The organism is Candidatus Chloroploca mongolica, from assembly GCF_004762035.2.
GTDB classification, from domain to species: domain Bacteria; phylum Chloroflexota; class Chloroflexia; order Chloroflexales; family Chloroflexaceae; genus Chloroploca; species Chloroploca mongolica.
Map to the genome: position 1 here is coordinate 115,344 of NZ_SIJK02000003.1, position 81,001 is coordinate 196,344.

Annotated in this window: 53 protein-coding genes (1 of these 53 running past the window's edge); 23 read left to right on the forward strand and 30 right to left on the reverse strand. The window is 59.0% G+C overall.

The genetic code is table 11. The features are described from left to right. A protein-coding gene (locus EYB53_RS02830) for a hypothetical protein (protein ID WP_135476517.1) crosses the window boundary here: on the reverse strand, positions 1–568 show its 5' portion. 92 nt of this gene lie to the left of the window's left edge; only the first 568 of its 660 coding nucleotides appear in the window; it begins with the start codon at positions 566–568; its stop codon lies off the left edge, out of view. Between the two features lie 103 nt (positions 569–671). After that, positions 672–1,298 (reverse strand): xanthine phosphoribosyltransferase, encoded by a 627-nt coding sequence (locus EYB53_RS02835; protein WP_371879058.1) that lies wholly within the window; start codon positions 1,296–1,298, stop codon positions 672–674. Between the two features lie 117 nt (positions 1,299–1,415). Between EYB53_RS02835 and EYB53_RS02840 the strand changes: the two genes are divergently transcribed. From EYB53_RS02840 to EYB53_RS02850, 3 genes are read left to right on the forward strand one after another with little or no spacing between them, the layout of a single operon-like run. Beyond that, positions 1,416–2,843: a malic enzyme-like NAD(P)-binding protein gene (locus EYB53_RS02840; protein WP_135476520.1), complete on the forward strand. Its 1,428-nt coding sequence runs from the start codon at positions 1,416–1,418 to the stop codon at positions 2,841–2,843. 14 nt (positions 2,844–2,857) lie between these two features. After that, positions 2,858–4,075 carry an MFS transporter gene (locus EYB53_RS02845; RefSeq protein ID WP_205712564.1) on the forward strand — a complete coding sequence of 406 codons (1,218 nt, stop codon included), beginning with the start codon at positions 2,858–2,860 and terminating at the stop codon, positions 4,073–4,075. Continuing rightward, positions 4,072–4,275, forward strand: coding sequence for a hypothetical protein (locus EYB53_RS02850; protein WP_135476522.1), 204 nt, complete (start codon positions 4,072–4,074; stop codon positions 4,273–4,275). Before EYB53_RS02845 ends, EYB53_RS02850 begins: the two co-directional genes overlap by 4 nt. Here the strand turns inward: EYB53_RS02850 and EYB53_RS02855 are convergent. Continuing rightward, complete coding sequence (locus EYB53_RS02855) at positions 4,272–6,071, reverse strand: ABC transporter ATP-binding protein (protein ID WP_135476524.1); 1,800 nt, start codon at positions 6,069–6,071, stop codon at positions 4,272–4,274. The genes EYB53_RS02850 and EYB53_RS02855 overlap by 4 nt on opposite strands. 22 nt (positions 6,072–6,093) lie before the next feature. Then, positions 6,094–7,887, reverse strand: coding sequence for an ABC transporter ATP-binding protein (locus EYB53_RS02860; protein WP_135476526.1), 1,794 nt, complete (start codon positions 7,885–7,887; stop codon positions 6,094–6,096). A 403-nt stretch (positions 7,888–8,290) separates the two neighbouring features. On the opposite strand from EYB53_RS02860, the gene pufB reads away from it, so the two are divergent. The 7 genes from pufB to EYB53_RS02895 all read left to right on the forward strand — a co-directional run bounded on the left by pufB (position 8,291) and on the right by EYB53_RS02895 (position 14,473). After that, entirely contained in the window at positions 8,291–8,461 is a 171-nt protein-coding gene (pufB, locus tag EYB53_RS02865; protein ID WP_097650388.1) for a light-harvesting antenna LH1, beta subunit, read from the forward strand. A gap of 93 nt (positions 8,462–8,554) precedes the next feature. After that, complete coding sequence (locus EYB53_RS02870; protein ID WP_135476649.1) at positions 8,555–8,740, forward strand: light-harvesting protein; 186 nt, start codon at positions 8,555–8,557, stop codon at positions 8,738–8,740. A 320-nt stretch (positions 8,741–9,060) separates the two neighbouring features. Next, on the forward strand, positions 9,061–10,305 hold the full coding sequence (puf2C, locus tag EYB53_RS02875) for a cytochrome c-554 Puf2C (RefSeq protein ID WP_135476528.1): 1,245 nt from the start codon (positions 9,061–9,063) through the stop codon (positions 10,303–10,305). A 146-nt stretch (positions 10,306–10,451) separates the two neighbouring features. Further along, a complete protein-coding gene (gene chlG, locus EYB53_RS02880; RefSeq protein WP_135476530.1) occupies positions 10,452–11,402 on the forward strand; it encodes a chlorophyll synthase ChlG in 951 nt (316 codons plus the stop codon). A gap of 24 nt (positions 11,403–11,426) precedes the next feature. Then, the gene (locus EYB53_RS02885) at positions 11,427–12,662 is read left to right on the forward strand and encodes a geranylgeranyl diphosphate reductase (protein ID WP_135476532.1); all 1,236 of its coding nucleotides are present in this window, start codon (positions 11,427–11,429) and stop codon (positions 12,660–12,662) included. Between the two features lie 173 nt (positions 12,663–12,835). Then, on the forward strand, positions 12,836–13,525 hold the full coding sequence (locus EYB53_RS02890; protein ID WP_135476535.1) for a FadR/GntR family transcriptional regulator: 690 nt from the start codon (positions 12,836–12,838) through the stop codon (positions 13,523–13,525). A gap of 186 nt (positions 13,526–13,711) precedes the next feature. Then, positions 13,712–14,473, forward strand: a complete 762-nt coding sequence (locus tag EYB53_RS02895) for a sulfite exporter TauE/SafE family protein (RefSeq protein ID WP_135476537.1) — start codon at positions 13,712–13,714, stop codon at positions 14,471–14,473. A gap of 72 nt (positions 14,474–14,545) precedes the next feature. Here EYB53_RS02895 and EYB53_RS02900 read toward each other — a convergent pair whose 3' ends face one another. The 10 genes from EYB53_RS02900 to infC form a co-directional block, all read right to left on the reverse strand. After that, entirely contained in the window at positions 14,546–15,379 is an 834-nt protein-coding gene (locus EYB53_RS02900; RefSeq protein WP_135476539.1) for a plastocyanin/azurin family copper-binding protein, read from the reverse strand. A gap of 209 nt (positions 15,380–15,588) precedes the next feature. Then, the gene (gene dnaB / locus EYB53_RS02905; RefSeq protein WP_135476542.1) at positions 15,589–17,574 is read right to left on the reverse strand and encodes a replicative DNA helicase; all 1,986 of its coding nucleotides are present in this window, start codon (positions 17,572–17,574) and stop codon (positions 15,589–15,591) included. A 163-nt stretch (positions 17,575–17,737) separates the two neighbouring features. Beyond that, complete coding sequence (gene rplI / locus EYB53_RS02910; RefSeq protein ID WP_503827053.1) at positions 17,738–18,232, reverse strand: 50S ribosomal protein L9; 495 nt, start codon at positions 18,230–18,232, stop codon at positions 17,738–17,740. A gap of 181 nt (positions 18,233–18,413) precedes the next feature. After that, positions 18,414–19,145 (reverse strand): class I SAM-dependent methyltransferase, encoded by a 732-nt coding sequence (locus EYB53_RS02915; protein ID WP_135476544.1) that lies wholly within the window; start codon positions 19,143–19,145, stop codon positions 18,414–18,416. Between the two features lie 15 nt (positions 19,146–19,160). Beyond that, positions 19,161–20,999: a hypothetical protein gene (locus EYB53_RS02920; RefSeq protein ID WP_167857228.1), complete on the reverse strand. Its 1,839-nt coding sequence runs from the start codon at positions 20,997–20,999 to the stop codon at positions 19,161–19,163. Beyond that, complete coding sequence (pheS, locus tag EYB53_RS02925) at positions 20,944–21,990, reverse strand: phenylalanine--tRNA ligase subunit alpha (RefSeq protein ID WP_205712565.1); 1,047 nt, start codon at positions 21,988–21,990, stop codon at positions 20,944–20,946. The genes EYB53_RS02920 and pheS overlap by 56 nt, the downstream gene beginning before the upstream one ends. A gap of 59 nt (positions 21,991–22,049) precedes the next feature. Further along, positions 22,050–22,823 carry a TrmH family RNA methyltransferase gene (locus tag EYB53_RS02930; RefSeq protein ID WP_135476548.1) on the reverse strand — a complete coding sequence of 258 codons (774 nt, stop codon included), beginning with the start codon at positions 22,821–22,823 and terminating at the stop codon, positions 22,050–22,052. Then, positions 22,820–23,194, reverse strand: coding sequence for a 50S ribosomal protein L20 (gene rplT / locus EYB53_RS02935; protein WP_097650377.1), 375 nt, complete (start codon positions 23,192–23,194; stop codon positions 22,820–22,822). Before rplT ends, EYB53_RS02930 begins: the two co-directional genes overlap by 4 nt. Before the next feature lie 75 nt (positions 23,195–23,269). Beyond that, on the reverse strand, positions 23,270–23,470 hold the full coding sequence (locus EYB53_RS02940) for a large ribosomal subunit protein bL35 (RefSeq protein WP_097650376.1): 201 nt from the start codon (positions 23,468–23,470) through the stop codon (positions 23,270–23,272). Between the two features lie 15 nt (positions 23,471–23,485). After that, positions 23,486–24,229, reverse strand: coding sequence for a translation initiation factor IF-3 (gene infC, locus EYB53_RS26545; protein ID WP_371879057.1), 744 nt, complete (start codon positions 24,227–24,229; stop codon positions 23,486–23,488). Positions 24,230–24,662: 433 nt separating this feature from the next. Here infC and EYB53_RS02950 point away from each other — a divergent pair, with 433 nt between their 5' ends. Then, positions 24,663–25,883 carry a WD40 repeat domain-containing protein gene (locus EYB53_RS02950; protein ID WP_135476552.1) on the forward strand — a complete coding sequence of 407 codons (1,221 nt, stop codon included), beginning with the start codon at positions 24,663–24,665 and terminating at the stop codon, positions 25,881–25,883. Between the two features lie 146 nt (positions 25,884–26,029). Here EYB53_RS02950 and rpoD read toward each other — a convergent pair whose 3' ends face one another. From rpoD to EYB53_RS02980, 6 genes are all read right to left on the reverse strand, one after another. Then, positions 26,030–27,223, reverse strand: a complete 1,194-nt coding sequence (gene rpoD / locus EYB53_RS02955; RefSeq protein WP_135476554.1) for an RNA polymerase sigma factor RpoD — start codon at positions 27,221–27,223, stop codon at positions 26,030–26,032. Between the two features lie 182 nt (positions 27,224–27,405). Next, the gene (ptsP, locus tag EYB53_RS02960; RefSeq protein ID WP_135476556.1) at positions 27,406–29,136 is read right to left on the reverse strand and encodes a phosphoenolpyruvate--protein phosphotransferase; all 1,731 of its coding nucleotides are present in this window, start codon (positions 29,134–29,136) and stop codon (positions 27,406–27,408) included. Between the two features lie 112 nt (positions 29,137–29,248). Further along, positions 29,249–29,878, reverse strand: coding sequence for a dihydroxyacetone kinase subunit DhaL (dhaL, locus tag EYB53_RS02965; protein ID WP_254150851.1), 630 nt, complete (start codon positions 29,876–29,878; stop codon positions 29,249–29,251). Between the two features lie 20 nt (positions 29,879–29,898). Beyond that, positions 29,899–31,044 (reverse strand): acyl-CoA dehydrogenase, encoded by a 1,146-nt coding sequence (locus EYB53_RS02970; protein WP_135476558.1) that lies wholly within the window; start codon positions 31,042–31,044, stop codon positions 29,899–29,901. Between the two features lie 25 nt (positions 31,045–31,069). After that, positions 31,070–32,215, reverse strand: a complete 1,146-nt coding sequence (locus EYB53_RS02975; RefSeq protein WP_135476560.1) for a carboxylate-amine ligase — start codon at positions 32,213–32,215, stop codon at positions 31,070–31,072. Positions 32,216–32,295: 80 nt separating this feature from the next. Then, complete coding sequence (locus EYB53_RS02980; protein WP_135476562.1) at positions 32,296–34,203, reverse strand: vWA domain-containing protein; 1,908 nt, start codon at positions 34,201–34,203, stop codon at positions 32,296–32,298. Between the two features lie 189 nt (positions 34,204–34,392). On the opposite strand from EYB53_RS02980, the gene hflX reads away from it, so the two are divergent. Next, the gene (gene hflX / locus EYB53_RS02985) at positions 34,393–35,739 is read left to right on the forward strand and encodes a GTPase HflX (RefSeq protein WP_135476564.1); all 1,347 of its coding nucleotides are present in this window, start codon (positions 34,393–34,395) and stop codon (positions 35,737–35,739) included. Positions 35,740–35,811: 72 nt separating this feature from the next. Here the strand turns inward: hflX and EYB53_RS02990 are convergent, their stop codons facing one another. Both EYB53_RS02990 and EYB53_RS02995 read right to left on the reverse strand, forming a co-directional pair. Further along, entirely contained in the window at positions 35,812–36,729 is a 918-nt protein-coding gene (locus EYB53_RS02990) for a polysaccharide deacetylase family protein (protein WP_167857229.1), read from the reverse strand. A 28-nt stretch (positions 36,730–36,757) separates the two neighbouring features. Next, a complete protein-coding gene (locus EYB53_RS02995) occupies positions 36,758–38,068 on the reverse strand; it encodes a bifunctional folylpolyglutamate synthase/dihydrofolate synthase (RefSeq protein WP_135476567.1) in 1,311 nt (436 codons plus the stop codon). Between the two features lie 263 nt (positions 38,069–38,331). On the opposite strand from EYB53_RS02995, the gene EYB53_RS03000 reads away from it, so the two are divergent. Continuing rightward, positions 38,332–40,296 carry a hypothetical protein gene (locus tag EYB53_RS03000; RefSeq protein WP_135476569.1) on the forward strand — a complete coding sequence of 655 codons (1,965 nt, stop codon included), beginning with the start codon at positions 38,332–38,334 and terminating at the stop codon, positions 40,294–40,296. 58 nt (positions 40,297–40,354) lie between these two features. Here EYB53_RS03000 and EYB53_RS03005 read toward each other — a convergent pair whose 3' ends face one another. The 5 genes from EYB53_RS03005 to EYB53_RS03025 all read right to left on the reverse strand — a co-directional run bounded on the left by EYB53_RS03005 (position 40,355) and on the right by EYB53_RS03025 (position 65,796). Further along, positions 40,355–43,138, reverse strand: a complete 2,784-nt coding sequence (locus tag EYB53_RS03005; RefSeq protein ID WP_209949575.1) for a delta-60 repeat domain-containing protein — start codon at positions 43,136–43,138, stop codon at positions 40,355–40,357. A gap of 86 nt (positions 43,139–43,224) precedes the next feature. Continuing rightward, on the reverse strand, positions 43,225–52,599 hold the full coding sequence (locus EYB53_RS03010) for a right-handed parallel beta-helix repeat-containing protein (protein ID WP_135476573.1): 9,375 nt from the start codon (positions 52,597–52,599) through the stop codon (positions 43,225–43,227). 363 nt (positions 52,600–52,962) lie between these two features. Next, complete coding sequence (locus EYB53_RS03015) at positions 52,963–62,394, reverse strand: RHS repeat-associated core domain-containing protein (protein ID WP_135476575.1); 9,432 nt, start codon at positions 62,392–62,394, stop codon at positions 52,963–52,965. A gap of 337 nt (positions 62,395–62,731) precedes the next feature. After that, entirely contained in the window at positions 62,732–64,765 is a 2,034-nt protein-coding gene (locus tag EYB53_RS03020; protein WP_167857230.1) for a leucine-rich repeat domain-containing protein, read from the reverse strand. Between the two features lie 263 nt (positions 64,766–65,028). Beyond that, positions 65,029–65,796 carry an EI24 domain-containing protein gene (locus EYB53_RS03025; protein ID WP_135476579.1) on the reverse strand — a complete coding sequence of 256 codons (768 nt, stop codon included), beginning with the start codon at positions 65,794–65,796 and terminating at the stop codon, positions 65,029–65,031. A gap of 331 nt (positions 65,797–66,127) precedes the next feature. Here EYB53_RS03025 and EYB53_RS03030 point away from each other — a divergent pair, with 331 nt between their 5' ends. From EYB53_RS03030 to EYB53_RS03060, 7 genes are all read left to right on the forward strand, one after another. Further along, positions 66,128–66,787: a cytochrome c3 family protein gene (locus EYB53_RS03030; RefSeq protein ID WP_135476581.1), complete on the forward strand. Its 660-nt coding sequence runs from the start codon at positions 66,128–66,130 to the stop codon at positions 66,785–66,787. A 220-nt stretch (positions 66,788–67,007) separates the two neighbouring features. Further along, on the forward strand, positions 67,008–70,130 hold the full coding sequence (locus EYB53_RS03035) for a TAT-variant-translocated molybdopterin oxidoreductase (protein WP_135476584.1): 3,123 nt from the start codon (positions 67,008–67,010) through the stop codon (positions 70,128–70,130). A gap of 196 nt (positions 70,131–70,326) precedes the next feature. Beyond that, on the forward strand, positions 70,327–71,772 hold the full coding sequence (gene nrfD, locus EYB53_RS03040; RefSeq protein ID WP_135476586.1) for an NrfD/PsrC family molybdoenzyme membrane anchor subunit: 1,446 nt from the start codon (positions 70,327–70,329) through the stop codon (positions 71,770–71,772). Positions 71,773–71,840: 68 nt separating this feature from the next. Further along, positions 71,841–72,386, forward strand: coding sequence for a DUF3341 domain-containing protein (locus EYB53_RS03045; RefSeq protein WP_097650464.1), 546 nt, complete (start codon positions 71,841–71,843; stop codon positions 72,384–72,386). Positions 72,387–72,396: 10 nt separating this feature from the next. After that, the gene (locus EYB53_RS03050; protein WP_135476588.1) at positions 72,397–73,029 is read left to right on the forward strand and encodes a c-type cytochrome; all 633 of its coding nucleotides are present in this window, start codon (positions 72,397–72,399) and stop codon (positions 73,027–73,029) included. A 114-nt stretch (positions 73,030–73,143) separates the two neighbouring features. Continuing rightward, the gene (locus EYB53_RS03055) at positions 73,144–74,370 is read left to right on the forward strand and encodes a hypothetical protein (protein ID WP_135476590.1); all 1,227 of its coding nucleotides are present in this window, start codon (positions 73,144–73,146) and stop codon (positions 74,368–74,370) included. Positions 74,371–74,372: 2 nt separating this feature from the next. After that, the gene (locus tag EYB53_RS03060) at positions 74,373–74,687 is read left to right on the forward strand and encodes a hypothetical protein (RefSeq protein WP_097650461.1); all 315 of its coding nucleotides are present in this window, start codon (positions 74,373–74,375) and stop codon (positions 74,685–74,687) included. Between the two features lie 82 nt (positions 74,688–74,769). Here EYB53_RS03060 and EYB53_RS03065 read toward each other — a convergent pair whose 3' ends face one another. Further along, positions 74,770–75,738, reverse strand: coding sequence for an MBL fold metallo-hydrolase (locus EYB53_RS03065; protein ID WP_135476592.1), 969 nt, complete (start codon positions 75,736–75,738; stop codon positions 74,770–74,772). A gap of 759 nt (positions 75,739–76,497) precedes the next feature. Here EYB53_RS03065 and EYB53_RS03070 point away from each other — a divergent pair. Genes EYB53_RS03070 through EYB53_RS03080 form a run of 3 tightly spaced genes read left to right on the forward strand, consistent with a single transcriptional unit; the run spans position 76,498 to position 78,750 of the window. Then, on the forward strand, positions 76,498–77,034 hold the full coding sequence (locus tag EYB53_RS03070) for a rhodanese-like domain-containing protein (RefSeq protein ID WP_135476594.1): 537 nt from the start codon (positions 76,498–76,500) through the stop codon (positions 77,032–77,034). A 5-nt stretch (positions 77,035–77,039) separates the two neighbouring features. Further along, the gene (locus tag EYB53_RS03075) at positions 77,040–77,900 is read left to right on the forward strand and encodes a DMT family transporter (RefSeq protein WP_135476596.1); all 861 of its coding nucleotides are present in this window, start codon (positions 77,040–77,042) and stop codon (positions 77,898–77,900) included. 7 nt (positions 77,901–77,907) lie between these two features. Continuing rightward, positions 77,908–78,750 (forward strand): PHP domain-containing protein, encoded by an 843-nt coding sequence (locus EYB53_RS03080; RefSeq protein ID WP_135476598.1) that lies wholly within the window; start codon positions 77,908–77,910, stop codon positions 78,748–78,750. Between the two features lie 334 nt (positions 78,751–79,084). Here the strand turns inward: EYB53_RS03080 and EYB53_RS03085 are convergent, their stop codons facing one another. Both EYB53_RS03085 and EYB53_RS03090 read right to left on the reverse strand, forming a co-directional pair. After that, complete coding sequence (locus EYB53_RS03085) at positions 79,085–80,269, reverse strand: diaminopropionate ammonia-lyase (protein WP_135476601.1); 1,185 nt, start codon at positions 80,267–80,269, stop codon at positions 79,085–79,087. 2 nt (positions 80,270–80,271) lie between these two features. Further along, entirely contained in the window at positions 80,272–80,622 is a 351-nt protein-coding gene (locus tag EYB53_RS03090; protein ID WP_135476603.1) for a phosphorylated adapter RNA export RNA-binding domain-containing protein, read from the reverse strand. Positions 80,623–81,001 lie beyond the last annotated feature (379 nt).

Sequence of the window (81,001 nt, forward strand, 5' to 3'; positions counted from 1 at the left end):
CATCAAGCTTGAGTGACCGACTTGCGGCGACCTTCGCCAGGGCTTTCAGTTGACGTTCGCTGGCCGGCTGGTCTGGATCTGAACTGCTGCTTGCAGAGACCCCGTTCACCATACGAACGCGACTCTCGGCGATGTAGCGCCCACGTTCGTCTGCCAGTTTTTTCAGACCATCAATAAAGAGTGAGGCCTGGCCTTTTGTCATCGTCACCAGATCGACGGCTTGATCGGCTGCATGGGCTGCCAGTTGCTCGTTTGTCCAGGTCAACTGATCCTGCAACGTTGCAATATAATTACGTTGTTTGTCACTGGCAGGAGCGTCAGGATCGCGTACCGTCATTGGCCCTGGCGTATGGTGCGTTTCGCGAATTGTGGCGATCTGTTGCTCAAATGACTCACGTTGCGCTTGATAGATGCGCCAGCCAAGCTCAACAGCCTGCTGCACATCACTGTCGGAAGCGTCAACCGGTAACGTGATTGACTCTTCGAGCGTCATAAAGTCTTCACCGAGCCGAATAGCTGCCCGATAGGTGCGGGTCACGGTGCGTGTGGGGTTCCCTGTACTTTCCATTGCTCTTCTCTTTGCTTTGCATTGTGCTAACGTTGCCTTCGTTGAGGGCTAGGATCTATTATAGCACACTTGTTTTTATTTTGCAATGCTTTCGCGGCATAGCTCAGGTCATCGTAGCGACGCCGCGAACGATGACCTGCCCGTGCTCAAGGCGCTCGACCTGCGCCAGGGCGGCCACAGGAATGCCGAGGGCCTCGATGCCTGCCCGTCCGTTCTGGAACAGTTTCTCGACCACAAAGCCTGCGGCTACCAGGCTTGCTCCGGCTTCACGAACCAACTCAGCCAGGGCCACTGCCGTTCGTCCATTCGCGAGAAAGTCATCGACCAGGGCAACCCTGGTGCCAATGGGCAGATAGCGGGCCGAGACGACGAGGCGAGTTGCGCCGCCTTTCGTTGGTGAAGGCACGATGCGTGAGAGGGCGGGGGCTTCAACCTCGGGTGAATATTTTTTCGCATAGACCATCGGGCATCCCAGGGCCATCGCGGTCGCCAGCGCAGGGGCAATGCCACTCGCCTCGGCGGTCAAGATCAATTCAGGATGGAAGGGACGCAAACGGCCGGCCATTGCTTCGCCCATCGCCTGCATCAACTGGGGTTCGATCCGGTGATTCAAGAAGTGATCAATCTTCAGGATGCGGTCGTTCACGACGGTGGCTTCAGCTATGATGCGCTCGACCAGTGGCAAGAAAGGCGCGACGAGCAGTTCTGATAGTATTTCATCCTTATCAATCACACAATCCTCCGTTCTTCCCTGCGTTGCATACCAGTGCTATCTATGTTACCATAGCAGGAAGCGCCGTTGCCTGTCGCCAAGACAGGCTTTTTATATTCTCTTGCAGAGGTAGCTATGTCGGTGGGTGTTGCGTATACGTTGACGGTGCGTTGTCAAATTGACAATCGCCCTGGGATGCTCGGTCGGCTCACGACGCGCATTGGTGAAGTCGGTGGCGATATTGGCGCAATTGATATTGTCCGCGCCGAACGCAATGTGCTGGTGCGCGATATAACTGTACGGGTACAGGACGAGCAGCACGGTGAGACGTTGATCGAAGAGTTGAATGCGATTTCAGGCATTACTGTGCTTCAGGTAAGTGATCGCGTTTTTCTCGCGCACCTCGGCGGCAAGCTTGCGATGCAGAGCAAGGTGCCGCTCAAGAATCGCGATGATCTTTCTCTGGCTTATACTCCCGGCGTGGCCCGCGTCTGTCGGGCGATTGCCGATGATCCTGAGAAGGCCTTTTCGCTGACCTGGAAGACCAATAGCGTCGCGGTGGTCAGTGATGGCAGTGCAATCCTCGGTCTGGGCAATCTTGGCCCCGAAGCCGCAATGCCGGTGATGGAAGGCAAAGCGATCTTGTTTAAGGAACTCGCCGATATTGATGCGGTTCCGATCTGCCTCCGTTCGCAACATCCCGAGTTGATTGTCCAGACGGTTGAACAGATTGCTGCGGGTTTTGGCGGCATTAATCTTGAAGATATTGCTGCCCCCAGTTGCTTTCTGGTGGAAGGTCGCCTCCACGAGAGCCTCAATATTCCGGTGATGCACGATGATCAGCACGGTACCGCCGTGGTGGTGCTCGCTGCACTGCGCAATGCGTTACGCGTTGTCGGTAAGGATCTTCGTGAGGTGCGGGCGGTGGTCAATGGTGTTGGGGCGGCTGGCACCGCGATTATTCGGGCGTTGCTCGAGGCCCATATCGGCGAGGTGACTGCCGTCGATCGCTATGGGATCCTCTGTGAAGGCGATGACCATGTGCAGACAACAATGCAGCGCATTATTGCTTCACAAACCAATCGCGAGCGTCGCCGTGGGACGCTTGGGGAGGCGATCCGTGGCGCTGATGTTTTTGTTGGTGTCTCGAAGGGTGGTGTGCTGACCCCTGAATTGGTGCGCAGCATGGCTCCCGATCCGATTGTCTTTGCGCTGGCGAATCCGGTGCCAGAAGGTGACCCCGAGATGCTCCGCGCATATGCACGGGTTGTCGCAACAGGCCGCTCTGATCAACCCAATCAGATCAATAATGTGCTCTCTTTCCCCGGCATTTTCCGCGGGGCACTCGATGTCAATGCTGCGAAGATGACCGTTGGCATGCGCCTTGCCGCGGCTGAGGCCCTCGCTAACGTTATTCCCGACGAAGAGATTAGCGAAGAATATATTGTCCCAAGCGTCTTTAATCGTGCGGTCGTGCCCACGATCGCAACTGCGGTTGCGCTCGCGGCAATCGAGGAGGGTGTGGCGCGCCGCGATCATCTGCCCTCACGTGGCGGTGACTAACGCGGGAGGCGTGTGTGCCCAAACGATTGCCAATGTGGGCGACCGCGACCCTTTACGGGACATTGATTGTTGCCCTGAGTATGGGGGTTCGCCAGACGTTTGGGGTGTTTCTCCTCCCAATCAGCGAGACACTTGAGATCGGGCGTTCGCAAGTCAGCCTGACGCTTGCGGTTCAGAATTTGATCTTTGGCCTCGGCCAGCCGTTCATTGGTGCCCTGGCTGATCGCCGTGGCGTCCGCCCAATCCTGATGCTCGGGGTGCTCCTCTATGCCCTCGGTCTCTGGGGCGTCACGCTGGTGACGAATGTCTGGGGATTGTTGCTCACCCTGGGTCTGGTTGTCGGCCTTGCGCAGAGTATGACGACCTTTGTGGTGATCTTTAGTGCCCTTGGTGCGCTGGTGCCAACTCAGCGGCGTGGCTTGGCATTTGGTCTGGTGACCGCTGGCGGTTCGCTGGGCATGTTTGCGTTTGTACCTCTTGCGCAGATTCTGCTCAGTATGATGCCATGGCAGGGCGCTCTGGTGAGTCTTGCACTGCTCATTCTGCTGATCCTGCTCTTTGCCTTGGCTTTTCGTCCTCGTCCAACCTCATCGTCGAGCCAGGCCGCTGCGCTGCCTTCCTCATCGCTCAAGCCGGTGATCGCGACGGCCCTCCGCCATCCAGGTTATCTGTTGCTCAATCTGGGTTTTTTTGTCTGTGGTTTCCATGTGGCGTTTATTGCCATCCATTTCCCGGCCTATCTCGCTGATTATGCCGTCGCGCCATTTGTCGCAGCCAGCGCCCTTGCGGTGATTGGCCTGGCGAATGTGGTTGGTTCGTACCTCTTTGGGGCGCTCAGCGATCGCTTTGTCAAAAAACGGGTGTTGAGTGCGCTCTATTTTGCGCGAGCGGTCGTCTTTGTGCTCTTCCTGCTTGTACCTGTTACCGGTACGTCGGCACTCGTCTTTGGCTTTGCGATTGGCTTGCTCTGGCTTGGTACCGTGCCCCTCACCAGCGGCCTCGTGGCCCAATTGTTTGGGGTGCGGTATCTCGGGACGCTCTATGGCATCGTCTTTTTGAGTCATCAGGTCGGGGCGTTTCTCGGGGCCTGGCTCGGCGGGGCGGTCTATGACCTCACCGGATCGTATCTCCCTGTCTGGAATACCGCCCTCGCCTTGAGCCTCGTTGCGGCGTTTATTCATGTGATCCTTGATGACCGCCCGGTGCGGAGTCTGCAGGAGCAACGCGCATGACTGATCGTTCAGCATTGCTGGTGGAACCAGAACTGCCTGCGTTTGAGCAGGCAGTTGATGGGGTTGGTTTGCCGGCCTGGTTCGCTGTCGTGGCCCTGGTGCTGCTCGCCGTCGGTGGCGTGACCCTCTGGGTTGTCTGGTTCGCCATGGCCCCGAGCATCCAACTCACCGATCCAACCTGGTTTTTCCTCTGCAGCTAGTGTTCAGCGACCCCGAGGCCCTGTTCGGCAAATTGCAACCGGTAGAGCCGGTGGTAGTAGCCACGCCGGGCCAGCAGTTCATCGTGTGTGCCGTCCTCGACGACGCGACCCTGGTGCAAGACGATAATCCGATCAACATGTCGAATCGTGCTCAGGCGATGGGCAATAATGATGCTCGTGCGGTCTTGCAACATTCGCTCGAGTGCATCCTGGATCAGGGCTTCCGTTGCCGTGTCAACACTGCTCGTCGCCTCGTCGAGGATCAAGAGCACCTCGGGGTTGAAGGCCAGTGCGCGTGCAAAAGCGAGCAACTGCCGTTGCCCAAGGGAGAGATTGGCTCCACGTTCACGGACTTCGTGCTCGTACCCTCCTGGAAGGCGCTCGATAAAGGTGGCTGCATTCACCATTTCAGCGGCCCAGCGTACGCGTGCATCGTCAATTGTTGCACTATGCAGGCGAATATTGCTGGCAATTGTTCCCGAAAAGCAGACCGGATCTTGCGGTACGGCGGCAATATGTTGTCGTAACTCGTGCTGGCGCAGATCACGGAGATCGACCCCATCAAGCGTAATGCGTCCACCCTGGACATCATAAAAACGGGCTAGCAAGCCAACGAGGCTGCTCTTGCCAGCCCCGGTTGCCCCGACAATTGCCACGGCCTGACCGGCTGGAATGTGCAGGTTAATCCCCTTGAGCACCGGCTCAGCAGGGTCATACCCGAAAATGACGTTTTCGAGGCGAATTTCACCGCGAACAGGCTGGGGCAGGGTCACAGGCTGTTCAGGGTCACGCACCTCTTCGGTTGTATCAAGCACCCCGACCACGCGCTCGGCAGAAGCCATTGCGGCCTGCAAGATGGTATACCGCTCGGCGAGGTTGCGGATGGGCTGAAAGGCTCGTTCGGTATAGAGCACAAACGCTGCCAGCATACCCAGTGACGCCCAGCCACTCATCACGCCATAGCCACCACCCCAGAGCACAGCTGCGGTACCAATCGCGGCCATCAGTTGAACTGTGGGCATAAAAATGGCAAAGATCAGCAAGGATCGCACATTGGCCTGAAGGTAGGCTTCACTCAACCCACTGAAATGGCGTTGACTGGTCACCTCGCGGCCAAAGAGTTGGGTCACGAGGACGCCACTGATCTGCTCGTTGAGAAACGCATTGATCGTTGCCAAGCGCTCGCGCACCAGGCGATACGTCGCCCGCATCATCCGCTGATAGATGGCAACAATTAGCATCAGGATGGGCAGCGTCGCGAGACTGATCAATGCCAGCCGCCAGTTCAAGAAAAACATAATGCCAATAATGCTTAACAGCGTTACCAGATCAGCCAGGATGAGCACCAACCCCTGGGTCAAGAACTCATTGAGCGCATCAACATCGTTGGTAATGCGGGTCAAGAGCCGTCCGACTGGGTTACGGTCGTGGAAGCTCAAACTGAGCCGCTGGAGGTGCTGAAAGAGTTGCTTGCGCAAATCCATTACGACCGACTGGCCTGCGCTATTGATGATATAGTTGTGCGTATACCGCAGCGCAAAGTTGCTTACCAGCACCAGCACATACAGGGCGAAAATCGGCCAGAGCCCCTCGAGGCGCCCCTCGCTAATAGGCCCGTCAATGGCCTGCAAGACGAGTAAGGGTGGCACGATCTCGGTCAGTGCTGCCCCAAAGAGGAGGGCCAGGGCCAGGGCCAGTTGTCGCCAGTAGGGGACGACAAAGACCGCCATTCGGCGCATCAGTCGCCCATCATAGGCTTTCCCAAGGATCACATCATCATCAAAGCCACGTGCCATCACATTATCCTCACAACTGGGCTTATGCCGATAATTCCGCTTCGAGCAACTCGCGCCGATACATCGCTGCATACTGCCCGCCGAGCTTTAGCAACGCACTATGGTTGCCTTGCTCAATAATCTGTCCATCGTGCAACACAACAATCTGGTCAACCTCGCGTACCGTTGCAATGCGTTGCGCAATGATGACCGTCGTCCGTCCACGCATCACCTCGCGCAGCCCGGCGAGGATTTGCGCCGCCGTCTGCGTATCAACGCTACTCAACGCATCGTCGAGCACCAGCACTGGTGGATTGCGGAGGATTGCCCGTGCAAGCGAGACCCGTTGCTTTTGCCCGCCCGACAGGGTCACGCCACGTTCACCAACCATCGTATCGAGGCCATCGGGAAACTGGGCCAGATCATTGGCGAGGCGTGATACCGTCACGGCGTGCTCAATGCGCGCATCCAGGGCCGCATCGTGTGCTCCTTCCACCCCAAAGGCCACATTTTCGCGCAACGGCACACTAAAAAGAAAGGTCTCTTGGGGCACATACCCAATCGCACGCCGCAGATCGCCCAGATCCAGCGTTCGGACATCGATACCATCAAGGAGCACCTGACCCTCATCGGGATCACGGACGCGTGACAAGAGATTGACGAGCGTTGTTTTGCCCACCCCGGTTGCGCCCACGATCGCCAACGAATGTCCTGCCGGAACGTGGATCGACAGATCGCGCAGCATCCACTCAGCGCGTCGTTCGGGAAACAGCGCTGTCGTGGCGTGATCGGCAGGTTCTTCATAGCGCAGGCCGACACGCCGAAACTCCAACTCACCGCGAGGGGAAGGCAAAGGACGCGCATCGGGTGGATTGACCACCGCTGGCTGATAGCGCAGCACCTCCATCAAGCGCCCCATCGAAGCTGAGGCCTGCTGATAGAGCGACACCATCCAGCCGAGCATAATCATTGGGAAGGTCAGCAAGCCCAGATATGCATTGAACTGCACCAGTTCACCGATGGTCAACGCACCGGCTACCACGAGGCGCCCACCGACCAAGAGCACCAACGCGGCGACAATGCCAAGGCAGAGGGTCATCGCCGGCCAGAGCGCCCCACTGAGCAACACGTAGCGGAGATTCAGTTCGCGATAGCGCTCATTCTCAGCGGCAAAGACCGCGAGCTCGGCATCTTCCTGGGCATAGGCCTTGATGGTCCGAATCCCAGAGAAATGCTCTTGAACACGGGTCGAGATAACGCCGAATTGATCTTGCACACGGGTAAAGGCCGTACGCATGCGATTGCCGAGCAGGACAAACACCACGGTTGTCACCGGCATAAGGAGCATCACAATCAGGGCCAGGGTCACATTCATCATCAACATCAGGACTGCGGCTGCCAGAAAGGTCAACACAGCTGTTGCAGTACCATTGAGCCCAGGGCCGAGCAATTGACGGACAGCGCTAAGGTCATTGGTGGCACGGGCCATCAGATCGCCGGTATGGTTGCGGCTAAAGAAAGCCTGATCGAGCCGCATATAGTGGGCAAAGAGTTGGGTACGCAGATCGTACTCGATGCGATAGGACACCCCGGCGAGCATCATGCGTTGAATGAAGCGAAAGACACCGTCAGCGAGGGCGACGATGATGAGCATCACCCCATACCCGAGGATGCTCGTCAGCACCAGTTGGCCGGTTGCCAGCTTATCAACGGCAAGGCGCAAGATATATGGCCCAAGCGCACTCACCGAGGCAGCAAAGGCTGCACAAATCAAGCCTGCCAGCAATGACCAGCGGTAGCGCCTGAGATAGGGAATAAGATAACGAAGGTTGGACATAGGGCACCATTCGTGAATAGTTGCTACACATTAACTTTTCGAAGCGAGACACCTGTTCGAGAAGATAGAGTGAGTATAACATTGCTCTAGGGGGTTGTAGTCAGTCGTAAGGCTGATGGAAAGCGGTGCAAAAGACTATGAAACTGGTTGCTTTTTCTTAAATGCAACGGATTGACATTTTTTCTTGACTCCTATATAATTTAGGTCAATGAGCCAAGCAACATACTACTCTTCCAGACGTACTGGCAAACCGACCTCAGCACGGCTGGGATCACATTGTAGTAGTGCTTTGCTCCCACCCCGACAAAGGGTATGGAAGGTGCGACGACCGCCGCCAGGCGCGCAAGTCGTACCTGGTGTGTTCGGCCCTGGCGCTCGTAGTTGAAGTATCGGAGGTCCGCTCATGCGTGACGATGACGATCTGGTTCCCCCCAAATGGCGGTCGTTGTTCAACAATCAGGACTGGCTGGTTCATGACATCATGGTCAAATCCTTCTGGGCATTCGGTGTCATCGCCGTGATTGCTCACACCCTGGTCTGGGTGTGGCGTCCGTGGCTCAACGCCGGTATCTAGCTCGGTCGGGTACAGGTGTGCGCGACGATGGTGGGCAATCGGCCCTGATTCAGATGCAGCCTCTCCCAAAACCTGTTAAGGAGTTGACTTATGATGCCTCCACGCAGTGCAGTTCGCACCAACATCGTGATTTTTACGATCCTCGGCTTTGTCGTGGCTTTGCTCATCCACTTCATTGTGCTCAGTTCGGTTCGGTATAACTGGCTTGACAACCTTGCACCAGATGGTGCAGTGGTGCCAATGACCATGTTGCTCCAACTGTTCGCTATGTTCGGCTAGGTGCCGCTGGCGCTGGCGCGTCGCCAACTTACCGTGCGACACAAACGAAGCAACAGCCGCCAGCACACCATGCTGGTGGCTGTTGTCTTGTAAGCAATGCAGTTGCACTTTTTTTGCACATATTCCAAAAGTTGACCTTCCGAAGTATCAGGTGTATACTGGCGCTACATTCAAGTGGCGTGTCAGAGGCCCTGCTACGGCTCAGCCTGATGGGTTGAGCAACGCAATCGTTTGCTGTCCCTCTTAAAGTGCTGCACGTCGGAGCCGGCCCCGGAGCCTCGGCACCGCCGAGCTGCTGATCCGGAGTTGAGGAGACCCCTATGCAATCGCCAACTCGTCCGACTGATCGACAGGCGGCGATCTTCATTTCGGTGGCCGTAGGCATTATTGTCGCGGTTGTAACTACGGCAACGTTCTGGTGGATCTACAGTCTGACGCTTGGTCCCGAACGGGCAGCAGCGGCCTTGAACGCCAATGCCCCGTGGAGCCCCAGTGAGGGTATCAAAGCCATCACCGATGTCGCACCCAATATTCCGCCTGAAGGGCGTGAGCCCTGGCTTGGTAATCAGGCGTGGACTGAGGGTGTTCAGGCTGGACAAGCCTGGGTGGACGCCAACCCCAATACCGTCAATGTCCAGGTGCTGTCAGGCATGACCTCAGCACAGATATGGACGTATATGCAGCAGTATGTCTCAGGTGGCCTGGGCGTCGGCTGTCAGTATTGCCATAATCTGCAGAACTTTGCCAGTGACGAGTATGCCGAGAAGATCTCGGCGCGCAACATGCTCTATCTGGTATCTGATGTCAACACCGAATTTATTGTTGATCTGCCCAACTGGCGTGGCAACTATGTCCAGTGTGCGACGTGTCACTACAACGAGCCAAACAATCTTGAGGCCGTTGGCACCCAGTTTATCAAGAGTGTGCCCGATATCCCGGTCGTGGTTGATCCCCTCGACGAGAATGGGATGCCCATCCTCGATCCGGCCCTGAAACCCGAAGAGATTCGTGGTCAGGTTGGCCTTCAGGATGCAGTGCTCTTCTACATTTACAACTATCAGATCTGGCGGCCGTTTGATCCCGCTGACGATGAGAGTGGCCGTGGCTCACTAGCCTTAACGCTTGATGGTGGGCGCACCCAGGATCAGGTGACGATCAACCAGAATGTGATGAATTACAATTCCTGGGCGCTGGGCCAAGGGTGTACCTATTGTCATAACTCGCGGAACTTTATCGCCTATGAGTTGGGCGCGGCAAGCAACATCACCAACCCGGAAGCTGGTTATAACAAGCTGAAGGCAGCGCGGATGATGCAGTTGACAACCTGGCTTGCGTTCAACTGGACGATCAATGGGGCGCTGCCCTACGATGCGGTGCCGACGGCATTAGAAGGTGGAGCTAGTCGGTTCTCATATCGCAACATTGATGGTGAGATATTTAACGTGCCAGGGTGCTATACTTGTCACAGGGGTGTCAACATTCCAACCGGCTCGATCAATCAGGCGCAAATTCCGGCTGGTGATGCAGGAGTTGTTGTTCTCCCGCCCGTCCTTCGTGGCAATTAGCCAATCGGTTGAGTAGTTCGTGTGTGGCTTGCTCACAGTCACACACGATCTTGTGAAAGCCACGAAGGGCACAAAGAAGCGGCACACTCAGGTTTGCCCCTCAACTTTGTGGCCTTCGTGGCTTTCAAGCTAGAAATGAGCTGTTCATGAGCGATCTCCGCAAAGGTTCTAGTCTGGCTCCTCCGCCTTCTTCTTCGCCTATTCAGCCGTCACTTACCCCCCGTGTTACTGGCTTTCGTGGTACTCTCAGTCGCTCGATCACGTTGATGAAGCCAGTAACCTGGTTTGCACCAGCGTGGGCGTTTCTCTGTGGGGCTATCGCGAGCGGTGGGCTCTCCTGGTCAGCCGAGCCGCTGTTCCTCCTGGCGCTTGGTATCTTGATGGCGGGGCCTATCCTTTGCGGCCTGTCGCAAGTTATTAATGATTATTGTGATCGTGATGTTGATGCGATCAATGAACCTCATCGCCTGATCCCTTCCGGGCAGGTTTCGTTGCGTCACGTCTACATTTTGACCCTGATCCTGACCTGGATCGGTACGAGTGTGGCGCTGTTGCTTGGCGGGGAAGTGGCCCTCTATGTCGGGCTTGGTTTGATCTGTGCCCTGGCCTATAGCCTCAAGCCGGTGCGGGCCAAGCGGAATGGCTGGTTTGGCAATGCTCTCGTCGGGATCTCGTATGAGGGCCTGGCCTGGATGGCTGGTCACGCGGCCTTTGCGGCTTTGACCACCCAGAGTTTCTTGATCGCAATGCTCTATTCGCTCGGTGCCCACGGTATTATGACGGTGAATGATTTCAAGAGCATCAATGGCGATACGCGGATGGGCCTTCGTTCGATCCCTGTGCAATATGGCAAAGTTGTCGCTGCCCGTATGGTCGTGATTACGATGGGGGTCGCACAGATCGGGGTCATTGCCCTGCTCTTCTTCTGGGGGCATCCTATTGCCGCCAGTGTCGTGCTGTTGTTGCTCGTTGCGCAGAGCATTCCGAATGTGCGCTTTATTCGTGACCCCGAGCATAACGAGGTTTTCTTTAATGCGACGGCGATTATGCTCTTTGTGTGGGGGATGATGGCGGCTGCGATCGGGTTGGCGGCGTAAGGCGAGGCTAGAAAGAACGATGGTATGGCACAGCGGGTGCTAATTGTGGGGGCGTCGGTTGGCGGGGCAACGGCGGCCATTACACTCCGTAATCTCGGCATTGAGACGGTGTTGCTCGAGAAGGAACTGGTGAAGGCCAAACCATGTGGTGGGGCGGTTCCTCCGGCGGCGTTTCACGAGTTTGATCTCCCTCAGAGCCTGATCGACCGTAAGGTGAAGCAGTGCCTGATTGTTTCGCCTTCTGGTCAAGAGACACACGTCCCCGTGATGGGCAGTGTGCCTTCGCATGACGATTACGTGGCGATGGTGCGTCGCGAAGTCTTTGATGGCTTTCTCCGTGAGCGTGCGCAACAGCGTGGGGCCGAGTTGATCCACGGGCAACTTGTCGGGTTACAGGTCGAGCCACATGGTGTGACGGCAACCTATCGCTCGATGCGCGATGGCCGTGAGGCGAAACTGACGGCTGATGTGGTGATCGGGGCGGATGGGGCCTATTCGCCAACGGCGCGGATGCTCGGTTTGCCCAATCTTCCCCGTGCCGTTGCGATTCAAGAGCGCATTGCCTTGCCGGCAAGCAAAATGGCCCGCTGGGAAGAGACGGCTGATCTCTATCTTGGCCGTGAGGTGAGCCCCGATCTTTATGCGTGGGCGTTTCCGAAGTGTGACCATATTGCCGTCGGCATTGGTGTCGGGCCGGGCCATACGGAAAAGGCGAAACAGTTGCTGGTTAACCTCAAGGCGCGTCTCGGGCCAGCGCTTGATCATGGCCGCCTGATTTTGCGCGAGGCTCATGCTTTGCCGATGGAACCGCGCAAGCAGATGGCGTTTGATCGGGCGATGTTGATTGGTGATGCGGCTGGCTTGGTGGTGCATACCTCGGGCGAGGGGATTTATTGGGCGATGAAGAGTGGTCAGATAGCGGCCCAGGTGCTTGCGCATGCCCTCGATACGCCCGATGCCGCCCACCTGCGCCTCTACGAGCAGCTCTGGTGGCAACAGTATGGCACGATGTACACCTTCTTGCGCTGGTTACAGCGTTGGGGCTATGGCAATGAGCGCCAGATGGAGGTGTTTACTGAGATGTGCCGCAATATTGATGTGCAACGTCTGACCTTTGATAGCTACATGTACAAACAGATGACGCCTGGCCCGTGGCTTGCGCAGATGCGGATGACCTGGGATATCATCAATGCGCAGGCACGCAACTATGTGCGTCGCCGTACCCCGCTACGTGAGCAGGAGGCGTATGCCGTTGTCTAGGAGTTGAAGCTCTTGCTTCTTGTATTGCATCAAAAACGCCAGCAAAGCTGGCGTTTTTGATGCAATACAACGGCTTGGGCTGAACCACCGCAGGCGTGTTGACAGGATGGTGTTGAGATGATACACTTGCGGCTAAACATCAGATCATATGATGTTTGAAGGGAGAGACAAGCATGGTGATCCAGCGGCGGCAACTGGTTGAGCAAGTGCTTGATCAGCTTCAGCAGCAGATCAGCGCGGGCACCTATCCCCCAGGGAGTCGGTTACCAACAGAGGCTCAGTTGATGGAACAGTTAGGTGTCGGGCGTTCGACGGTGCGTGAGGCGGTACGGGTACTGGCGCATAGTGGCGTACTAGACGTACGGCAGGGTGATGGAACCTATGTGCGGGCGCACCCCAGTGCGGGTGAGCCGCTGGCGCAGCGCCTGGCGCGGGCGCATGCCCCTGACGTGCATGAAGTACGTCGTGCGCTCGAAGTCGAGATTGCCCGTTTGGCCGCGCTCAGGCGGACTGAGGTTGATATTGCGACCTTACGCCGCCTTGGGCAGCAACGGCGTACCGCACTGGCGAGCAATGATGGCGAGGCGGCGCTGGATGCCGATATTGCCCTGCACTGTGCGCTGGCCGATGCAACGCACAATCCTGTCCTGGCAGACCTCTACCGGGCGTTTGCAACGACGCTTCGTGGTGCCCTGGCCGCCCTCTGGAGCGAGCGCTGGCCTGATGAGGCGGTTGCTGATCAGCATGATGCCCTGGTTGACGCCGTGATTGCAGGCCATCCGCACGAAGCGGCGGCAACGGTGGCGCACATACTTGATCGTCATCAGGATTTGCTGGAGTGCGTCAGACCTCACCGGTCTTGAAGACCGGTGAGGTCTCAGGCGGGTTTTGTTTCGTAGATAAGGTTTCAGGGTGCTTTCCAGTTGACGCTCATCGTAGTGCCGAATTCATTCGGCTGAACTGGAAGCCGACTGAATTCGGCACTCCTACTTCGATCCAGTTGGCGTTAAAAACATCAGATGATCTGACTTTTTAAGGAGAGACTTGACATGGAACTGTGGCACCTGGGGATTCTTTTTCTCGCGGCGCTGGTGGCGGGGGCAATCAACTCGGTAGCAGGTGGCGGGAGCTTTATCTCTTTTCCGGCACTTCTGCTCGTCGGTGTGCCACCAATCACCGCGAATGCTACCAATGCAACCGCTCTCTGGCCGGGGAGTGCGGCGAGTGTTGGGGCGTACCGGTACGAGCTGGGCCGCCAAGAAAAAGGCTTACTCTTGTTCAGTGTCTTGAGTCTCATTGGAGGGTTGGCTGGCGCACTGCTTTTATTGCGCACGCGTGAGGCTGTCTTTACCCAGATGATCCCATACTTGCTCTTACTCGCGACCCTTGTCTTTGCCTTCAGCCCGTGGCTCACGGCGCAGGCGCGGCGTCTCAGTGCTTCAGCCGAGGGGACACGACGGCAGCGCTTTGGCCTCCTGGGCATTTATCTGAGCATTGCCGTGTATGGCGGATTTTTTGGAGCCGGGCTTGGCATTCTGACCTTGGCGGTACTCTCGCTCATGGGGCAAGAGAACATTCATGAAATGAATGCGCTCAAGACGTTGCAGGCAACACTCATCAATGGCATTGCAGTGGCCGCCTTTATCCTGGCGGGGATTGTGGAGTGGCCGATTGCCCTGATTATGACCTTGGGGGCGATTATTGGCGGCTATGGTGGGGCGGCGATTGCGCGCAAGCTTGATCCGCTGCTGGTGCGGCGCCTGGTGATTGGCTTAAGTGTCAGTTTGACGATCTACTTTTTTGTGGCCTGATGGGGCAGCGAACTGGTTTGCTCGCACAACACACCAGCGAAGCTGGCGTGTTGTGCGAGCAAGAAAACAAGCCTATTCAACAACCAGGACGCCCTGCATCCCTCCGACATAGTGGCCGGGATAGGTGCAGATAAACTGATAGGTGCCGGGGCCAGGAACTTCGAAGGTAACGGTTACCTCTTCACCCGGATTGAGCATCTGGGTGGCTACCAGCACATCCGGGGTGTCAGGCGGCGGGACTGAGCCAAGGGCGTTGCGGAGGCGGCGATTCTGGGCCTCGGCAAGGCTATTGATTTCAGCAGCGCGAGTGGCATCGCCGGCAATCAAAACCCAGTTGTGAGGTACCACATCGGCGCGATTGACAAAGGTCAGCGTGACAATGCCATCGGCGACCCGTAGTTCGTCCTGGGCAAAGACCAGTTCATCACCCGTTGCTGATTCAAGGGTGACCTGCTGGCCTGTGCCACTGGCGAGCGCCGAACCAAACGGCTCGGTTGGGATGCCAGGTGCAGCGGCAGGTGGCGTGGTTGCCGCAGGGGCTTCAGTTGCCGCAGGGGCTTCAGTTGCCGCAGGGGCTTCAGTTGCCGCAGGGGCTTCAGTTGCCGCAGGGGCTGCGGGAGCTTCGGTCGCCACAGCTGCTGGAGGAGCAGTGGGCACGCTTGCAGCAGGTGGTGGTGTCGGTTGGGCCTGAGTTGTTTGCCCACCTGTACCACTGAACGAAATAGCGACGATCAAACCGATGAACCCCAACAAGACAGTGATCGCAATCAAGACCTGCAACACGGGATCGATGAGTGGAGCGCCGTTGCGTCCTCCTCCGCTCCCTCCCGCGCCCCCACTACTACCTCCACCGCGACGGGGGCGCGGATTACTGGGCCGAAAATTACCGGATGAACGCCAGCTCATAACCGTACCTCCTTGTACCAACCAAAAAACTTCGTGACAATCTGAACAACGTCTAGTGTAGCATAAAATGTTCACTCTGGTGACAGATGTGGGCTGGTTGATCGCGGGGCATTGGTGCCCCGATATCCACGTCACCCAAGCGAGTTTAGTTGGCTTGGGTGACGAGCGCATGATGAGTGTGTCAAGGCAAAGGCGCGATGTATACGCGCTCAATAGCCTTCAGGGGCGAGGTAGCGTTCGAGATTTTGGAAGCGGGTGGTACGGGCTTCGAAGCGCAAGGGAATGACACCGAGCGGCCCATTGCGATGCTTGGAGAGGTGGATTTCGGCAAGGCCCTTTTTGTCAGTCTCTTTATCATAGAGCTCTTCGCGATAGATGAACATCACGATATCGGCATCTTGCTCGATGCTATTGCTGACGACCAGGTTATTGGCGACGAAGGAGTGATGTTCATCCACGGTGAGATCATAGACCAGCGTGGCTCCTGCCGGTTCGATGCTAACAATTTCGTCCCAGGTGACATCACCAGAGGCGAGCAGTGCGAGGGCTTCAGCCTGCAAGTCGGTGGCGATGCGCTGGGCCGACGTGCGTGCCAGTGGGCGTCTGAGCAATGAGCAGGTTGCAAAAATCGTCATCTGTTCAAGCAGCGCCTGGTGGCGCGGCGACAGACCGATAGTGAGGCGGCTTTGCCAGCCGGCAGCGGGGATCAGGTCATCAGCGACTGGGGGCAGAGGGGGCAACTCAAGCGGATGGCGGGGGTGTGACCGCAGGGTGACTGGCAGGGCGAGGTGTTCGCCGGGATGGAGCAGATCGAGGCGGCGCCAGCCATTGACGGTGATAAACTTGTGGTTGCCGGTCGCACGGATCGTATGCCCTCGGCGGGTGGTGAGGCGATAGACGGGCTTGTGACCGGTTGCGAAGGCATTGGTCACGGGACGAGGTTCGAGTTTCCAGGTGGTAGGATTGAGCGCGAGTACCCTGAAACCCGTATGTCCAACGAGGTGATCGATCCGACGTGACGTGCCTTCATCGGGCAAATAGACCAGCGTTTCGCCGGCGAGACAGCCTGACTCACGGAGGTCGCTGAGCATCGGGACGTGGCTTGTCCGGCCTTCCACGGCACGCGAGAGCTGTGAGAGGGCAATAATAGGCACATTGAGTTCGCGGGCGAGCGCTTTGAGGCCACGGCTAATCTCACTCACCTCTTGGACACGATTATCATTGCGGCGGCCGGACATCAGTTGAAGATAATCAATCATCAGCATATTGCAGCCTGTCTCGGCGGCGAGGCGACGGGCCTTGGAGCGCACCTCGGTAATGCTGAGGCCGGGCGTATCTTCGATATAGATCGGCAAATCGGAGAGCACGCCCATGCCCTCGAACGCGAGGTTGAGCTCATCGGCGCGCAGATTGCCGGTACGGAGGCGCTGCATATCAATGCCCGTATGCATCGAGAGAATGCGTTGCACCAGTTGATCGCGGCTCATCTCGAGGCTAAAGATGCCGACGGTTGCGCGTGACAGGAAGGCGATATTATAAGCAATGGAAAGGGAGAGCGAGGTCTTGCCGACACCAGGGCGAGCAGCGAGGATAATCAAATCACTTGGTTGCAAGCCACCGGTGAGGGCATCGAGCTCGTGATAGCCGGTTGCGACGCCGGCGACCTCACCGCGGCGTTCCTGGAGGCGTTCGATCTGGGTAAAGAGTGTATTGACAATCTGGCCGATCGGAACGAAATCCTGGGTACTCCGGCGTTGAGAGACGGTAAAGAGCTCGGCCTCGGCCTTATCGAGGGTAACATCGAGTTCTTCGCTCTCATCGTAGCCAAGGGCAGCAATTTTGCCACCGGTCTCAATGAGGCGACGGAGGATGGCCGTACGCTCGACATTGCGGGCATAGTACTCAATATGCACCGCTGTCGGCACTTCAGCGAGCAGTTCACCGAGGAACGCGATGCCACCGACGAGGTCGAGGCGTTCTTGGCGGCGCAACTCGGCGGCAACGGTGGCGAGATCGGGGGGCTCACGGCGGTTATAGCAAGCAAGCATGGCCTCATAGATGAGGGCGTGCTTTTCGAGATAAAAAAATTCAGCCGCAAGCCAGGCCGCGATGGCGATAATTGCATCGCGATCGAGCAAAATGGCACCAAGCGTTGCCCGTTCAGCCTGGAGGTCAAAAGGTACTGAGCGTTCCAAAGGTGGCCTCTTGGTTCTCCGCCATTCTTCCCCAACCTATCGACAGCTTATCCACACTGGGCCAGGAAAGACGATGTGCCACAGCGCATGCTGCGGCACATCCTCAAAGACGCAAACTCTTCTTCGCGGTCAGGGCTTCAAGCGTACTTCGTTCACCGACGACTTACACTGACTCGGTCGCAACTTCCTCGGCGGGTGCATCTTCACCGGCGACGACAACCGTGACAGTAGGCTCGATACCAGCCGCCAGCCGGATCGGCACCGCAAAGGTTCCGACGCGCTTGATTGGCTCTTCGAGCTCAATCTTGCGGCGGTCGAACTCGATCCCAAGTGCAGCGCCGAGCTTCTCGGCAATATCAGCACTGGTCACGGAACCATAGAGCCGGTTCTGCTCACCAACTTTGGCGGTGAAATGGAGACTCAGGGCCGTGATTCGTGCGGCCAGAGCCTCGGCATCTTTGCGTGACGCTTCAGAGCGACGCTGCTGCGCGGCCATCCGCTCTTCGGCCTGCTTGATCTGCCCACGGGTAGCGAGCACGGCAAAGCCCTTGGGAAGCAAATAGTTACGTCCAAAACCACCAGATACGTCTTTGAGTTCGCCGATTTTGCCAAGATGTTCGACATCTTGCACCAGCAACACCTTCATTTTCGAACCCACAAAATCTCTCCTCACATGACATGCATTGGACAAGACATCGGCTCATATCTTACCACGGAGCAAGGTTGCCGTCAACGAAGAGTGCGATGGGTTATGCTCCCCGCTGGGTAGTTGATCGCGACAATCAGGCCCGGTGGGGGCACGGCCCGGTGGGGGCACGGCACCGCCGTGCCCGTACGGGTTAGCGGGTGGCGACGACGATGATGCGTGGTGAGTCGGGGGTGAGGGCGTGCAGGTTGATGCTGCCGTACCAGTTGATGGGGGTGAGGTTGGCCTGGCGGAGGATGCGGTCGAGTTCGGTGGCGGTGTAGATGCGAATGCGATGGATGCGTTCGTCTTCGTGGCCGTCGGGGTCGCGCCAGCGGTCAATTGAGGTGAGGATGCCGCGCAGCGGGTCGAAGTAGCGGCGGATCCAGACGACGGTGCCGTCATCCAACTCGTACCAGTCGGTTGGTTGGAAGCCAGTGACGACGCGATCACGGTGGGCCAGCTCCATGATGAGGCGTCCGCCTGGTTTGAGGGCGCGGGCGATGCCTTCCAGGACGGCCTGGTTTTCTTCTTCGCGGTCAAAATAGCCAAAGGCGGTGAACATGTTGATGACGGCATCGAAGCATCCGCTGTAGGGGATGGCGCGCATGTCGCCCGCAACGAAGTCAACCTCGACGGCTGCTGCGGCTGCATCGGTACGGGCGAGGTCAAGCAGCGGCTCTGAGGCATCGAGGCCAATGACAGTGAAGCCTGCGCGAGCGAGGTTGATGCTGTGGCGTCCTTGCCCGCAGGCGAGATCGAGCAGATCGGCGGGTGGCTCAGGGAGCAGATCACGCAACATCAGTACCTCGGCCACGGTCTGCTCGGAGTTGAGCGCGTAGCGTTGGGGATAGGTTGCATCAAAGTAGTCGTTCCACCAGTTCATCGAATGCTCCTTTGCTCAGGGAATTGTTCCGAGCGTCGCAACATCGCCAAGATAGGTGTCATCAAGGTTCCAGATATCCTGGCGGCGGTCGTTTTCTTCGGGTAAAACCAGGGCGATGCGCAAGCTGTAGGGGCCAGGTGGAAGGGTGGCGGGGAGGAAGAGCGTGTGGGTGTCGGCGATCCAATCGCCTGGGGTCCACAATGGAAAGGGCAGAGTATCGTTGCGAGGCTGGCTGAGGCTGCTGGTAACAATGCGCTCTTCTTGATCAACCAGTTGCACCAGCACATGCCACGGTTGGGGCACCCGGCCCTGGCTCTGCCAGGTGAGGGTTAGAGGGAGCGTTGCGGCTGGCGTTAACGGGTGTTCAAGCTTCCAGCCGCGGATAACGACGCCCTGTTCCCACGAGGCGGCAAAGCGTGCATAGACTGGTTGCCCAAGGGTAGCCTCGGCGGTGCGCGGAGGAAGGGCGATCCAGGGATAGGCTGGCCGGATGATCTGAATCGGTGTGGCGAGGGCAAGGAGGAGCAAGCTTGACCAGATAGCGAGGGGGTTGATGCGGAGTTGTTGAAGGCCCACCGCGAGCAGGATGGCAAAGGCGGCGAGCGCGGGAAAGAGCATGCGGCCTTGCCATGCCACGAGACCGGCGGTATAGGCAAAGGCGAGCGTCCACGCGACGGCCATCGCACTCGCGAGCAGCGGGCCGATCAGAATGGAGCGTGGAAGACCGGTGCCCCGCGTGGCAACCAGACGGACGAGGCCAACCAGGCCTGCCAGGCTTAGCCCGGTATAGAGCCAGAGCATCCAGGCGGGTGGGTGGAGGCTCATCCAGCCAAAGCGAGCCCAGAACGACGCAAAGAGTTGACGTAACGCACCCGACCAGGCTTCGGCACTTGTCCAGGCGAAGGGCTGGGTCGCGAACTTCGCGGTAAATGCACCGAGCGCAAAGGGATCGCCATAGAGGTTCTGATTGCGGAGAAACCACCAGCCGGCGACAAGCAGACTCGTTCCTCCCCAGGTGAGGGTGACCAGGAGAAAGCGCCGCAGATCGGCCCTGGCGACCCACCATCCTGCCCAGAGCAGCAGTGGCCCGAGGAGCAGGGCGCTCTGTTTGGTCAGGAGAGCGAGGCCAAAGAGGAGCCCGGCGACCAGTGCCCAGGGAAGCATGCGGGTGTGCCAGGGTCTCGGTGGTGCGCCTGGGGAGACCGACGAGGCATGGTGAAGGGGAGGCAGTGACCACCAGAGCAGAGCTGACCCAAGGGCTGCGAGCAGAGCATCGTTGGTGACGAGGGCCGTGGTGAAGAGGAATTGCGGATTGAAAGCAACCAGGGCGGCAACGAGCGGCGGCAGGAGCGGATCGGCCTGGGCAAAAAGGCGTCGTGCGGCCAGATAGGCAAAGAGCACCGTCAACACACCCCAGAGCCCCGAGATGGCCCGGGCGGCGTGCCAAGCGAGGGTCAAGCCCTGCCAGGGCCACAACTCACGGCTGGCGCGTTGGAAGGCCCCGGGCTCGTTGCCGCCAGCCCAGCGAAACTGCGGATTCGCGGTCAGGATAATGGACTGTTCAGCAGGGGGGAGCCAGGCAACAGCGGGCACGGCGAGCAGATAGGCCAGAGGCGGTTGATGGCCCTCACCGGGCACATCGGACGCCTCTGGCGGAAGTTGCTGGACAGGCAAGCGTTGCTGTTGGGCAAGAAAGAGCACATAGGCCAGATGCCCTGGCTCATCGGGACCCTCACCGAGGGGCACAGCCCAGTTATAGAGCAAGTGCAGCGCGGCGAAGATGACGAGCAGACCGTATCTACCCAAACTGCTCGACGAAGCGCGTATCGCCTGAGTAGAAGCCACGGATGTCATCAATTCCATACTTGAGCATGGCTATGCGTTCGGGGCCGAAACCGCCCGCGAAACCGCTAAATTCTTCGGGGTCATAGCCACCATTGCGGAGCACATTGGGATGCACCATGCCACAGCCACCGATCTCGAGCCAGCCGGCGTACTTGCAGACGCGGCAGCCCGTGCCACCGCAGAGGAAGCAACTGACGTCCATTTCGGCGCTTGGCTCGGTGAACGGGAAGAAACTGGGGCGGAGGCGCACCTTGGTCCCGGGGCCATACATACGTTCAGCGAAATAGGCGAGGGTTCCCTTGAGATCGCCCATGGTAATATGGCGTCCGATCGCGAGAAACTCAAACTGATGGAACATCATCTCGCTGCGCACGGTCACCTGTTCATTGCGATAGACCTTGCCTGGCAGGAGGATGCGCAATGGTTCGGGGGCGCGTTCACGCATCACCCGCAGCTGGCCGGGGGAGGTGTGGGTACGGAGCAAGACCGATGGCGCACCATCGGGCAGATCGAGGTAAAAAGTATCCTGCATATCGCGTGCCGGATGGTCATCGGCAAAATTAAGCAGGCTAAAATTATACTCATCGAACTCGACTTCAGGGCTTTCGGTAACGAGGAAGCCCATCTCGCCAAAAATCTCTTGAACCTGACCCAGAACCCGATTGGTGAGGTGGACATAACCAAGGGCAGGAGTGCGTCCTGGCATCGTGACATCAATGCGTTCAGCGGCAAGCTCAGCGGCCTGGGCAGCGAGCTTGAGGCGCTGCTCGGCGGCGGCATAGGCTGCTTCAAGCTCTTCGCGCAACTGATTGACACGGCGGCCAAACTCGGGGCGTTGCTCAACGGGCAGGGCCCCGAGGCTCCGACTGACGCGGGTCAACGCACCGGACTTACCGGTATACTTGCTTTTCCACTCAGCGAGCGCAGCGAGATCGCCGACCGATTCCAGGGCTGCGGCTGCCTCTTGTTCAAGGCTTGCCAGCTCATTGCTCACCGTCATCACTAACTCCTTGTATGCGAGCCGAACCTGCATGAGCATGCCTGATCTGTGGCTATTTGTCAACTACGCTGGCGCAAGGCCTCGAAGAGAATAATGCTACCGGCGACAGCGGCATTCAGCGACTCGGCGTGGCCGACCATAGGAATCGTAATGCGCTGACGAGTAAGGTCAGCGGCTTCCGGGCTAAAGCCGTGGGCCTCATTGCCAATAATGAGGGCTGCTGGTTGGCGCCAATCGGCAGCGAAATAGGGCAACGTGGCGTCGGCATCAGCGGCATAGATGGCAGGGAGTGCCTCCAGGGCCTCACCGATCTCTGTCCAGGATTGATCGGCCTGGAGGGGAAGGCTAAAATGGGCCCCCATCGCGGCACGGACGGCCTTGGGCTGAAAGGGATCGGCACTGCCGGGGGCACAGATGACGAGCCCGACCCCGGCGGCTTCAGCGGAGCGAAGGAGGGTTCCGAGGTTCCCAGGGTCTTGGAGGCCATCAAGGAGGAGGTGGAGACCGGGGCGTGGGGGGAGTTCGGGGCGAGCGACGGCGGCCACAACCCCCTGGGGATGGCGCGTATCAGCGGCGGCAGCGACGACCTCGGGGGTAGCGGGAAAAGCCCCGTAGTGAGGGGCGAGATCTGCGAGCAAGCGGGCACCCTCGGGGGTTGTGGCGAGTTGTTGCGGCGCATAGAGTGCGCGTTGGAGTTGTGCGCCTGAGGCAAGGGCGTGGGCAACGAGGCGAACGCCCTCAAGGAAGAGGGAGCGCTCGCTCCGGCGGACTCGCACTGAGTCGCGGAGCGAGCGCAGGAACTTAACGTGCGGATTAGTCGTACTTGAAATCACGCGCCCTGAGTGGTTGGCGTTGCGGTTTGCATTGCGACAGCGACCACATTGCTAAAGGCAGCGGGATCACGGACGGCCATATCAGCGAGCATCTTGCGGTCGATCGTAATCCCGGCCTGCTTCATCCCGGCCACCAGGCGACTATAGGTCGTACCATTGAGGCGCGCACCCGCATTAATGCGCTGGATCCAGAGACGGCGAAACTCACGTTTGCGCCGGCGGCGGTCGCGGTAGGCATATGCCAAGGCGTGCATAACCGCCTCGTGAGCAACCTTATAATGGCGACTCCGCGCACCGCGAAACCCTTTTGCCTGATTGAGCAGCTTTTTGTGACGCTTATGCGTCATCATGCCACGCTTCACACGAGCCATACGAGACACCTCCAATGAACAGGCCGGCCAGGGGGTGGCGAGACGTCCCTGGACTACGCCCGACTAGATCTTACTTTATTTCAAACCATACGGAAGGGCGACCTTGAGATGCTCACGATTTGCGCGTGAGGTCGGCTGGTCTTTGCCCCATTTCTGCTGCGAGCGTTTGGGGCGATTGATCTTATTGCCACGCACACCCTTCTGCTGCAGCACCTTGCCACTGCCCGTCACCTTAAAGCGGCGCTTGGCCCCTTTATGGGTCTTCATCTTTGGCATACAAACAACCTCTCGTTATGAACGCCGTTCTTCTTCTTCGCCCTCGTCGTCCTCGTCGTCCTCATCGTCCTCATCGAGGTCTTCGTCGTCGAAGTCCTCTTCCTCAAACTCATCATCATCGAAGTCATCGTCAGCGAAGTCACCGTCGTCGAGGTCTTCGCCCTCCATCAACTCGTCATCAACTTCGACCTCGGCATCGACAGGCGATTCACTCTGGCCCGGCTCATCAGTTTTGGCGGATGCCTTCGACTGAGCAATTTTTGCCTTCTGGGCCTGCTGGGCGGCCTTGAGCACTTTGGCATTAGGTGCGACCAGCAACGAGAGCACGCGCCCTTCCATCAGGGGTTTCTGCTCGACAACCGCAATATCGCGCAACTGCTCGGCAACTGCCTCAAGCATTTTGCGCCCAATTTCCGGGTGAGCCATCTCACGCCCGCGGAAACGCACGTTAAACTTGACCTTGTCACCTGCAAGAAGAAACTTTTTGGCTTGATTCGCCTTGGTGGCAAGATCGTGGTCATCAGTCTTGGGCATCAAACGGATCTGTTTGAGCTCGGACTGTTTCTGGTTCTTGCGGGCCTCACGTTCTTTCTTGCTCTGCTCATAGCGGAATTTGCCATAATCAAGCAGGCGACAAACGGGTGGCACCGCATTAGGTGCGACCTCAACCAGGTCAAAACCGCGTTCTTCCGCCATCATGATGGCCTCACGAACACTTACGATGCCGACCTGCGTGCCATTTTCGTCAATCAGGCGCACCTCACGTGCGCGGATGCGATTGTTGATCCGAAACCGTTCCCTAATGGCGTGACTCCTTCGTCTTCAGGGCAGATAGGTGGTGTTGAAGGGAGGGAATGCCTATTCACAGCGTAGAAACACCGCCTCGACATTTCATTGTCCGAGCGGTGCTTTTCTTCAACCCGAACCTGCCGACGATGACCAGCCTGCCCGGTCACTGTCATATTGAAAGCCTATTATAACAGCGTGTAAGAGTGCCGTCAACCTTTTCGCGTGTCCGAGCGGTGAGTGGTCTATGATCCCTGGCGTAAGAAACCTTTACCCGGCGTTACGAGAGATTTTTTCTATGCTTATGCGATAAAGCGTATGATAGAGGTAAACTCGTTAACGTGTGTTCAGGCTCTCGACCTAGTGAGAAAATGTTCTCGATTGTGATGAAAGAGGAGTTTATGTGATGATGCATGACAAGGAAGGTGAACGATCCAATCGAATGTTCTGGCGGGTGGTAAGAGCTACGGGGCTTGTGCTCGGCCTGCTCGTCCTTATGGCGGGTGGGCTTTCATGGACAGCCGCTGATGCCCAGCAGGGTGCTGATACTGCGCTCTCCTCGCTTGTCTTTACCAAGTTGCCTGATCCGGAGGTGTTGCCCCCCGGGTCAGCGCTGGCGGTGGAGTTTAGCCACGATTCGACCTATCTGGCGGTTGGTGCGACGCATACGCTTGCGAATCAGCCGTTTCTGCTGATCTACAAGCGCAATGGTGATACCTTTACGAAGCTCGCTGGTCCCGAGGAGCAGCCGCCCGGACTTGTCTCCGATGTCGCCTTTAGCTTTGACTCAACCTACCTGGCGGTTGGTCATAGCAATGCTGAGCGCGATGGAACGTCGTTTCTGACGATCTACAAGCGCAATGGTGATACCTTTACGAAGTTGCCTGACCCTGCAGTGATGCCTCCACTTTCGGTTGTGGGGGTGGCGTTTAACTCTGATGCAACCTATCTTGCCGCTGCTCACCTGAACAGCCCCTACATCGCTATCTACAAGCGTACTGGTGATACGTTTGTCCGTCTGGCTAATCCGATTGGCCTCCCTACGGGCAATGGATATGCGGCTGCATTTAGCCAGGACGATACGTTTCTTGCCGTTGGAAACTGGACATTCGATACACCCCCGCTTGTCCTCGGGCTTTATACCCAGGAAAATGACATCTTTACACGGCAGCCTCAGATCGCCTCGATGCCTCCCGGCCCCGTTCATGCGATTGCCTTTAGTCCTGATGATACGCACATGGTTGTCGGGCACGAGTCGGGGTCTGGGACTCCAGGGGGCATCTTTATCTACAAGCGTGAGGGCGATACGTTTACCCAGTTGCCTGGGCCTGATGTGGCGCCGCCTGGGCTTGGACGTGATGTTACGTTCAGTTCTGATGGGGCGTATCTCGCGGTTGCCCATACCAGCGGGGCCAGGGTGACGGTCTATAGCCGTAGTGGCGATACCTATACTAAGTTGCCCGATCCGGATGTGCCACCCCCAGGGGCCAATGGGTACGCAGTGACTTTCAGCGACGATGCGACCTATATGGTGGTGGGTCACAATGTCTTACCGCATATCACCATCTATAAGCTTGGTGAGCCGCAGCAGCCCGACCGTCTCTTCTTGCCAATGGTCATTCGTTAGCTGATCAGGGGTGCTAAGCCCCAAGACCTTGCAAAGAAGCTCACGCGAAGGCGCGAAGGCGCGAAGGGTTCGCTCATCTACGCGAAAACCTTTGCGCCTTTGCGCCTTTGCGTCAAACCAACCGCCTTCTTTGCAAGGTATTGAGCTTAGATCTGATCGAGGTAATCTTTGAGCAGTTTGCCGAGCCGTGGGTGACGTAGTTTGCGTAGGGCTTTGACTTCGATCTGGCGCACGCGCTCGCGGGTGACACCAAAGGCTTTGCCTACTTCTTCGAGCGTCCGTGGTTGCCCATCAGAGAGGCCATAACGCAATTCAAGCACCCGTCGTTCGCGTTCGGTCAGTTGATCGAGCGCAGTGGCAATCTGTTGGCGAAGCATGCCGCTCGCGGCGGCATCGTCGGCGTCGAGCGCATGCGGGTCGGGAATGAAATCGGCCAGGGTGCTATCGGCCTCTTCGCCAACCGGGGTAGCGAGGGAGACCGGATCTTGCGCGGTACGCCGCAACTCGCGTAGTTTGTCTTCGCTCATATTGAGGAAGTTGGCCAGTTCGGCGTCGGTTGGTTCACGCCCCAGGCTCTGCGTCAGTTGACGGCGGGCCGCCTGGATGCGGTTGAGCGTTTCGCCGAGGTGAACGGGCAGCCGAACGAGCCGCGATTGATCGGCGAGCGCCCGTGAGAGGGCCTGCTTGATCCACCAGGTGGCATAGGTCGAAAACTTGTAGCCTTTGTTGTGGTCAAACTTTTCGATCGCTCGCAAGAGGCCCAGGCTCCCTTCTTGAATCAGGTCAAGCAAGGGGAGGCCACGATCACGGTAGCGTTTAGCAATGCTGACGACGAGCCGTAAGTTGGCGGCGGCCATCTTCTGGCGGGCCTCGTTGCCGGCGGCACGCTCGAGCTCAAGTTGTTTCGCCTCGGGCGAATCGGCGTTCGCATCTTTCAGCTTGCGCTCGGCGATCTGGCCCTTCTCGATCTCTTGCGCAAGCCTCTTCTCTTGCTCGGCGGTGAGCAAGGGAACCTGGCCGATCTCGCGCAGATAGAGGCGCACACTATCACCGAGGAGCGCATCAGACAGACCTTCATCAAGGTCAATCGCTATGGCTCCGTTGGGCTCCTCTTCGGCAGTCTGATCATCAGGCGTATCATAGACAGGAACGCCGGCCTCGGCCAGGGTTGCCTGAGCTACTTCCATTGCCTCAGCTGCATCTTCCGATGCAGGCACGACCTGGAGCAACTCGTCGAGGGTAACAAACCCTCGCTGCTTGCCCTGGACAATCAGCGCCTGCATATCGGTTGGATTGAGGGGAGGCAATGGACGCGCAGCTTCGGGTTGCGGTTGAGACATCACTCTTCCTTAAGTCGGTTGGGCCTACACGCTTATGCTGAGCCCGTCCGAGGGGTACATACCTGGTCATCAAGCACATCGGTGGGTTGCGACAACAATATCAGGTTCTATCTGGCTTCACCACACACGAGGTCTATTTTAGCATATCGTGAGTCATCCTGGGGATGAACTTCGCCTGCTCCTCATGATGCTGCCCCTGCTTCGAGCAAGCTTTTGACCGCTGCGGCATCGGGGGCTTCGAGGGCTTGCCGTGCCATGACTTGTGCGGTAGCGTAGTTGGTTGCACGGATGGCGGCACGAACGTGTGGGATCGACCCGGGCGAGCAACTCAGTTCATCGACGCCAAGGCCGATGAGCAGTGCGGTAGCCTTTGGGTCGCCGCCAAGTTCGCCACAGACGGCGACGTGACGTCCGTGGCGATGGGCTGCGGTGCATGTCAGCGCGATCAGTTGCAGCACGGACGGGTGCAGGGGTTGATAGAGCGCAGCGACGCGCTGGTTGCCCCGGTCACACGCGAGCGTATACTGGGTCAGATCGTTGGTACCGATGCTAAAGAAGTCAACCTCACGGGCAAGTGCGTCGGCGGTCAGGGCTGCCGAGGGAACCTCGATCATCACGCCGAGTTCGACTTGGCGTGCATAGGCGAGCCCTTCGGCGTCGAGCTCGCGTTGTGCTCGGTCGAGCAACACCCGTGCCTGATGCACCTCGCTGACCGTGCTTACCATCGGCAGCATAATGCGCATCACCGCATTGGCGCCGGCACGGAGCAACGCCCGCAATTGAGGTAGCAGCAGGTCTGGTTCGCTCAACCCGATGCGCAGGCCACGCCATCCAAGAAAGGGATTATCTTCGTGGGGGAGGGGAAAAGCAGGCAGATGTTTATCGCCCCCGACATCAAGGGTTCGCACCGTGATCGGCAAGCCGGGCAATTCAGCCGCAATGGCGGCGTAGAGGGCGAGCTGTTCGGTCTCATCGGGCAGGGTCGTGCGCTCGAGGAAGAGCAACTCGGTACGCAGCAGGCCAATGCCTGCTGCACCCCAGGCGTGGGCAGCGCTCGCTTCGGCAACGGTCGAGGCATTGGCGACCAGGGCAATCGCGTGGCCGTCACTGGTGACGGTTGGCAACGATACGGCCTCACGCAGTGTCGCTTCTTGTTCGCGCAAGGCGGTCGCCTGCGCCCGCAGCGTTGCCAGTTCGGTTTCGTTGGGTGCGACATAGACCTGCCCGGCTGCTCCGTCGAGCGCGAGCATCGTACCTGTCGCCACATTGTGCAGCAACGTCTCGCCGAGGCCAACCACAGCCGGAATACCGAGCCCACGTGCGAGAATCGAGGAGTGGGCGGTCAGCCCCCCGCCAGCCAGCACAATGCCCAATAGCCGCTCTTGAGCGACACTCATCAGATCGGAAGGGCCAAGATCCCGGGCCACGATCAGAGCGGGTTCACTCAATTGCTCACCGAGACTCTTGGTACCGGTAAGCGCACGTTCCAGCAACCGGGCCACATCGCGGAGATCGACCGCACGCGCTCGCAAATAGTCGTCCCCGATCTCCTCAAGCAATTCGGCCTGGGCATTGGCGGCGAGCAGCACTGCATCAGGGGCTGGCAGGCTATGCTCGGTGATAGCCTGATCGATCATCTCGCGCAGCGAAGGGTCGTGCAACAACATGCGATGGGCGGCAAAGATATCAGCCTCTTCGGCTTTGTTGGCCTGGCGCAACCTGGCTTCGTGCTCAACCAGGCTTGCATCGGCCTGGGCGAGCGCCTTGGCAAGGCGCACTTGTTCCTGAGCGACCGAAAACGTTGCGGTTGAAGGTGTTGGTGCAGGCGAGGCTTCGGCAGGTTGATAGACAAGGGCCGGCCCAATTGCAACACCGGGTGCAGCGGCAAGGCCGTGCAAAATCAGGGTAGACATACGAAAGCTACTCAATCCTAGCTAGGGCCACGTCGATCTTTTGGCCTGAGCAGGGCCTGAACCCCTTACCGCCCACTTTGACCGACGATGGTCACAGATACGCAACCGCAGATCAGACAACTTCAGCCAACGCCTGAATCAGCAACGCCGCCGAGGTTGCGCCGGGATCCTGGTGCCCAATCGCACGTTCGCCGAGGTACGAGGCACGTCCACGGCGGGCAAGCAGAGGGATCGTTGCTGCGGCCCCCTGGTGTGCTGCCGCAGCCGCTCGTTGCAGCGCCTCTGCGAGCGACTGCTGCTCGCTCAGCGCCTGTGCATAGGCTTCAACGGCAGGGGCCAAAGCATCAACCATCGTTTTATCACCTGGATGCGCCTTGCCCAGGGTTGACACCCCGTCGAGAAATGCCTGGAGCATCGCGAGCACCTGGTGTTCATCAAGGCTCTGGCACCCTTCGTTGAGCTTGCCAGCTCGACGGAAGGCGGTTCCGTAGAGGGGGCCGCTGGCCCCGCCTACGGTCGCAATCAGGCGCATTGCTGCGGTCTTCAAGATTGTACCAGCATCGCCCCCGTGATGCTGGGCCAGTGACTCGACAATCGCGGTAAAACCGCGATCAAGATTGACGCCATGATCCCCATCGCCAATCGCCGCATCAAGCCTGGTCAGATAGTCACGTTGTTCGTGGATCAGCGCGGCTGCATGCCGCAACCAGTTCCGCAACGTTCCAGTCGTAATAGACATCATGATGATATAGTTGCCTCAGATCAGCGCAGACCGAGGACTGACTGAGCAATTACCCCGCGCAAAATCTCCGACGTTCCTTCGCCAATAGTCAGCAGGCGGGTATCACGATACATCCGCTCGACGGGGAATTCCTGGCTATAGCCATACCCGCCAAAGACCTGGATGGCATCGCGGCAGACCCGTTCTGAAACCTCAGAGGCGTAGAGTTTGCCGACGGCTGCTTCGCGGGAAAAGGGGCGATCTTGATCTTTGAGCCACGCCGCGTGATAGATTGCGAGGCGGGCTGTTTGGAGGCCGACTTCCATATCGGCGATCAGATTAGCGACCGACTGATGCGCCCCGATTGGTTTGCCAAAAGTTTCACGCTCGCGGGCGTAGCGTATGGCCGCCTCAAACGCTCCCTGGGCGAGTCCAACGGCCATCGCGCCAATGCCAATGCGCCCCCCGTCAAGCACCTGCAAAAACTGGACAAAGCCGCGCCCGCGGGTACCGAGCAGATTCTCTTTGGGGACGCGCACATCTTCAAGCATCACAGCGGTCGAGACCGAGCCACGCAACCCCATTTTGGGTTCGTGTTTACCAAAGCTCAGCCCAGGCGTCCCTCTAGGCACAAGAATGGACGAAATTCCGTTTTTGCCACGGTCGGGATCAGTGACGGCGGTGACAATAAGATGGCCGGCTAGAGGGGCATTGGTGATCCACATCTTTTGCCCATTGATCACCCACTCATTGCCCGCCAACACCGCAGTTGTCCGGGTTGCGCCGGCATCCGATCCTGCGTGGGGTTCGGTCAGCCCGAAGGCACCGAGGTAATCGCCACGAGCTGCGGGAACGAGAAACTGCTGTTTCTGCTCTTCGGTGCCAAACATATAGATGGGTGCCGAACCGAGGCCCATATGGGCGGCATAGGCCAGCGCGGTTGAGCCACACACCCGAGCGACTTCTTCAATCGCGATGGCCGTGCTGACCGTATCAGCCCCGGCCCCGCCGTAGGTTTCGGGGAACGGCAACCCCATCAGTCCGGTACGCGCCATCGCCGCAAAGGTCGCGTGGGGGAACTCGCCTGTCTCATCAACCTGGCGCGCCCGTGGCGCAATCTCTTTCTCGGCGAACTCACGCATCGTACGCCGAATCAATTCCTGCTCATCGGTCAGTGCGAAGTGCATCGTTGTCTCCTCTATGCGGGATTGTCTACCCTTGAGGGGTCAAGAGCTCAACCCCCTCCATTGTTTCGGCGACGAGATTATCGACCACCGCCCGCAGATCGTTGGTCTCGGCAAAGATGTGGAGTTGGCGGTCGGCACTCGAACCGCCTTCCGCAATCTTCAGCAGATACTCAACCTCTTTGCGTGAACCAAGCATATCAACCACATCGTCAACGAGCTTGACGATCTCATACACCAGCGCCTTGGTGTCGACTTCGGCCCGTTTGCCAAAGTCAATCATTTTGGTGTCGAGACCCCAGCGCTGCGCACGCCACTTATTTTCGTTGATCAACGCTCGGCGATAGACGCGGAAGGTCGTATTCTCTTCGAACATGATATAAAACTTGACGATCAACGCCTGCATAACGGCTGCCAGGGCGAGGCACTCTTCGACGCGGGTCGCAATATCACAGACACGAAACTCGAGGGTACCAAAGAAGGGGTGCGGGCGCAGATCCCACCAGATCTTCTTGCCATTATCAATACAGCCTGTATTGATCAAAAGTTGTATATAACGCTCGAATTCACCGGCGGAATTAAAGCTTGGCGGCGTACCGGTACGGGGGAAGCCGCTAAAGACAACGCTGCGGTACGATTTGAAGCCCGTATTGCGACCCATCCAGAAGGGCGACGACGTCGAAAGGGCGAGCAAATGGGGGCAGATATAGCGGGCCACATTCATCAATTCGATGGACGCTTCATTGCTTGGCATCCCGACATGGCAATGCATGCCAAAAATGAGCAGTTGGAGGGCGGCATCTTGCATTTCACCGACCATCGCATCGTAGCGCTCGTGCGGGGTGATTTCCTGGGTCATCCACGAAGAAAACGGATGCGTTCCTGCGGCAGCAATCTTCAGGCCGTGGCGTGCCGCCAGACCGGCAATCGTTCCACGCAAATGGGTGATTTCGGCCCGGGCTTCGGTGATCGTGCGGCACGGTTTGGTGCCAACCTCGACAATGCTTTGATGCATTTCGGGTTTGATCTGCTCACGCAAGATCATCCGTCCTGGCTCGAGAATCTGGGTAATGTACGAGCGCAATTCGCGGGTATCGGGATCGATGATCTGGTACTCTTCTTCGATACCCAGCGTAAAGGCAAAGTCAGAGTCCATCGGATTATAGACGCTCAAGGCTTTCTCCTGACACGTAACGGCCTATGGTCGTGCGCCTGGGGGCCTCTTTATTATACACACAAATAGGTGGATGAAGCTCACCCAGCCGAGCGCCGCTCGCGCCATCGCTCACGCAGATAACTCAGCCCATTGCGTTGATAGACGAGCCATTCGATGGTCAGAATGATCAGGGCGATCAGGGCGACCCAGCGCCAGAATTCTTGACGCCCGTCGCGCTCGCGTGAGACGGTGCTTTGGGCACCGCTGGCCTGGGCGATGTTGAGGTCACGCTGGGGTGCAATGCGTGATTCGCTCGGCGCAAAGAGGTTGACCGCATACTGGCGTTGCGCAATCAGTTCGTTGCCCTGGAATTCTTCGACCAGATAGACGCCGAGGCTGCTGGTGGCGGCAAAAATGGCCTGTCCCCCCTGGATCTGGACATCGTTGTTGCGGCTACTCATGGTGCTGCCGTCAGGCAACCGTACCCGTACTTCGGTGATGGTTTCGTCAACCTGAAAGGCGAGTGGTTGCCCAGGCAAAACCTGCGCACCTTCGGCCCCGCTGCCAGGGGCCAGGAAATCCATCAGGTTCGAGAGCAAGAGGGGGAATGCAACCTGCAATGGAAGATCGGAATTGCGCAGGTCAAACGCCAGCACGGCGATACGACGGCCTTCGCGTTCACCAACCATCAACAGCGGCGCACCATCGCTGTCAACCACGGTACGTGCCCAGTTCCCGGGGACAATGCGTGCCGCCTTGAGAATGCTCACCTCGCTGAGACTTACGTTGCGCAGCAGTTCGTCACCCCCAATCGGGCGCACAACAGGGAACTCGATCTCGCCAGTGACCGAAAAATAGTCGGTTGAACGCAACGGTCCGATAAAAAGCAGGTTGCCTGCAGGAAGTTCTGGTGGCACGACGCCATCAAGAATGGTCACGGGAACCTGCACGACCGACTCGGTGAAGACCGTGGTTGCTGCTGGCACTTCATTTACCTCGACCCCACGCAGCAGACCGAGGCCAGTTGCGAGGAAGCGGTTGCCATCACTGACCAGGCGCACCTGGACGGTATCGCCCACGCTACTGACGGCAAACGCACGATCATCGGCGGCCAGCGCATCTTCACCGGCCAGATGCGCCTCGACGACCTGCACCTGTGCCGGAAGCTCAACGACAATGCCTTGATCGCGGCCAGGTTCGAGTGTCAGGCCATAGGCGTTAAAGACGGCCCCGTCGAGATAGAGATCGAGGCGGCGATTGACGATGGTCTCGCCATAGTTGGTTGCCTGCACAAAGAGGGTCTGCCCGGCGAGACTCGGCTGAAGGTTGATCGCACTGAGCGCGACATTTTCGGTACTGCGCCCAATCGGAAAATAGCTGACGCGGGCGGGTACGCGCAACTCGGCGGGCACGGTGACATTGCCATCCGAGATGATTGCCACCTCGCTATCGGCATCGCGGGCCGCCAGGGCCGACGCGAGCGTCAAGGCCTGCCCAAGATCGGAGCCACCATTGTTGGTCAACTGAATTGCCTCGATCGCCTGGCGCAACTCGCGACGGTCAGAGGTCGCCGCTGCCGGCACCTCCATCTCGCCACCTGCTGCAATAATGGTCGCCCTGCCACCGTCGGGCAACTGGTCAACCAATTGGCGGGCGCGTTGCTTTGCGCCTTCGAGGCGGTTCGGAACTTCATCGGTAGCGCCCATACTCGCCGAGCGATCGAGAATGATGATCAGATTGGTGCCACTGATGCCCTGGGCGGCGACAAAAGGTCGTGCGAGCGCAAAGACCAGCAGCAGCATCAACAGCAACTGGAGCAACAGCAACAGATTGCGCCGCAACTTCTGCCAGGGTGCATTGGCCTCGACATCGCGCACCATCCGTCGCCAGAGAAAGGTCGACGAGACCGGACGATCCTCGCGGCGCAACTTGAGCAGATACATCGCCACAATCAGTGGCCCAACGAGAGCAGCGCCGAGCAGCGCCAATGGAGCAAGCAATGACATAACGATGCCTCCTTACCTACACGATAGCAGCCCCTTTGCCTGTTCGTCAAGACCAAAAACCTACGCCCAAAGTCCCTTGTCGCTCGTACCAAGCAATGCTACAATCCATATACAGTGTCGTTAGACGCACGTTCGTGCGGGATTGATTGGGACGTAGGCGCGTCCTGAAGGGAGACGAACATAGAAGAGTTGCGTTCTCAGGATGGGAAGCGGCTGCATACGACGGCGACTCCGCGTACACGGGCCTTGCTTGTTGGTGCCGAGGTTGCAAGTGCGCGTAGTTCGTGGACGGCGAAGGACTCGCTGGCTGAGTTGACCATGCTAGCCGAGACGGCCGGCCTCGAAGTGGTCGGAAGTCTCTTTCAACGGCTCGATCAGCCCTTCCCCAAATTTTTTATTGGCCCTGGTAAAGTCAAAGAGGTTGCGGCCCTCTGTGAACAGCACGCTGCCGGTCTGGTGGTCTTTGATGATGAGTTGAGCCCTGGTCAGACCCGCAATCTTGAGCAGGAGTTGCAGATTGGGGTGCTGGATCGGACTGCGTTGATCCTTGACATCTTTGCGCAGCATGCGCGCACCCACGAGGGGCGTCTGCAAGTCGAACTCGCCCAATATCAGTATTTGTTGCCCCGCCTCCGGCGCCAGTGGACGCACCTTGAGCGTCAGGCCGGTACCGGTGGTGGAACCTCGGCGGGCGGTGTGGTTGGTCTGCGTGGGCCTGGTGAAACCCAGCTCGAGATCGACCGCCGTCTGATTGATCGGCGCATCGCCTGGCTGAAAGACCAACTGGCTGATGTCCACCGCCACCGCGAACTCTATCGCAAACGCCGTCGCCAGAGTCAGGTTCCCGTTGTGGCCCTGGTAGGCTACACCAACGCTGGCAAGAGCACGTTGCTCAATGCGTTATCGGGGGCGGATGTCTACGCGGCCGATCAGCTGTTTGCGACCCTTGATCCGACGACGCGCCAGCTTACCCTCCCTGGTGGTCAGACGATCTTGATGACGGATACGGTCGGTTTCATTCAAAAATTGCCGACCCAGCTTATTGCGGCCTTTCGGGCCACACTTGAGGAGATCAATGAAGCTGATATTCTTTTACATGTTGTCGATCTGACGCATCCGAATGCGCAGGAACATGCCCAGACGGTCGAGCAGACCCTGGCTGAGCTTGGCGTAGACAAGCGTCCGACCTTGACCGTGCTCAACAAAATCGATCGCATGGAGGGCGTCGGCCCCGATGATGTTGCTCAGGTTGTGGCCGATATGGGTCTGCCCAGTGATGTGGTGGCTGTCTCGGCGCAGCGCGAGTGGGGGCTGGATCGTCTGACGAGCCGGATCGAGCAGGCGCTTGGCGAGGCGATGGTTGCCCTTGATGTGCTCATTCCTTACCAGCGTAATGACCTTGTCTCGCTCTGGCATCGTCGTGGCGTCATCGAGCAGGAAGAGTATGCCGGTGATGGAACCCACATTCTGGGGCGTATCCCACGGGATCTTGCCGCGCAATTTGGGCCGTATCGTTCGGCACGTGCGCCAAAGTAGAGGATGGCTGCGGTGCGCTGCGAGCATAGCTCGCAGCGCACCGCAGGGTGTCAGTGATCCTGCAAGCAACCATTATGGCAGATACGCCGTGATCATCTGTTCAAAACGGGCCTGACTTGTGTCCCCACTGATGCGCAGGCGTGGCAGGGCAAAGGGGTCGTGCTGGCTGAGATCGGTGCGCGTTGTGGTTGCCGAGAGATAGCCTGCCTCACGAGTGACGGCCATCACGGTATCGTTGTAGCGCCCCAGGGGATAGCAAAAACTGACGATAGGCTGGCCGAGCTCGGCTCCGAGCACGGCACCCGAACGGCCTACCTGGTCGCGTAGTTCATCAAGGCGCATGCGGGTAAGATCGGGGTGGTTGACACTGTGCGCCCCGATCTCCATCCCTGCATCCCGCAACGCCCGTAACTCTTCCCATCCCATATACCCCGGTCGCCCAACAAAATCACTGACGATATAAAATGTCGCGGTATAGCCGTAGACCAATAACCGTGGCAAGGCTTCGGTGTGGGCATCGAGATAGCCATCGTCAAACGTAAGCGCCACCGCCCGCGCTGGACACGGGCCTTCGCCCCGGATGCAACGCGCTACATCCGCCATCGATACCGTTTCGTAGCCGTTGCTGTGCAGCCAGGCTAGCTGGGCCGCGAATTGCTCGGGTGTCACCGAGAGCCCAAAGCCGAGCGGGTCAACCGCACGGTCGACATAACGTACATAATGATACATAAGGATCGGAATATGCGGTCGCACCCCTTCAGGGGCCGGGGTGAAACTGTTGCGGGCTCGCTCTTCCCGACCGGCGTGCCCGGGTTGCATCACCAGATCGCCGGAAGCGGCTGCTTCGGCCTGATCAGGTTGCGCATAACCACCAAGCCCGAGGACGGCCTCAGCCGGAGCAAGCCGCACCGCAGGCTCACGCTCAGCCAGCAGAATGAAGACTGCGGTGAGGATGAGCGCGATGACGATGATCAGGGTTGACACTTTCATAGGAAGTATCATAGCACAAATGTCTCTTTTAGTCAGCCACGGCCATTCCCAAAGCCTCGCGGGCGGCAGCGACGACAAAGAGTGAGCCAGTGACCAGAATAAGATCGTGAGGACTGGCGAGTTCGCGGGCGATCGCAAGCGCAGTTGCCACATCAGGTTTCACCAGCAGCGTGCCTTGCAGGTGTGGGGTTACGGCGGCCACCATGCGATCCAGATCCATTGCCCGTGTGTGCGCCGAGCGTGTCAGGATCACCATTGTTGCAAATGGCACCAGTTCGGCGGCGATGTCACTGATCGCTTTGTCACGCGAGGTGCCAAAGACAAGGATCAGGCGCTCATAGGGCACGCTGGCCTTGAGCGACGCAATCAGTTTCTGCGCCGAGTCACCGTTGTGGGCACCGTCAATAAGCACCGGTGGTTCCCCTGGAATCAGTTCAAAGCGACCGGGCCAGCGAACCTCGGCCAATCCCCGCCGCATCGCCTCGCTACCGATGGTGAAACCGGTGTCCTCTAGCAGCAACGCCATCCCGAGCGCGAGGCGAGCATTTTCAGCTTGAAAAATACCCTGGAGCGCAGGTTGTGGTGCAACCGGGTAGGCCATGGGCGTTCCTGGTGGTTGGAGGGGCACCAGTCCTGCTGGCGCGGCCTGCCACAGGGGGGCCTGGGATAGCGTTGCTTCATTGATAAGCTCATGCATGGCTTCATCAGCCTGGGGAACGGTCACAACAGGCACCCCGGGTTTGATAATGCCAGCCTTGTTCCAGGCAATCTCGGCGAGGCTCGCCCCCAGGATTGCCATATGGTCGTAGCTGATTGAGCTAATGCCTGCAACGCTTGGCGTCACCACATTCACAGCGTCGAAGCGTCCTCCTAGCCCAATTTCCAGCACGGCAAGGTCGATCGTTTGGCTAGCAAAATAGTGCAAGGCGAGCAGGAGGCTCAGATCGAACGTGGTTGGTCGCCCGTACGGTTCAGGATCAAAGTGGTCAATCACGGGCTGGAGCGCCGCCACCAGGCTGATCAGATCGGCCTGGCTGATCAGCGTCCGGTCGATCTGGAACCGCTCGCGGTAGGAGTGCAGATGTGGCGAGGTAAAGAGACCGGTGCGCCACCCGGCTGCGCGAACGATTGCTTCAACAAGGGCGGCCGTACTTCCCTTGCCCTTCGTCCCCGCAATGACGACGGAACGGAACGTGTGCTGGGGATTGCCTGCATCTGCCAGCAGCGCACGTATCCGCAACAGATTCCGGTTCGCTTCCTCATCGGTTGTCGCCCCTTTGCGGGTCGGGTCAATGAAGCTATAAATATAATCCAGGGCTTCCTGGTAGGTTGTCAGCATATATTTCGTGTTGCGCTCCTCGCTGGCGCTCTAAAAACCATGCTTGTGCTAGCGCAAACAACCAGCAAAGCTAGTTGTTTGCGCCAGCACAAGTGAGATTCCTGAGGGCCGCAGGCCCCCAAACCGCTCCCTGCGTACGCAGGGAGCGAGACATCCCTTGCACCGCAAGTATAGGTGAGAGTGTTACGCAGGTCAATGCAACGTGCTCGCTCAAACCTATGGTACGATAGTTGCATCCTAGTGTATGTTATGGAGAAAGACCAATGCGTTTGATACGGCATTATGTTTTCCTTGTGCTTCTGGTTGTATTGCTAGCCTGGCCCGCTTCTTCGACGCTGGCGCAGCAGCCACCGCAGCCGATCTGCTTTCCAGGGGTGCCGGGCATTGATCATTGCATTGATCCGGTGTTTACCGCCTATTGGCAACGCAATGGTGGCCTGCCCGTTTTTGGCTATCCGCTCGGCCCGCTTCAGCAGGTCGAGATCGAAGGCCGCGTGTTGCAGGTGCAATGGTTTGAGCGCAATCGGCTCGAGTTGCACCCGCAGAATCCGCCTGCGTACCGCGTCTTGCTCGGACGCATGGGCGCGGAACGCTTGCAGATCCTGGGCCGTGAGGCCCCGGCCCCTTCAGATGCGACGCCTCAGCCGGGTTGTCGCTGGTTTGAAGCGACCCGCCAGAATGTCTGTGACCAGGATGCAGGCCTCGGTTTCAAGCGCTACTGGGAGACGCAGGGGTTGCGTATTCCTGGCTTGAGTGCCTACGAGCAATCGCTCGCTCTCTTCGGTCTTCCCCTGACGGCGGCCCAATTTGAGCCTGCCGCCAATGGGGAACTGATCCTGACCCAGTGGTTCGAGCGCGCCCGCTTTGAGTGGCATCCGAATAATCCTGACCAGTTCAAGGTGCTGCTCGGTCTGCTCGGCAATGAGTTGCGTGCCGACGCGAATTTTGTTGAACGACCTTTTGATCCCCGTGGGGGGCGGACGCCCATTGGGGTCGAGATTAACCGCACTGCGGTCGCCAGCGTTGCCACCCGTCTCAACGAGTTGCGCCCTGACTGGGTGCGCTATAACGGTATTCTCTGGTCTGAGGTCGAGCCGGTTGCGGGGCAACGCAACTGGGCGGCGCTTGACCGCGTGTTGAATGAAATTGCCTTGATCAGCGCGAGTGGAGCTGCGCCGATGGTGATTGTGCGTGGTACTCCGCCGTGGGCGCAGGCGGTGCCTGGCTCGGCGTGTGGCCCGGTGGCTGCCCAACAATTGCCGGCGTTCGCCAGTTTTATGGGCGAACTCGTGACCCGCCTGAGCGGGCCTCCCTATAATGTCAAACATTGGGAATTTGGCAATGAACCCGATGTTGATACCGCGCTGGTACCCGGTGACTCGCAGTTTGGTTGTTGGGGCGAGGCAAGCGATGCCGCCGGCTATGGTGGTGCTCGGTATGCCGCGATGCTCCAGGCGGTCTATCCAGCGATCAAACAGGCCGATCCGCAGGCTCAGGTTATCTTTGGAGGCCTGTTGCTCGACTGCGATCCTTCGTTTGATGCGTCGTGTCAGCCGGGACGTTTCCTGGCGGGGGTGCTAGCGGCGGGCGGTGGTGCGTATTTCGACATCCTGGCCTATCACGCCTATACCTTCTGGAGTGAGCAGCGCAGTGATTTTGACCTGAATGTGCCCAAGTGGTCTCATCGCAATGGCCCGTTGCTCGGGCGGCTCGACTTTGTACGTGCGACGATGGCTACCTATGGCGTCAGCAAGCCGGTCATGATGAATGAAGGCGGCCTGCTCTGCCTCGGGGCGAATCAGCCCTGTGGCGCTATGGGATTGTATGATGACCAGGCGAGCTATGTTGTCCGGATGTATGCCCGCAGTTGGGCCGCTGACCTGGTCAACAGTGTCTGGTATACCTTGAATGGTCCGGGTTGGCGCGATGGCGGCCTGCTTGATCGCAGTCGTCAGCCGCGTCCCGCGTTTGTTGCGATGCGCTTCCTGCGCGAACGACTCGACGGCGCAACCTACCTGCGACCGTTAACCACGGGTACGCTCGAAGGCTATGCTTTCGCGACCCCTACCCGCGAGTATCATATCTATTGGACAAATAGTTCGACGACGGCGCCGGTCGCCCTTCCGCCTGGCTTTATCGCTGCCTATGGGCCGACCGGCAACCCACTTGCTGTCGGGCGTGAACTGATCGTTGGCTTTGAGCCGGTCATCATTGAAATGAATCGATAATATCACCATGTAAAAAGACCAGCGAAAGCTGGTCTTTTTTTGTTTACCATGCTGGCTCTTACCGTTGGGCAAATGGTAGATAGACCTGATGGCTTTCGCCGAGCACGGCAAAGAGCGAGAGGTGGCTGATTGTTGCGGTGAGTCGGGTGCCATCTTCGCTGACGCTGCTGGTGATACCGTCCTGGGTCCAGGTACTGCTCGCCTCGTCCCAGCGCCATAAGCCGCAGGTTGCCGGAATCAGCGACCCCACTTCCAGCGGTTCAAGCGTGAGCGTAAACGCTTGCCCAGGGGCCGGTTGCGTCGGTGCGCCACTGCTCGTCGCGACCGCAGTGAGCGTGAAGGCATAGCCGCTGCCGCGCAGCCCTCCGGTGGCGGGAAGGTTTGTTGTCGGCTGGGGCGTGTGGGTGAAGGTCACCGTCTCGGTAAAGGTGCCCGACGGGAAGAGGTAGTCTATGCCGTCATCAGGGATCGTCAGGGTCGCTTCACGCTCTGGCTCAATCGTTGCCTCGGCGCTTTCCTGGAGGATGTAGCCCCCGAACGACAGCCGTGGCAAGTCTTCAAGCTCAGGAAACAGCCCACCGATAAGCAGACGGTTATCAGTGGTCAGCGCAATGTCATAGATGCCCGTTCCAAAGCCAAAGAAGCTGGTGACACCTACGCCAAAGGCCGGGTTGCGTTGACCGTTGGGTTGTAACTGGAAGATGTGATTGTAGATCTGCGTGGCTGCTACGATCTGAAGGGTGCCACCAACCATGATTGAGCCATCACTGAGGGTGTGCAAGGCTCGCACCTCACCCCCGTTGTTGCCAAACGGGTTGGCAAAGGTGGGATCGAGTGCCCCATCCGCGCCTAGTCGCACGAGGCTGCGCAGGCTCTCCTCGCCTGATTGCACAAACGCATTGCTGCCAACCAGCACCTGCGCTCCCTGGAGGGCCACGGCATAGGCTTCTGGGGGCGAAAAACTTGGATTGAGCGTTTCAAATGTGGGTGACACAAAGGTTGTGTCCAGCGTGCCATTGGCGTTGAGCCTGACAATGGTACTCCGTGCTTCGCTCGCGAAACTGCTGAATTTGCCTGCGACGATCAGTTGACCATTGGGTAACTCGAGCAGTGCATTGATGCGCCCTGGCATGCCATCGGGCTCAGTTCCACTGCCTGGTGCGCTGTCAGTTGCGAACGAGTCATCAAGCGTTCCATCTGCGAGCAGGCGGAAGAGCCCGCCCCAACCCCCAACGAGGATCCGTCCATTTGTATCAAGCAAAAGCGTCGGAAACGGTAGGCCATATCTGGGGAAGGGTAACAGCGCACCTCGTTGATCCACCAGAACTAGCGTCTGACCAACTAAATCCTGATCAGTATAATTATCGGTAAAATTACCGCCAAGCAGATAGCTCCCGTCAGGCAGCGCGATTGCCGAGGAGACCTGGTTGCTGCTCCGCCGGAAAGGCGGCACAAAAGCTGCATCGAAGTCACCCTCGCGGCTCAACCGGGCGGCGGCGATCTGCGGCATCCCATTGACCAGGCTGAAGGCCCCGACAACGAGCACCTCGCCATTCGCCAGGGGTACGATCTGTTGCACATGCCCAGGATTGGCAACGATCACCTCGAAATTGCCAATCATCTCGAGGCTAGGTGTCAGCATCGCCAGGCTGTGCCGGTAGATCACCGGGAAGCCTTCAAACTTGACGAGGTTGCGGAAGTTGCCACCTGCGATGATCAGTCCATCCGATCGTGCGGCCAGCGTCTTCACTTCCGTTGGTTGCCCATCGAAGGTGACGATATTGGCGAGGCTTCCTTCGTTATTGACCAGCGCCATCCGCGCATCATGATAGATCGGTCTGCCCCCAAAGATGATGCTTGAGAACCAACCCCCCAGCACGAGTGAGTTGTCGGCAAGGGCGAGAATGCTCTTGACTTCGTAGAACATCCCCGGATTCAGGTCGTCCAGCGTTCCGTCGGGCTGCACCCGCGCCAGCGCAAAGCGTGTGACGTCATTGACCGCATTGAAGGCCCCACCAAAGACGATTTTGCCATCGGGCTGCACGGCGATCGCATAGACAGTATCGTTCGCATTGACGGCAAAGGTTGCGTCCCGCGTTCCATCGCTCTCCAGGCGGGCCAGGTAATAGGCGGCAGTCCCGTTGAAGTTCCTGAACATCCCGCCAAGGAGGAGCTTGCCATCAGTTTGCTGAGCCAGTGCGTACACTGCGCCATCAGCCCCTTCGCCGATTCCAAAACTCGGATCGAGACTGCCATCAGCATTGAGACGGGCAAGATTCTGGCGATCTTCTCCTGCGACCTGCGTGAATTCCCCTCCAACCACAAGCTTACCGTCTGGTTGCTCCAGGAGGGTGTAGAGCGAGCCGTTGACATCGGCAATGAAGGTCTCATCAAGCCGTCCATCGGCATCAAGTCGCGCCACGTGATGCCGAAACTGGTCATCGCTCCCCATCATGCTGAAGCTTCCGCCGACAACGAGTTTGCCGTCAGCCAGCAGGGTGAGCGTGCGAAACATTGGGCTGCCCAGGATCAACGGGGCCGTCAGACGAAACGACTGATCGAGCGTCCCGTCAGGGTTCAGCCGGGCGATGCCGTCGCGTAATTCGCCATTCACCGTCTGAAAAGAGCCGGCAAGAATGATCTTGTGATCTGGTTGGACAACGACCGCCTCCACCGTTCCCTCGACCTCGAAACGGGGGGCGAAGGTGGGATCAAGCAGTGGTAGTTGGCTCATCTGGGCTAGACTCGCCGGATGTTCCTGGCTTTGAACGGCCTGGAGACTGGCTGTGCTTTGCAGCAGTATGGCACTTGCTATGAAAAAGATTAGCATCAAACGCTTCACAATTGTCCTCCAAATGCTTGCTGGATGTGACCAACGAGGCCAGCATTGCTGGCCTCGTTGGTCACACCAATCCAGTTTCTTTCCTTTTACCGCACAGTCAGCGGCAAATAGACCATGTAGCGACTCTGCACTGCGACGGTGGTGGTCGCTTCGGCCTGGGCGGGCTTGCTTTCACGGTGGCCGACGTGGTCGGTTGCGACCACGTAGAAGCTGTAGGTCTGGCCGTTCTGTCCGTCAAAGGCCGCTGCCGTAGCGGTCGTGTTCGTCAGCCAGGTTGTCCAGGCCCCTCCGCTCTCTTGCACATAGACCTCGTACGAGGCGACGCCCGAGCCGTTCGCGTCGTCGGCCCCCTGCCAGGTGACGGTGAACGGGGTGGTCGGGGTGACGGCAGGCAGTGCGGTGACGCTGCTGGTGGGGGCCAAGCGGTCGAAGGTGACCAGGGCTTCCTTGGTCGGGTCGGTGCCCTGGCTCTTATCCATCGGGTCAACCTGGTTGGTGTCAATCTCCAGGCTGAAGTCGAACTGGATCGTCGCGATATTGCGGATCGCCGTGCCGCTGGGCAAGCCCGGTTGCGGACGAATGGTGTAGGCGACAAAGCCGCGCCCGCGTCCGGTCGCCGGGTCGGTCTCGGGGGGCAGGAAGCCCTTGTCGACCGTCGGCGGCAGGTTGGTCACGGGATCAATCGAGGTGAAGTTGACGTTCAGTTGGCCGTCTTCGAGCCAGGCTTCGACATGCACCTCAAGCGTAAAGTCGTACTCGTCGTCGGTATAGGTGTAGTCAACGACGGTCTGGAACTCCTGGCGTCCGGGCGGCACCTGAAGCATGACCTCGCCAAAGCCGATCTCGGTCAGTTCCAGGGTGCTCCAGTCGAGGTCGGTCGAAAGCGGGTCACGAATCGTGACAACCTGGGCCGGGGCGGTGGCGTCAGGATAGTTCTCGAAGTCGATGCGGTAGGTCACGAGCGTATCGGCGCGGACGAAATTGCCCGTTCCAAAGCCCGCGACACTGATCTTCTCGTTGGGGTCTTGCGAACCCGCCGAGCCGCCGGCCCCACTGGTGCCACTGCCCGCCGGTGGGTTGGGTGGCGGAATCGGGTCGCGGCTGAACGAGCAGGGGAAGAAGGTCTCGCCCCAGGTCTTCTTCTTATTCAATGCATCGCGTGAGATATCAAGCGCGTCCTTGTGCGGGATGGTTCCTCCCGCCACAAATTCGATCGCTGTCTCGGCATTCTTGGTTCCACTGCGGAGATTGCTGCGCCAGTCGAGCCGTGAGCGCTCGTCGAGCGGATCGTCAATCAGGTTCGCCTCGCGTTTCTTGCGGAGTTCGTCCTGGCCGGCATAGTAGACATCGGCAACGCCACACGCGGTGCGGTACGAGGTATAGGCCCCGATCGCCCATTTGCCGATGACGATCACCGCAAAGGGAATTTCCCCATCCGGGTCAACAAAGCTCATCGGGTTGTTCATCGCGTAGCGGTAGCCATTGAGGTCGCCCGAGCCAAAGCCAAGGGGATCCATCGCATTGAACCGGCCTCGCTGCGCATCATACTGCCGTGCGCGGACATGATGCAGCCCGGTTGAGTCAGCCATTACGCCAAAAGCCCCCATAAACTCGAACGGGTTCGGGATCGTCACATTGCGCAGCGCCGTCTCGCCAAAGGGTCGGTAGGCGTAGGTGTTCTGCACCACCCCGGCGACCCCGGTTACCTCGCTGACATTGCCCATCGGGTCGAAGCTGTAGTAGCTTGCTCCGTCAGTTGCCGACCAGCGCTGAACCAGACTACTCCCGTAGGCGTAGCGCGCCACTAGGCTCCCGTCATTGGCATAGGTGCCAACCGTATTCCCCAGGCCCAGCGGGTCAACGACAGAGTGCGTCACGGCCCCGTTTTCATCAACCGCCACCCGGTTGCCCAGCGCATCGTAGGTGTAGGCCCAGGTGTCGCCGCCACGGGTGACACCGGTTAGCCGATTCTCGTCGTTGTAGGTGTAGACCGTGACGCCGCCAGGGCCTTCGTCGCGGATCAGGTTGCCATCCAGGTCGTAGGTGTAGGTGTGATCGCCAACCGTGGTGGACTGGTTCAGGTTGTTGGTCGCGTACGCTTCTTCCACGCCATTAATGGTGGTGCGTACTCGGTTGCCGACCGCGTCGTATTCGTAGCGCAGATCCTGATCCGCAATCGCTGCCTCACTCGAGGTGAGCGTTGCCCGGAGCAGTTGGCCTACATCATCATAGGTGTAGCGCCACACCCCGTAGTGGCTCTCCATTTCGATCCGTCGCCCACGGCGGTCGTAGGTGTAGACGAAGCGTGCGAGCTCGGTCTCGTCTGGGTTGCGGTTGATCTGACTCAGCAGGCGCCCGGCCGGATCGTACCCATAGGTGGTCACGATCCCGTTGCCCAGTTCCTGGCGGGCCAGGCGCCCCAGTTCGTCGTAGCTGTAGGTCACCAGATCACCGTCGCCGTCGGCAACGCGGCTCAGGCGTCCGGCTTCATCGTAGTGATACGTGACCTGATAGCTCAGTTGATCGGTGCTGGTGCTGCGCCGCCCCACTGTATCATAGGTGAAACTCAGCCAGCGATCCTGCGGGAAGTCAATCCGGGTCAGGTAGTCGTGCTGATCATAGGTGAACGTCGTGGTGCCAGTGGCATCCACGGCGGTGGCAAGATTGCCGCGGGCATCGTAGGTGTACGTCACCGTGCTTGCATCGGCATACGTCTTGCTCGTGATTCGTCCGGCTGCATCATAGGTTGAGGCAAGCGCGTTGCCGCGCCGGTTGGTGCGGGCGGTCGGATTGCCCTGGGCATCGTAGCTCCAGGTTTCGGTGCTGCCATCGGGATGGGCGATGGTGCTCAGGTTGCCTTTTGCATCATAGCTGTAGTTTGTCCGATTGCCAGCGGCATCGGTCACGGCTGCCAGGCGATTGGCCGTCCGCTCATACGCAAAGCGGGTGGTACGCCGCATGGCATCGGTGGTCTCCGTGAGATTGCCGCGCAGGTCATAGGCAAACGTGCTACTTAAACCATCCGGGTCGGTGGTGGCAGTCAGGTTGCCGACATCGTTGAAGGTCATCACCACCGCCTGACCGAGGGCATTTTCGATTTTGACGATGCGGCTCCACGTATCAAAGAAGAAGCGGTTGGTATTGCCGAGCGCATCCGTCATATTGACGCGCCCGCTGCTATAGGTGAAGCTGATCTGCTCCGCGCCCTCGTCACGCGAGGTCGTCGCCAGGCGGCCCAGGGGATCGTAGGTGAAGTTCTGCGTGACGCCATCGGGTTGGCCGATGCTCGTCAGGGCGTGCTGTGCTGCCCCCTCGGTCGCGTAGGTATAGGTCGTCGTTCGTCCATCATCGGTCGTCACGGAAGCCAGGTATGCACCGTTGTAGGTGTAGGTTGTTTGTCGTCCATGCTGATCCGTGATCGTGGCGAGATAGCCCGCCGGGGTGTAGCTGAAGGCGAGGAAGTCGCCCGACGAGTGTTCCAGGCGGGTCATCTGGTCGCCGGTATAGGTGATGGTGATGCGGTTCCCGTTCGGTTCTTCGAGATATTGCAGCTTGCCATCGCGGTAGAACTGGATCAAGCCACTCGCTTCGGTCAAGCGGTAGCCGCCATCAGCCGTTCGTAGTGTCGCCTGATCGCCTGGTTGCGCCAGGTAGCGCCCACTGTAGCGGCTGTCGGGCTGGAAGATGCGTGGTGTCCCGGTCAGATCCGTGATGCTCACCGTGCCATCTTCGCTGACGGTCATCCCCTGGTGCCAGTTGTGCGTCCAGCCTCGCCCGAGATCGCCCAATTCAAAGCGCCGCGACAGGGGCTGCAAGTAACTGCGCTCAAAGGCAATCGTCAATCCCGGCCCTTCAACAACCGCGTCCATCCCACTCGCCAGGACGCGCATCGGGTTCAGGCCGTCCGCCTGACGGAAACTGAAGGCTTGCAAGGTGGTGATGTCGTCGACCCGTTGCCCCAGCCGCGCCAGATACTGCGCGTTCTGACTCAACATCCTGACGTAGTCGCCCCAGGTGTCGCCGGCCAGCGTGGTGTAGTTCGCCCACAGCACGTCCCAGGCATCGGGTTGCACATAGTCAGGCCGCATGCCGTCCTTCAGGGCGGCCCAATCCACCGGGGTGGTATCGTTCGCGTCCAGCACCTTCACTTCCCAGTCGAACGGAGGATAGCGGAAGTCCCAGGGCTTTTGCCAGCCCGCGTAGTAGATCGGGACGCGCCGGGTTTCGCCCGGTTGCAAGACCCCCGGGGTTTCGCCCGCGGCCAGGAATTGCACGTCGTTGGCGAAGCCCTGGGGCATCGCCGAGGTCCAGAAGCCGTCGCTGAGCCGGTGCTGCTCGAGCGTGATGATGGCCCCCGGTTGCCCGTTTTGGGTCGCGGTGACCAGCAGCAGTGGTGCAGGCATCGGGGCGTCGCCGCTATTCGTGTATTCGACAAAGACCGTGGCTAATTGATGGTAGCCAAAGCGGGCCGGTAGGATGAGGTCGAGGTCGAGTTTGGCGGTGCCACCTTCGATCAGGGTGACGGCCGTCGGCAGCGTGGCCGTCTGCGCGTGGTGCGTCACTCGGACGCCATAGACGCCCGCTGGAACTGACCCGGCAGAGAAGGTTGCCCGGGCCGCTGTGTAGCTGTCGACGTCAACGTCTTGCGCCTCATAGACCGTGCCGGTCGACCCGACGAGCGCGATCTCCAGCGGGCTCAGGAAGCCCGCCCCGGTGAGGGCGAGTTCGAGGTCGGCCTGGGTGCCTTGGCGCACCGGGGAACTGCCGGTTAGGGCGAGCGCGGTGAGGTCATACTGGATCGTGTAGCTTCCTGCGCTGGTCGCGTTGCCCGCGATGAGCAGGTACCACTGGCCTGCGGTCGCGGCAGGCACAACGAGTCGTTCGCCGCCGCTGATGCGCTCATCATACGTGCCCCGCGTCGGCAACGCTCCAAAGCGCAGCGAGACTTCCAGGGTTGCGGGCACGCGGCTCGCATCAAGCATGAGATGCTGCCCGTCACCGGTGGCGTTCAGGCGATAGAAGTGCTCGACCCGTCCGGTCGTATAGCTACTGACCTGATCCACCCCGGCTTGCAGCACGGGAACCTGGGCGGTAATCAGGGTAGCCTGTTCATTGTTGAGCCGCCGCAGTTCCAGCACCTGCCAGGTGTCATTGACGACAACGATCAGATTGTAGCTGCCCTCCTCCAGGGTGGGCAGCGTCACCAGGATCGTCTGCTCGTAACTCGCCCCAGGGGCGAGGGTGCGATTGCTGGCGACGGCACCGAGCAGTTGATCGGTGCGGTCAAGCTGGGCATCAGTCGAGAGATAGACCGCGTCTTGCCAGGTGGGGCCAGCGGCACCCTGACCGGTATTCTGCACGCGGTAGCTCAGGCTGGCTGGCTGGCCGACGGCGAGGGTGATTGGCACCGTCACCTGGGTGAGCACCAGGTCGGGCAGGTTGCCCGTATCTGGTACCACCGTAAAGGTCTGCTGATCCGGATACGGGTCGTCCCCCCCGTCGCTGGTCGCGGTATAGGTGACGGTGATTACCCCCGGATTGGGGAAGGCGATCAACCCCGGGGTGCGGGTCGCAAAGCTGCGGCCATCGCCAAAGGTCCAGCGATAGGTGGCCTGCGCATCATCCACGGTGGAGCCGCTAAAGCGCAGCCAGTCTCCGGCGACGAGGGTGCCGTCGCGCCGTGGGGCGAGGATCTGCCCACTGCTCGGCGTCGTGCGCCACGGCGTAAAGAGGACGCCATCGCTCACGGTATCGCCCAGGCCCTCGGGATTGCTCGCGTGACGCGGACCAGTGGCATCGCCCCACCAGGTACTGCGCGCATCCACGTTAGCCGAACTGACATTGCGCACGCCGAAATTGGTATTGCCCTCGATCAGATGGTGGCTGACCACCAGCGCCTCGGCCTGGTTCTGCACCAGGATGCCCGTATCATTGTTGGTCAATTGATTGCGCACGAGCGTATGCGTCCCGGTGCTGCCATTCAAGCGCAGGCCATCGCCGCCCATAGCGCGGATGGAGCTATGCTGGAGCGTGAGGTCACCGGTGCCGGTTTTGAGCAAGCCGACATTATCGTTCCAGCCAGCATAGGCGATGTGGGCATAGCTGAAACTGGCCGTACCCGCATTGCGCACATTGATCCAGCGCCACCAGTTGGGGCCGGGGCCGTTTGCGCCACCATTGTTATTGGCATCCCCACCGACCGTATCATCACGCCATTCGGTGAAATAGATGGGATCCTCGGCGGTGCCCTCGGCGCGCAAGATTCCGTCAACCCAGAAACCACGTAATTGCTGAAACTTCACTACGGTGCCCGGCAGGATGTCCAACTCCCCCGTTGCTCCAACCGTAATATCACTGCTGACAAAGAAGGAGTAGGCCGGATTGAGGTTCCAGGTAACGGGTTGGGTGATCGTGCCGCTGTCCAGGTAGACGTTGATATTGTTGTCAGCGAAGGTGGACGTATTGTCATCGAAGGAGGCATTGATGCCCACCTGCACGCCATAGTTGCTATTGGTAAAACTATTGTTGGCTGACGTGAAGCTGCTGTAGCCTGCCGCAATCCGCAATCCATCGCCGCCAATGTTGCGGATGGTGCTGTGTTGCAGATCCAGCGCCCCGCTCCCTGTCTTGAGAATGCCTACGTTGTCGTTCCAGCCAGCATAAGCAATCGTGCTGTAGGCAAAGGTCGCCGACCCGGCATTTTGCACATTGATCCAACGCCACGAGCTTGTTGACTCCGTCGTGCCGGTGAAGGTGATGGGACTGGTTGGTGTGCCTACGGCGTACAAGGTCCCATTGACCCAGAGCCCGCGTAATTGGGCGACCTCAACGCGTACCCCCGCTTCGACGGTGAGGGTGGTGGTGGCGTTGATGGTGAGGTCGCCAATGAGGCGGAAGGGGTTGCCGGCTGGGCTAAGTAACAGATCGGTGAGGCGCGTGCCTCCATTGATGCCGACGGCTGCGGTGCCGTTGCCCGTAAAGGTATTACCGGTATAGCCAAAGCTGTCATTGACATCTTGCAGAATGCCATAGGAGGTATTGTTGCTGAAGCTGTTGCTCTGACCACTGACCTGTCCGGCATTGATGAGGCGGAGGCCCGACGCAGTGTTGCTAACGAGCGAGGTATTGTTCAAGGTAACCCCACCGGTGTTCCCGGCAACCCGCAGGCCATCACCACCCGTATGACGGATGGTCGTGTGCTGGATGCCCAGATCACCTGTGCCACCCTTGAGCAGTCCCACCGAGTCATTCCACCCCGCATAGGCGATGTGGGCGTGGCTGAAACTGGCCGTGCCAGTGGTACGTACATTGATCCAGCGCCACCAGTTGGCAGCAGGAATGGTCGCGTCGCCGTCATTATTGGCATCACCGCCAACGGTATCATCACGCCAGTCGGTGAAATAGATGGGATCCTCGGCGGTGCCCTCGGCGCGCAAGCTCCCGTCAACCCAGAGACCACGTAATTGCTGAAACTTCACCACGGTGCCCGGCAGGATGTCCAACTCTCCCGTTGCGTCAACCACAATATCACTGCTGACAAAGAAGGAATAGGCCGGATTGAGGTTCCAGGTAACGGGTTGGGTGATCGTGCCGCCGTCCAGGTAGACGTTGATATTGTTGTCAGCGAAGGTGGACGTCGTGTCATCGAAGGAGGCATTGATGCCCAACCGCACGCCATAGTTGCTATTGGCAAAGCTATTGTTGGCCGAGGTGAAACTGCTGTAGCCTGCCGCGATCCGTAGGCCATCGCCGTTGTTATTGCGGATGGTGCTGTGTTGCAGATCCAGCGCCCCGCTCCCTGCCTTGAGAATGCCAGCCGAGTCATTCCAGCCAGCATAGGCAATCGTGCTATAGGCAAAGGTCGCTGACCCGGCATTTTGCACCGCGATGAACCGCCACCAGTTCGCCGTCTCTGTCGTGCCGGTGAAGGTGATGGGACTGGTTGGCGTCCCCACGGCGTGCAAGGTGCCATTGACCCAGAGCCCGCGTAATTGGGCGACCTCAACGTGAACTCCCGCCTCGACCGTGAGGGTGGTGGTGGCAGTGATGGTGGTGTCGCCAATAATGCGGAAGGGGTTGCCGTCCGGGCTGAGCAGCATATCGGTGAGGCGCGTGCCCCCATTGATGCCGACGGCTGCGGTACCGTTGCCGGTAAAGGTATTGCCCGTATAGCCAAAGCTGTCATTGACATCTTGCAGAATGCCATAGGAGGTATTGTTGCTGAAGCTGTTGCTCTGACCACTGACCTGTCCGGCATTGATGAGGCGGAGGCCCGACGCAGTGTTGCTAACGAGCGAGGTATTGTTCAAGGTAACCCCACCGGTGTTCCCGGCAACCCGCAGGCCATCACCACCCGTATGACGGATGGTCGTGTGCTGGATGCCCAGATCACCTGTGCCACCCTTGAGCAGTCCCACCGAGTCATTCCACCCCGCATAGGCGATGTGGGCGTGGCTGAAACTGGCCGTGCCAGTGGTACGTACATTGATCCAGCGCCACCAGTTGGCAGCAGGAATGGTCGCGTCGCCGTCATTATTGGCATCACCGCCAACGGTATCATCACGCCAGTCGGTGAAATAGATGGGATCCTCGGCGGTGCCCTCGGCGCGCAAGCTCCCGTCAACCCAGAGACCACGTAATTGCTGAAACTTCACCACGGTGCCCGGCAGGATGTCCAACTCTCCCGTTGCGTCAACCACAATATCACTGCTGACAAAGAAGGAATAGGCCGGATTGAGGTTCCAGGTGACCGGTTGGGTGATCGTGCCGCTGTCCAGGTAGACGTTGATGGTGTTGTCAGCGAAAGTGGACGTATTGTCATCGAAGGAGGCATTGATGCCCACCCGCACGCCATAGTTGCTATTGGTAAAACTATTGTTGGCCGACGTGAAGTTGCTGTAGCTTGCCGCAATCCGCAATCCGTCGCCACCAATGTTGCGGATCGTACTGTGTTGCACGTTTAGTGCCCCACTACCGCTCTTGAGAATGCCCGCGTTTTCGTTCCAGCCGGCATAGGCAATCGTGCTATAGGCAATGGTTGCCGACCCGGCATTTTGCACCGCGATGAACCGCCACCAGTCTGTTTGCTCTGTCGTGCCGGTGAAGGTGATCGGGTTCTCTGCCGTCCCAACGGCTTGCAAGGTGCCATTGACCCAGAGGCCCATAAGCTGGGCAAATTGAACCACCACCCCGGGTTCAATCGTGAGCGTGACGCCCGCAGCCACGGTCACATCGCCGGTGACCCGATACGGGCTATTCGCCAGCGTCCAGGTGGTATTGCTGTTGATGGTGCCGCTGACATCAATCGCAGCAGGAGGATATTCAACCGGCGTATTGCCTGTGGTCTCACGTGCTCCGCTAGTTCTCGTGATACTGGCCGCCACTGGGCTATTGCTCAGGGCAACAAATATGCCCACACAGAGTAGACTGAGCACAAAATGGGGGATACGACGTAGAGCCATCGTGGTGTCTCCTTTGAACCACGTTGCATGTCGCCCCCGTTCATGCCCTTACGTTGCCCTGGCATGTTCCGCTATGCTTGAAGTGCCGTTTGACCCCTGGGATTGGCATGCATGTGATACTGGTTTCAGACGATCATTTCTGGCGCTGGGCCCACCCCAACGCAGTCTCCCTCATGGTACCGCACCTGGTTCACAAAAAAGAAACAGTGTTGCAACCACTGGTTACAACACTATTATGTAAATAAAGACACTCTTAACCTGCATAAGCAGAAGATGCGATTGTCCTCAGATCTTCACCTCACCGATGGTGGCGCAAACGGCCAGTTTAGCTGGCCGTTTGCGCCACGAGCTCTTATCCCACCCTTACCGCACAGTCAGCGGCAAATAGACCATGTAGCGACTCTGCACCGTGACGGTGGTGGTCGCTTCGGCCTGGGCGGGCTTGTTTTCGCGGTGGCCGACGTTGTCGGTTGCGACCACGTAGAAGCTGTAGGTCTGGCCGTTCTGTCCGTCAAAGGCCGCTGCCGTAGCGGTCGTGTTCGTCAGCCAGGTTGTCCAGGCCCCTCCGCTCTCTTGCACATAGACCTCGTACGAGGCGACGCCCGAGCCGTTCGCGTCGTCGGCCCCCTGCCAGGTGACGGTGAACGGGGTGGTCGGGGTGACGGCAGGCAGTGCGGTGACGCTGCTGGTGGGGGCCAAGCGGTCGAAGGTGACCAGGGCTTCCTTGGTCGGGTCGGTGCCCTGGCTCTTATCCATCGGGTCAACCTGGTTGGTGTCAATCTCCAGGCTGAAGTCGAACTGGATCGTCGCGATATTGCGGATCGCCGTGCCGCTGGGCAAGCCCGGTTGCGGACGAATGGTGTAGGCGACAAAGCCGCGCCCGCGTCCGGTCGCCGGGTCGGTCTCGGGGGGCAGGAAGCCCTTGTCGACCGTCGGCGGCAGGTTGGTCACGGGATCAATCGAGGTGAAGTTGACGTTCAGTTGGCCGTCTTCGAGCCAGGCTTCGACATGCACCTCAAGCGTAAAGTCGTACTCGTCGTCGGTATAGGTGTAGTCAACGACGGTCTGGAACTCCTGGCGTCCGGGCGGCACCTGAAGCATGACCTCGCCAAAGCCGATCTCGGTCAGTTCCAGGGTGCTCCAGTCGAGGTCGGTCGAAAGCGGGTCACGAATCGTGACAACCTGGGCCGGGGCGGTGGCGTCAGGATAGTTCTCGAAGTCGATGCGGTAGGTCACGAGCGTATCGGCGCGGACGAAATTGCCCGTTCCAAAGCCCGCGACACTGATCTTCTCGTTGGGGTCTTGCGAACCCGCCGAGCCGCCGGCCCCACTGGTGCCACTGCCCGCCGGTGGGTTGGGTGGCGGAATCGGGTCGCGGCTGAACGAGCAGGGGAAGAAGGTCTCGCCCCAGGTCTTCTGCCGGTCGGTTGCACTCCATGCGACATCGACCACTGTCTCGACGGTTGTTCCAGCTGCCGATCCAATGGTGGTTCCGACTGTTTCGCCAGCCACAAACTCGATCACCGTCTCGGCGTTCCTCATTCCGCTGTGAAGGCTGTCCTTTGAAGTAAGGCGGGCGCGATCATCCCAGGGGTCATCAATCAGTTCAGCCTCACGCCGCTGGCGCAACTGATCCTGACCAGCGTGGTAAACATCGACGACCCCGCAAGAGGTGCGGTAGGTGGCATAGGACCAAATGAGGAGCGCAAAGGGGAACTCGCCGTCAGGGTCAATGAAGCTGACCGGGTTGCCCATGGCGTAGCGGTAGCCGTTCAGGTCACCTGAGGCAAAGCCCAGCGGATCAAGGGAGTAGAATCGCCCCTGCGCCGCATCGTACTGGCGCGCTCGCATATGGTGCAGGCCGGTTGGGTCGGCCAAGACCCCAAACGCACCCATGAACTCGAACGGGTTGGCGATGGTCGCGGTGCGCAGGATCGTTTCGCCGAAAGGCCGGTAGGCGTAGTCGTTCTGCACCACTGTGCTTGCGTTGGTCAATTCGCTGGCGTTGCCCAGCGGGTCGAAGCTGTAGAAGCTCGTCCCCTCGCTCGCCGTCCAACGCTGCAGTAGGCTGTTCCCGTAGCTGTAGCGTGCCTGCAGCTCGCCGTCAGCAGCGTAGGTCGCTACAGCATTGCCCAGGCCCAACGGGTCTACGACGTAGTGGGTCACGGCCCCATTTTCGTCTACGGCCACCCGGTTGCCCAGTGCGTCGTAGGTGTAGGTCCAGGTGTCGCCGCCACGGGTTACCCCGATCAGGCGATTGTCGTCGCTGTAGGTGTAGACCGTGACGCCACCCGGCCCTTCGTCGCGGATCAGGTTGCCGTCAAGATCGTAGGTATAGGTGTGCTCACCGACGCTGGTGTACTGGTTGAGGGCGTTGGCGTCATAGCTCGTCTCAACCCCGTTGACGGTCGTGCGCACGCGGTTGCCCAGTGTGTCGTAGGTATAGCGCAGATCCTGGTCAGCAATCGCCGGATCACTCGATGTCAGCGTGGCCTGCAACAGTTGCCCCGCATCGTCGTAGGTGTAGCGCCACATCCCGTAGTGAGTCTCCATCTCGATGCGCCGCCCACGGCGGTCGTAGGTGTAGACGAAGCGCGAGAGCTCGCTCTCGTCTGGTTTGGCATTGACGAGGCTCAGCAGTCGCCCAGCCGCATCATAGCTGTAGGTCGTCACGACGCCATTGCCGAGCGTCTGGGTCGCCAGACGTCCGCTGGCATCGTAGGTGTAGCGCACAAGATCATCCTCGGCGTCGGCCACTTGGCTCAGGCGACCTGCCTCGTACGTGTAGGTGAGCTCGTAGCCCAGTTGATCAGTGCTGGTCGTGCGCCGCCCTGCCGCATCGTAGCTGAAGCTCAGCCAGCGGTCGTGGGGGAAGTTGATGCGGGTCAGGACGTCATGCTCGTTGTAGCTCAGGGTTGTTGTGCCCGAAGCATCCACTGCCTCGATTAGGTTGCCGCGGGCGTCGTAGCGGTAGGTTACCACGCTCGCATCGGCGTAGGTCTTGCTGGTGGTGCGCCCGGCGGTATCGTAGGCATAGCTAATCGCGTTCCCGCGCCGGTTCGTCCAGGTGGTCGGGTTCCCCCGAGCGTCGTAGCTCCACTGTTCACGACTCGTGTCGGGGTAGGTGATCGCGTTCAGGTTGCCGCGCTCGTCGTAACTGTATGCGGTACGGTTGCCCGCCGGGTCGGTGACCGCACCGAGGAGGTTCTGGCTGCGCTCGTAGACAAAGCGGGTCGTGCGGCGTAGGGCGTCGGTCGCTTCGGTGAGGTTGCCGCGGATGTCGTAGCCGAAGGTGGTACTCAGCCCAGTTGGGTCGGTGACGGAGACGAGCCGACCAATTGTGTTGAAGTGCAGCACGACCGCTTCACCCAACGCATTCTCGATCTTGGCGGCTCGGCCCCACGCATCAAAGAAGGATCGGCTGGTGTGGCCCAACGCATCGGTCATGCTCACCCGCCCATTCGCGTAGGCGAAGCTGAGGCGTTCCTGCTCAGCGTCGCGGTAGGTGCTCGCTAGCCGCCCCTGTGCGTCGTAGGTGAAGGTGTAGGTCACACCGTCGGGCTGGCCGACGCTGGTCAGGGCGTGGTTGGCCGCTCCCGTGTTGCCGTAGCTGTAGGTCGTGACCTGCCCATCGAATGCGGTGACGCTGGTCAGTTGCTCGCCCGTATAGCTGTAACTGGTCTGCCGCCCGTCCTGATCGGTGATCGAGGTGAGGTAGCCCGCAGCGTTGTAGCTCAAGTCGAGTGCTCCACCCGCCGAGTGGCTTAGCCGGGTCAGGTGGACATCAGTGTAGGCGCAGGTGATGCGGTTGCCGTTGGGGTCTTCCACATACTGCAGCTTGCCCTCACGGTAGAACTGGACGAGGCCGCTGGTTTCGGTCAGCAGGTGCCCGCCATCAGCGGCGCGCAAGATGCCCTGGTCACCCGGTTGCGCCAGGTAGCGCCCGCTGTAGCGGCTATCCGGCTGGAAGATGCGCGGTGTGCCGGTGAGATCGATGATGCTCACCGTGCCATCCGTGCTCACGGTGATCTGCTGGTTCCAGTTATGTGTCCAGCCGCGCCCGAGGTCGCCGAGTTCAAAGCGTCGCGAGATCGGTTGGTGGTAGCTGCGTTCGAAGCTGATGCCTACGCCTGGTGCCTGAACGCTGCCATCAATGCCGTTCGCCAAGACGCGGATGGGACTCAGGCCGTCTGCCTGACGGAAACTGAAGGCTTGCAACGTGGTGATGTCGTCGACCCGCTGCCCCAGTCGCGCCAGGTACTGCGCGTTCTGACTCAGCATCCTGACGTAGTCGCCCCAGGTGTTGCCCGCCAGCGCGGTATAGTTCGCCCACACAACCTCCCATGCGTCAGGCTGCATGTAGTCAGGCCGCATGCCGTCCTTCAGGGCGGCCCAATCCACGGGCGTCGTGTCGGTCGCGTCCAGCACCTTCACTTCCCAGTCAAAGGGTGGGTAGCTGAAGTCCCACGGTCGTTGCCAGCCGGCATAATACACCGGCACCCGTCGGGTTTCGCCCGGTTGCAAGACGCCTGGGGTCTCGCCTGCCGCCAGGAATTGTACGTCGTTGGCGAAGCCCTGGGGCATCGCCGAGGTCCAGAAGCCGTCACTGAGCCGGTGCTGCTCAAGCGTGATGATGGCCCCCGGTTGCCCGTTTTGGGTGGCGGTGACCAGCAGCAGTGGCGCGGGCATCGGGGCGTCGCCGCTATTCGTGTATTCGACAAAGACCGTGGCTAATTGATGGTAGCCAAAGCGGGCCGGTAGGATGAGGTCGAGGTCGAGTTTGGCGGTGCCACCTTCGATCAGGGTGACGGCCGTCGGCAGCGTGGCCGTCTGCGCGTGGTGCGTCACCCGGACGCCATAGACGCCCGCTGGCACCGTGCCCGCCGGGAAGGTCGCCCGTGCGGCGGTGGAGCTATCAACGTCAACTGCTTGCGCCTCATAGACCGTGCCGGTCGGCCCGACCAGCGCGATCTCCAGCGGGCTCAGGAAGCCTGCGCCAGTCAGGGCAAGCTCGAGGTCGGCCTGGGTGCCCTGGCGCGCCGGGGCACTGCCGGTCAGGGCGAGCGCGGTGAGGTCATACTGGATTGTGTAGGTGCCATCCGTCGTCGCGTTGCCGGCGATCAGCAGGTACCACTGCCCCGCCGTCGCGGCGGGCACAACCAGGCGCTCGCCACCGCTGATGCGCTCATCATACGTGCCCCGCGTTGGCAACGCCCCAAAGCGCAGCGAGACCTCCAGGGTCGTGGGCACCCGGCTCGCATCCAGTACGAGGTGCTGGCCGTCACCCGTGGCGTTCAGGCGATAGAAGTGCTCGACCCGTCCGGTCGTATAGCTACTGACCTGATCCACCCCGGCTTGCAGCACGGGAACCTGGGCGGTAATCAGGGTAGCCTGTTCATTGTTGAGCCGCCGCAGTTCCAGCACCTGCCAGGTGTCATTGACGACAACGATCAGATTGTAGCTGCCCTCCTCCAGGGTGGGCAGCGTCACCAGGATCGTCTGCTCGTAACTCGCCCCAGGGGCGAGGGTGCGATTGCTGGCGACGGCACCGAGCAGTTGATCGGTGCGGTCAAGCTGGGCATCAGTCGAGAGATAGACCGCGTCTTGCCAGGTGGGGCCAGCGGCACCCTGACCGGTATTCTGCACGCGGTAGCTCAGGCTGGCTGGCTGGCCGACGGCGAGGGTGATTGGCACCGTCACCTGGGTGAGCACCAGGTCGGGCAGGTTGCCCGTATCTGGTACCACCGTAAAGGTCTGCTGATCCGGATACGGGTCGTCCCCCCCGTCGCTGGTCGCGGTATAGGTGACGGTGATTACCCCCGGATTGGGGAAGGCGATCAACCCCGGGGTGCGGGTCGCAAAGCTGCGGCCATCGCCAAAGGTCCAGCGATAGGTGGCCTGCGCATCATCCACGGTGGAGCCGCTAAAGCGCAGCCAGTCTCCGGCGACGAGGGTGCCGTCGCGCCGTGGGGCGAGGATCTGCCCACTGCTCGGCGTCGTGCGCCACGGCGTAAAGAGGACGCCATCGCTCACGGTATCGCCCAGGCCCTCGGGATTGCTCGCGTGACGCGGACCAGTGGCATCGCCCCACCAGGTACTGCGCGCATCCACGTTAGCCGAACTGACATTGCGCACGCCGAAATTGGTATTGCCCTCGATCAGATGGTGGCTGACCACCAGCGCCTCGGCCTGGTTCTGTACCAGGATACCCGTCGCATTGTTCGTCAACTGATTGCGCACCAGCGTATGTGCCCCGGTGCTGCCATTCAAGCGCAGGCCATCGCCGCTCGTCTGGCGAATGGTGCTGTGCTGGAGGGTGAGGTCACCGGTACCGCTCTTGACCAGGCCCGCATCACCACCATACTCCCACCAGCCAGCATAGGCAAGGGTGACATACGTCAGGCTGGCGCTGCCCGCATGCCGTACCTCAATATGGTTCCACCAGTCGCTCGCGGGTGAGGTAGCGGTCCCATCGTTGTTGGCATCCCCACCTACCGTATCATCACGCCACGAGGTGAAGAAGATCGGAGCCGCAGCGGTGCCCTCGGCACGTAGCATGCCATCTACCCAGAGCATACGGTATTGGGCCAACTTGACTACCGTGCCCGGCAGGATCGTGAGTTCGCCAGCCTCCCCGACGGTCACATTGTTGCTGACATAGAAGGAGTAAGCCGGATTGAGGTTCCAGGTGACCGGTTGGGTGATCGTGCCGCCTTCCAGATAGACATCCATACCATTGTCGGCAAAGGTGGAGGTATTGTCATCGAAGGAGGCATTCAGGCCGACGACCACGCCGGTGGTATTGTTGGTGAAGCGATTGTTGGCCGAGGTGAAACTGCTCGAGCCTGCGGCAATCCGTAACCCCTCACCGTGGATCGCGTGAATGGTGCTGTGTTGAATGTCCAGGGCTCCGGTACCCGTTTTGCTTAACCCGGCATTGCCGCCATACTCCCAGTAGCCAGCATTGGCGATGGTGACATAGGCGAACGTGCCCGAGCCAGCATTCTGGATGTGGATGCTGTTCCACCAATCGGGGGTTTCGGTCGTCCCTGTGAAGGTGATGGGGAGGGTTGACGTGCCCACAGCGTGGATGGTCCCGTTGACCCAGAGGCCACGGAATTGCGTGAATTCGACCTGCACCCCTGATTCGACCGTCAGGGTGGTGGTAGCGGTGATGGTGGTGTTGCCAATGATGCGGAAGGGGTTGCCCGCTGGGCTGAGCAACATATCGGTGAGCCGCGTGCCGCCATTGATGCCGACCGCCGCCGTGCCGTTGCCTGCAAAGGCATTGCCGGTATAGCCAAAGCTGTCATTGACATCCTGCAGCAGGCCGTAGGCGCTATTGTCCTGGAAACGGTTCCCCTGACCACTGACCTGACCGGCGGTCGCGAGGCGCATCCCGGTGGTGTTGCTGACCAGTAGGGTGTCGGTCAAGGCAACCAGACCGGTGTTTCCGGCAACGCGCAAGCCATCGCCACTGGTCTGGCGGATGGTACTGTGCTGGAGGGTGAGGTCACCGGTACCGCTCTTGACCAGGCCCGCATCACCACCATACTCCCACCAGCCAGCATAGGCAAGGGTGACATACGCCAGGCTGGCGTTACCCGCATTCCGTACCTCAATATGGTTCCACCAGTCGCTCGTGGGTGAGCTAGCTGTCCCGTCGTTGTTGGCATCCCCGCCGACGGTATCATCACGCCAGTCCGTGAAGAAGATCGGAGCCGCAGCGGTGCCCTCGGCACGCAGCATGCCATCCACCCAGAGGATGCGGTACTGGGCAAACTTGACCACCGTGCCCGGCAGGATCGTGAGCTCGCCAGCCTCCCCGACGGTCACATTGTTGCTGACATAGAAGGAATAAGCCGGATTGAGGTTCCAGGTGACCGGTTGGGTGATCGTGCCGCCTTCCAGATAGACATCCATACCATTGTCGGCAAAGGTCGAGGTATTGTCATCGAAGGAGGCATTCACACCCACAACCACGCCGGTGGTATTGTTGGTGAAGCGATTGTTGGCCGACGTGAACCTGCTCGAGCCTGCGGCGATCCGCAACCCTTCACCGTGGGTTGCGTGAATGGTGCTGTGCTGAATGTCCAGGGCTCCGGTACCCGTTTTGCTTAACCCGGCATTGCCGCCATACTCCCAGTAGCCAGCATTGGCGATGGTGACATAGGCGAACGTGCCCGAGCCAGCATTCTGGATGTGGATGCTGTTCCACCAATCGGGGGTTTCGGTCGTCCCTGTGAAGGTGATGGGGAGGGTTGACGTGCCCACAGCGTGGATGGTCCCGTTGACCCAGAGGCCACGGAATTGCGTGAATTCGACCTGCACCCCTGATTCGACCGTCAGGGTGGTGGTAGCGGTGATGGTGGTGTTGCCAATGATGCGGAAGGGGTTGCCCGCTGGGCTGAGCAACATATCGGTGAGCCGCGTGCCGCCATTGATGCCGACCGCCGCCGTGCCGTTGCCTGCAAAGGCATTGCCGGTATAGCCAAAGCTGTCATTGACATCCTGCAGCAGGCCGTAGGCGCTATTGTCCTGGAAACGGTTCCCCTGACCACTGACCTGACCGGCGGTCGCGAGGCGCATCCCGGTGGTGTTGCTGACCAGTAGGGTGTCGGTCAAGGCAACCAGACCGGTGTTTCCGGCAACGCGCAAGCCATCGCCACTGGTCTGGCGGATGGTACTGTGCTGGAGGGTGAGGTCACCGGTACCGCTCTTGACCAGGCCCGCATCACCACCATACTCCCACCAGCCAGCATAGGCAAGGGTGACATACGTCAGGCTGGCGCTGCCCGCATGCCGTACCTCAATATGGTTCCACCAGTCGCTCGCGGGTGAGGTAGCGGTCCCATCGTTGTTGGCATCCCCGCCGACGGTATCATCACGCCAGGAGGTGAAGTAGATCGGTGCCTCGGCGGTACCCTCGGCACGCAGCATGCCATCCACCCAGAGCATACGGTATTGGGCCAACTTGACCACCGTGCCCGGCAGGATCGTGAGCTCGCCAGCCTCCCCGACGGTCACATTGTTGCTGACATAGAAGGAATAAGCCGGATTGAGGTTCCAGGTGACCGGTTGGGTGATCGTGCCGCCTTCCAGATAGACATCCATACCATTGTCGGCAAAGGTCGAGGTATTGTCATCGAAGGAGGCATTCACACCCACAACCACGCCGGTGGTATTGTTGGTGAAGCGATTGTTGGCCGACGTGAACCTGCTCGAGCCTGCGGCGATCCGCAACCCTTCACCGTGGGTTGCGTGAATGGTGCTGTGCTGAATGTCCAGGGCTCCGGTACCCGTTTTGCTTAACCCGGCATTCCCGCCAGACTCCCAATAGCCGGCATAGGCGATGGTGACATAGGCGAACGTGCCCGAGCCAGCATTCTGGATGTGGATACTGTTCCACCAATCGAGGGTTTCGGTCGTACCCGTGAAGGTGATCGGGTTCGCCGCCGTCCCAACGGCGTTGAGCGTCCCATCCACCCAGAGGCCACGGAATTGGTTAAACTGAACCACCACCCCCGGCTCAATCGTGAGCGTGACCCCTGCGGCCACGGTCACATTGCCGGTGACCCGATACGGGCTATTCGCGAGCGTCCAGGTGGTATTGCTGCTGATTGTGCCGCTGACATCAACCGCAGCAGGAGGATATGCAAATGGCGTATTGGCTGTGGTTTCAAGCGCTTCGGCGGGCCTCATGACACTGGCCGCCACCGGGCTACTGCTCAGGGCAACCAAGAGCCCCACACAGAGCAGGCTCAACACAAAACGGGGGATACAACGCATAGCCATCGTGGTGTCTCCTTTGCACCACGTTACACGTCGCCCCCTTGCTTGCTCGGCTTCCTCGCGTGCTTCCCTACACTGTTGATACAGTCTGACCTATGGGGTCGATATGTATGTGGTACTAGTTTCAGACGATCATTCCCGGCGCTGGGCGCAACCCAACGCAGTTTACCTCATGGTACCGCACATGCTCCACAAAAAAGAAACAGTGTTGCAACCACTGGTTGCAACACTATTATGTAAATAAAAATCGTTGTAACTTGCGTAAACCGTTGCCAACACGCATAACCTGTGCCAGCGAGGGGTGAGCGCGAAGCGCTCACCCCTCGCTGGCTCTTTCCCCCTATCGCGCAAGAAATGGCACAAAGACTCGCTGCACACGACTCAAGACTAGATCAAGATCCGTCACTTCTGGCGGTACTCCAACCACCGGGCTTACCAGCGTGGTGTAACCAGTCGCCTCGACTCGTACATACCAGCAACCCTCCGACACATCCCACCCGTAATAGCCCGTTGCATCAGTATGTTGGAAGGAGATCTCAGGGGCAACCGGGGTCAGTTCCGGGTTTACAATCGTGCCCAGATCCGTTGGTGCAGGTTGACTCCACGGGGCGTCAGCCGCCTTCGAAAGGTGTGATTCACACGTATTCGGACGGGTGTCCGTTGGTCCGGTGCGTGGCATCCAGCCCGGGACATGGAAGAGGGTCACGCGTGCGCCTACAACTGGTGCGCCTGTCTCGGCGTCACTCACGATCCCACTTGGATCAAAGAGTACAATCTGTCCGATTGGTAGCGTCTCATCGTTGCCGTTACACGTGTAGGCTACAGTCAGCGTTCCGCTGCCAACATCATCGGCAGGAACGACGCCCTGATAGACGTCAGTATCAATCTTCTCCATTGGGTAGTTGCTATCAGGCGGTGACAGGATCAACCGCACATTGCTAGGCTCTACGCCCCCCGGACAGGTGATCGTCACGGTTGTGGTAATGGCCGTCACATTGCCGCGTGTCTGCCGAATGCTGACCGTCCCATCTGGCCGGAAATCAACAGTGCCACTTCCCGACTCGACGGTTGCCGCTGGCGGGCGCGGGGTGTACATCACCGCATCAATGCCAGGACGCACGCTAGCCAGCGTCACTGTGACCGGGGTCGAAAATTCAGCCGAAACCTTGTTGTCGTAGTACTGCGGGACATAATAGTGCGTTGGGTCAACAAACTGCACCCGATAGTCAATCCCCCGACCGAGGCCTCCGAACTGATAGTTACCGACTGCATCGCTCGCGGTCTGACCAACGAGCAACCACTGCATTTCGCCGTGACCGTGTGGGTCTTCTCCCCCCAGCGCTCGATAGAGATGCACTTCTATCCCGGCCAAGGGACGCGCTGTTGCCCCAAGGTCAGCCGCGAGCCCCAAGAAGCCCCGCCCGGCGGCGCTGCTCTCTTCCGTCGTCACTTGCCCACTAATGCCGCCGGCCTCGGCTCCACAGACAAGCCCGGTTCCTTCATAGATCTCAACATCCTCAAGCCAATCAGCGACTGGCCCACTCGCTGGTTCGCACCAACCTGTATTGTAGAAGGTCAACGGGGCCTCAAAATAGAAGATGCCGCTCTCCCCCAGTTTGGTCAGCCCGGTCAAAAACGCTGGCACTTCCCCGGTCAGGGGGTTATTGTGCAGATGCAGCGTGTCGAGGTTGTCCAGGTTGCCAAGCTCGGTAGGCAGGCTTGCCAGTTCATTGTTATTCAGATAGAGACCCCGCAGTGCGCTCAATGAGCCCAGGGTTGTTGGCAAACTAGTCAACCGATTCCCCGAGAGATCCATCCAGTCGAGTTGGCTGAGGGTGCCGAGCGAGGCAGGCACACTGGTCAACTGGTTGTTGTCGATCCACAGAAAGGTCATGCGATTCAACTGACCGATGCTTTCAGGCAAGCTTGTCAATTGGTTGCGCGATATCATGAGCTGTGCGAGTTGGATCAGATTACCAAGATTCTCGGGCAACCCGGTGATCTGATTATTCGATAAAAAGAGATAATTGAGCTTACTGAGTTGACTGAACTCAGGCGGGATCGCGCCCTTCAGTCTGTTATTAGGCAGGCTTATTTGACTTACATAATTCTCACCGGGTACGCACCAGATCCCGTGCCAGGTACAGGCTTCGGTGGTTGTCAGCCAGTTGGTATTATTCGTCCAGTTGGGGCCATCAGTTGCCTGGTAGAAGGCAACCAGCCCTTCACACTCTTCCTGTGAAACGTCGGTGACCGTTGCACAATCAAACTCCTCCTGAACTGTCCCACCAGGAGGCGCAGCCAGCAGACTCATCCCGCCTGAAAGCAACAGGCTCAGCGCAAGGATAAAGCCAAGGTGCCGCATCCATTTCATCGTAGACATCATTCTTCCCCTTTATCTATAGTGTGTCAACGAAGCTTCCCGCTATGTTGTCACCCTGAGCGGAGCGAAGGGTCTCAGGCGTCCCAATGGCAGGGATGCTTCGCCAGAAGAGCCTTCCTCATCATAGCGTCTTTTCAGGGGATGGTGAAAAAAGGTTTCCTTACACTTTGTTGTTATTTAATAATGCATGTAAAAAACCATGAAAGGGATGTATCGCCTGGGAAAACCTGCCAAAAGCTCGCCATACGGGGTGCTTATGCCTCAGGCTTAGCTGCTGTCTTGGGGAACCTCTCTGGCATCTGCTCAAGGACAAAGAGGTTGCCAGCCACCACACAGAGCGGGATCGCGAAGAGATTGACCAGTGGGATCGAGACGAGCACAAAGGCGACGACCCCGAAACTCAGGCTGGCGGGCATCGTTGCCCGAACGGTACCGAGTTTTTGGCGAAAGCTGAAGCGCCGCCGTTCCTGGGGCCCATCAAAAAAATCAAGGCACGAAAGCACGCCCCCCAGGCCAAACCATAAAGTGGCAAAGAGCCCCCCCCCTAGCCCTGGAATGAGCAACAGGGGTACCGTACAAAGCCACCCCACCAGCAAAAGCAGCAACTTCTTGCCTTCAAAAAGCAGTGCCCGCCAGACATCATAGATCATCTCGGTGGCCTTGGGTTTCGCGGGGCGCGGCCGATCACCAAGGATCATGCGCTCTAATTCTTCCGAAAGCTGGCTATACCAGGGGGCCCCCAGTACCACCCCAAAACGCACCAGCAAAAAACCAATTGTGATGGCCAACCCGACAGCCAGCACGACGCCGAGGATCGCCAGCACAACCCCGCTCAACACGGTGCTCTGGTCAAGTCGGGCCTGAAGTTGTTGCATCAAGGCCACAAATAACCCGAGGTAGAGCAACGCTCCCACCACCAGATTGACCAGCACCGGGATCACGATATACCCCCAGAGGCGACGCGTCTGATTGATCAGTTGGAGTGCTCGGAAAGGATAGATTACGCCAGCCAGCAAGTCCATAGGATCTCCATCTCTCTGTAACTCACGTTAGTATTGTGTATCATGACATCATCTGACGTGACGTGCAACTCGTGTGCCGGGTCTTTTTTCTCTCCAGGAATAGCGCAACTTTTCCTCTTTGCGACCTCTTAGAATGCAGCATAATGCATTATATGTAAATCGCAAGATAGTTCTACTGTAATGCAGAACACATCATTTGTGGCGTTATCTTCACATAACTCTGCTTGTTGATGGGCGATGGTGCAAGCCGTTTGGTTGACACAAAAGCAAAGAGCGCTATAATAAGGAAAAGCTCTTTCCTGCACAGGGGTCCCCTAGAAGGTTATGAGGCATGGGACAGATTTTTCCCCGTAACGCCAATCTACTGGCCCGGCTGAGCATTTTTGCCAGCCTCCTGCTGATCGCCGAGATCGCCCTGATTACCGCCGTCTATTTCCGCTCCAACTATTTTCGACAGATTAATGTTGCTGTCGAGCAGCCAGTGGCTTTTAGCCATCAGATTCATGCTGATAATCTGGGTATTGATTGCCGTTATTGCCATGTCTCGGTCAATCAGTCCTATTTTGCCAACATCCCTGCCACTGAGACCTGTATGACCTGTCACTCGCAGATTCTGACCTACAGCCCCAATCTCGCACTCGTGGTTGAGAGCTATGAAACGGGTCTGCCGATCCTCTGGGAGACGGTGCATAAGGTGCCTGATTTTGTCTATTTCAACCATGCGATCCACGTCAATAAGGGTGTGGGTTGCTCGACATGCCATGGTCAGGTCAATGAAATGCCCGTGGTCTGGCAAACTCAGGCCTTCTATATGGGTTGGTGTCTCAATTGCCACCGTAACCCTGAAGAGTATCTCCGCCCTCGCGACGAAGTCTACAACATGGAATATGTCCAGCCTGCCAATCAAACGGCCCTTGGGCAGCAACTTGTCGCTGAGTATGGTGTGATGCATCCCGATCAGTTGACGAACTGTTGGGTGTGCCATCGGTAACCCTGAATCACCTAGCATCCCCTCTGCCTGTGGGATGCCTTCTTGTTGGAGACTGTGAAGGTTGCACAAGAGCCTCAGGTTGAATGCTATGGTTCAACTTCCGTGAGCATTGTGGTGAAACGTAGGCCGTAGCTCAGACAATGTAGTTCCTCGTTCGGAAGGTGCTGGTACCTTCCCCTCGCCGAGCGATAAACTACCCAGAAGTAAAGCGACAGTGGCAATGACAAGCACCACCCCGAATTCTGACCTCGAAGCCATCCGCGAGCAACTTCGCTCGTCAAACGGCAAGCAGTTCTGGCGCTCGCTCGATCAACTCGCTGATACCCCTGAATTCCGCGAATTGGTTGAGCGTGAGTTCCCTCGTGGAGCGTCTGAGATGCCAGATCCGGTGACACGTCGTACGTTCCTGAAGTTAATGGGTGCGTCCCTCGCCCTCGCTGGCGTGACGGGTTGTACCTACATGCGTCCTGAACAGATTGCACCTTTTGTTCAACAGCCTGAAGGACGTGTTCCGGGGATTCCGCAGTTTTTCGCCTCAGCTGTAACCCTCAATGGGTACGCGTCGGGTGTGCTCGTGCGTTCGAACGATGGCCGCCCAACCAAGATTGAGGGTAATCCCCTGCATCCGGCGAGCCTCGGGGCCACCGATATCTTTACTCAGGCCGAGATTTTGACGATGTATGACCCCGACCGCTCGCAGACGGTGCTCAATGCCGGTGCGTCGAGCAGTTGGGATGATTTTGTGACTACCGTCAATAATAGCCTGGCAGCGCAGGGGGCGACCCAGGGTGCCGGTTTGCGTCTGTTGACCCCAACCGTGACGTCGCCAACGCTCGCGGCCCAACTTGCGGCTTTCCAGGCCGCTTTCCCGCAGGCACGCTGGTATCAGTACGAGCCAATGAATCGCGATAATGTCTACGAAGGGGCGCTGCTCGCTTTTGGTGAGTATGTCTCCACGCGCTACAACTTTGCTCAGGCGAATGTGGTTGTCGCCCTTGATGCCGATTTCTTGGCTCCTGGCCCCGGTTTCCTGCCCTATGCGCGGGCTTTTGTTGATGCTCGCCGGGTCACCAAAGAGAGCACCACGATGAACCGGCTTTATGTGGTTGAGGCTTCACCGTCGACCACTGGTGCGACCGCCGATCATCGCTTGCCCCTCAAGGCAAGTGAGGTTGCCAGTGTCGCTGCGGCGATCCTCGCCCGGCTTGGAACTGGCTCAGCCCCGGCGCTCTCGCCCGACGCAACGGCTTTTGTTGATGCTGTGGTGGCCGATCTCCAGGCGCAGCCTGGCTCCAGTCTGGTGATGGCCGGTGATCAGCAGCCGCCCCAGGTGCATGCCCTTGCCCACGCGATCAATGCGGCCCTCGGCAATGTTGGTCAGACCGTGATCTATACCGAGCCAGTTGAGGCCCGCCCGACCCGCCAGGTCGGTGAGCTCGCGAACCTGATCAATGAGGTGAATGCTGGCCTTGTTGAGGCGCTCTTTATCTTGGGTGGCAATCCCGTGTATGATGCCCCCGGTGATCTGCGCTTCGCTGATGCGATGCAACAAGTGTCCCTCACGGTGCATCATAGCCTCTTTGTCAATGAGACCTCGAACCTCGCGACGTGGCATATTCCTGCAACTCACACCCTTGAAACCTGGAGCGATGCCCGTGCCTTTGATGGCACGGTCTCGTTTATCCAGCCGTTGATCGAGCCACTCTATGGCGGTAAAACCGTCCATCAGGTGATGGCCGCGCTCTTGCGGCAGCCCGAGGCCAGTGCCTACGATCTTGTGCGTGCCTATTGGCAAACCAGTGAACTCGCGAATGGTAGTTTCGAGGCCTTCTGGCAGACTTCGCTCGCCAATGGTGTGATTAATGGCAGTGCTGCACCAACGGTGACGCCCGCGCTGCAACTCGGTGCGATCCAGTTGCCTCCCGTTGCCGAAGGTCTCGAGGTGGTCTTCCGCCCCGATCCATCCATCTGGGACGGCAGCTATGCCAATAACGGCTGGTTGATGGAATTGCCCCGTCCATTGAATAAACTGGTTTGGGATAACGCGGCCCTGATGAATGCGAGCACCGCCATCCGCCTGCTCGGCCTTCCGTTCAGTGTTGATGACCTGCATAAGAGCGATGAGCTCGAACGGTCTAATGCGCTCGAACAGCTCACGTCGGCAAATGGTACGGTCGTCACGATCGAGTATCGTGGTGGCACAATGCAGATGCCCCTCTGGATTACGCCTGGACACGCTGAAGACTCGATTACGGTCACGCTTGGCTATGGGCGTACGGCCGCTGGGCGTGTCGGCGATGGTGTGGGCGTGAATGTCTATCCGCTGCGTACCAGTGATGCCCTCTGGTTTGGTACCGGGGCGCAGGCGGTCAACAGTGGGCGTAACTACCAGCTTGTCTCGACCCAGAACCACTGGACAATGATGGAGCGCGATATTTATCGGGTTGGCATCTTCGAGCGCTTCAAAGAAGATCCCAAGTATATTGCCAAGAAGGTCTATCAGCACCACTATGGCAAAGATACGCCCGGTCCTGGCACCGAGGGCTATGTTGGCCTCCAGCCGGGGGTCGATTACACAGGCCGCAATGCCTGGGGTATGACCATCAACCTCAATGCCTGTATCGGCTGCAATGCCTGTATTGCGGCATGCCAGGCCGAGAATAATATCCCGGTCGTTGGCAAGGATCAGGTGGCCGTGGGGCGTGAGATGCACTGGCTGCGGATTGACCGCTACTTTGCGGGGGCGGATCTTGACAATCCCTCGACCTTCTTGTTACCACTGGGCTGCGTGCAGTGCGAACATGCCCCATGTGAAGTGGTTTGCCCAGTTGCAGCAACCGTTCATGACTATGAAGGGTTGAACAACATGGTGTATAATCGCTGTGTTGGCACCAAGTATTGCTCGAATAACTGTCCTTACAAGGTGCGCCGCTTCAACTTCTTCCAATACACTGACCTCAACACGGCGAGCTTCCAGTTGATGCGCAATCCTGATGTGACGGTTCGCAATCGTGGTGTGATGGAGAAATGTACGTATTGTGTCCAGCGTATCAGTGCAGCTCGCCAGGCCGCCAAACGAGCTGCGGTCGCCGCCGGTCAGCAGGAGTACGTGATTGAGGATGAGGTGATTGCGACGGCGTGTGAAGCAGCGTGTCCCACCCAGGCGATTGTTTTCGGTGACATCAATGATCCCGGAAGCCGCGTCGCGAAATGGAAAGCTGAAGGTCATAACTACAAGTTCCTGGGCTTATTGAATACCTTCCCACGTACGACCTATCTTGCTCGGGTGCGTAATCCAAATGCGACTCTCGAACATGAAGAAGATGATGAGCATGCCGGCTAGCGGCTAGGCCGGGGCTGACCAACCCCGGCTTTGTCCCCTGACCCAGTCTGGATGATGGTTTCACGTCCACATGGGTATGGCTGACGCACGCGCTGGCCACCCTCCAGGATCAGATTCGATCCTGGCCGCGTTGTTCTTGCATGGCACTGCATAAGGCAGGCGGTGTCAGGCCAGCAGACCTAGTTTAAGGATAGTCATGGCACAGGCGCAACCCCTTCGCAACACGCCGCCGCCCGATCCGGGGGAGTCCTACCTCCTCCCTGGCGAGACGTATACGTCGATGACCCAGAAGATCGGCGATGTACCGCTCGTGAGTCCGCTCAAGACCCCGAAAGGGTGGCTGATTGGTTTCTCCATCTCTTTCGTCCTCTTGATGATCTTTTTGATGTCCGTGACCTGGTTGCTCTTCCGAGGCGTTGGTGTCTGGGGTATCAATGTTCCGGTCGCCTGGGGTATGGATATCATCAACTTCGTCTGGTGGATCGGTATTGGTCACGCTGGTACGCTGATCTCAGCTATTCTCTTGTTGCTGAACCAGGGTTGGCGTAACTCGATTAACCGCTTTGCTGAAGCAATGACGCTCTTTGCGGTCGCCTGTGCCGGGATGTATCCTATTCTGCACCTCGGGCGTCCGTGGCTTTTCTACTGGTTGATCCCCTATCCCAATACCCACGGGATGTGGCCCAACTTCCGTAGTCCGCTCGACTGGGACGTCTTTGCGATCTCGACCTATGCCAGTGTGTCGCTTGTCTTCTGGCTGGTTGGTCTGTTGCCTGACTTTGCAACGCTGCGCGATCGTTCAACCAATATCTGGGCCAAGCGCACCTATGGCCTCGCGGCGCTCGGTTGGCGTGGGTCGGCCCGCCACTGGCATCGCTATGAGATGGCTTCGCTTTTGCTGGCAGGTCTCTCAACCCCACTGGTGGTCTCGGTTCACTCGATTATCTCGCTCGACTTTGCCATTTCCCAGGTGCCCGGTTGGCAAGTCACCGTCTTCCCACCCTACTTCGTTGCCGGTGCGGTCTTTGCCGGGTTTGCGATGGTGCTGCTCCTGATGATCCCGGTGCGCCAGATCTATGGCTTCCAGAGCTATATCACGATGCGCCACCTTGATGTGATGGCGAAGGTGATGTTGACGACGGGGATGATCGTCGTCTATGGCTACTTTATGGAGGTCTGGGCGGCACTCTATGGTGGCAGTGTCTTTGAAGAGTATTTGCTCTTTAACCGCCTGAATGGGCCGAGTGCCTGGGCCTACTTTGGCTTGCTCTTCTGTAATGCCGTGGCTATTCAGCCGCTCTGGTTCAAACGGGTACGTCAGAGCATTCCCGCCCTGCTGGTTATCTCGGTCATTATTAGTATCGGGATGTGGCTTGAGCGGTATGTGATCATTGTCATCTCGCTTGAGCGTGATTTCCTTCCCTCATCGTGGGGGCAGTATGTGCCAACGTTCTGGGACTGGTCACTCTATCTGGGTACCTTCGGGCTCTTCTTTACCCTGCTCTTCCTCTTCATCCGCGTGATGCCGATGATTAATATCTTTGAGATGCGGCTTTTCCAGTACCAGGAGGAAGAACGACTCCATCGGACGTCGCATTCTTCACATACAGGCGGCGAAAGCAATCCGGCTTCGGCTGACTGAGTGGCATGATGTCCTCAGGGGTGAGCACGTATTACCCCTGAGGAACGTAATCCTAGCGAGAGTAGATTATGCAGAATCGCAGCGACATCTACGGTGTGATGGCAGAGTTCCAGACTCCTGCTGCGCTCATTGAGGCCACGCACAAGGCCAAGGCGGCAGGTTATAGCAAAATGGACGCCTATACGCCTTTCCCGATCGAAGAGGTTATCGAAGAAGTTGCCCCCGGCAATACTGGTATACCGCTCCTGGTGTTGATTGCTGGCCTTACTGGGGCCGCCGCCGGGTTTATCCTGCAGTATATCGGGAATATTGTTGATTATCCGTTGAATATCGGTGGCCGTCCGCTCGATATTTCCAACTGGCCGTCAATGATCCCGATTACCTTTGAGTTGGGCATCCTCTTTGCCGCCTTCACCGCCGCGATCTCGATGGTGGTGCTGAATGGCCTGCCGATGCCCTATCATCCTGCCTTCAATGCACCTCGGTTTGACCGGGCATCACAGGATGCCTTCTTCCTGTGCATTGAGGCGACCGACCCGTTGTTTGACCGTTCGCAGACATCTCAGTTCCTGCGCAGCCTTGGCCCGCTGCAGGTTTCTGAAGTTGCCCACTAGGGGGGCCACCATGCAGACGCTACGCTCCCGTTGTCCGTTGATGCTGACCCGTTTTGTTCGGTACGGCTGGCTTGTGCTCCTGGCTTTTGCGCTGACCGCCTGTCACCAGGATATGTATCAGCAGCCGAGCCTGCGTACGTATGAGCCGTCCAGTTTTTTTGAGGATGGGCGCAGTGCTCGTTCGCAGGTGCCTGGTACCGTTGCCTTCGGTCAGGCCCGTACGGATGAGTATCTCTATACCGGTTTGATTGATGGCGTTGAAGGTGATGTGATGCCCTTCACGGTCTCGCGTGAATTGCTGGAACGCGGCCAGGAACAGTATGATATCTGGTGCTCGGTCTGCCACGGTGTGGCTGGCTACGGCCAGAGTATGGTGGCCCAGCGGGGCGGTATTGTTCCGGCTAATTTCCATCAGCAACGCCTGCGTGATGCGCCGATTGGTCACTTCTACAATATCATTACGGTTGGGGTCTATCGTGGCGATCCTGCGGCTGATGGCTATCAGTCAATGTACTCGTATGCCTCACGCATCGCGCCAGAAGACCGCTGGGCCATTGCCGCGTATATCCGCGCACTTCAGTTGAGCCAGAATGCCACGCTGAGTGATGTTCCGCCCGATCAGCGCAGCACGCTCGGTAACTGACGAGGCAGTATGCAGGGGTGGATGTCAGGGAGAACGCAATGCGGACTCCATCACCCTGCCTCCGCCTCCTGTAGCCTGTATCCGGTCTTCTGTAGCGTAGAATAAAGGTTGAGTATGGCGACGACGACACTTTCTCGGTCTCAGGTTCCACAGTTGAACCGGCTTCAGTTGTTTGGAATCGGCGCGGCGGTGATTGGCTTGGCTTTGCTGGCGCTTGGCTTTTTCATCAATCCGCAAGTTTTTCTCGAGTCTTATATCTTCGGCTTCTATTTTGTGATGGCCTTCCCGCTTGGCTGTCTCGCCTTTTTGATGATCCAGCATCTGACGGGTGGGGCCTGGGGCGTTATGAGCCGTCGTATGCTTGAAGCTGGGGCGCTGGCGCTGCCGATCTTCTTTATCCTCAGCGTGCCGGTGGTGCTGACCGTCTATAACTTCTTGAACCTTGATCTTTTCATCTACCAATGGTCTGACCCCAGTGTGGTGACGCCCGGTGGTGAGAATTTTGACCCCCTGGTTGCCCATAAGGTGCCCTGGCTTAGCCCGGCATGGTTTGCGGCCCGGATGGTCATCTACTTTGTGATCTGGAGTGGCCTGGCGCTGCTGTTGCGCAGTTGGTCGCTTCAACAGGATCGCGGGGCCAAGAGTCTGGCGATGGTTGACCGGATGCGCAAACTCAGTGGCATTGGCACAGCCCTTTTTGTGATGAGTGTCACCTTCTTTGCGCTGGATGTTGGCCTTTCACTCGATGCGCACTGGTACTCGACCATGTATGGTGTGCATTATATGGTCAATGCCGGGCTCGGGACGCTTGCCTTTATCATTCTTGCCCTGACCCAGATCCGCCATACGGCCATCTTTGAAGAGCACGTGCCGATCAAGCCGATCCACGATCTGGGCAAACTGCTCTTTGCCTTTACAATCCTCTGGACATATGTCTCTTTTGGGCAGTTTGTGATTATCTGGTCGGGCGATGTTGCTGAATTTACCCCCTGGTATGCGCGACGCATTGATGGCGGGTGGGTGTATGTTTCGTTGCTGTTGATGGCGCTTTCGTTCTTTGCGCCGTTCCTTGCGCTGCTGAGCCGTGGCAACAAGCGGAACTTGAACCGTCTCGCGCAGATTGCGCTCGTGATCTTATTTATGCGTGTCGTTGATATGGTCTGGGTTATTTTGCCTGAGTTCCACGAGCAGGTGACACAGATTAGCTGGGTGAACCTGGCCGCACCGGTTGGCCTCTTTGGGGTCTGGCTGGCGATCTGGGCCTGGAATATGCAGCGGGCCTCGCTGCTGCCGCTCAACGATCCTCAAATGGACTCGTTGCACGCCGGAGGGCATCATTAGTTATGAATTACCGCTTTTCTCCTTCTGTTCAGGACGAGCCGCAGTTGCCTTCCGCAGGTCGTTTGATGGCTCTGATGTTGACCGTCTTTGTCATTGTGAGCATTGCTGTCCTGCTGGCGGGCCGCGTGCCGTTTGTGCCGAGCGCGGATCCGATTTCTGGCCCTAGCTACCGTGATTATGTTGGGCCTGATCAAACCCTGTTGAGTAGCTATGGCTATACGCTCGAAGGCAATGTCCATATCCCGATTGACCGGGCGATGGAACTGATTGCTGAGCGTGGTTTGCCTACCCGCGATGCGCCGGTTGCGAACCCCTAGCGTTGTCTTTTACAGCCGTACGACACGAAAAACTGCCAGCTTTGCTGGCAGTTTTTCGTGTCGCATGACCTGATCTGCGTTGTTAGGCGTGGTAGCGAATTGGCGGCCCCTGGTCGCGCTCGAGTTCGTTCTGAGCGACGAGGTATTCGAGGTGGGCGAGGGTTTCAGCAAGCGCAAAACGCTGTTCGTGTGGGCTAAAGCGGTCATATGGGAAGACCCGTCCCACGACGTCGTAGGCTGTGGCGGCTGTGTTGCCGACGGCGCTGCGCATTGCGTCGAGCCGCAGGTCGTGGTGGGTCTGAATGGCGCTGATGCGCTCGTGCCAGTTGTTGATCAGGGTTTTGTGGCCTGGTAAGGCGAGGGCGACGTCAAGCTTGCTCAGGGCACCGAGTGAGCGCAGGTAACGTCCCAGTGGGTCAGGCTCACTGGTGGGCCAGACGCCGATGTGCGGCGTGATCTTGTTGAGCACCTGATCGCCACAGAAGACCAGGCGTTCCTCGGCGGCGTAGAAGATCAACTGGCTGTCGCTGTGCCCTGGTGCGTAGAGCGCCTCGTATGACCGTCCGCCCATCATCAGCGTGCTGCCTGGTTCCAGGGGGGTTATGTTTGGCATTGGCTGTGTTGCCGCACGGAGGCGTGCCAGCGCGACCTCGATGGGTTCGACGTTGCTCATTGGTACGCCGTGAGCCTGTAACAGCGGGATGATGGGATCCTGTTGATCTACGGGCAGGCCCCATGAGAGGTGTGCCAGTTCGCGTTCACGCGGGGCCATCAGGACTGGTGCCCCAGTCAGTTCCTGGAGCCAGCCGGCCATCCCGAAGTGATCCGGGTGATAGTGCGTCACGACAATCTGGTGAATGGCGGCAGGTTCAATCCTGAGTTCTTCAAACGTTTCCCGCCAGGCTGCTTCGCCAGCGCGTGTATGCAAGCCCGTGTCGAGAATTGTCCAGCCATCCTCATCACGCAAGAGGTAGCAGTTGACGCTGTTGAGGGCAAAAGGTAAAGGGAGGGCGACAAGATAGATGTTGGGCGCAACTTCGTGAAAGGGCATCTTGATTTTCCTATGATTCGGGTGCGTAGGGTGTGAAGGACGTTTGCCGACATTGTTCGCCGACCACGAATGGGGGCCACGAATGAATGAATGTGACATCTGGTGTTAGTCTACCATCTCTGTGCAAGAGAAGGAATGGTTCCAGGGGGTCTGGGTAGGGCGATTGCATCATACGAAATCGGATGCAACGGGGCACCCGCAAGGGGTGCCCGTACCGGGGCGGGGCACCCGCAAGGGGTGCCCGTACCGGGGCGAGGCCGCATCCGATGTAGGGGCACCCGCAAGGGGTGCCCTGGCGCGTGCCTTGGCGGGGTGCCCGTACCGGGGCGAGGCCGCATCCGATGTAGGGGCACCCCTGGCGGGTGCCTTGGCGGGGTGCCTACACGGAAGATGCAATCGCCCTAGAGGTCTGTGTTACAATAAATCGACCCTGCGGAAGGGACGACCTTGATTCTAGGCTTGTCTGTTCCCCCACATGTGAGCAGTTACGCGGTCGCTTTGGTCAGGCTGAGTGCAGCAAAGCATCTCGGGCGGATGGCACGCCAGGGATTCTTCGCTTTGATCCTTAGGCATGGTTTCAGAAGGGCCAGATCAGCTTGATCCTCGACTCGTAGTGCCGACTTATGAATATTTAATATTAAATCGGGTATATGGTAGTGCCGACTTCAGTCGGCTGAGCCGGAAGCCGACTGAAGTTGGCACTACCGGATTATTTGAGGTACTTGGTATAATTCGGGATGAGGATTGAAGTGAGAATGTATGACAACATACAATGATGATGAGCAGCGCGAAACACCTGGGTGGTTGATGCCTGCTGTGGTTGGTCTTTTGCTGATGCTGGCTGCGATTGTGGCGGTTGTGTTGACGATACGGCCAGCGGCGGTGGAGCAGAGTATGCCTGCTACGCCAGAGACGGCTGTCGCGGCGGGATCGGTTGAGTCGCCGGGGGTCGTTCATGGTTCAGTTGACCCGGCTGGCCCTGTGGTGCAGGTGATCAGTCATACTGAGGCACGGGCCTATTTTGATGCCGGCCAGTCGATCTTTATTGATGTGCGTTCTGGTTCGGCGTATGGCGAGGGGCATATCCCCGGGGCCTTGACGATTACCTCGCGTGAACTAGAAGAACGCTTGCGTACGTTGCCCGAGGGGGCGGTCATTATTGCGTATGGAGATGCGGCGCGTCCTGATTCGGGGCAGCGTGGGGCGCAAATCTTTATGGAACAGGGCTTTCCCCAGGTGATCGCGCTTGAGGGTGGGTTTCAGGCGTGGCGCGATGCCGGCCATCCTGTTGAGTAGGGTGTATGGCCTCGAAACAATTGGCTCCCCCTAGTGCGATGGTGGTGGCAGCCCTCTGGATGAGTGGGGCGCTCTTTTCGTTTACGGCGATGGCGGTCGGTGGGCGTGAGCTTACCGGTGCGTTGAGTACCTTTCAGATCCTCTTTTTCCGCAGCGTGATCGGCCTCTTTGTGGTGAGCCTGCTGATGTGGCGAACGGGTTGGCATCAGGTGCGCACGCCGCACCTGGGGCTGCATTTCGTGCGCAATCTGGCTCATTTCGGGGGGCAGTTTGGCTGGTTCTACGGGTTGGCCTTTATTCCCCTGGCCGAGGTCTTTGCGCTTGAGTTTACCGTGCCGATCTGGACGGCGCTCCTCGCGGCGCTGATTCTGCGGGAACGAATTACGGTTCAGCGGGTGACGGCGATTGGGTTTGGGATGGTCGGGCTGATCATTATCCTGCGGCCTGGCTTTCAGGTGATCCATCCGGCGGCTCTGGCTGTGCTGGCAGGGGCCGTGGGCTATGCGCTCTCGCATACGTTGACGCGCAAGCTTGCGCTGCACGATACGCCGCTGACGATCCTTTTTTATATGACAGTGCTTCAGTTGCCAATGGGCCTGATCCCGGCCCTGTCCAGTTGGCAGATACCTGCACTTGAACTCTGGCCGTGGCTAGGGGTTGTCGGGGTTGCGGCGCTGACGGCCCACTACTGCATGGCGCGTGCGCTGAAGGTGGCGGAAGCGACGGTGGTCGTCACGCTGGATTTTCTCCGGTTGCCCCTGGTGGCGATTGTCGGGGCGTTGCTCTATCAGGAACCACTTGATCTGCTGGTGCTGGTCGGGGCGGCGGTGATGCTTTTTGGGAACTGGATTAACTTGCGTAAGTGAAGCTGGCATGATTGATTTGCATATTCATACGACGGCCACGCCGCATCATGCGACGTGGACGCCCGACGCGCTGGCGGCGACGGCAGTTGCCCGTGGGTTGACGGTGATTGCGGCGACTGACCATAATACGACTGCGGGCGTGGCCCCGTTGATGGCGGCGGGCCAGCGGCACGGGGTGCGGGTTATCCCCGGGGTGGAATTGGACAGCGCGGATGGGGGCAAGCTCTGGCATACGCTGGTCTATGGGGTTGATCCCGAGGCCCCGGCACTGGTGGCGTTGTGCGCGGCGGTCTTTGAACGCAATCTAGCTGATGCTGAACGCCTACGGCGCGAACTGCCTGCCGAGGGGTTTCGTCTGGAGGGGTTGGAAGAGCTCGGACGTGCCCCCAATGTGGCTGAAGTTGCGACGGCGTTGGCCCGTGGCAATAGCTTGCCCGGGCGCGTGGCGGGCGAAGATGACGAAGCCGCCGGGATGCGCTTTTTGCTCCAGGAACGCCCTGGTTCGTATCAGCCGTTGCGTGTGGCCGAGATCATCGACGTGGCGCATACGCTGCGCGGTCTTGTCGTGCTGGCGCACCCCGGGCGCAGCAAAGGGGTATATGCGATCCCGGCGGATGAGGCAGATATTGCCGCGCTGGTGGAGGCGGGCCTGGATGGGCTTGAAGTCTATTATCCAACGCACACCCCGGCGCAGGAGCAGTTCTACCGAACGCTTGCTGCGAAATATGGCCTGCTGGTGAGTGGCGGATCTGACTCGCACCATCCGTCGCAGGCCTTGGCGGCGTTGGATCCTGCCCTGGTGACGTTGCTTGAGGGGAACGGCCTGGCTGGCGGAAGCACCTGTCCGTGAATATGGCGGGGGGCACGACGTAGGGGCACGGCTTGCCCGTGCCCCTACGCCGGCGGGGGCACGGCGTGGGGGCACGGGCGGGGCGGGGGCACGGCGACGCCGTGCCCGTACGGGGCCGGGGCGGGGCCGGGGCGGGGCACGGCGTAGGGGCACGGCTTGCCCGTGCCCGTACGGCGGCAGGGGGGCACGGGCGGGGCACGGGCGGGGCGGGGCACGGCGCGGGGGCACCCCGTAGGGGCACGGTGGGCACGGCGGCAGGGGCACGGGCAAGCCGTGCCCCTACGGGGGCACGGGCGGGGCACGGGCGGGGCGCGGGCACGGGCAAGCCGTGCCCCTACGGGGTGGGCATGCAGGCTTGCCCGTGAAGGCAGTCGGTGCGGCAATCGCTGGCAAGGATGCGGGCGTGGGCGTCGGGGTCGGTGGCTCCTTCGGTGCAGATGACGAGGACGCGTGAGGTAGAGCGGAGGCCGATGGCGGCGGCGATGCGCGGGTTGTCACGTAGGGCGAGTAACCCACCGAGGCCTGCGGCTCCGGTTTCGCCGGCGATAATGCCTGCCTGCGCGAGGCGGCGTACCCCCGTACACGCATACTGGTCGTCAATTGCCAGAAAGAGATTGATGCCGGCTGAGATAATGGGCCAGGCAATGAGGGAAGGTGCCCCACAGTTGAGCCCGGCCATGATTGAGTCGTGGGGGCCGGGGATCGTCGTCAGCGTGCCTGCTTCCATTGAGGCGAGAATGCAGGCGGCTCGCGTCGGTTCGACCCCGATGATGCGTGGTGGCACGGCATAGGCTGGCCGCCGATAGTGGCTGGTGATAGCGGCAGCGAGCGCTCCAACCCCCATCTGAACAACCACGAGATCGGGCGGGTCTTCATCGCGGCGTTCGAGTTCGTCGTCAACTTCCCAGCCGATGGTGCTGTAGCCTTCGATGACGTGGCGGGGAATAGCCTCGTAGCCGGGCCAGGAGGTATCGGAGATGACGAGGCAGTGGGGTCCGGCTTCCTGGGCTGAGCGAACAATCGCGTCATCGTAGGTACCTTCGACAACGAGTACCTCGGCACCTTCAGCTTGAATCGCTGTGATCCGGGCCTCGGCGGTGCCGACAGGGACAAAGATGCGGGCGCGACAGCCGAGCAGTGCGGCCATGCGTGCGACGGCACGACCGTGGTTGCCATCGGTGGCGGCAGCGAGAGTGAGAGGTTGGAGGGGCGCAACCGCAGTGGCCAGCTCCTCGAGACTCTGCCAGGATGGTGTGGTGCCGAGCCGGGTGATGAGGGCCTGATAGACCGCCCAGGAAGCCCCAAGGATCTTGAAAGAGGGCATTGCCAGTCGGCTTGTTTCGCGCTTGACCCAGAGTCGGGCGATGCCGAGTTCGTGGGCGAGCGCGGGCACATCGATGAGTGGTGTCGGGGTATACCCGGGCAGGCGTTGGTGAAACGCGAGGGGAGACCGATCGATCACCGAGTGAGGCTCGGTCTCCCTGACGGACTGATTGTGGAAGGCGCGGATGGTATACATAACTAGATGATGCGCTTGAGATCGTCTTTGCGCCCGCTCTCTTTGAGGCGCTTTTTGAGCAACGTCATATAGGCCCCGCCAGGCGAACGACGCCGGGCGCCATCGGCGGTCATCATGCCGCCATTCGCTTCAATCTGGAGCGTCTCTTCGAGGAGGGCCATGCTCTCATCGACGCCACACACCTCGACGACGCGGGTAATCTGGGCTAACTGGCGCTCTTCGGTCTCGCCAAGCGTTGTGGCGATATGTTCTATCGTCTGCCGCACTTTGCGAACAGCCTGGCGTTGGGCAATTTCAGCCTGGCGCTGCTGCTCTTCACGGTCATGGCGCTCACGCTGACGACTTCCACGCATCTTTGCACTCCTTTGGTATGGGCAATGCGCACTATCTGTGGGCAGTTGCAGGCGAAGAATTAGATTGACATTATAACGCACGTTTTGCAGATGCTGGTAATGTTCTGGTACTTGTGACGGGCGCGTAAGCGAGCTCTTTGTACAGAAGACGCGTTGTTTTGACGCCAAGGCGCGAAGGCGCAAAGGTTGTGGTGTAGGTGCGCTCACCCGTCAAAGGGTTTCACCTGCTCTGTCACGGGCGTTCCCGTGCGCGCTATCAAACCTGCCAGGTGTGCGCCGGGACACCGCTCCGTTCCCCCAAAGATCGCGGCGGCGCGCCACCCCATCAAACCTGCCAGGTGTGCGCCGGGACACCGCTCCGTTCCCCCAAAGATCGCGG

What these genes read in the sequence shown, in the direction of transcription:
- EYB53_RS03035 (WP_135476584.1), top strand. Translation starts at nt 67,008, where the DNA reads ATGACAAGCACCACCCCGAATTCTGACCTCGAAGCCATCCGCGAGCAA.
- EYB53_RS03070 (WP_135476594.1), top strand. Translation starts at nt 76,498, where the DNA reads ATGACAACATACAATGATGATGAGCAGCGCGAAACACCTGGGTGGTTG.
- rplT (WP_097650377.1), bottom strand. Translation starts at nt 23,194, where the DNA reads ATGGCTCGTGTGAAGCGTGGCATGATGACGCATAAGCGTCACAAAAAG.
- puf2C (WP_135476528.1), top strand. Translation starts at nt 9,061, where the DNA reads ATGCAATCGCCAACTCGTCCGACTGATCGACAGGCGGCGATCTTCATT.
- pheS (WP_205712565.1), bottom strand. Translation starts at nt 21,990, where the DNA reads ATGACGGTGAGCAATGAGCTGGCAAGCCTTGAACAAGAGGCAGCCGCA.
- EYB53_RS03050 (WP_135476588.1), top strand. Translation starts at nt 72,397, where the DNA reads ATGCAGACGCTACGCTCCCGTTGTCCGTTGATGCTGACCCGTTTTGTT.
- EYB53_RS02980 (WP_135476562.1), bottom strand. Translation starts at nt 34,203, where the DNA reads ATGTCATTGCTTGCTCCATTGGCGCTGCTCGGCGCTGCTCTCGTTGGG.
- ptsP (WP_135476556.1), bottom strand. Translation starts at nt 29,136, where the DNA reads ATGTCTACCCTGATTTTGCACGGCCTTGCCGCTGCACCCGGTGTTGCA.
- EYB53_RS03030 (WP_135476581.1), top strand. Translation starts at nt 66,128, where the DNA reads ATGGGACAGATTTTTCCCCGTAACGCCAATCTACTGGCCCGGCTGAGC.
- EYB53_RS02840 (WP_135476520.1), top strand. Translation starts at nt 1,416, where the DNA reads ATGTCGGTGGGTGTTGCGTATACGTTGACGGTGCGTTGTCAAATTGAC.
- EYB53_RS03025 (WP_135476579.1), bottom strand. Translation starts at nt 65,796, where the DNA reads ATGGACTTGCTGGCTGGCGTAATCTATCCTTTCCGAGCACTCCAACTG.
- dhaL (WP_254150851.1), bottom strand. Translation starts at nt 29,878, where the DNA reads ATGATGTCTATTACGACTGGAACGTTGCGGAACTGGTTGCGGCATGCA.
- EYB53_RS02915 (WP_135476544.1), bottom strand. Translation starts at nt 19,145, where the DNA reads ATGAACTGGTGGAACGACTACTTTGATGCAACCTATCCCCAACGCTAC.
- EYB53_RS02970 (WP_135476558.1), bottom strand. Translation starts at nt 31,044, where the DNA reads ATGCACTTCGCACTGACCGATGAGCAGGAATTGATTCGGCGTACGATG.
- EYB53_RS03045 (WP_097650464.1), top strand. Translation starts at nt 71,841, where the DNA reads ATGCAGAATCGCAGCGACATCTACGGTGTGATGGCAGAGTTCCAGACT.
- pufB (WP_097650388.1), top strand. Translation starts at nt 8,291, where the DNA reads ATGCGTGACGATGACGATCTGGTTCCCCCCAAATGGCGGTCGTTGTTC.
- EYB53_RS02920 (WP_167857228.1), bottom strand. Translation starts at nt 20,999, where the DNA reads ATGACATCCGTGGCTTCTACTCAGGCGATACGCGCTTCGTCGAGCAGT.
- EYB53_RS03015 (WP_135476575.1), bottom strand. Translation starts at nt 62,394, where the DNA reads ATGGCTATGCGTTGTATCCCCCGTTTTGTGTTGAGCCTGCTCTGTGTG.
- EYB53_RS02940 (WP_097650376.1), bottom strand. Translation starts at nt 23,470, where the DNA reads ATGCCAAAGATGAAGACCCATAAAGGGGCCAAGCGCCGCTTTAAGGTG.
- EYB53_RS03010 (WP_135476573.1), bottom strand. Translation starts at nt 52,599, where the DNA reads ATGGCTCTACGTCGTATCCCCCATTTTGTGCTCAGTCTACTCTGTGTG.
- nrfD (WP_135476586.1), top strand. Translation starts at nt 70,327, where the DNA reads ATGGCACAGGCGCAACCCCTTCGCAACACGCCGCCGCCCGATCCGGGG.
- EYB53_RS02895 (WP_135476537.1), top strand. Translation starts at nt 13,712, where the DNA reads ATGGAACTGTGGCACCTGGGGATTCTTTTTCTCGCGGCGCTGGTGGCG.
- EYB53_RS02870 (WP_135476649.1), top strand. Translation starts at nt 8,555, where the DNA reads ATGCCTCCACGCAGTGCAGTTCGCACCAACATCGTGATTTTTACGATC.
- EYB53_RS02885 (WP_135476532.1), top strand. Translation starts at nt 11,427, where the DNA reads ATGGCACAGCGGGTGCTAATTGTGGGGGCGTCGGTTGGCGGGGCAACG.
- EYB53_RS03080 (WP_135476598.1), top strand. Translation starts at nt 77,908, where the DNA reads ATGATTGATTTGCATATTCATACGACGGCCACGCCGCATCATGCGACG.
- rpoD (WP_135476554.1), bottom strand. Translation starts at nt 27,223, where the DNA reads ATGTCTCAACCGCAACCCGAAGCTGCGCGTCCATTGCCTCCCCTCAAT.
- EYB53_RS02995 (WP_135476567.1), bottom strand. Translation starts at nt 38,068, where the DNA reads ATGCTGACAACCTACCAGGAAGCCCTGGATTATATTTATAGCTTCATT.
- EYB53_RS02900 (WP_135476539.1), bottom strand. Translation starts at nt 15,379, where the DNA reads ATGAGCTGGCGTTCATCCGGTAATTTTCGGCCCAGTAATCCGCGCCCC.
- EYB53_RS03085 (WP_135476601.1), bottom strand. Translation starts at nt 80,269, where the DNA reads ATGTATACCATCCGCGCCTTCCACAATCAGTCCGTCAGGGAGACCGAG.
- EYB53_RS03055 (WP_135476590.1), top strand. Translation starts at nt 73,144, where the DNA reads ATGGCGACGACGACACTTTCTCGGTCTCAGGTTCCACAGTTGAACCGG.
- EYB53_RS02990 (WP_167857229.1), bottom strand. Translation starts at nt 36,729, where the DNA reads ATGAAAGTGTCAACCCTGATCATCGTCATCGCGCTCATCCTCACCGCA.
- EYB53_RS02890 (WP_135476535.1), top strand. Translation starts at nt 12,836, where the DNA reads ATGGTGATCCAGCGGCGGCAACTGGTTGAGCAAGTGCTTGATCAGCTT.
- EYB53_RS03065 (WP_135476592.1), bottom strand. Translation starts at nt 75,738, where the DNA reads ATGCCCTTTCACGAAGTTGCGCCCAACATCTATCTTGTCGCCCTCCCT.
- EYB53_RS02950 (WP_135476552.1), top strand. Translation starts at nt 24,663, where the DNA reads ATGATGCATGACAAGGAAGGTGAACGATCCAATCGAATGTTCTGGCGG.
- EYB53_RS02860 (WP_135476526.1), bottom strand. Translation starts at nt 7,887, where the DNA reads ATGTCCAACCTTCGTTATCTTATTCCCTATCTCAGGCGCTACCGCTGG.
- EYB53_RS03020 (WP_167857230.1), bottom strand. Translation starts at nt 64,765, where the DNA reads ATGAAATGGATGCGGCACCTTGGCTTTATCCTTGCGCTGAGCCTGTTG.
- EYB53_RS03000 (WP_135476569.1), top strand. Translation starts at nt 38,332, where the DNA reads ATGCGTTTGATACGGCATTATGTTTTCCTTGTGCTTCTGGTTGTATTG.
- chlG (WP_135476530.1), top strand. Translation starts at nt 10,452, where the DNA reads ATGAGCGATCTCCGCAAAGGTTCTAGTCTGGCTCCTCCGCCTTCTTCT.
- EYB53_RS02855 (WP_135476524.1), bottom strand. Translation starts at nt 6,071, where the DNA reads ATGGCACGTGGCTTTGATGATGATGTGATCCTTGGGAAAGCCTATGAT.
- EYB53_RS03090 (WP_135476603.1), bottom strand. Translation starts at nt 80,622, where the DNA reads ATGCGTGGAAGTCGTCAGCGTGAGCGCCATGACCGTGAAGAGCAGCAG.
- EYB53_RS03075 (WP_135476596.1), top strand. Translation starts at nt 77,040, where the DNA reads ATGGCCTCGAAACAATTGGCTCCCCCTAGTGCGATGGTGGTGGCAGCC.
- EYB53_RS02850 (WP_135476522.1), top strand. Translation starts at nt 4,072, where the DNA reads ATGACTGATCGTTCAGCATTGCTGGTGGAACCAGAACTGCCTGCGTTT.
- EYB53_RS03060 (WP_097650461.1), top strand. Translation starts at nt 74,373, where the DNA reads ATGAATTACCGCTTTTCTCCTTCTGTTCAGGACGAGCCGCAGTTGCCT.